The organism is Pseudoprimorskyibacter insulae (assembly GCF_900302505.1).
GTDB classification, from domain to species: domain Bacteria; phylum Pseudomonadota; class Alphaproteobacteria; order Rhodobacterales; family Rhodobacteraceae; genus Pseudoprimorskyibacter; species Pseudoprimorskyibacter insulae.
This window is the reverse complement of the sequence record NZ_OMOJ01000007.1, coordinates 1-108,737: the sequence shown is the minus strand read 5'-3', so window position 1 is coordinate 108,737 and position 108,737 is coordinate 1. Positions and strand designations below refer to the sequence as shown.

Genomic DNA, 108,737 nt, shown 5'->3' with positions numbered 1-108,737 from the left:
TTCAACGCGAGGATCAGGAACAAGCCTCGCTAAACGGAGCCACCATCGTCGCCCCGACCGAGGTTCTGGCCACACATCTTTTGGAAATCGTCAAACGCAATTTCCCGCGCCTTCTGACGCTGAAAGCCCTGCGGCGCATTCTGGATGAGATCACCGCGCTCACCGATCAGAAGCGGGCCGATGCAAACCGCCGCCTTTTGGATGAGCTTATCCCCGAGAAGATCCCGCTTGAGGTGCTGCACAGCGTGTTGCGGCTTTTGTTGGCCGAGCAGGTCTCAATCCGGAATATGGGTGTAATCCTTGAAACCATCGCCGAGGTTCGGGGCCTGACCCAGCAACCGGAATCGATCTGCGAACTGGTGCGCCAACGGCTTGGCTTTCAACTGGTGGCGCAACTGCGCAGGGGCGACGGGTCTATCCCATTGATTCAACTTGCCCCCCAATGGGAGGATAAATTCACCGCCTATCAGATTGAGGGCGACCGCGGCGGCTATGACGTGGCTCTGCCGCCCGAAGAATTTGAAAAACTGACCAGCAATCTGGCCGATCAAATCGGCAAAGCGACCGAAAACGGCATATCGGCGGCTGTCGTCACCTCGTCCCGGCGGCGGCGGTTCCTGCATACGATCATGGCCGCCAAGGGCCTGTCTGCCCCGGTCCTGTCGTTTGAGGAAATCGGCCTGGATGCCAAGCCATCGCTGGTCGGAATGGTGCCGGGATGAGCCCGCTTGAGCTATTGGCGGATCAGGCCAATTTGGCGATTTGGGGTGTGATGTCTGCGTTTCTAAGGGTTGGCGCGATGATGGCGGTCCTGCCTGGCCTTGGAGAGCGCTCCATTCCGATGCGGGTTAAGCTGGGTCTGGCCATTGCCTTTGCCGTTGTCGTCGATGCCGCTATCCAAGACAATCGCGCCGCGCCGCCCAGCGTGATGGTTATGATCCAAGAACCGTTTGTTGGCCTGTTGCTTGGGCTATCGCTGCGGATGTTCGTATTTGCCCTTCAAACGGCAGGCACCATTGCCGCGCAGTCGACATCGCTGTCGCAACTTCTGGGCGCTGCGGGGTCAGACCCGATGCCAGCCTTGGGCCATGTACTGACGCTGTCGGGCCTGACCTTTCTGATGATTACCGGCTTTCACGTTAAGGCCGCGCAGTTTTTGATCCTGTCCTACCATCTGTTTCCGTTTGGCACTTGGCCGGACCCGTCGTGGGTGGGCCAATGGGGCACCGCCCTGACCAGTCGCGCCTTTTCCATCGCCTTCCAATTGGCGGCGCCGTTCTGCCTGATTTCGCTGATCTACAACTTGGCCCTTGGCGCGATCAACAAAGCGATGCCGCAGTTGATGGTGGCCTTTATCGGTGCGCCCTTTATCACGCTAAGCGCACTGGCTCTGTTGGCCCTGGTCGCCGGACCCGCGATTTGGCATTGGACTGGTTTGGTTGATGGGTTTCTTGCGAACCCACTTCGGCCCCGCTGATGAGTCAGCAGCAAGGCGGAGATGAGGACAAGCCGCATGAGGCCTCACAAAAGAAATTGGATGACGCCCGTAAAAAGGGCGAAATTCCGCGTTCTGCCGACCTTGGAACGGCAGTTGCCTATTTCGGCCTGCTGATCGGCCTGTCCGTCTTTGGGGCAAAGGGTGTGATGGGTGCCGGTGGCGCCATGATGGGCCTGCTGTCACGGGCAGGGACAATTCACCTGACGCAATCCGGCCCCGCTATGGTCGGCGCGGGCAAGGCGGTTCTACCGTGGGTTCTGATCCCCGGCGCTCTGGTGCTTGCGTCTTTGCTGGTGCAGCGGTCCTTTACCTTTCACCTACCGAAACTTGCCCCCAAGATGTCGCGCATTTCGATTATTTCGAATGCCAAGAATAAATTCGGCCGCACAGGACTGTTCGAATTTGCGAAAAGTTTCTTCAAGCTATTGATTTACGCGCTGTGCCTAGGTGTCTTCATCCAGATCAACATGAACCGCATGCTGGCCACCCTGCAAATGGAGGCGCGGCTTGTCACGATGACATTGGCCCACATGTGCTTGGAGTTTTTGGGGTTGGTGTGCGTTGTCGCGCTGATCTTCGGGGTGATCGACGTTTTCTGGCAACGGGCCGAGCATCAGCGCCGCAACCGTATGTCGCAAAAAGAAATGCGGGACGAACACAAAGAATCCGAAGGCGACCCGATGATGAAGCAAAAAAGACGCCAGAAAGCGATGGAGATCGCAATGAACTCGATGCTGGCCGATGTGCCGGACGCAGATGTCGTGATCGTCAACCCCACGCATTACGCCGTTGCGTTGAAATGGGACAGGGGCAGCGGCGGAGCGCCCATTTGCATGGCCAAAGGCGTTGATGAAATCGCAGCGAAAATTCGTGAAATCGCGGCAGAATCAGGTGTGCCGATCCAATCTGACCCGCCGACCGCACGCGCCTTGCACGCGTCATTGGAGGTCGGCGACATGGTGGACCCGATCCACTATGCGCCTGTGGCGGCGGCCATTCGATTTGCCGAAGACATGCGCCTTCGGGCAAAGCGCAGAAGGTAATATGGACAAATTGAGAGAGCTTGCAGCTTTGCACGACATGCTGTTCGACCAAGAACAGGCCCGCCTTGCCGGCATTCAGAACGACCGATCGGCGCTTGAGGCTGAGGCCGCCAGGTTGGCCCAACATGCCCGCGACGTATTGGTCGGCGGCCCGACGCCTTTGGAGACCGGCGGGCTTGATGTTGGCGCGGCGTGGGCGACCCATCTTTTGGCCCGGCGTCAATCTGTTCAGTCGGCGCTTGCCAACGCCCGCGCCGAGGAGTTGCAGCAAAAGGAATTGACCGCCCGGTCCTTGGCCCGGCGCGACGCGACCCGGTCGCTGGCTGACCAATTGGCTGAGGCGCAAAAAACAACGGCCCGGCGAAAAGCCGAGGCCGCACAGGAAGATCTGATCGCGCTCTACCGGCTGCGCTAGACGTCTTGCCGGGCAATTTCCGTGATCAAAACATCCATGACGTGACTGCCAAGGATTTGCCGCGCGACGGTGCGCAATTCATCGCGCAATGGTTCCAGGTTGCGGGTGCTGGCAAAACGGCCATTGAACCGGCCAACGGTCGCCTGATCGAACATGACTTGCAGGAACACGTCGCGCAATTTGGGTTCGCGTTCGTAGACCAGCTCGGTGTGGCCCTTCTCCATCTCGAGGGCGATGGCCATGACCATCAACGCGCCAACCTTTTCTTCGGTGATGACTGGAACAATGAACTGGCTGCTCATCTTCACGAACTCACGGTTGGCCAGATCTTCGGCTTGAATCGTCGGTTCGGGCATTTCGGCATGGGCGTCCGCCGCCGGGGCCACACATTCGACGGCCGCTTCTGGTTCGTGCGACGGGGCCAAGTATAGGTTCGCGCCAACGCCGCCCGCCACGCCGACGCCGCCCATCAGGATTGGGATCAAAAATTTCATGATGTCCTCAGAATGGCAGGAGCGTATCCATGACCTGCTGGCCATAACGCGGTTGTTGAACGTCGGTGATCTGCCCGCGGCCCCCATAGGAAATGCGCGCCGCTGCGATCTTGTCGTAAGTGATTTCGTTCTTGCGCGAGATGTCAGCCGGTCGCACGAACCCCGTAACCAGCAATTCCCGCAGTTCGAAATTCACCCGAACCTCTTGCGCACCTTCAATCGCCAAGACCCCGTTGGGCAGTTCATCCACCACGGTGGCGGCTACTTTCAGCATCAGCTTTTCATTGCGCCGCACCGATCCGTCGCCATTCGACCCGGACGCCGACGAGGTCGAAACAGCGTTGGCCATGGATGCACCTTCGGAGATACCCTTATCAATGCGCTGGGGAATGCCGAAAAACTCGGGGATTTGCATGCTGCCGTTGGAGGACCGGCTGCGGGCGGTGCTGTTCGAAATCTCGGCGCTTTCGTCAATTTCGATGACGACCGTTAGGATATCACCCTTCTCAGCGGCACGCCGATCCCCCAAAAGCGAGGCTTGATCGCGGCTCCAGAGCGATGCGCGGGTCACGCCAGTTTGCGGTTTTGGCACCGCCGGCATGCCTGCGAACACCATGGCGTGATGTTCATTTGACGCGCGGCTGGGCGTGAAGGAGGGCGGCTTTCCAAGATGGTCGAATTTGTTGCAGGCCGCGAGGGCCACAACGCAAGCGAGGGCAAAAGCAAGTCTCATGTGTTACTCCACAATCAATAGTCCGGGCGCGGCGACCAGCGCCGTCAACGTCGTGCGAGAGGCTTGGTTCATCACCCGCACCCGTTCGCCCAAGCCTCCCCGGCCAAGTGCACGCGCCTCTGTCGTGATTTCCAGCCCGCCGGTGCGGTATCGCAGCTCAACCAACTGGTTCCGCTCCACCATTGCCGGGGCGCCAATATCACCGCGCCGCAGCGGACGGCCCGCATAGATCACCACACGGGCCTCTTGGCCCAGCACCTCGTCAGGGTGTTGATAGGTTCCGGCGACAGTTTGGCGAACAACCCCAATGTCGGCCGCCATGATGATGTCGGACGGCCGCAAAGTCCGGGCCGCAACAACGGTATCAGCCATGGCCGGTGCGGCCCAGATTACGGCGATGATGGTCAAGAAACGCATCACCGCACCTGAGTCGTCGCGGCCATCATTTGATCGGCGGCGGAAATGACCTTGGCGTTCAGCTCGTAGCCGCGCTGCGCTTCGATCAGTTCGGTGATTTCGCGCACCGCGTCGACCGAGCTATCCTCAAGATACCCCTGCCGCAGCGTGCCAAGCCCGTCTTGGCCCGGACTGGAAATCACCGGCGGGCCTGAGGCCTCGGTCTCAACGAACAGGTTAGAGCCTAGCGCCTCCAGACCTTTGGCATTTGGGAAGCCGGCAAGGTTCAATTGCCCGATCAACTGACCTTCGACGGCCTGTTGAAAATAGGCATAAATTTCACCCTCGGCATTGATCGAAATCGACCGAGCATCGGATGGGATCGTCACCTCAGGCGCAACGGGAAACCCATCAGAGGTCACGATCAACCCTTCGCCGTTGCGCTTCAGCGCGCCGTCGCGGGTATAGGCCGCTTGGCCCGATGGCAGGGTCACCTCCAGATAACCCGCACCTTCGATCGCGATATCCAGATCGCCGCCGGTTTGGCTCAGCGCGCCTTGGGCCAAATTGACCGTCACGGCAGCCGGGCGCACGCCAAGGCCAAGCTGAATGCCGGTGGGCAGAACCGTGCCATCGGCCGCATTGATCGCCCCGGCGCGGGCCATCTGCTGATAATGCAGATCCGAAAATTCGGCGCGGCGCGTGTTGTAGCCGGTGGTGCTCATGTTCGACAGGTTGTTCGAGATGACTTCGACGCGCATTTGCTGGGCGCTCATCCCGGTTGCAGCAATCTTTAGGGCTCTCATTCAGTGCTCCTATTTTGTGAGGGATTTCAGGGCAGTGCGGACGCGTTCATGTTCAGATTCAAGGAAGCTCTGGCCAAGCTCATAGCCGCGCTGAACCTCGATCATCCGGGCCATTTGCCCAAGGACATCGACGTTGGACTGCTCGAGATAGCCTTGCAGGACACGCGGCTCAACGACTGGATCCCAGCCATCGTCCGCGCGAAAAAACACACCGTCTTCGCGCTCAGTCCGCATCTGCTCAGTCGGCTGTACAATGGCGATTTGCCCGATGGCGCGCCCCTGCGTGCTGATTGTGCCATCCGACGCGATTTGCACATCAGTGGATGCCGGCGGCACGAACAGCGGCGCTGCACCGGCATCAAGCACGCGATACCCGTCCATCGTGACCAAATCGCCCTGCGCATTTGGCGAAAATGCCCCGGCCCGCGTCAAGCGCGGCCCATTCGGTGTCTCCACCAGGAAAAACCCTTCGCCTTCAATGGCCAAATCAAACGACCCGCCCGTTTCCGACAGCGCCCCCTGTTGCGACGACGTCAGTTGAACACGCGCCGCAGCCATCGACAGGCTTTCCCCATCGCCCAGATCACGCACATATTCCGAAAACATCAGGCCCTCTTGCCGATATCCGGTGGTCGCAGAGTTCGCGATATTGTTGGCGATCACGCGCAGTTCATTGCGCAGGCCGGTTTGACGGGCCAGCGTCGTATAGCTTGGATTTTCCATCGATCATCCTCCGGAGATCAGGGGCAGCAATTGATCCTGAAACAAGGTCACCAAAACCTGAGTCATAAAGCTCATGGAGAGCCAGAACGTGATGACAATTCCGATCAGCTTCGGCACGAAGGTCAGGGTCATTTCCTGGATTGAGGTCAGCGCCTGAAACAGGCCGATCACCAACCCCGTCACCAGCGCCACGGCCAGGGTTGGCACGGACACCATCACCGCCGCCCAGAGCGCTTGGCGCAACGTGTCGAAGAAGACTGCCTCGCTCAGCATGCTGTGTTAGACGGGCATGCGCAGGATTTCGTTATACGCCTCAACCACTTTATTGCGGACGGTCACAACGGTTTCCACCGCCAGTTCGGACTGCGCCAATGCCTGCACAAGCGCATGCGGATCGGCATCTTGCACCATCGCGCTTTGCGACAAGGCTTCTGCCGATTGCAGCGTCTGCTCAAAACTGCGGGCCACTTCCGCGGCAGGGCTTTGCACAATCGGTTCAGCCTGCGTGGCGGGTTTGGTCGCCGAGTATTTCTGCGCGGCAAATAGGGAACGGACGTCCATTCTGGTCTCCTGTTCTGGGGTTAACGGCGTAGTAGATCCATCAAGCCATCGGACATGGCGCGGATCTGTTCGAAGACTTTAAGGTTTGCTTCGTAGCTGCGCTGCGCCTCGCGGGCGTCGGCGATTTCAACGATCATATCGACATTCGACCCTTCGTAATGCCCTGTGGCATCGGCCATCGGATGGCCGGGATCGAACACTTTTTCCAACTCTGACGGGTCCAGCTGCGTGCGACCCAATTGGACAATGCCTGCGGCGTCGCCCGCCTCAAACTTGGTCATCTTGCGCCGATATCCCGGCGTGTCCGTGTTGGCGATATTCTGCGAAACATTGTTCAACCGGCCCGCCTGAACGCGCAAACCGCTGGCGGACACCGACATTGCATCTGAAAAAACGCTCATAAAACAGATCCTTAATTTCGACCGAGGCTGGCCCGCAGAATGTTTAGATTGCTACGATAGATGGTCATGGCGCGGCTATGCGCCCGCGCGGATTCGGCGGATTTGACCATCTCGGTTTCAAGCGAAACGCCGTTTCCGTTTGCAGACATGCCATCCTCAACCACCACGCCTTCGCCGAAACGGGCGGGCAAGGGGCGGGCGATGTGCCCCTGTCTGGACGCCGAGGGACGAAAGGTCAGGTCGCGTTTTGGATTGGTCAACGCAAAGGCCGACAAATCTTTGGCCTGATACGCGGGCGTATCGGCATTGGCGATGTTTCGCGCGATCAGTTCCTGCCGCGCGGCGGAATGTTGGGCCAGTTTAATGGCCGTCTGAAAAACCTTCAGATTTTGGAACATCGGGGCTTCTCCCTCGATTGGCTTCAATCAAGGCTTAACCCTGATTCCTTTAGAAACAGTTGTCAGAAGCCTAAAGGAGCGTTCGATGCACGATTCTACGATACCGGGGGTCACGATGGCCCTGTCTGCCCTGCGCCCGCTGCAAACCATTGGCCGCGTGGTCGCGGTCGATGGGGCGCTGGTCTGGGTCACTGGCATCAGCGATGAGGCCGCCATTGGCGACCGCGCCCGACTGACAAATCGCGACCGCAGTCAACAAATGGGCGATGTTCTGCGTATACGCGACGGGTTGGTGGCCGTTTTGCCAGACGAAGGCACGACCGGAGTGGCCCTGAATGATCGGGTTTGCGTTGTTGGGCCGGTGACGCTTGCCCCGACCGACACTTGGATCGGACGGGTGATTGACCCATATGGCCAGCCGCTTGACGACATGCCATGCGTTTCCGGCGCAGTGCCACGCAAATTGGCCGCACCACCGCCGAGCGCGGCCGCAAGGCGCGGTTTGGGGCCTACAATCCACACCGGCCTTTTTGCTTTTGACTGCTTGCTGCCGATCGCCAAGGGGCAACGCATTGGCCTGTTTGCAGGGTCGGGTGTTGGCAAATCCCACCTTTTGGCCCGTTTGGCCCAGGGCATGGAGGCAGATGTGGTCGTCCTGTCCTTGGTCGGAGAACGTGGGCGAGAGCTGCGCGACTTTGTTGCAAATGTCCTTGGACCGGAAGGCATGGCGCGCACGGTCGTCGTGGCCGCAACTTCGGACCGTTCCGCGGTTGAGCGTCGCCGCTGCCCGATGTCCGCCATGACGATTGCCGAACATTTTCGCGACCAAGGCAAACATGTGCTGTATCTCGCCGACTCATTGACGCGATTTGCAGAGGCCCATCGCGAAGCCGCCACAGCCGCAGGTGAAATCCCGGCATTGCGCGGGTTTCCTGCATCGACCGCCAACCATATTATGGCCTTGTGTGAGCGGGCCGGACCGGGGGTAGAAGGGGCTGGGGATATCACGGCTGTTTTCAGTGTCCTTGTCGCAGGTTCAGATATGGAAGAACCGATTGCCGATATCGTGCGCGGTGTCTTGGACGGGCATATTGTCCTGAACCGCGCCATTGCGGAGCGTGGGCGTTATCCGGCGATCGACCTGTCACAATCCGTCTCTCGCTGTCTGCCTGCGGCCCTGTCGGATGACGAAAACGCCCTGATTTTGCGGGCCCGGCGTTTGATTGGGGCCTACGAACGATCGGAAACCCTAATCCGTTCAGGTCTTTATCGGAGTGGATCAGACCACGAACTGGACCAAGCCATTGCATTTTGGCCGGATATTGATGCCGCGATCGGCAGCGACGCGCCTGGCACCCAGAGAGATACGTTTGCGAAATTGCAATTGCTCTTGAAGCGGGCAGATCGCGGCATCGCGCCGAAGCCAAGAATCGCTGAGGCATCCTAAGGATTAGATTCCCCGCAGCAATTGTAGTGCAATGCTTTGCACCCCTGACTGCCCTGAATCGGAGATCTGACGCTGCACGATATAAGCCTCAGACAGTTTTGGCAGCATGTCTTCCTTGGCAAGCTCGGAGAGCTGGTCTGTTCCGAAACGCGTCTCTGCTTTGGATTTAAAAATTTCCAACTGCTTATCCAAATCCAGCTGCGAAAAGCTGGACGGTAAGCCCAGAACCGTTTCGAAGGCTGTCCGTAGCGATTTGGTGCCCATTACGCGAAACCATGCCGCATTGTTGCTATTGGCCGAGCTTGTCAGCTCCGGCAGTTGACGCTCTAGCCCCATGGCCACCCTGAAATCGGCGTTTTGGTCGCCAACCGCTCGCTCGAATGACAATTCCTGATACTTGAGCACAATGCCCTCAAGATGCGCAGCGCCCGCATCGGTACCAGCGAGCGTTGATGACAACACCATCGCTCCGGCCAGATCTTTGTACCGGGCATCTTGCAGCCGATTTGCCAAAGCCTGCGGATTGGCAATACCATCGCCGATCAGCTTTTTGACGAAAAACCGGCTCCCAATATCCTCCAGCATATCGAAAGCCCCGAGGACGACCTTCTTCAGCCGGTAGTCATCCGTCACATCCGAAGCCGCCGACAATGCCGGCATCTTCTCTCTAAGGTAGGCTGCATCCGTCTGCATTTCAGGTGAGGATGACATCGCGGCCATCTGGCGGGGCAAGGAGGACTTCAACCCATACCAACCAGCCAACCCGCCACCGCTTACAAATGGCTGAAAGGTCATGTCGCGGCGGCCATCAATCTGTCTTCGCGTGGGATCAACGCGCGAAGTGCCTTCAGACACATATAGTAGTTTGAAGACAACGCGGCATTTGAAGCCTTGGCCAAAAGCGACCGACTGTCAGGGTCGGTGAAAACTTGACTCAGATGTTCGATGTTTTTCAGGGTGTTAATCTGAGCCTTATCCCCATCTGCGTCACCGGAAAGAACGAGTTGCACCGAATAGCACAGGCGTCGCACCGGCGTTTTTGCGTCGCTTGGATGGATCGCGTCCCGCAGGCGCAAAATATTTGCGTTGGGGGTTTGGATCGACAGTCGGGTTCGCTTGTCGCCATTCTCGATCACTGCGCCATTCACAAGGACCCGTTCTTTGGGACCAAGTTTCAAAACAAGGCCACTCATTCCCGAATCTCCTGCATTTTCAAGCCTTTCAATACAGCGATGTTCACGTCTAAAAGGGGGGCAATATCTGCTTGCCCTCTCAAAACCTTTGCGGAATGCGCCTGTGTGAACTCTGCCAGGTAGATCACTTGCGCCTTCAATGCTGCAGGCAACATATTTTCTTGGGATGCGGCGTCGGCGGCCAATGCTGTCCAAAGGCGTCTGTTGTCGTGAACCGCCTTGGCAAAAAGCGGGAAGTTCTTTGATTTTTGCGCATTTGTTGCTTTTAGTTGATGGGTGATACGAGCGATTACCTCGTATTCTATCGACCGGTCGGATTTTAACGGAGTCGCCGCGCGCGCGTACCCATCTTGGGCCATTTTGAGAGCTATCACGGAAGTTCTTTCGTTCGTCTAATGGAATTTAGGGGTTGGAAAGGGCCTTTCAGGCCCTTTCCAAGTCGCTTTAACGGAACAGCGACAACAGGGATTGCGGGGCCTGGTTCGCAATCGACAGCGCTTGAACGCCAAGCTGCTGCTGAACCTGCAATGCCTGCAAACGTGCGGATGCCTCTTCCATATCGGCATCAACCATTGCGCCAATGCCCGACTTCAGCGAGTCGGTAAGCGATGAAATAAAGTTGGCCTGAGTTTCAATGCGCCCTTCCACAGAACCGAAACTAGAGGCTGCATCGATGCTGCGGTCAATCAAGCTTTCAATCGTGCCCAACGCCGCGGCAGCACCAGTCGCCGTCGACACGTCAATACCGGCCATCGCACCTAGACCGCCCGACCCTGCATTTGTGAACTGCGCACTAACACTTAGGTCAACCGTGCCAGCGTTGGTAAAATCAAGCGTGCCCGGCGTGCTGCTGTCATAGTCGACGGTCAGTCCGCTGATCCCAAGCCGGTCAATCTGGTTCTTGAGCGCGACCGCGACAATATCCGATGTCGTGGTTGCGGCGGCATCATCGGCCGTCACAGTATAGCTGACTGTTTGGTCGCCCACTGTAACGCTAATCGAATCGCCAGTCGAAAACGCGGGACCGTTTTCGGCGATTTCGATTTGTTCATTGCCGCCACCATTGTCCAACGCAAAAGCAACGGTATCGCCGTCGCCGGATGCGCCTGTAGAACTGCCTGACAGCATGTCCTTGGCGGAATAGCCGCCAGTCGACATATCCCAAGCCGTCACGGAAATCGAAGAGGATGTCACAGTGCCGGTCGAATCGCGGTTGAGCGACGAGAGGATGCTAGCACCCGACCCCGATCCATCGACAAGATTCAAACCATTAAACTGCGCCGCAGCGATGACCGAGTCGATTTGACCCTTTAGCGCCGTCACATCGTCATTGATCTTGGTCCGGTCAACATTGTCCTCCTGCGCGGCGACAATTTTGCCCTTCATTTGGGTCAACAGATCGGTGACCGTCTCAGATGCTTGCCGCGCCACCGCAACTGTGGACTGACCAAGCGACAGAGAGTCCGAGATCGCTTTGAAGCCCTGTACATCCGATTCCATTACTTTGGAAATGGCCCAGACAGCAGAATTGTCCACCGCCGTTGCCACCGATTTACCCGTCGAAATCTCATTTTGAGTTTGCGCCAGGCTGCCGTTGATGTTTTTCAACGTCTGCAGCGCGACCATTGCGCCATTATTGGTCAGAATACTGGACATAGTTTTTCCTTGCCGTTGGTAGACGCTTTTGCGTCAATTGCATTCAGCGCATTTGCGCCTCTCGGTCATTCTGACAATTGCTAGCGTTATTCGCCGCGCCATCCATTGGATGCAGGAAAAAGGTACAGACCCGGGGCCTAAGAAAAAGATAATGCGTTTCGAGGTGATAAGTTGAATCAGATCGTCTTTTGAAGAAAATTTTCCGTATTACTTTCGATACTTTCGGGCAAGCCGCATGCACCGTAAACCGTCAAAGTCTTGTTGCGGCTTGGCATCTGGGCCAGAACGTCCCGCAACCCACTTAGCGCTGCAGTCATCAACGATCCGTTTCGTTTCAGCGATGCCACAATCGAATTCACGGCGGCGGCATCAGGCACACCTGTCCGTTCAAAATCCTCAAACGCCTTTTCTTTCAAAAGCATAAGGGCGTTCACGCCCTTTAAATCGCCGCGTTTTATCAAATCCGCTTCTTCATCCAATAAGGACGTCAATACTGTATAAGGCTCACTTGTCGGCGACATTTTCAGACCCTCTCAATATGGACAACACAAGAACTTCCGCCAATCCAATGCCTCCAGCCTCGGACAGGTATTGCGCCTGCTTTTCCCGCAAAAGTGAACTAAATTGGCTATCTGATCCTGGTCCAGCCTTGTGCAAACCCGCCGCTTTTAACCATTCAGAAAGAAATTGCCCTTCCAGTTTCACTGCGGCGTTATGAATGGCGCGATCCGAATTCACCACCTGGCCGACGTTTGACGTGATTTTCATCCCTAATCCTCTTTCGGTTTTTATCCACCTAAACGGATTTTGGTAAAGAAGTGTAAAGCAACTTCGCCCATCAAAGATTGAGAAAGCGAGGGCGCATGCAGATCACAGATTCGATTCGTGTCACAGCAACGACTGACCATCCGATGTCGCAAGGGACGCAGTCGACCAACACCGAATTTTCCGACCTCGTTGCGGCGTTGCAGCCCCCCGAACTGCCGGCGGAAACTGCTATTGAGCTTGAGAGCGACCCTAAGCCCGAAGTCGCTCAGGACGCTGTCACAAAGTCGCTCGGTGATACAAGTATGCCGCCATTGCCGCCCCCTGCGCATAGCATTGTGGCGTCAAATCCGCGCGCGGCCCCCACAACGAATGATAGGTCAGTCGCACCTGTAGCAGTAGAATCGCCCGAGAAATCGCCACACCCTGACAAAGTGACAGAAAAAGGTCGCCATCTGAGGACGGCAGCCGAGGACTTGGCAAGCCTTGCGTTCTGGTCTCGCCCAACCCAGCCACCAGAACCAAAACAAAACGCAGAAAATGGCCGGCCACAGTCGACCCACCCTAGCGATACCCGCAGTTCAAAAGTCGCGACGCCCATTAACCTAGAAGATGCCAAAGATCCGCATCAGCCGGTTCAGTTGGGCGCTTTACAGCATGCGCTTCCGCAAGACCCCAAAAGCGAAGCTAGAGTGGCGCGTGCCGAGCCTGAACCATCAAAAAACACTCGGATAAATTCAGAGCTATTGGCACAAGACACGAGAAAGCCACTTCAACAAGCGTCAGAGCTGGCCAGCCCAAATGTGCCAAATCCATCAACGGCTGATGTTGGCGCCCTACCGACGTATTCGCCGGAACCAACGACAATGCCAGAACAGGCGCAATTGCCGCAGTCAGAACCGCAAGGCATTCCGCGAGATGCCAAAGCAATAACCACCGATCAAGAGATTCCAGTGATCGAAAAGCGCCCAACGACCAAAGTGGCCGTCGAAAATGTGGTTTTCTCGCCTGCGCAACCGCCGAGAACGGCGCAAATTCCAATAGTTAGATCAGAGCCAAACCATTCGACGGCACCGAACACCGGGCCTTCATTGCTGCCTGAGACCTCTCAGAACCCGAACGTTCACAAAGGGACCAAGCCGAAAAATGATCCTAGCTCAACTAGCGTTCTCGCTATGGGCCGCGCTGTACCGGAAACAACTCAGCACCCGCAGCACGCTCGAATCGATTTCACCATAAAGCGTGAAGAAACGATACGGCTCCGGCCCCAAACGCAGCGAACAGAGGTCGATGAATCATCCACGCTCATCAATCAAAATCGGATAAATTCAAGTTCAGCAGATGGTTACCCAGCTCCAATGCCGCCTGCAACGGCTTTGCCTGCACCACATGAACCTTCCACCGCAGCAAGGGGCGCGCTTCGCGCTGAACCATTGGAAAACGCGATTACTGCAACGCAACGCATCATACCGAGTGAACGGGACCAAATTTTCGCTCAATTGAAAGAAAATCCCGCCCTGCCGATAGCCACCGTTGAAGTCTCCCAATCAATGGACTCAATCATTGAAGCGGCCGACTCGCATCCGCCCAGCCGTGCCGCGGATAGGATCCATGTTGAAAAGGCAGCATCCCCAGTTCATCGAGTCGAAGGAAGATCCGACAACACAACCGTTGCGCCGATGCGCCTGCAAAACACGGCTGCCCCGCAACCGATTTTGTTCAATGCGTCAACCTTGCCACGACAGACCAAAGATGACGAACAGCCATTCCGGCTGGATCTACCTGACCATGGCAAACATGCGGAGTCGCAACCTGTGCACCAAACGCCGAATGCTAAACCCATTCAGAGTGGATTTGGGGCGCATGTCGAAACTACGCAGCCAACGCCTAGCCAACCTAAGAACCGTTCCAAAACTGAACCCGCTTCAGATCTGATGTTAATCGGTGATCAACCGAAAACAGATCTCAGAAATAGGGCCGCATCAACGTCGCCCAGTACCCCCACGCCCGCCGTCAATTTCCATATCTCTCACCTAAATTCTACAAAGTCAGTGCCCGAGAAGCTGAAAGTGGAGTCCGTTGACGCCTCATTGGTAACGATGCCAACTCGCATTGAAACCCATTCGCCTAAGATGGAAGCCGCTCCACAACAGCACAGCATTTCCAATGTAATCCAGCAAATATCCCCCAAACTTCCGGGACCAAGCGACGGGTTGGTTGAGGTGCAGCTCTCGCCTGAGGAACTGGGCCGGGTCAAATTGCAAGTTGGTCACCACGAAAACGCCATTACATTGACCATTCATGCGGATCGGCCGGAAACCGTGGATCTGTTCCGACGCAACATCGTTCAGCTTGAACGCGATCTGAGCGCACTTGGTTTCAACGATGTCGCCTTCAGTTTCTCGGGCGGGCAAGGCGAAAATTCGCAATCTGCAAAGGCAAGACCTCCGCAAGACGCCTCTCTGGAACCCCTTCCAACAGACGTGACCGATGCGCCGCCCTCTCACGTTTCTTTAGACGGAGTTAACATACTGCTATGATCGATGCCGTATCGTCCGCAACCGCCGCCCCCCATGCATCCCAAAAGGAGGCCACGTTAAGTTCAGACTTTGACACATTCCTAAAAATGCTGACGGCACAAATGCAGAATCAGGACCCATTAAACCCAGTCGACGCAGAGGATTTTGCCGTTCAACTGGCCACTTTCTCATCGGTTGAACAACAGGTTCTGACAAATGACTTGCTCAGAGAAATGTCTTCGAAATTGGTCGGAGCAGACTTAATGCAGTATAGTGGCTGGATCGATCGTGACGTGCTGACAGAAAGCGCTGTGCACTTCGAATCGGTCCCGGTTGACTTGGTTGTGCCCGGCGATCCTTTGGCAAGCTCCGCACAGCTGGAAGTGCGGACTTCAAATGGGCAACTGGTATCGACCCAATCACTTACGACCGACGGTATGACCCTTGAATGGGCAGGAACCGACGGGAATGGCACGCGCCTAGCAAACGGAGACTACGAACTTACGGCCGTGTACTCCCGCTCTGACGGATCGACTTCAAATCAGCCTGTGTCGCACTATGCAACGGTCACCGAAGTTCGCAATGAAAACGGCCAAGCGACGCTACGCCTTAGGACAGGTCAAGAAATTGCGCCTGATGCGGTCATTGGTGTTCGGGCCACACATGTATAGTCGCCGCCTTGGACCCTATCCAAAATGACAGTTTTTTGTACTTCCGATGGCCGCTTGCCCATTTTTGTTGCCAAAACGCTGCGCTACCGGCGTATTTCCGCAAGAACTGTCCCGACATTGAAATCAAGTTTGAACTCTGTCGTGCATGTGTCTAGAACCAACACATAGGGCGCGCGCCCCTTCTTTGAGTCTGGAGAGAATTATGAAGAAGCTTTCGATCCTCGCCGCTGTTGCCGTTCTGGCAGCCGCACCGGCAATTGCACAGGACGTGACCACTGTTGACCCGTTCCTGGCAACCCAGGGCTTTGCTGAAGTTCCCGCCATTGCAATCGTTGCTGGCATGATTGGGATCATCGCAATCGCAGCCTCGTCGGGCACCTAAGATTTTCAGCTTCGGCTGAACGGGAACGGCGGCCTTTGGGCCGCCGTTTTCTTTTTAGAACAATGTGATCAGGGCGATCCCTGCACCAAGGGTAAGACCGGCTCCAAAGAACAGCCATCTACCTGATTTCGAAGGCGTTTCTTTTTCCGCATCGGTCGTCTGCCGCATCAATGCCGCTTCGACCATGTCAGGCAAACGGGGGCCAAATCGCCCCAAGACAATCGCGGTTTTCATCAGATCCTGCATCACGGCTCGCGGGCCAATTGAGGTTTTGATATAGTCCTCAACGATTGGGCGCGCGACGTCCCAGATGTTGATATGCGGATCGAGCGATCTGGCAACGCCTTCGACCACGACCATTGTCCGCTGCAATAGAATCAGTTCGGTCCGGGTTTGCATCCCAAACCGCTCGGTCACCTCAAACAGGTAGTTGAGCAGCCGCCCCATAGAGATTCGCGTCGCGTCCATACCAAAGATCGGCTCTCCGACCGCGCGCAGCGCACGGGCAAACTCATCCACATCGCGATCAGCAGGCACATAGCCGGCCTCAAAATGGACCTGAGCGACCCGCTTATAATCACGGCGGATAAACCCAAACAGAATCTCGGCGTAAACCCGGCGCGTGTATTCGTCGATGTGGCCCATGATGCCAAAGTCCAACGCGATGATATCCCCGTTGGCAGCGACCTTGAGGTTGCCTTGGTGCATGTCAGCGTGGAAGAACCCATCACGCAGCGCGTGGCTCAGGAACAGTTGCAAAACCCGATGGCCCAGTACAACACGGTCATGCCCAGCGGCATCCAGCGCGGCATTGTCGCCCAGCGGCACACCTTCGGCCCAGGATTGCGTCATCACCCGACGGCCAGAGAATTTCCATTTTACCGCAGGCAGTTGGAAACCTTCGTCTTTTTCGGTGTTCGCCGCGAACTCAGAGGCAGAGGCAGCCTCCAGCCGCAGATCCAATTCGCCTTGGACCACACCTTCGAAGTGCTTAATCACGTCCATCGGGCGCAGGCGGCGCGATGATGGGGACAAAAGCTCAATCATCCGCGCGGCAAGGTAAAACGCATCGATGTCTTTTTGGAACGCACGTTCAATACCGGGGCGCAAAACTTTGACGGCGACCACCTCGCCCGTTTCTGCCAATTCGGCGCGGTGCACCTGCGCGATCGAAGCGGCCGCAACCGGCTCACTGAAACTGGTGAAAATCGAATCCGCGCTTTCGCCCAGTTCGACCTGCACAGCTTCTTTCGCAGCAGCCACGGAAAACGGCGGCAGTTTGTCCTGAAGCACACGCAGTTGCAGCGCCATATCCGCGCCGACCACATCGGGCCGAGTTGATAAAATCTGACCGAATTTAATATAGGCCGGGCCAAGCGCGCTCAGGGCGCGGGTGATCGGCGGCATCGCCTCATCACCTTTGTAGCCCAGCCATTTGAACGGCCATCCCAGCAGGCGCGCGGCCAAACGCAGAGGGCGGGGCGCATCCATCGCGTCAAGTACATCGCGCATCGCACCAGTGCGTTCAAAGGTTGCGCCTGTCCGAACCAAGCGCCAGATGTTGTGAGGTCCGCGCATCAGATTTTCCAACCCGAATGCAGACAGGCAATGCCAAGCGTCAGATTGCGGTATTTGGCATTTTCAAAACCAGCCTGACGCACCATGCCTAGAAAGGTTTCCTGATCCGGGAACTTTCGAATGGATTCAACAAGGTATTGATAGCTATCGCGATCATTCGCAATTACCTGCCCCATCCACGGAATCAAGTTGAACGAATATCGATCATAGGCCCATTGCAGCGCGGGCGTCGGGATCTGGCTGAATTCCAGCACCATCAACCGCCCGCCGGGGCGCAGCACGCGATAGGCTTCATTCAGGGCCTCTTGCGGGCGCGTGACGTTCCGAATGCCAAAGCTGATCGTATAGACGTCAAAGCTATTGTCCGGGAACGGCAGATTCATCGCATCGCCGACAACCCAATCCAGACTGTCGTGCAAAGCACCCGCTTCAGCCCGTTTGCGCCCTTCAACCAGCATGGGTTCGGTCAAATCGCACACCGTCGCATGGCCATGGCCTGCACGTTTTAAAAAGCGAAAAGAAATATCACCCGTGCCGCCTGCCACATCCAGCAACTTCTGACCCGGACGCGGGGCCAACCAGTCCATCATCGCGTCTTTCCAGATGCGGTGGATGCCCAGCGACATCGCGTCATTCATAACATCGTATTTCGATGCAACTGACCCAAAAACCCCCTGAACCCGTCCCGCCTTTTCAGATTCGCGAACGGTCTGAAAACCGAAATGGGTGGTGCTGTCGTCCGTCATAGTCTTTGTCCCGTAATGAGCTTGCCGTGACCAGTGCCACAGATGGGGCAACGATACAAACTGTCCAAGGGGGCAGGGTGTCTCAGGTTGACTGGAAACAAGGCGGTTTCAGTGCCATATCCCCTAAAACAAAACGGAGAGCCAGCATGCCCGAACTGCCCGAGGTTGAAACCGTCCGCCGAGGTTTGGCCCCGGTGATGGAAGGCGTTGTCATCGCGCAGGCCGATGTGAACCGCCCCGATCTGCGCTGGCCCTTCCCCGAGAATATGGCGGCGCGCCTGACCGGGCGGCGTATTTTGCGGCTTGGGCGGCGGTCCAAATACATTCTGGCGGATCTCGATTCGGGCGAAACGCTTCTGGTGCATTTGGGTATGTCTGGCCGCATGTTGGTGTCGGGCGACCCCTTGGGGCGGTTCGTGCATGACCATCCCGCGCCGGAAAAGCACGATCATGTGGTGCTGCACATGGAATCGGGCGCTCGAATCACGTTCAACGATCCGCGACGGTTTGGCGCAATGGATCTGCTGCCGTCCGATGCGCCGCAACGTCATCCGCTGCTGTCATCGCTTGGCCCAGAGCCGTTCAGCAACACGTTTGACGGCCCTCATCTGGCGGATCGTTTGAAGGGACGAAAGACGCCGATCAAGACCGCGCTACTCGATCAGAAAGTCGTCGCGGGGCTGGGCAATATATATGTGTGTGAAACCCTGTTCCGCGCGGGCATTCGCCCTGACAGGCGCTGCGAAACCCTTAGTCGCAAAGCGATTGAAGCGCTGGTCCCAATCATTCGCGATGTCCTGTCCGAGGCAATTGAGGCGGGCGGTTCATCGCTCAAGGATTTCCGTCAGGCGGACGGAGAGCTGGGCTATTTTCAACATCGGTTCGATGTCTACGGTCGCGAAAACGACCCCTGCCATGCAGATGGCTGCACAAGTGCAATCAAGCGCATCGTTCAATCTGGCCGATCCAGTTTCTACTGCCCGACCTGTCAAAGATAACTTGATCCAGCGCGATTAATCGGTCAGGGATGAAGGCCACAAACAACCGGACGGAGCCGAGTTTCATGGCCTATGAGACGATCATCGTCGAAGTAGAAACCCACGTTGCGACAATCAAGCTGAACCGGCCTGACGCGCTAAACGCCCTCAACTCTGAACTATTGGGAGAGTTGACGCAGGCGCTGCATGAAGCAGACAACAACGACAAAGTTCGCTGCATTATCATCACCGGCTCGGCCAAGGCCTTTGCCGCAGGTGCTGATATCAAGGAAATGTCCGAGAAGTCTTTCGTCGACATGTATATGTCGGACTTCTTCGGCCACGAACACAACGCCTTCATGCGCGTGCGCAAGCCCGTGATCGCGGCTGTTTCGGGCTATGCTTTGGGCGGCGGCTGCGAATTGGCGATGATGTGCGATTTCATCATTGCGGCGGACACCGCCAAATTTGGCCAGCCCGAGATTAACCTTGGCGTTATCGCCGGCATGGGCGGCACGCAACGTCTTGCGCGCTATGTCGGCAAGTCCAAAGCGATGGACATGAACCTGACGGGCCGCTTCATGGATGCCGAAGAGGCCGAGCGTTCGGGCCTGGTCAGCCGCGTTGTTCCGGCCAAAAGCCTGATGGAAGAGGCGCAGGCCGCCGCTGCCAAGATCGCTGAAAAGTCGATGATCACCACGATCGCGGCCAAAGAAGCGGTCAACCGATCCTATGAGACAACGCTGAGCGAAGGGCTGCTGTTCGAACGCCGCCTGTTCCATTCGCTGTTCTGCACCGAGGATCAGAAGGAAGGCATGGCCGCCTTCCAGGAAAAACGCGGCGCCCAGTTCCGCGACAAATAAGCGAAAGCGCCCTGCGGGGCGCTTTTTGCTTTTCATTTGGCTGCCCTTCCCTTAAATGACGCCGATACATGCGCGTGATGCCCGCTTAGGCAAGAATCGGTCCAGCGATCTGAGGCTGGCCTTTGTGGCGTTGCGCTAAACAAAGTTTCGTATTGGGATCGATCATCATGGCAAATACGCCCCAGTCCAAAAAACGCGCACGTCAGAACGAAAAGCGCTTTGCAATCAACAAAGCACGCCGTTCGCGCATCCGTACCTTCCTGCGCAAAGTTGAAGAAGCAATTGCTTCGGGCGACAAAGAAGCAGCGACCGCAGCTCTGCGCGCTGCTCAGCCCGAACTGATGCGCGGCGTCACCAAAGGCGTCTTCCACAAGAACACCGCATCGCGCAAAATCTCGCGCCTGTCGGCCCGCGTCAAAGCGCTGGGATAAGCTGATTATCCTTAGATATCAGTAAGTTTGTCGAAAGGCGGTCCAGTTTGGGCCGCCTTTTTTCTGACTGTGCTATTTTTGAGTGGCCGATAGATTCTTTTCCACGATAGTCCGAGTCAAGTTCGAAGATATGTTGCCCCCGCTTTGTGCGGGGCGGTATCTTGAGGGTGCGAGTCAGTTTACTTGGGGGGACGAGCAGCAAGAACAAAAACCGCGCATTACGCGGACCGTGTCAGTCGTCGTGATAACTGCGAATTTCGTGGCCTGATACTTTTCTTTGCTTCGTCCATGTTGGGAATAGTCGGGCCATTTTGCCCTGTCGTTTTACGCGCCGGTGTGTGTTGCGCGAACGATGGGGTTTTGGCTGTTGTCGATGAAAGTCGATCACCGAATCTCGGTCACGAGTTTCGGACGGGTATCTCTTCTTCTCTTCAGTAGTTGACCGCCGCGGTCTTAGGGACAGGACCGCGCTACAGGCGTCGAATATGGGGAAAGAAGAATGGAAAGGGTCGGCAGCGGCATGACGACGGCAGCATGGCGGGTTTTGCGGAACGAAATCTGCGATACCATTGGGGAAAATAACTACAAAACGTGGATCGAACCGCTGAACTTTGCGCGACAGTCGAATGACGTCGCCGTATTTCACGCCCCCACGGCATTTGTCGGGAACTATGTACGTCAACACTACGGTGATATGATTCTGGCGAAACTGCATGCGCATGTTGCCGGAATTCGACGTTTGGATTTTGAGGTTGCGGCGAATATCGCGGCGCAACCGTCTCAGGCACCTGTGCAACAACCCGCTGCGGCCCCCGCGCCGAAGCCGGCCGCACAGAATGATGGTCTGATCAGCGCGCCCTTGGATCCGCGCTTTACCTTCGACAACTTCGTCGTCGGCAAGCCGAACGAATTGGCCCATGCCGCAGCGCGCCGCGTGGCCGAAGGCAGCGTTGTGACCTTCAACCCGCTGTTCCTCTATGGCGGCGTCGGCTTGGGTAAGACCCACCTGATGCACGCGATTTCGTGGGAACTGCGCAGGAACCGTCCCGACCTGAACGTCCTGTATCTGTCGGCTGAACAGTTCATGTACCGCTTTGTGCAAGCGCTGCGTGACCGCCGCATGATGGACTTCAAGGAACTGTTCCGTTCGGTTGATGTGCTGATGGTCGATGATGTTCAGTTCATCGCGGGCAAGGATTCGACTCAGGATGAGTTCTTCCACACCTTCAACGCGCTGATCGAACAGCAAAAACAGATCGTCATTTCCGCCGACCGCGCGCCGGATGAAATCAAGGATCTGGAAAACCGCATCCGGTCGCGTCTGCAATCGGGCCTTGTGGTCGATCTGCACCCAACCGACTACGAACTGCGCCTTGGCATTCTTCAGTCGAAGGTCGAAGCGCAGCGCGTTCTGTACCCGACGCTGGAACTGGATGACGGCATCGTCGAATTCCTGGCGCATCGTATTTCGACCAACGTCCGCGTTCTGGAAGGTGCGCTGACCCGTCTGTTCGCCTTTGCCTCGCTGGTCGGCAAGCCGATCACGATGGAGCTGACGCAGGATTGCCTTGCCGACGTTCTGCGCGCTTCGCAGCAGAAAATCTCGATCGAGGAAATTCAGCGCCGCGTGGCCGAACATTACAACATCCGCATCAGCGATCTGATCGGGCCCAAGCGTCTGCGTGCCTTTGCCCGCCCGCGTCAGGTGGCGATGTTTCTATGCAAGCAGCTGACCAGCCGGTCGTTGCCGGAAATCGGTCGCCGTTTTGGCGGGCGCGACCACACGACCGTCATGCATGGCGTGAAGCGGATCGAAGAACTGCGCATGCAAGACGCCCAGATCGACGAAGATGTCGAACTGCTGCGCCGGGCGCTTGAGTCCTGATCCAAGGCATCAGAATAAAATCCATGCAAACGGCGGGTCAGCAATGCCCCGCCGTTTCCTTTTGGTGCCACCCTGACGCCGGATTGTACGAGCGCACTTGACGGCCAAGGCCAACCGGCGGAAAACAGTAAAAGACCATTGTACCGCCGTGGATTTCAGGTAGCTTTCCTGTCCCGGGTACGTGAGAGGGAACAGGGACATGAAATTCAGCATTGAACGCGCCGCGCTGCTCAAAGCGGTCTCTCAGGCCCAGTCCGTGGTCGAGAGGCGCAACACGATCCCGATCCTGGCCAATGTCTTGATCGAGGCTGATGGCAGCGACGTGCAGTTCCGCGCCACTGACTTGGATATTGAGGTGGTCGACAAGGCCCCCGCACAGGTCGAACGCGCCGGGGCCACCACGGTCAGCGCCGTGACGTTGCACGAAATCGTTCGCAAACTGCCCGATGGGGCGCTGGTCACTTTGACCGACGACGCCGCAACGGGCCGCCTGACGGTCGAAGCGGGCCGGTCGAACTTTTCGCTGGCGACCCTGCCGCGCGAAGATTTCCCGGTCATGGCCTCGTCCGAATACACCACGAACTTTGGCGCGCCCGCATCGGTGCTGCGCCGCCTGTTCGACAAGTCGAAGTTTGCCATTTCGACCGAGGAAACGCGCTATTACCTGAACGGCGTCTACATGCATCTGGCCGATAGCGAAGATGGCCGCGCCCTGCGCTGCGTTGCGACCGATGGCCACCGTCTGGCCCGCATCGATGCGCCGTTGCCCGACGGGGCCGAAGGCATGCCCGGTGTGATCGTGCCGCGCAAAACCGTTGGCGAATTGCGCAAACTGCTGGACGATGACGACATGCAAATCGCTGTGTCGGTGTCGGAAACCAAGGTGCGCTTTGCCACGCCGAACATCACCCTGACGTCGAAGGTCATCGACGGCACCTTCCCCGATTACAGCCGCGTCATTCCGACGGGCAACACCCGTAAGCTGGAAGTAGACGCCGCTGACTTTGCAAAAGCGGTTGACCGTGTGGCCACCGTCAGTTCAGAACGGTCGCGCGCAGTGAAACTGCAACTGGACGAAGACCGCCTGATCCTGTCGGTCAACGCCCCGGACAGCGGCGCCGCCGAAGAAGAACTGGCCGTCGCTTATGCCGATGAGCGATTGGAAATTGGCTTTAACGCCAAGTACCTGCTGGAAATCGCCAGCCAGGTGGACCGTGAAAACGCGGTGTTCCTGTTCAACTCGTCCGGTGATCCGACCCTGATGCGCGAAGGCACCGACACGTCGGCCATTTACGTCGTCATGCCGATGCGCGTCTGACGCGCCGGGCGGCTGCCCTTTCATGTCTGGTCTGCACCTGTCCCGGTTGGCGCTGTCGCACTTCCGGTCGCACCATCGCACCGAGATATCGGTCGATGCCCGGCCCGTTGCGATCTATGGCCCCAACGGCGCGGGCAAGACCAACCTGCTAGAAGCCGTTTCGCTGTTTTCCCCCGGCCGAGGGATGCGTCAGGCGGCGGCACAAGACATGGTGCGCCGACCTGAGGCTTTGGGCTGGAAGGTGTCCGGCATTCTGCACAGCGATGGCCGGGCGCATGAAGTCGCGCATAAGTCCGAAAACGGCAATCCAAGGCAGGTCAGCATCGACGGCAAAACCGCCGCGCAAACGGCTCTTGGGCGGCTGTCGCGGGTGCTGTGGCTGGTGCCAAGCATGGACCGGCTCTGGATCGAAAGCGCCGAAGGGCGGCGGCGGTTTCTGGACCGCATGACCCTTAGCTTTGAGCCAGCCCATGCCGATCTGTCGCTGGATTACGCAAAGGCCATGCGTGAACGGAACCGCCTGCTGAAAGACCAAGTGCGCGACGCCCGGTGGTATGCGGCGCTAGAGGCGCAGTTGGCCCGCACAGGCGCACAGATCCACCAAAACCGCCTGACCGCGCTAGAGGCGCTAAGGCAAGCCCAAGACGGGGCGGAAACCAGCTTTCCCACTGCCGATCTGGAACTGACCCATAACGACAGCGAATTGCCGGACACCGAGAACGCATTGCGCGAGGCGTTGGCCGCCTCTCGGTCGCGGGACATGATCGCAGGCCGAACGCTGATCGGGCCGCATCGCGCCGATTTGGTCGGCACTTATTCGGCCAAGGGCGTTCCCGCCCGCGATTGTTCGACCGGCGAACAGAAGGCGCTGCTGATCTCGCTCATTCTGGCAAACGCCCGCGCCCTTGCCGCCGACCTGGGCACGCCGCCGATTGTGCTATTGGATGAGGTCGCCGCCCATCTGGACGAAACCCGCCGCGCCGCGCTCTACGATGAAATCTGCGCCCTGGGCGCGCAGGCTTGGATGACCGGAACCGAGTCGGGATTGTTCGAAGCCTTGGGCGATCGGGCGCAAAGATTGATGGTTTCCGATAGCGCCGGAACGTCGAAGGTGGTGACCGTTGGGTTACTTGCTTAAAACCACTAAATATTGTGTCAGACGCGTGACATCGCCGCCAAATCCACCTATAAAAGCGTCAAAAGAATAAAGGATTTTCGGATGTCCGAAACCGCTGGCACCGCGAACGAATATGGCGCGGATTCCATTAAGGTTCTCAAAGGCTTGGAGGCTGTCCGCAAACGCCCCGGCATGTATATCGGTGACACCGATGATGGCTCGGGCCTGCACCATATGGTGTATGAGGTTGTCGACAACGGGATTGACGAAGCACTGGCCGGTCACGCCGACTACGTGCACGTGAAAATCCACGCCGATAACAGCGTATCCGTGCGCGACAACGGTCGCGGCATCCCCGTCGATCTGCACGCCGAAGAGGGCGTCTCGGCGGCCGAGGTCATCATGACCCAGCTGCACGCGGGCGGGAAGTTCGACAGCAACTCCTACAAGGTGTCGGGCGGACTGCACGGCGTGGGCGTATCGGTTGTGAACGCGCTGTCGGTCTGGCTGGAACTGCGCATTTGGCGCAACGGCAAAGAACACTACGCCAAGTTCGAGCATGGTGATACGACGGAACATCTGCGCGTCGTCGGCGACGCCGAGGGCGAAAAAGGCACTGAGGTGCGTTTCTTGGCATCGGCCAAAACGCAGGACTCGAAGGGCACGTTTTCGAACCTCGAATACGACTTCCACACGCTGGAAAAGCGCCTGCGCGAACTGGCGTTTCTGAACTCTGGCGTGCGGATCATTCTTGAGGATGACCGCCCGGCGGAACCGCTCCGCTCAGAACTGTTCTTCGATGGTGGCGTGCGCGAGTTTGTGAAATACCTCGACCGGTCGAAATCCTCGATCATGGCAGAGCCGATCTATGTGAACGGCGAACGCGATGACATCGGCGTGGAAATCGCCATGTGGTGGAACGACAGCTATCACGAAAACGTTCTGCCCTTCACCAACAACATCCCCCAGCGCGATGGCGGCACGCACCTTGCGGGCTTCCGTGGGGCGCTGACGCGGACGATCAACAACTACGCCCAGTCCAGCGGGATCGCTAAGAAGGAAAAGGTGAACTTCACCGGCGATGACGCCCGCGAAGGCCTGACCTGCGTTCTGTCAGTCAAAGTGCCAGACCCCAAGTTCAGCTCTCAGACCAAAGACAAACTGGTCTCGTCTGAGGTGCGCCCGGCGGTCGAAAGCCTGATGAACGAAAAGCTGGCGGAATGGTTTGAAGAAAACCCGAACCAAGCCAAGGTGATCGTCGGCAAGATCATTGAGGCCGCGCTGGCCCGTGAAGCGGCCCGTAAAGCCCGCGAACTGACGCGCCGCAAAACCGCGATGGACGTGAACTTCCTTGCTGGCAAGCTCAAGGATTGTTCGGAAAAAGACCCATCGAAAACCGAACTCTTCATCGTCGAGGGTGACTCTGCTGGTGGGTCCGCTCAGACAGGACGCGACCGTGGCACGCAGGCTATTCTGCCGCTCAAAGGTAAAATCCTGAACGTCGAACGCGCCCGCTTTGACCGGATGCTTAGCAGTCAGGAAATCGGCAACCTTGTGATGGCGCTTGGCACTGGCATTGGCCGGGATGAGTTCAACATCAGCAAACTGCGCTACCACAAGATCGTTCTGATGACCGACGCTGACGTTGATGGCGCGCACATCCGCACACTGCTGCTGACGTTCTTCTATCGCCAGATGCCCGAACTGATTGAAGGCGGCTATCTCTATATCGCCCAGCCGCCGCTGTACAAAGTGGCCCGTGGCAAGTCCGAGGTGTATCTGAAGGATCAGAACGCTTTGGATGAATATCTGGTCCAACAGGGCGTAGACGGTGCGCAGCTGATCCAAGGCAACGGCGAGGTTGTCGCCTCGCAAGACTTGATCCGCATCGTCGATGAGGCGCGGCAGCTGAAGCGGGTACTGGATGCTTTCCCGACCCATTACCCGCGCCACATCCTTGAACAGGCCGCCATTGCTGGCGCGTTTGTGCCCGGCGCGGTGGATGCTGACCTGCAAGGCGTGGCCGATCTGGTCGCCGAACGTCTGAACCTGATCGCGCTAGAGTATGAGCGCGGCTGGATGGGCCGCATCACCCAAGATCACGGCATCCGTCTGGCCCGCATCCTGCGCGGCGTCGAAGAGGTGCGCACGCTGGATGGCCCGATGCTCCGTTCGGGCGAGGCCCGCAAAACCGGCAGCTTCACGCGAAGCCTGCAAGCGGTCTATGGCACCCCGGCGACCTTGGAACGCAAGGATCGCCGCCAGATGATCTATGGCCCGCTGGACCTGCTGAAGGCCATTCTTGAGGAAGGCGAACGCGGTCTTAGCCTGCAACGCTACAAGGGTCTGGGCGAAATGAACCCCGAACAGCTGTGGGAAACCACGCTGGACCCCGATGCACGTACATTGCTGCAAGTGAAGGTCGATGACATCGCCGAGGCGGACGACCTGTTCACCAAGCTGATGGGCGATGTGGTCGAACCCCGCCGCGAATTCATCCAGCAGAACGCACTGAGCGTCGAAAACCTGGACTTCTAAAGCAAAACCCGGCGTACCGAAATGCGCCGGGTTTTTCTTGGGTTACAGCGTCGTCAAGAACGCGTCGATCCCGGCTTGCGCCACGTCACGGTCCTGCGCCGGTGTGCCGGACGACACGCCGATACCACCGACCACCTCACCATTCACGGTGACCGGCAAACCGCCGGGAACCACCATCAAACGCCCGCCGATCCCGGCAAAAATGCCATAGGCCGGGGCACCCGGCTGGCTGGCGGTGTGGTAGTCATGCGTCGCTTTCTTGGCGCCCGAAGCGGTAAAGCTTTTGTCGATGGCGATGGTGATCGAGGTCACCTTGCCACCATCCATCCGCTCAAACGCGACCAGATTGCCGCCTTCATCCGTTATCGCGATGCACATCGGCACGCCGATTTCGGCGGCGCGGGCGCGGGCCCCGGCCAGCAGAATACCTGCGTCGGCCAGATCCAAACGTGTGACTGTCATCATGCCAAAGCCTCCTTCACTCGGCGACGGGCCGCGTGCAGAAGCGGCTCAGTGTATCCGGACGGCTGTGCCGCCCCTTTGAAAACCAGATCCCGCGCGGCGTTGAACGCCTCACCATCGAAACTGGGGGCCATAGGCGCATAAGCCGGATCGCCTGCGTTCTGCGCATCGACCTTCGGGGCCATCCGGCGGAACGCGGCCTCAACTTCGGCCTCGGTACAGATGCCGTGCGTCAGCCAGTTCGCCAGATATTGCGACGAGATCCGCAGCGTGGCGCGATCCTCCATCAGGGCGACATCGTTGATGTCCGGCACCTTGGAACAGCCAACGCCCTGATCGACCCAACGCACCACATAGCCAAGTATCGACTGGCAGGCGTTGTCCAATTCGCGCTGAACCTCCTCGCCCGACAGGTTGCGGCCATGCATGATTGGCGGCGTCAGCAGGTCGGCCAACGAAGTGCGGCTTTTGCCTTCCAGATCCGACTGAACCGCATCGACATTCACCGCATGGTAATGAGTCGCGTGCAAGGTGGCCGCCGTGGGCGATGGCACCCACGCGGTGTTCGCGCCCGCCTTCGGGTGTCCGACCTTCACCTCTAACATTTCGGCCATGTCGTCGGGTTTGGCCCACATGCCTTTACCAATTTGCGCATGCCCGCGCAGACCAGCCGCAAGGCCGGTGTCAACATTGCCGTTCTCATAGGCTGTCAACCAAGCGGTGCCCGCCATTTCGCCGCGCGGGATCACCGGGCCTGCCTTCATCGATGTGTGGATCTCATCGCCGGTCCGATCAAGGAAGCCGGTGTTGATGAACACGCAGCGCTGTTTCACCTCGGCGATGCAGGCCGCAAGGTTGGCCGAGGTCCGGCGCTCTTCGTCCATAATGCCCAGCTTCACCGTGTACGGCGCAAGGCCCAGCACCTGCTCAACCCGGCCATACAGGTCATTGGCAAAAGCCACCTCTTCGGGGCCGTGCATCTTGGGTTTGACCACATAAACCGACCCGGCGCGGGAATTGCGCGCGCCTTCGGTTTTCTGCAAATCATGCATCGCGGCGGCAACTGTCACCATGGCATCCATAATGCCTTCTGGCGTGTCCGCCCCGTCCAGCAGAACAGCATCTGTCATCATCAAATGGCCAACGTTGCGCACCAACAGAACAGCGCGGCCCGGATGGGTCACCGTTTCGCCGTTGGGGGCAAGGTAGGTCATATCAGGCGCAAGACGGCGGGTCAGGGCTTTTCCGCCCTTTTGGAAGGTCTCTTCCAAACCGCCGGTCATCAGGCCCAGCCAATTGCGATACACCACGCATTTGTCGGCGGCATCGACGGCGGCAACCGAGTCTTCGCAGTCCTGAATCGCGGTCAGGGCGCTTTCCAAACGGATATCGGAAATTCCGGCGGGGTCGTCTTGTCCAATAGCGCTGGTGCGGTCGATGACCAATTCGATCAGCAGGCCATTGGCCGTCAGCAGCACGTCACCGTTGCCACGGTAGCCAGCGTATTGCGCCGGGTTTGCCAGCGTTGTCGCGCCGCCTGCGGTGATTTCAAGCGTTTCGCCCGCCGTCATAGCCGTCACATCAGCCCAGGATCCGTTGACCAGGGGAACCACCTGATCCAGATGCGCCCGCGCCCATGCGATGACCTTGGCACCACGCGCCGCGTCATAGCCCGGTGCAGCCTGCCCCGGAATCGCATCCGTGCCATAAAGCGCATCATAAAGCGATCCCCACCGCGCATTCGCCGCATTCAGGGCAAAGCGGGCGTTCATCACCGGAACCACCAATTGCGGCCCGGCCATTTCGGCAATCTCAGGATCAACGTTCTGGGTCGACACCGCGAAAGGCGCGGGGGCGTCAACCAGATAGCCGATATCGGTCAGAAAGGCGCGATAGGCATCGCTGTCGAACGGCTTACCGACATTGGCAGCGTTCCAATCATTGATTTGCGCCTGAAGGCTCAGACGCTTGTCCAACAGCGCCTTGTTGCGCGGGGCCAGATCGCGCAACAGTGCCTCATACCCCGACCAGAATTGCCCGGCCGAAACGCTGGTCAGAACCTCATTCTCGATCAAGTCCACCAATTCAGCGGCGACACTCAGGCCGCCTTTGGCAACGTAATTCGTCATAGCAGTCTCCTCAGTTGGCCAAGCAATTGACCTGTCCCGGGACAAAACGGTAGAGATGGCTATAAGTTTTTCACGATATGGAAAGGCGCGATGACGAGATCTGAGCAAGGACATGTGCAAGCCGTCGTTCGCGCGTTGGAACTTCTGCGCCTTATGGCCCGGTCTGACGACGGCCACAGAGTCAGCGATTTGGCGCGGCAAGCGGGGCTGGCCGTTTCAACCGCGCACCGTTTGCTGACCACGTTGGAAAGCATGAACTTTGCCCATTTCGACGCCGAAGACTCGCTCTGGCACGTGGGGCGAGAGGCGTTTTCCGTCGGGAGCGCCTATGTTCAACGGCACAATTTCATTGCCCCTGCCCTGCCATTCTTGCGCCGTTTGCGTGACGAAACCCGCGAAACGGCGAACCTAGGCGTGCTGGACGCCGACCAATTGGTGACGGTCAGCCAAGTGGAAAGCCGAGAGATCGTGCGCGCAATTTCCCCACCGGGGGGGCGCGTTCCGGCGTTTTGTTCTGCCATGGGCAAGGCGATCTTGGCCACATGGCAGGATGAAGAAATCGCCCGTTTTGCCGCACGCAATGGGTTTCACCCGCTGACGCCCCGATCGCATCGCAACCTCGACACCGCGATGGGGGATATCACCCGCATTCGGCAATGCGGCTACGCCATCGACGGAGAAGAACACGCGGCGGGCCTGAGCTGTGTCGGCGCGGTGGTGTGGTCGCGCACGGGCGATGCGATCTGCGCCTTGTCTGTTTCGGCCCTCAGCGCGCGCATGCCGCCCGAACGGATTGCCCAAGTCGGCCCTGTGGTCAAAGGCATCGCCGATCAATTGACCGCAGCTTTGGGCGGTCGGCCCATGCCTTTCCACAATGCGGAAAATTAGCGCAACGTGATCCGCCCGCTGTCCTTGAGCGTCAGCAGGACAATCTCGGATCGGACCTGCGCGACAAGCGGATGGGGCAACAGAACTTCGTGGATGAAGGCCGCGAAGGCATCCAGATCACGCACTTTGATATCAAGCACATAGTCCGCATCGCCCGACACCGACAACGCCGCGCTGATCTGCGGCTGAGACCGGACGAAAATGGAAAAATCGTTGGCCTGCCCCCGGCCGTGGCTGCGCAGATTGACCCGCGTGATCGCCCGCATCCCATAGCCCAGTTTGCTGGCGTTCAGCTTGGCGACATAGCCTTCGATATAACCTGCGGCCTCTAGTGCACTGCGCCTGCGCGACACTTGCGATGCGGATAGGTTTACGATTTCAGCCAAGGCCGCGTTGGTCATCGCGCCATCACGTTGCAGTGCATCAAGGATTGCATGGTCGAACTTATCAATGCTCATCTGACGCGCCTTCTAGCCAAGCTTTGCGTCATCTGTGCACCATTTGATCAAAGACCTCCAGCTTTTCGCATCAGCTTGGCTTTAACCCCTGCCTGAGAACCTTGATCGCCGCAGCGCTTAAGGGCGCTTGCCGTGGGGCAGGATACAGCTGCAATCCACGATGCAGCATCATCCCGTCGATCATACTGACGATGCTTCTAGCCGTATCCGCGATGTCAATGTCGCCGCGTATTTCGCCCTTGGCCCGCAAATCTGTCAGGCTTTTGGTATAAACCTGCGCCAATTCATCGAACACAGCGCCCACGCGATCAGAAAACTCAGCCGAAGAAAAATTCGGGCCGAACACTTCGAAATAGACCCGGATGAAACCGGCCTGTGCCTCGTTCAAATCCATCATTCGGGCCAAGCCTTCGAGGAAATCGTCTAGCGATTCGGGCTCCAGATACTCCGTGACAGATTTGCGCGCCGCCTTCAGATGGCGCTCCAAAAGCGCGTCAACCAGCGCGTCTTTGTTCTTGAAGTATAGGTACAGCGTGCCTTTGCCCAAACCCGCCTCTTTTGCGATTTCGGCAATCGTTGCGGCTTGAAATCCCGATTTTACAAAGACTTTCAACGCAGCGTCCAAGATTCCCTTCTGCATTTCGTCGCGATCTACGATTTTCGGCACCTGTTCTACCTTCCGGTTTTCCTTACCTTTTGACGGTTAGCATTTTTTATGACTGGACGTCCAGTCATAATCCCTTGTACATGACTGACCATCCAGTCATAATAGGACATGCCATGACTTTTCAAACTTTCAAAACCGCATTGCTTATCCCTTTGATCGCAGTTGGCGCTTGCTCAGACTCAGGCGCGAACTATCGCCCGATCGTCGATGGCACCCCGTCGCCCGCCTTTTCATCGGATCTTCAGGCCTGCCAAACCCTAGCCATCAACCAATACCAAGGCGAAACCGCCGGTGGCGCAGCCATTGGTGCCGGGATTGGTGCCGTGGCCGGTTTGCTAGACCCTGACACCTCGGACGAAGAGGGCCTTTTGGGCGGATTGCTTGTTGGCGGGCTGACCGGCGCTGCGGCCACCGGGATCGAAACCAATGAGAAACGTAAAGAGATCGTGATCCAGTGCATGCGCGGTCGCGGACACAAAGTTGTAGGTTAGGGCCGTTCGGGTGGCCCTGCCCATTTTCCAACAGTTCCAAGGATTTATGATATGACAACCGTATTGATTGCAGGCGCAACGGGCTATCTGGGGCGCCATTTGGTTTCCGAATTCCGCCAGCGGGGCTGCCACGTGCGGGCCATTGTGCGCGACACCGACCGCGCTCGCCGCCAGGGCATTGGAGCGCATGACCTGATCCTTGCCGAAGCCACGCGGCCAGAAACGCTCGAAGGGCATTTCCAAGGCGTTGATATCGTTATCTCTAGCCTTGGGATCACCCGTCAGAAAGACGGGCTGAGCTATTGGGACGTGGATTATCAGGCCAATGTGAACCTGCTGAATGCCGCCTTACGGGCCGGTGTGCGCCAGTTCGGATACGTCCATGTTCTCAAGGCGCGGTCGATGCAGCAGGTGCCGCTGGTCGCCGCCAAACAGGCCTTTGTCGACCGGTTGCAGGCCGCGCCGATTGCCTCGTCGGTGATTGCGCCAAGCGGATATTTTTCCGACATGGAGGATTTCATGAAGATGGCCCAGTCTGGGCGCGTCTGGTTGTTCGGCAAGGGGACGCATCGGATCAACCCGGTTCATGGGGCCGATCTTGCGACGGCTGTGGCCGACACCATGTGGAATTGCACACCGTGGCGCAACGTCGGCGGGCCGGATATTTTCACCCATGCTCAACTTGCCGAGCTGGCCTTCCACGTTCTGGGCAAATCGCCGAAAATCACCTACCTGCCCGATGCCTTGCGCCATGCGGCGCTTGCAGCCCTGCCCTTGCTGCCGCAGTCTGTCGGCGGCCCCGCCCGGTTCTTTTTGACCGCAATGGGCCAAGACATGGTGGGCGATTGCATTGGCAGTCGGCGGTTGGTGGATCACTTCCGCCAAAACCAACCGCCGCAAACGGCGGCTTTGGCCGTGCTGTAAGGGATTGAGATTATGACATTAACCAAAGCTGGCGGAACCGCCGCCCTGATTTGTGCCGGAACCTATTTGATCGGCTTTGCGCTTTTGGTCAGCGTGCTTGCGCCCACGGGCTACGGCACCACCGCGATCAATGCCCAAGCCGTTGTTGACCTGATCCATGCCAGCCCTTCGACCATGATCGCGTGGAACCTGACGATCTATGTGGTGAACGCGCTGGCGCTGATGGTTCTGGTGGTGGCGCTGAAGCATCGCCTGCACGCTGCGCCCGGCTGGGCCGGGGTGACGCAGGCCCAAGGTGTGGTCTGGGCCGCGTTGGTTCTGGGTGCGGGCATGGTGGCGAATGTCGCGGTTGAACAGGCACTGCGCCTATACGCAACCGACCCGGTGGCCGCGGCCGAGCTGTGGCTATCGCTGCACTACGTCGAGCTGGGCCTTGGCGGCGGCAATGAAATCGCGGGCGGCGTGTGGATCTTGTGCCTTAGCCTTGCTGGGCTGCGGGCCGATCCGGCAATGATCTGGCGGCATTGGTTGGGGTTGGCCGTGGGCATCGGCGGGCTGTTGACCATTTTCCCGCCGCTGGGTGACGCGGCGGGCGCTGTTTTCGGGCTTGGGGCCATTGTCTGGTTCATCGCAACAGGGATTGCCCTGTTGCGAAACGCTTAATGCCTTAGCCGCGCCAGCGGGCCAGACGCGCGGTCGCTTCGCGCTTCAGAATCGCGATGTCCAGATCCACAGCGACGAATACCGCGCCTGCGTCCAGCGACATTTGCAGCATTTCATCGTCCGGCGACAGGAACCCGGCGGGCTTGCCCGCTGCGGTGATCCGTTCAATGGTGCGGGCGATCATCGCCTGAACATCGGGGTGCTTGGCATTGCCGACATGTCCCATCGACGCGGCAAGATCTGCCGGGCCAACAAAGACACCGTCCACGCCTTCGACCGCTGCGATTTCTTCAACCCGTTCAGCGGCGTCCATGGTTTCGATCTGCACGATGACGCAAAGCTCATCCGCCGCGCGTTTGGCGTAGTCATCCACCAGGCCATACATTGACGACCGCGACATGCCCGACACACCCCGAATACCGTGCGGCGGGTATCGGGTGGCGGCAACGGCGGCGCGCGCCTCATCCCCGTTTTGCACGAAGGGGATCAGCAGCGACTGGGCGCCAAGATCCAACATCTTCTTGATTTCGACCGCGTCATTCCAACCGGGACGGACCAGCGCGCTCATGGCGAATTGGTCAGTGGCCCGCAGCATCGGCAGGGTGTCGACCGCTGTCAGGGGCGAATGTTCGGTATCGACCAACAGCCAGTCGTAGCCGATTGCGCCCATCAACTCGGCCAATCCGGGCTCGGGCAATGAGCACCACATACCCACCTGGCGTTGTCCGGCCTTAATCGCAGCTTTGAACGCGTTTTTTGTGAGGTCCATGAAGCGCTCCAATAACTAGTTTCGATGTTCAGAAACTATGCCCACGATGCGACCGGGCGCAAGGGCCGCATGCAAAAAGGCCGGGCGCTTGGCCCGGCCTTTTCGTGATTACTTGGCAGGGGCCAACGCCGACAATCCCTTAAGAATGTCAATGGCATAGGCCAGTTGGTAATCCTCTTCGCGCAGCGCTGCGGCGGCTTCAGCCTTGGCGCGGTCCGCTTCGATCTGACGAATCTCATCCTCGGTCAGGCTATCGTTATCAAGCGAGCCGCGCAGATCTGCTTCGCTGCGCAGGGTCGGCGCATCCTCGGTCTCTTCTGCGTTCAGCGCACGGCGCGGCTGTTCCACGACGATATCGGGAGAGACGCCCAAGGCCTGAATCGACCGACCCGACGGGGTGTAATAACGGGCAGTGGTCAGCCGCATCGCGCCATCACCGCGCAGCGGCATGACCGTCTGAACCGAGCCTTTGCCAAAGGACTTGGTGCCAACCACAATCGCGCGGCGGTGATCCTGCAGGGCACCCGCGACAATTTCCGACGCCGAGGCCGACCCGCCGTTGATCAGCACGACCACCGGCTTGCCTTCGGCCAGATCGCCGGGTGTTGCATTGTAACGGTCGCCATCTTCTGGGTTCCGGCCACGGGTTGAAACAATCTCGCCATTCTCAAGGAAGGCGTCCGACACACGGATCGCTTGCGTCAGCAGCCCGCCGGGGTTGTTGCGCAGATCCAGTACGATGCCGTTCACGTTTTCCATGCCGCCCGCCTCAGACACCAGCTTGGCCAAACCGTCGCTGAGGTTCGGATAGGTCTGATCGTTGAAGGTGGTGACACGCAGAACAACGGTGTTGCCTTCCAGCCGCGACCGTACCGCCGTTAGCTTGATGGTATCACGAATGATCGACACGTCGAACGGCTCGGCCTCGCCTTCGCGGACCACGGTGATCACGATTTCCGACCCGACCGGCCCGCGCATCAGCTCAACCGCGTCATCCAGCGACAGGCCGAGCACGCTTTCGCCATCGACATGGGTGATGAAATCGCCCGCCTCAATGCCCGCCTCAGAGGCCGGGGTGCCATCCATGGGCGATACGACTTTTACAAAGCCTTCTTCCTGCGTGACTTCGATGCCCAGACCGCCAAATTCACCGCGCGTCTGCACGCGCATGTCGGTCGCATCCTTGGGCGACAGATAGCTGGAATGCGGATCAAGCGAGGTCAGCATTCCGTCAATCGCCGCTTCGATCAGTTCAGAGGCGTCCACCTCTTCGACATACTGGGCGCGGATACGTTCAAAGATATCGCCGAACAGATCAAGCTGTTCATAGACGCTTTCATTGCTCGATGCCTCTTGCGCCAGCAACGGTCCGACGAACTGCGTCGTTGCCACGATGCCAGCCATGGTTCCACCGACAGCCGCCATTACCAGTTTCTTCATCTCTTATTCCTTGTCGGAGCCAAACCATTCCAGCGGATCAACGGGTGTGTCGCCCTGCCTCACCTCTATATAGAGCGTTTCCGGCCGCTCTGCGCCACCCCTATCAACAGACTGTGATTGCAGATCATCCGGTTCGTCGTCCGCGCCGCCCATCAAACCGACCGGGCTACCTTCGGGAATGACTTGTCCGGCGGTGCCATAGCCTGTCTCCAGTCCGGCAAAAACGAACAGCAGATCGGGTTCAGGTTCAAGGATACTGACCAACCCGTAGTCCAGAAATGGCCCGACATAGCGAATTGTCGCCGCCGTTGGCGAGGTCACCAGCGCTTTTTCGCGCGTGGCCACCAGAATGCCGGGGCGCACAACGCCCGCCGCGTCGGCCTCACCTGCGGCGCGGATCAACTCGCCCTGAACCGGAAAGGCAAGCCTACCCTTGCGATCGCTGATCGGCGGCAGGTCAACAGGCTGCTCAGATTCGGCCAATTGGTCGATCTGACCGGCAAACTGTTCCAGCGTTTCACTGGCTGACAGCAGAATCGCCATACGCACCGGATCGGCGGTAAAGCGGGTTGGCAAATCCGTTCTGTCGGCCAAAGCTTGGCTTAGGGTCGTCCGCGCCTCTTGCACCTCTTGCAAACCTTGGCGCAAACGGTCGGCGGCCTCTTCCTGCACACGGCGCAATTCGGTGATTTCGGTCACATCGGCCCGCAGGTCCGCTGCGCGCTGCGCCAAACCGGGCGTCACGCTGGAGACCATCATCGCTGTCCGCGCCGCCCCAACCGGGCCGCCGGGGTGAACCAGTTGTTTGGGGCCAGCCGAATCCGAGATCGCCTGCAAAACGCCCAACAGCTGGGCGACCTCAGCCTCACGCGATTGCAGGTCGCGGTTCAGCTCGATCTCTCGGATCGTGGCGGCCCGCAGGCCATCGCGCATCGCCGCCAACCCGGTTTCATAGGCGCGAACCGTGTCAGTCAGCGCCGCCACGCGATCCCGCGCATCCTTCGCCCGATCCAACTGAACCGAGGCCCGCTCCAATTCCCTTGCGGCCGTTCGCGCAGCCTCCGTCGCCTCTTGCGCATGCAGAGGCGCAGCCATCAAACATGCAAAGAGGCACGCACGGATCATCGGACGATCAGACTCTCGCCGGTCATCTCGGCCGGTTTTTCCACTCCCATCAGATCCAGCAGCGTCGGGGCGACATCAGCCAAACGGCCCGCCCTGAGCGATGCCCCTTCAGGCCCGCCAAACAGGATCACCGGAACAAGGTTCGTGGTATGCGCGGTGTGCGGCCCGCCCGTGACCGGATCAACCATGGTTTCGCAATTGCCGTGATCGGCAATCACCAACATCGCGCCGCCTGCGGCCTTCAATGCCTCAACCACCTGACCCAAACCTGCATCCACCGCCGCGCAGGCCGCCATGGCCGCCTGCAAATCGCCGGTATGACCAACCATATCGGGATTTGCGTAGTTGGTGACGATCAGGTCATAGCCATGCTCAATCGCAGCCACGAATTTTTCAGTCACTTCGGCCGCCGACATTTCCGGCTGCAAGTCATAGGTCGCCACTTTGGGCGACTTGGGCATAAAGCGATCTTCGTTCGCCTCGGGCACTTCTTTGCCGCCGTTCAGGAAGAAGGTGACATGGGGGTACTTTTCCGTCTCGGCCAAGCGGAACTGGGTCTTGCCTTGCTTGGCCACCCACGCGCCCAGCGTGTTGACGATATCGCGCTTGGGATAGGCGGTCGTCATATAGGCGTTGTGATCGTCCGAGTATTCGACCATCCCCAGCAGGGCCGACAGGGCGGGCTTGTCCCGCTCGAACCCTTCGAAATTGGGCGAGCCAATCGCGGCCAGAATTTCACGCGCGCGGTCGGCGCGGAAGTTGGCAAAGAACAGACCATCGCCCGCTTTCATGCCGTCATAGCCGCCAATCACGAAGGGCAGGACAAACTCGTCGGTCTTGTTCGCCTCATAGCTGGCAGTGATGCCGGTGGCCGCATCGGGTTGGCTTGCGCCCTTACCCTCGGCCATGGCGCGATAGGCTTGCTCGACCCGTTCCCAGCGGGTGTCTCGGTCCATCGCGTAATACCGGCCCGACACGGTGACGATCCGCGCGCCTTCGGGCAGCGCCTTGTCAAACGCGCTCACCTGCTCCAACGCCGAAGTCGGCGCCACGTCGCGCCCATCGGTGTAGACATGCACCAGCACCTCAAGCCCTGCATCTGTCAACGCCTTGGCCGCCGCCAGCAGGTGCACCGAATGCGCATGAACCCCGCCGTCCGAGGTCAGACCCGCCAGATGCGCCCGGCCGCCCGCGGCCTTAACCGTTTCGGCAAAGGTCAGAATGGCGTCATTGCTGTAAAAACTGCCGTCTTCGATGGCCAGATCGATCTGCCCAAGGTCCATCGCCACCACACGGCCCGCGCCGATATTGGTGTGCCCCACTTCCGAGTTGCCCATCTGCCCCGTCGGCAAACCCACATCGGGGCCGTGGGTGATAAGCGTGGCATGCGGGCAAGTCGCCGTGAGGCTGTCCATCGTCGGCGTCGCCGCCAGATAAGGCGCGTTGGCCGAGGTGTCCTCGGACAGACCCCAGCCGTCAAGGATGGTCAGAACAACGGGTTTGGTCATGGAAATAGGCCTCTCTCGGGGTGTTCGAGAGCGGTTTAGCAGAGGGTGAGGGGGATGTGGAGGGGTGGAGAATATCCAAATGACCTCGGCAAAATGGGAAACGTCTATTGACTTCGATTAAAACGATTCGGTTAAAACTCACTCCATTTTGGCCGTTAGGAATGGCTCCCACCGTTAAGAAGTCAAACCCAAGAAAGTGTTGTCCACGTGCGCGGCACAAAAAGGGAACGAAAACCTGTTACCCTTCAAAGGGTTACTACATCTTGTAGGGAAGTTCGCGAACAGATCGCAGGTATAGACGGAAAAAATGCTTTTTAACCAGATACCAGAGACGTAAAATAAAAAAGGTCGCAGGATGTACAAGATCCTGCGACCTAAATGCTAACCGCCGTTGCGCGACAGTTTTTCGTGAATTCACTCTTAGCATTTTGCACGGAGTGTTTGCACAGTCAAGCTGTTTGCCTGCGGCATCCAAAATACGAAGGATTTAATCAATGGCAAATCGACGACCGAGCCACGCGCTGACGTTCAACGACGCTATCGAAATTTGCGAGCTATACCTAGCAGGCGAATTTCAAAATCGTATCGCGGCCAAGTTCGATGTGAACCCAGGTCGCGTAAGCGAAGTTATCAAAGGCCGTAAATTCATCGGCGCAATGCAACAGGCTATTGCAAAGAAGCAGTCGTAAGGCTGCAAGTCCCTCGGCCAAAGGTCGAGGGACAACAACCTCACCCCTGAAGCGACTTGACCACCAGTTCGCCCTCTTCGCGGGCTTTCATGGCCAGAGCGGCGGCGTGGGCGCCTGCTGCGGTCGTGAAGTAGGGGATCTTGTCATAGAGCGCGACCGAGCGGATTTCGCGGCTGTCCTCGACCGACGCCGCGCCCTCGGTGGTGTTCATGACCAGCTGGATGCCGCCGTTCTTCATCAGGTCAACGATGTTCGGACGGCCCTCATAGACCTTCTTCACCGTCTCACAGGCGATGCCGCGATCCGCAAGGAAGGCCGCGGTTCCGCCGGTGGCGACGATGGTAAAGCCCAGATCCACAAGGATCTGCGCGGCCTCGGCGATATCGTCCGTTTTGTCGTCTTCCTTGACCGAGAAGAACACCGAGCCTTCGGTCGGCAGGTGGGTGCCAGCGCCCAGCTGCGCCTTGAGGAAGGCGCGCGGGAAGCTGCGATCCCAGCCCATCACCTCACCGGTCGAGCGCATTTCCGGCCCAAGGATCGTGTCCACACCCGGGAAACGGGCGAAGGGCAGAACGGCCTCTTTGACCGAGAACCACGGGGTTTTCGGATCGGCCAGCGTGTTCGGGTCAGCCATCGGCACGTCGCTGTCATAATCCGCGTTGGGATCATAGGGCGCGCGCATCGGGAAGGCGGTCAGCTTTTCACCGGCCATGACGCGGGCCGCGATTGAGGCAATCGCGCTGTCGGTGGCTTTGGCGACGAAGGGCACGGTGCGCGAGGCACGCGGGTTCACTTCGATCAGGTAGATCTCGTCGTTCTTGATCGCGAACTGGACGTTCATCAGGCCGACCACGTGCAGCGCCTTGGCCAGCTCGACGGTTTGAACCTTGATCCGCTCCAGCATGTCATCGGACAGCGAGTAGGGCGGCAGCGAGCACGCCGAATCGCCCGAGTGAACGCCGGCCTCTTCGATGTGCTGCATGATGCCCGCCACATGCACCTGTTCGCCGTCGCAGATCGCGTCGACGTCAAGTTCCGTCGCGCCCGAGAGGTAGCTATCAAGCAGAACGGGGCTGTCGCCCGACACAACCACGGCGTCGCGGATGTAGCGGCGCAGCTGGTCCATATCGCGGACGATTTCCATAGCGCGGCCGCCCAGAACGTAGGACGGGCGGATCACCAGCGGGAAGCCGATGCTTTCGGCGATTTCCAGCGCCTGCGCGTCGGTCGCGGCGATGCCGTTTCGCGGCTGCTTCAGGCCAAGCTGGTTGACCAGAGCCTGGAAGCGTTCGCGGTCTTCGGCAAGGTCAATCGCGTCCGGCGTGGTGCCAAGGATCGGAATGCCTTCGGCCTCAAGCGCGTTGGCCAATTTCAGCGGGGTCTGGCCGCCGAACTGCACGATCACACCGTGCAGGGTGCCGTTTTCTTGTTCAACCCGCAGGATTTCCATCACGTGTTCAAACGTCAGCGGTTCGAAATACAGGCGGTCCGAGGTGTCATAGTCGGTCGACACGGTCTCGGGGTTGCAGTTGACCATGATGGTCTCATACCCAGCTTCGGTCAGCGCGAAACAGGCGTGACAGCAGCAATAGTCAAACTCGATGCCCTGACCAATCCGGTTGGGGCCACCGCCAAGGATGACAACCTTTTTCTTGTCGCTGGGGCGCGATTCACACTCGACCTCACCCATCATCGGGGCTTCGTAGGTGGAATACATGTAGGGGGTCTGCGCTTCGAATTCGGCGGCGCAGGTGTCGATGCGCTTGAAGACCGCGTTCACGCCAACGGACTGACGACGCTTGCGCACGTCCTTTTCGCTGAAGCCGGTCAGGATCGCCAGACGCGCGTCGGTGAAGCCCATCATCTTGAGCGCGCGCAACCCGTCCGCATCGGTCGGCAGGCTATTGGCGCGGATCTCTTCTTCGGCTTCGATGATCTCGCGAATGCGGGCCAGGAACCACGGGTCAAACGCGGTGGCGCCGATGATTTCGGCATCAGTCAGGCCGTGACGCATGGCTTGCGCGATGGTGCGCAGGCGATCCGGGGTTTGCAGGCTGATCGCTTTGATCACAGCGGATTTCTCGGGGGCGCCTTCGATTTCGACCTCGTCAAAACCAGTCAGGCCCGATTCCATCGAGGCCAGAGCCTTTTGAACCGACTCGTGGAAGGTCCGGCCAATCGACATCGCCTCACCCACCGATTTCATGGCGGTGGTCAGGTAGGGCTTGGCGCCGGGGAATTTCTCAAAGGCGAATTTGGGGATCTTGGTGACAACATAGTCAATGCTCGGCTCAAAGGAAGCCGGGGTAACCTTGGTGATATCGTTGTCCAATTCGTCCAACGTATAGCCCACGGCCAGCTTGGCGGCGATTTTCGCAATCGGGAAACCGGTTGCCTTAGACGCCAGCGCAGACGAGCGCGACACGCGCGGGTTCATTTCGATCACGACCATGCGGCCATCGGCGGGGTTCACGGCCCATTGCACGTTCGAGCCACCGGTTTCCACGCCGATTTCGCGCAGAACGGCGATCGAGCCGTTGCGCATGATCTGGTATTCTTTGTCGGTCAGGGTCAGCGCCGGGGCCACGGTGATCGAGTCGCCGGTGTGCACGCCCATCGGGTCCACGTTTTCGATGGAACAAACAATGATGGCGTTGTCCGCTTTGTCGCGCACCACTTCCATCTCATACTCTTTCCAGCCCAGCAGCGATTCATCGACCAAGATCTGGCTAACCGGCGAGGCATCCATGCCCGTGCGGCAGAAATGGATGTAATCTTCGCGGTTGTAGGCCACACCGCCGCCCGTACCGCCAAGGGTAAAGGCCGGACGGATGATCGCGGGCAGGCCGATGTTGTCCAGCTCATCCAGCGCGATTTTCACCCCAGCTTCCAGATCGGGCTTGCCGTTTGCCTTCTTCGGTGCGGTGACGATGGTCGCCTTGGGGTTTTCAAGGCCGATGCGGTCCATCGCTTCGCGGAACAATTTGCGGTCTTCGGCCATTTCGATGGCGGGGCGCTTGGCGCCGATCATCTCAACGCCGAACTTCTCAAGCACGCCCATTTCTTCAAGGGCCAGCGAGGTGTTCAGGCCGGTCTGGCCGCCCATCGTCGGCAGCAGCGCGTCGGGGCGCTCTTTCTCGATGATCTTGGCGACCACCTCGGGGGTAATCGGCTCAATATACGTGGCGTCGGCCAGTTCCGGGTCGGTCATGATCGTCGCCGGGTTGGAGTTGACCAGAATGACGCGATAACCTTCTTCGCGCAGCGCTTTACAGGCTTGGGCACCGGAGTAGTCAAACTCACACGCCTGCCCGATCACAATGGGACCGGCGCCGATGATCATGATGGACTTGATATCGGTACGTTTGGGCATGGCAGACCTCGCAGAACGGCATGGGGAAGCAGAGCGGTGACTCGCACCGGCTCGCAAATTGTTGGGGGTTATAGCCAGCCCCCGCCGGGGCGCAAGAGGCCGAAAGACAGTTTTCCGGTCGAAGTCCGGTCAGGCCCCTTTTGCGCCGCTATCAAAAGACAGACAAACCCGCCGAAATGCCCCTCAATGAGCGATTTGATGCAAAACCCGGCGCATTCCCTTGACTTCGAAGCCTATCACGGGTGTATCGGCGCAAACCTTCCATCCGCACGTAAAATGCAGAGGCGACATCATGCACGCGTATCGCAGCCACACCTGCGCCGATCTGAACAAATCCAACGTGGGCGACACCGTCCGCCTGTCTGGTTGGGTGCACCGCATCCGCGATCACGGCGGCATCCTTTTCGTTGACCTGCGCGATCACTACGGCATCACTCAGGTGCTGTGCGACCCGGACAGCCCGGTGTTTTCCGAAATGGAAAAGGTGCGCAGCGAATGGTGTGTCCGCATCGACGGCACCGTCAAAGCGCGTGACGAAAGCCTTGTGAACTCCAAGATCCCGACCGGCGAAATCGAAGTATTCGTCCGTGATCTGGAAATCCTTGGCAAAGCCGACGAACTGCCGCTGATCGTGTTCGGCGATCAGGAATACCCGGAAGAAACCCGCCTCAAGTATCGCTACCTCGACCTGCGCCGCGAAGCGATGCAGTCGAACATGACCCTGCGCTCGGACGTTGTTGCCTCGATGCGCCGCCGCATGTGGGACATAGGTTTCCGCGAATTCCAGACGCCGATCATCACCGCCTCGTCGCCGGAAGGTGCGCGTGATTTCCTCGTGCCGTCGCGTCTGCATCCGGGCAAGTTCTACGCCCTGCCCCAAGCGCCGCAGCAGTTCAAACAGCTGATCATGGTGTCGGGCTACGACAAATATTTCCAGATCGCGCCCTGCTTCCGTGACGAAGACCCGCGCGCCGACCGTTCGCCGACCGACTTCTACCAGCTTGACCTTGAGATGAGCTTTGTCACCCAGCAAGACGTGTTCGACACGATCTCGCCGGTGCTGGCAGGCGTGTTCGAAGAATTCGGCGGTGGCAAGAAAGTCGACGCGCCGAACGAATGGCCGCAGATTTCCTACGCCGACGCGGCCAAATGGTACGGCACCGACAAGCCCGACCTGCGCAACCCGATCAAGATGCAGGTCGTGTCGGAACATTTCGCGGGCTCCGGCTTTGCGATCTTCGCCAAACTGCTGGAACAAGAAGGCACCGAAATCCGCGCCATTCCCGCCCCGACGGGCGGCAGCCGCAAGTTCTGTGACCGCATGAACGCCTTCGCCCAGAAAGAGGGCCTGCCGGGCATGGGCTATATCTTCTGGCGCGATCAGGGCAACGGACTTGAGGCGGCTGGCCCGCTGGCCAAGAACATCGGCCCGGAACGTACCGAAGCCATTCGTCAGCAGCTGGGTCTGGACGTGGGCGACGCAGCCTTCTTCCTCGGCGGCAAGCCGAAGGCCTTTGAAAAGGTTGCCGGTAAGGCGCGCGACGTCATCGGCGAAGAACTGGGCCTGACCGACAAGGACCGTTTCGCCTTTGCGTGGATCGTGGATTTCCCGATCTACGAACAGGACGAAGAATCGGGTGATATCGATTTCGAACACAACCCGTTCTCAATGCCGCAGGGCGGTATGGATGCGCTGAACGGCGATCCGCTGGCGGTCAAAGGCTTCCAATACGATCTGGCATGTAACGGTTATGAGCTGGTGTCCGGCGCGATCCGGAACCACAAGCCCGAGATCATGGTCAAAGCCTTCGAACTGGCAGGCTATGGCGAAGAAGAGGTGAAAAACCGCTTTGGTGCCTTGTTCAACGCCTTCCACTACGGCGCACCGCCGCACGGTGGCTGCGCGGCCGGTATTGACCGGATCGTGATGCTGCTGGCTGGCACGTCGAACATCCGCGAAGTCATCATGTTCCCGATGAACCAGCGCGCCGAAGATCTGATGATGAACGCACCGTCGGACCCGTCGTCCGATCAGCTGATGGAACTGTCGCTGCGGGTCATCCCGCAGGATTGATCATGCGCATCATTTGAACTCGAAACGCCGGCCAAAAGGTCGGCGTTTTTCATTTGGCAGCGGGCAGTTGCGGCGCGGGGGCACCACAACAGGCACGGCGAGGTAAGCCGACCAGGATCGCCCGGCCCGCCGCCAAAACCGTCAATCTTCAAGCGCGTCCTCTTTCTTTTTCTCGACCAAGCCGCGCTCTTGTTCTTTGCGTTTCAGAAACCGTTCGCCGTAGCCTTTGATCTCGTCTTGCTTGATCACCTCACGGGCGCGGGTGAACACCTCATCCTCTTCTTCCTCGATGTGGTGTTCGTAGTCGTGGCGCAGCTCTTTGAACTTTTGCAGCCAAGCGCCGTTGCCCATGTCCATGTCGTTCAGCTCTTCCATCAGATCATCCAGCTTCTGGTGCTCATGAACGGAATGACGGGCCGAATCCTGACCCCATGTCTTGCTGATCAGCTTGGAATAAAACGTTTCTTCTTCGGCGGCCGCGTGGCTTTTGACGTCGCAGTAGAACTGCTGCCAAGCCTTTTGACGCGCCTCGCTGGCGCCGGTGGTGTCGGCAATGGACTGCAACAGGGCGCGATGTTCGTCATGGTCGGCTTTGATCGCCTGATAGATATCGGTCATTTTGAAATCTCCTTGCTTGCCTGCCCAACGCACGGTCGCGCCCAAGGTTCCGGCGCGATGCGCAATTTCCATGCAGTTGATTGACAAGCCCGCCCGCTTCCCGCCTTCTGTCTGCCAAGCAAATTGAGGATCGCCATGACAACCGACCGCCCGTTGGGGCCACTTGTTCCCAATTGGACGCCGCCGCCCCGGCCAGAGCCTATGGTCCTGAAAGGCCGGTATTGCCACTTGGAACCGCTTCGGGCCGACGCCCATGCCGCGATGTTGTTCAATGCCTTCAACGGTCATGACTGGCTGTGGGATTACATGCCGCAAGGCCCGTTCCATTCGGCGGCGCAATACCACCGTTGGGTCAAAGAGACCGAGGCGCAGTCGAATGACCTGTTCTTTGCGATCCGCGAACACGCGGGCAAACCTGCCCTTGGCGTGGCGTCTTTGATGCGGATTTTCCCTGCCGATGGCACGATTGAGCTGGGCAACATCTGTATCAGCCCTGCGCTGCAACGCACCCGCGCGACGACCGAGGCGTTTTACAAGCTGATGGAGTGGTGTTTCAACGCGGGCTATCGCCGGTTTGAGTGGAAGTGTAATGCGCTGAACATGCCGTCCCGCCGCGCGGCGCAACGGCTGGGCCTGAGTTATGAAGGCGTGTTCCGCCAAGCGCTTGTCATCAAAGGGCGCAACCGTGACACCGCATGGTTTGCCGCTATTGATAGCGATTGGCCCGCGCTGAAATCAGCGTTCGAAACATGGTTGGATCCGCGCAATTTCACCGCCGATGGCGACCAAATCGAAAGCCTGAGTGATCTGACCCGTTTGGTCCGTGTTAGCAGCGATCCGGCACTCAGCGCCTAAATCGCAAGCCGGTCTTCGACACGGGCGTCGACGCACCCGGCCAGCCGGTTGATTGCGGCCTGCATCTTTGCCGCATCATCGGCCTGCGTCAGCATGGCAACGGCGTCTTGTAGCCCGGTGTCCCCCGCAGCCCGCGCAACCCCGGCTGCGAAATGCTGAACATAGGTCAGATCACCGGGGGTACACGGCCCCGATAGAACCGCCGCGATATGTTCCATATCTTCGCGATAGGCGATCGGGTCGGGCGTGATCGTTTCATCCACCACCAGCCGCGCACGCAGGGGGCGCAGCGTTTCGGGAAGCGCGGCCAGAACCTCGGCCTGAAAGGCGGCGACGTTCAGAACCGGCTTGGCCAAGAACTGATCCGCGCCGGCGGCTATGGCAATGTCGGCAGCGAAGACATCACCGCTGGTGCCAATGATGGCAGGAATGCGCGGCGATGCTGCGGCCAATTCGGCAATCAGGTCTGTGCCATCCCCATCCGGCAGGCCCAGATCAACAATCACAACCGTCGGCTGGTACACCTGAAGATGCCGCCGGGCCGAGCGCAGACAATCCGCCCGACGGATGCGTGCCCCGCTACGCAGACATAGCAGGCGCATGGCGTCACAGGCATAGCGGCTATCTTCAACCACCAGAATCGTCATGCCCAGAAGGGGCCGCGTGGGGGTGGCGCGATGCAATGGATCGAAGTGTTCAAGTTCTGTCATCGTCCTCTCCTTGCCGAGTCGGGGATAAGGATGCGGCGAATAGCGCTAACAAGCGGTTAATGGGCGCATCCTGCTTGCGCCAAGGTTTTCGCACATGCAGAAAGTACCGAACCGCAGCAGGAGGAGACCCACATGATCGGTCGTTTGAACCACGTCGCCATCGCCGTACCCGACCTAGAGGCCGCCGCAGACCAGTACCGCAATGCGCTGGGTGCCAAGGTTGGCGCGCCGCAGGATGAACCCGACCACGGGGTGACCGTGATCTTCATCGAACTGCCCAACACCAAGATCGAACTGCTGTATCCGCTGGGCGATGCAAGCCCGATCCAAGGCTTCCTTGATAAGAATCCCGCAGGCGGCATCCACCACATCTGCTATGAGGTCGATGACATCATCGCCGCACGTGACCACCTGCAAGCCACCGGTGCCCGCGTTCTGGGCACGGGCGAGCCGAAAATCGGCGCGCATGGCAAGCCGGTTCTGTTCCTGCATCCCAAAGACTTCAACGGCTGCTTGGTCGAACTGGAACAGGTCTAAGCCTAGCCTATCTAACGAACGGCGCCCGGCCTGTTGGCCCGGCGCCGTTTTGCGTTATATGGCATTCAGTCCTGAAAGGAGCCACCCATGGCCATCACATCCGCCATCGTTCTGTATGCCGTCATCTGGTTCATGACGTTCCTGATCGTCATCCCCTTCCGCCTGCAAACCCAGGGCGATCTGGGCAAGGTGACCGAAGGCACCCATGCGGGCGCCCCCGAGCATCATCACCTTAAGAAGAAGGCCTGGATCACCACCGGCCTTGCGGCTGTGCTTTGGGCGATCATTGCGGGGATCATCGTTTCGGGGCTGATTACCGTGAAGGATATCGACCTGTTCCACCGGATGGGGCCTGGCTCTGCAACCCATGGTACAAATGGGTAAAGGTCGCCGCGCCCAGAATTGGGATCAGCAGGTTGATCAGCGGAAATGACAGCGGCACGGCCATCAAAATACCGGCCAGCCAGATTTTCAGCGCATAGCGGCGGCGCAGGGCCTTTGCGCCCTCGCGCCCGATACGGCGCATTGCGGCTAGAGTGAAGTATTCACGGCCCAGCAGAAATCCGTTCAGCCCCCAAAAGATGAACGGCGCAAGCGGCGCGAAGATCGCATAAAGCAACAGCGCCAGCACGTTTGCCCCAATCAGCACCCCCAGAAAGTTCACCGTATCGCGCAGCGCCTCTCCGAAGGGGACAGGCGTGGCGGGCGGCAGGTGCGGGTAGTGTTTATCCTCAACGGCTTGGGCAACTTCATCCAGAAACATCGACGTGATCGCCGAAGCAACTGGCACCATCAGGAACACCGATAGCAAGGTCATCAACAGAAGCGAGCTCCAGCTGACCAAATCGTTGATCCAATGCACCTCACCAATCAGGGGCAGGGTCGAACTTGCCGGTAAGGCCCATTGCAAAAAGGCCAGAAACGCCGCGTAGAAGGCCACCAAAAGCGCAAAGGCCAAGACGATGCCAAGGAACAAGACCTTGCGAAAGCGCGGGTCACCGATCTGACCCAAAGCCCGCAGGAATGACGAAAAGATCATTCCGAGACCCAAGCCACGACGGCATCCAGATCCGGGCGCGGCCGCTCGGGCGGGGCGCTGGTTTCCGTGCCGATATGAATGAACCCGGCAATGCGCTCATCCGCGGACAGGCCAAGCGCTTGGCTGCGGAATTCCGCGTCATGCGACACCCAACCCGACAGCCAGTTCGCGCCCCAACCACTGGCCAGCGCGGCATTCAACAGCGCAAGGCAAACGGCGCCAGCCGAATAGGTTTGTTCGATCGCCGGAACCTTAGGGCTGGTTTTTTGCACTTCGATCACCGCCACGCACAGATGGCTGTCGTCAAACTGCTGGCGGGCTTTGGCAACATCGGGTTCGGGTTTATCCAAGGCCTTGGCGCGCGCCTCAGCGGCATCGGCAAGACGCGTCAGCGCCGCGCCTTCCAGCACAATAAAGCGCCACGGTTCCAACTTGCCATGATCCGGGGTGCGGGCCGCCGCCGTCAGGATGGGCATCAACGCCTCTTTGCTGGGCGCGGGTCCGGTCAGCGTTTTGGCAGGGCGCGACCGGCGGGTCAGCAGAAAATCAAGCGCGGCAGGGTTGGGCGTGGGCATAAATGACTCCAAATTGTTTGGCCCATATGTCAGGCCCGCGCCGCCGTGTTTCAAGCGTCAAATGCGTGGATTGCCGTGAAAACGCGTGCTAATCCCAGAACATGGCCGATCCTGATCTGACCCACCTTGCCCAAGTCGGCACCGAAATTGCGATCCGCGTAACGCCCAAGGCATCGCGCAATCGCATCACTTTGGAAGACGATCAGATCCGGGTTTATGTCACGGTGCTGCCCGAAGACGGCAAAGCAAATGCCGCCGTTCAGAAGTTGTTGGCCAAACATATGGGGCTGGCCAAATCGCGCCTTGCGCTGATTCGAGGGGCGACATCGCGCGATAAGGTGTTTCGCGTCGATTAATCCTCGGCCCGTTGATAGACGCCTTCCGGCATCTCTATCGCCACGGCCAAATCGCGCATTTGCGAAATCGACAGGGTGATTTTGTTCACCCGATCTTCGCGCGGATCATATTGTTCGACGGTGATACATTCGGCGAAGGTGTTCACCACAATATCTTCCTGCAAGGGCGCCTCGCCCTCATCGACAAGCGTGACGACCGTGCTGTCAAATTCGTGCTCGATGCTGAACATATCAAAATCCTATCGCCGCGCGTTTTACTTTGCCAGTCTGGGTGCTCTCGGGCTGGAAGATCGGCAGACCTGAGCCTAGATTATCAGCGAATTCAGGGGAAAGGAATCGCTATGCGCTGGATTGCAACGGTGGTGGCAGGGCTGTCATTGACGGGCTGCGTCACGATCACGGAACCGGTGCAGCAATCGGCCCCGCAGGCGGCCCCATCTGCCCAAAGCAATGAGGCCGTCGCCCGTCAGGCCGCCGCGATCTTTCAAGAGGTGGTCACGCGCGTTGAACCCGTGGCCGAAGCTGAATGTACCCGATTGGCCCCCCGGTCCAACTGCGACTATCAGATCGTCATTGATGACCGCCCCGGACAGGCTCCCAACGCCTTTCAGACGCTGACAGAATCGGGCCGCCCGATCATCGCTTTCAACATTCCGCTGCTGCTAAGTGTGCGCAATTCGCACGAATTGGCCTTTGTCATGGGCCATGAAGCCGCGCACCATATCGCCGGGCACATCGCCCGCACCCAGCAAAACGCCGCCGTCGGCGCGGTGATCTTTTCGGGCCTTGCCGCCTTGGGCGGGGCCGATGCCAGCGCCGTTCGGTCTGCTGAACAATTGGGCGCGACGATCGGGGCGCGAACCTATTCAAAGGATTACGAATTGCAGGCCGATGTTCTGGGCACCCGGATTGCGGCCACCGCGGGCTATGATCCCCGGATCGGCGTGCGGTTCTTCGATCAGCTAGAAGATCCCGGCAACCTGTTCCTAGGCACGCACCCGCCGAACGCCAAACGGGTCGAAGCCGTGAACCAAGCGGCCGCCGCGCTCTGACCCGCATGGGTTGACCTGCGTCAAAGGCAACGCGCCAAGCCACTGATACCCTCGCTGCATTCATACCATTCAGCGAGGGACCAATGACTTCCACGAAAACATTGCGCCGCCACGCCGCTCTTGTCGATTCGATGGCCAATACGCTTGGCATCGACCTTCAGGAACAGGCCCTTCGTGGCAACCTGCCCATTTCCGAAATCGAAGACGCCGTTCTGCGCTGCACGGGCTGCACACAGCCTGACGCTTGTGAACATTGGCTGGCCACCCGCTCCGGGGTTGAGCCTGAAACCCCAAGCTATTGCCGCAACTCGGACCTATTCGAAGACCTGAGGCTGCGATGAAACTGAAGCGCAAAGACAACCCGTTTCAGCCCATCGGGGATGAGACCGAACATTACTGGCTGGCCCAACGAATGGCCAAAGCCACGGGCACCGATTTGGTCGGCGCGATGGAAGACAAAGCCATCAACCAAGAAGACTGGGCCGAAATGGTCCACCGCTGTCAGGGCTGTGAATGGACCTGTGGCTGCAAGGACTGGCTGAATATTCCGACCGATGGTGCAAGGGACGTTCCCACGACCTGCGTCAACCATCGCCGGTTTGAGCAGTTGCGCAAAACCTACAAGGCAGAAGACCAATGATTATGCATCTTGGCGACCCGGTTCATCATTTCTGGCTGACCCGCAGCGTGGCGCGGGTCTTGGGCCTCAACCTCGCCGACGAAATGCGCAGCGGGCATCTGTCCGAAAAGGACTATGCTGGCATGATCACACGTTGCCGAACCTGCCCTCATGTCGCGGCCTGCCAGGAATGGCTGTCGGATTGCCATGCCGGCGGCACCGCACCTCTGGCCGAGTGCCGCAACTCAGATCTGCTGACCGCTCTGCGCCAACCGCACTGAAGCCTAGACGAAATCGCCCTTGGCATAGCCCTGAAGGAACAGAAGCGCGGTCAGATCGCCGTGGTTCACCCGAATGTCGCATTCCGCCTGAACCGACGGCTTGGCGTGCAAGGCCACACCCAGACCGGCGCGGCCCAGCATGCCCAGATCGTTTGCCCCGTCGCCCACGGCGATCACGTCCGCCTCAGTGATGCCCAACCGTGCGGTGATTTCCTCCAAGGCTTGCACCTTGGCTTCACGCCCCAGAATGGGCCGCCCGACTTCGCCGGTCAGTGCGCCATCTTGGGCAATCAGCGTGTTGGCGCGATTTTCGTCAAAGCCCAACGCCTCGGCCACCTTGGCCGTAAAGGCCGTGAACCCGCCCGACACCAGCGCCGCATGCCCGCCTGCCGCCTTCATCGTGGCAATCAGGGATTTGCCGCCCGGCATAAAGGTGATCCGTTCGGCCAGAACCTTGGCGATGATCGCCTCGGGCTGACCGCGCAGCAATCCAACCCGTTCGGTCAAGGCGCCTTCGAAATCCAGCTCGCCATTCATGGCACGCGCAGTGATGTCTTTCACCCGTGCGCCAACGCCTGCTTCATCGGCTAGTTCGTCAATGCATTCTTGCTGAATCATCGTGCTGTCCATATCGGCCAGCAACATCCGCTTGCGCCGCCCATCAACGGGCAGAACGTTCAGATCAACGCCAACCTTTTGCAGATCCGCCCAGACATCGCGGAAATTGTTCGGAACCGCCTCAACGGGGAATTCCGCCGCCTCATCCACGGCCAGCCAATCCGCGTCACCGCCGCCCCAAGCATTGCGCAGCGATTCCACCAACGCCACTTCCAGCGCACCGGGTTTTGCGATCAAGACGGCAACGAACATAGGGCTCTCCTGATTTCAGATCGTCCCGGCCCTCCTACCCGGTGGCGTGCCAAACTGCCACCCCAACTTATGCCTGAACCGGCGCCAAACACTGCGCCCCGCCCGAGGGTTCGACCATAGGTCGCGCCCGAGATATCCAGCGCGCGCATCGCGCGCCCTGCTGGATCACAGGTTTCCGATCCGCTCCATTCTCGGGCCACGCGGGCTGAAATGCGTCACTTTGGGCCAATTTTCCGACTTGCGAGTCGCCCAAAGCCCCCGTACATGCGTCAGCGGGACACTCCTCCCCAACGAGGAGCGACTATCTGTAAGGGTACTACAAAATGGCTATCGAAGCACCGGCAACGCGCCCGGCCAATCCGCGTTTCTCCTCTGGCCCCTGCGCCAAAATCCCCACATTCGAATTGAACAAACTGTCGGACGCCGCTCTTGGGCGCTCGCACCGCGCCGCGATCGGCAAGGCCAAACTGAAGGCCGCCATCGAAGAAACGCGCGAGCTGCTCGGCGTGCCTGCCGACTACCGCATCGGCATCGTGCCCGCCTCGGACACTGGCGCCGTCGAAATGGCCATGTGGTCGCTGCTTGGTGCCCGTAAGGCCGAAATGCTGGCTTGGGAATCCTTCGGGGCCGGCTGGGTCACCGATGTTGTGAAACAGCTGAAAATCGACGCCGAAACCAAGACCGCCGAATATGGCGACATCGTTGATTTCGCGACTGTCGATTTCAACAATGACGTGGTCTTCACCTGGAACGGCACCACCTCGGGCGTGCGCGTTCCCAACGGTGATCTAATCCCCGCCGACCGCGAAGGCCTGACCATCTGCGACGCCACCTCGGCCGCTTTCGCGATGGACCTGCCCTGGGACAAGCTCGACGTAACCACCTTTTCGTGGCAGAAGGTTCTGGGCGGCGAAGCGGCCCACGGCATGTTGATCCTGTCGCCCCGCGCGGTTGAACGTCTTGAATCCTACACCCCCGCGTGGCCCATGCCGAAGATTTTCCGCATGACCAAAGGCGGCAAGCTGATCGAAGGCATCTTCGTTGGCGAAACCATCAACACCCCGTCGATGCTGGCTGTCGAAGACTACCTCGTCGCACTGGACTGGGCCCGTTCGGTGGGCGGCCTACAAGGTCTGATCGACCGCGCAACCGCCAATGCCAAAGCGATCTGGGACTTCTGCGAAACCCGCGACTGGATCGCGAACCTGGCCAATGACGACGCGACCCGTTCTAACACGTCTGTTTGCCTGAAGTTCACCGACGACCGCATCAAAGACGGCGCAGCCTTTGCCAAGGCCGTGGCCAAGCGTCTTGAGAAAGAGGGCGCAGCCCTTGATATCGGCGCTTATCGCGATGCACCCGCCGGTCTGCGGATCTGGTGCGGCGGCACGGTCGAAACCTCGGATATCGAAGCACTCCTGCCGTGGCTGGAGTGGGCCTTCGAAGCCGAGATCGCGGCGCAAGCCTAAGAACGGTGTGGTGGGCGCCCAAGCCCACCCTTTCCTGCATCCAACACGTAGGGTGGGTTTTTAACCCACCGCTCCCGTATATCCATAAAGGACCAATCCCATGGCCCCCAAAGTTCTGATTTCCGACAAACTGTCCGACGCCGCCGTCCAGATCTTCCGCGACCGCGGCATTGACGTCGACTTCATGCCCGAACTTGGCAAAGACAAGGAAAAGCTGGCTGAAATCATCGGCAACTACGATGGTCTGGCGATCCGTTCGGCGACCAAAGTCACCCCGACGATCCTTGAGCACGCCACCAACCTGAAGGTCGTTGGCCGCGCCGGTATCGGCACCGACAACGTCGACAAAGAAGCCGCCTCCAAGCACGGCGTGATCGTCATGAACACGCCCTTCGGCAACATGATCACCACCGCTGAACATGCCATTGCGATGATGTTCGCCGTGGCCCGCCAAATCCCCGAAGCCTCGGCTTCGACCCATGCGGGCAAGTGGGAAAAGTCGAAGTTCATGGGGGTTGAGCTGACTGGCAAAACCCTTGGCGTCATCGGCGCAGGCAACATCGGTGGCATCGTTTGCGATCGCGCCCGTGGCCTGAAAATGAAAGTGGTCGCGTTCGACCCCTTCCTGTCGGAAGAAAAAGCGAAGACCATGCAGGTTGAGAAGGTCGACGATCTGGACGATCTGCTGAAGCGCGCTGATTTTATCACGCTGCACGTTCCGCTGACCGATGGCACCCGCAACATTCTGAGCCGTGAAAACCTCGCCAAGACCAAGAAAGGCGTGCGCATCATCAACTGTGCCCGCGGCGGTCTGGTTGACGAAGAAGCACTGGCCGACGCGCTGAAGTCGGGTCACGTTGCTGGCGCGGCCTTCGACGTGTTCGCCGAAGAGCCTGCCAAAGAAAACGTTCTGTTCAACCTGCCGAATGTGGTCTGCACCCCGCACCTTGGCGCATCGACCACCGAAGCGCAGGAAAACGTTGCCCTGCAAGTGGCCGAACAGATGGCAGACTACCTGCTGACCGGCGCTGTTCAGAACGCGCTGAACATGCCGTCCGTGACCGCCGAAGAAGCCAAGGTCATGGGTCCGTGGATCGAACTGTCGGGCCACCTGGGCAACTTCATCGGTCAGATGACCGACGATCCGATCAAAGCGATCAACGTTCTGTACGATGGCTCGGTTGCCGAGATGAACCTCGATGCGCTGAACTGCTCGGTCATCGCGGGCATCATGAAGTCGGTGAACCCCGACGTGAACATGGTTTCGGCCCCTGTTGTCGCGAAAGAGCGTGGCATCCAGATCTCGACCACCAATCAGGAAAAGTCGGGCGCGTTTGATGGCTACATCAAAGTGACCGTTGTGACTGAATCGCGTGAGCGTTCGATCGCTGGCACCGTGTTCTCGGATGGCAAGCCGCGCTTCATCCAGATCAAGGGCATCAACATCGACGCAGAAGTCGGTGCCAACATGATCTACACCACCAACAACGACGTTCCGGGCATCATCGGCACGCTGGGTGGCATCATGGGTCAGCACGGCGTGAACATTGCCAACTTTACCCTTGGCCGCAAAGCCGCCGCTGGCGAAGCCATTGCGATCCTCTACATCGACGAGCCTGTTCCCGCCGCCGTCGTGGATGAGCTGAAGAAAACCGGCCTGTTCCAGCAGGTCAAGCCGCTGGCCTTCGACGTCAAGTAAGCGCCGGATCGGACAACGCTAACGCCGCCCCTTTCGGGCGGCGTTTTTCGTTTCAGGCGCGGCTGCGATTCAGGATCATCACCACCAGAAAACACAGCATCGACAAGATGCTCAGGACCGACCCAAGCTTGGCCATCGCCTCGCCGGTTTGGCGCAGCGCCGACACAATGCCCGGCACGATCACGATCAACCCCACTGCTGCCAGGGCGAAATGCACCTTGGCCAGCATCGTTTCCGCCGCGCGCGGCACCAGGTGATAATACACCCCGAAAATCGAGAGCGAGACCCAGCCAAGCAGGTTCAAATGCGCGTGTGCGGGGGACAGGGCATGATTGCCGGATGCCGACATCTGGATGCCCCAAGCCATGCCAATCAACGCCGAAACCGCCGCCAGAGCCATAAAATAGAACGCGATCCCCTTCATAGCCCTGCCTCCTCGGCCGTTAGCGGGCCGCCGACGAAATCCATGCTGTGGTCTTTGCCAATGGCACCAATCGTGGGCAGATCCTCGGGGATTCGGCATTGACGCTTGGCCATTTCGGCAAAGAAATTCTCAAATCCGCCGGGGGTCAGAATGACCAGATGGCGGCAGGGTTGATCGCCGAAAATCTGGAATGTGTGCGCCTTGCCACGCGGGATAAACGCCGCTTCGCCCGGCCCTTTGGTGAACACCTCGCCGTCAATCCAGAACGTCGCCTCGCCGGTCAGGATGAAAAACGCCTCATCCTCTTTGTGGTGAATATGGCGGGGCGGGCCGCTTAGGGGCGGGCTGACGCTATCGGTGATCGACATCGCACCGCCGGTTTCTTCGGTGCTGAGGGCCGTTTTATAGAGCACGCCATTCCAATCCATGGCACCTGGTCCAAGTATATGATCTTTCATAAAAACCTCCCTTCAAGGCATGACTTATCCGGTCGCGCAAACGCGGTACGGTCTTAATCTTTTCGGGGTTGCCCGGAATTCAGGGCGTAGAAAAAGCTTGCCGCAAAGCCGCGTATCGCGGAAATTAATTGTTGGTATATGAATTATAAACCTTATGAATTTTGCATCCTTTGATCTGAACCTGCTGCGCATTTTGGATGCGGTCCTTGCGACCGGGTCCACCACCGAAGCCGCCAACCGCGTTGGGCTGTCGCAGCCCGCCGTTTCCGCCGCCTTATCCCGGCTGCGCCATGCGTTGGATGATCCAATTTTGGTACGGCAGGGACGCCGCATGGTGCCGACCGATTACGCCACCGCCTTACACGGCCCGCTGCGCCGCGTTCTGGATGAAACCGAGGCGATGCTGACCGGACCCGCCGCCTTTGACCCCAAGACTGCCAAGGCGACCTTCAAGATCTCGGGCGCGGATTTCTTCGCCGAATTGCTGATGCCGGATCTGGCCGACATCTGTCTGCGCGAAGCGCCGGGGGTTGTGCTGCAACTGGTCGAATTGGTGCCTGACAGCTACGTGTCATCGCTTGAACGGTATCAGGCCGATATGGCCCTGATCCCGGCGGAACCGATGCCCGATTACATCTCGGAGCAGTTTTTGTTTCACTCCAGCTTTGTTCCCATCGCGCGCAAAGGCCATCCACGCCTGAAACGGCTATCGCCCGGCGACACGATCCCGATCGATCTGTTCTGCGATCTGGGCCATGTGCTGTTTTCACCGGAGGGCAAACTGGCCGCCATGGGCGACAGCGCCTTGGCCAAGGTTGGCCGCTCGCGACGGGTGGTGATGACGCTGCCGGTGTTTCATGGCGTCTTGTCCACCGTTGCCCGCAGCGATCTGATCGCCTTGCTGCCCCACCAACTGGCCAAGGCCCAAGCCGCGAAAATGGGCTTTGATATATACGAAGCGCCAATGCCCGTGGCCCCGTCGAAACTGGTGAACATCTGGCACAGCCGCGCCGACAACAATCCGGCGCATCGCTGGCTGCGTGACCAGATTGCCCGCCTGATGGCCCCTTTTGACGATGGTCCGGGCTGAATGGCCCGCCAAGGGTTGCGCTAACGCTCACGTGGGTTACGTGTTGGGCCAAAGACGACATCCATAGGGTTTTCATGCAAACCATTTTTGCCATTGGCGATATTCACGGCCAAATCGATATGCTTCACCGCGCGCTTGAGACGATCGCGAAGGACGCCGACGCAGGTGCGCCTGTTGTCTTCCTAGGGGATTACGTGGACCGCGGACCAGACAGCCGCGCCGTGCTGGACCTGCTGATGCAAGGGCAAGCAGATGGCCTGCCTTGGACAGTGCTAAAGGGCAATCACGACCGCTATATGACGCGCTTTCTGGGCGATGCCGATTATCGCGACGCCAACACAACAAAAAATTACCACTGGTTGGACGCCCCCATTGGCGGGCGCAAAACCCTGGCGTCCTACGGTGTCGATGTAGATGACCGCCGAAGCCACGCCGACATTCAAGCAGACGCGCGTGAGGCGGTGCCGCAATCCCATGTGGATTACATCGAGGGCCTGCCGCTGATGCATGTCACCGATGATCAGATCTTTGTGCACGCGGGCATTCGCCCCGGTGTCGCGCTGGACGATCAGGTCGAGGATGATCTGATCTGGATTCGCAAAGGCTGGCTTGAGGATGAGCGCGACCATGGCCGCCTTGTGGTGCATGGGCATACCGCACTTGAAACGCCCCAGCACCATGGCAATCGCCTGAACTTGGATGGCGGAGCGGGCTACGGTCGCCCGCTCCTGCCTGCGCGGTTAGTCGGCCGCGACGCTTGGGTTCTCAACGCTTTCGGGCGCGCTCGGCTCTGAGATTTCGGAGCCGTGGATCGCCTTCATGGCCTGCCACGCATCCCACTGTGCCAGATAGACCTTGCCGGTCATCTCATAGAGGAAGTGGCTGCGCTGTAGGCGGTCCATCACCGGGCCTTTGACCTCAGACAGGTGAAGGTTGATCTTCATGTCTTTCAGCCGGTGGTTCAGGGCCTCAAGGCTTTCCAGCGCCGACAGGTCCAGTTCGTTCACCGCCGAACATTGCAGGATCACGTCCTTGATCGGCTCATCACAAACCACACGGTCGGCCACGTAATCCTCAAGGAAGCTGGCGTTGGCGAAGTAGAGCGATTCATCCACACGCAGCGACACAACGCCGGGAATGGTTTCCACCTTGTGACGCTTGATGTTGCGGAAGTGCTGCGTGTTCGGCACCAAGCCAACCTCGGCCACATGGGGGCGCGATGTTTTGTACAGGTGCAGACCGATCGACAGCAGAACCCCGGCAGAGACACCCACCTCAACCCCCGACCCGAGTGTCAGCAGGATCGTTGCGGCAACGGCGGCAAAATCGACCTTCGAATAGCCCCAAGCTTTGCTGAGGATCGAGAAATCAACAAGGCTGAGAACGGCGACGATGATCGTTGCGGCCAGCGTTGCCTTGGGCAGGAAATACAGCAGCGGGGTCAGAACAAGCGCCGCCAGCAGAATGCCGATGGCCGTGTAGGCGCCTGCTGCGGGGGTTTCCGCGCCGGCGTCATAGTTCACGACCGACCGCGCAAACCCGCCCGTAACCGGGTAACCACCGGTGACAGCCGCAGCCACGTTCGACGCGCCAAGGCCGATCAGTTCTTGGTCTGGCACAATGCGCTGACGTTTCTTGGCGGCAAGGGTCTTGGCGACCGACACCGATTCAACAAAACCGATGATCGAAATCAGCAGCGCCGATACGAACAGTTGCGACCAAATCTCGCCGTTCAGGCTGGGCAGGGTCAGCGGCGGCAGGCCCATCGGCACATCGCCAACGATGGCAACGCCGTGATTGTTCAGGCCAAAGATCACCGTCACCAAAGTCGTGGCCACAACGGCGGCAACCGGGCCGGCCTTGGCCAGAATGTCGGCCAGACGCGGCTTAACCCCATTGTTGAGCAGCATCGGCTTCAGGCCTTTGCGCACCCAGAACAGGAACCCGACCGAGAACACACCGATCAGCAACGTCAGAATGCTGGTTTCGCCCAGATGCGACAGCAGCGATCCGATCATGCCGATCAGGTTATGCCCTTCGGCTTTGATCCCGAAGATATGCTTTAGCTGGCTGGTTGCGATCAGAACACCCGACGCGGTGATGAAACCCGCAATCACAGGATGGCTCAGGAAGTTGGCCAGAAAGCCAAGCCGCAGAAAGCCCATCGCCAGCAGGATCGCGCCCGAGATGAAGGCAAGCGTTCCGGCGGCGATGGCGTATTCCGCCGGGGTCGCCAGACCAAGGTTGCCAACCGCCGCCGCCGTCATCAGCGACACAACGGCCACCGGTCCAACAGCCAGCGCGCGGCTGGTGCCAAAGATCGCATAGGCCACCAAGGGCAGGATCGATGCGTATAGCCCCATTTCAGCAGGCAGACCCGCCAGCAGCGCATAGGCCAGCGATTGCGGGATCAGCATAATCGTCACGATGACCGCCGCGACAACGTCGCTGGTCAGGGTGTCTTTGTTGTATGTTTTCGACCAGGTCAGGATCGGAAAATACCGTTCCAACGCGGCGCGAGAGGGGGCGAGCCGGTTCATGGGTCTTGTCCTTTCATAACGCCTTGCGGCGCAGTGGCAGGCAGCCCCGAAGGGCCGCCCAAAGATCAGGAATTCGCGGAGACGTGTTCAGGCTTTGCCAGCCATTCCTTTCCGCGCAACATGGCCTTCCAGTAGACGGGCGGCAGGATCTGTTCTTTCAGGATCCATGCAGCGCGGGTCGGTTTGGTGCCATCCAGCAACCACTTGGGGAAGCTGGGAAGAAGGGTGCCGCCATAGCCAAATTCGGCCAGAACGATCTTGCCGCGTTCCACGGTCAGCGGGCACGACCCATAACCGTTGTAGACCGCCACGGGCGATCCACCGCGAATGTCCGCCGCCACGTTTTCGGCCACGATGGGCGCTTGCATCCGCGCGGCTGCGGCGGTCTTGGCATTGGGCGCGTTCATCACGTCGCCAAGGCTCCAGACGTTGTCATAGGTTTTGTGGCGCAGGGTGTTCTGATCCACATCGACCCAGCCTGCCGCATCCGCCAAGGGCGACACGCGGATAAAGTCCGGCGCGGTTTGCGGCGGGCAGACATGCATCATGTCAAACTCGACCGTGACCTCGGTGGCTTCGGTATCGGGCTTGGCCACTTTGAAGGTTGCCGTCTTGGCCTTGCCATCCACAGCAATCAGGTTGTGGAAGAAGTTCAGCGTGGCGTCGTATTTCTTGACGTATTCTTCCAGCGCCGGGACATAATCTTTGACGCCGAACAGCACACCGCCTGCGTTCATGAACTGGATGTCGATGTCTTTCAGACGGCCATTCTTGAACCAATGGTCGCCAGACAGGTACATCGCCTTTTGCGGCGCGCCTGCGCATTTGATCGGCATCGGCGGCTGGGTGAACAGCGCGCGGCCACCTTTCAGGCCTTTGACCAGTTCCCAAGTGTAGGGCGCCAGATCATAGCGGTAGTTCGAGGTCACGCCGTTCTTGCCCAGCGTTTCGACCAGACCGTCCACCTTGTGCCAATCCAGCTTCAGGCCGGGGCAGACGATCAGGCGGTCGTATTTCACCACGCGGCAACCATCCAGGATCACGGCGTTGTTTTCAGGCTCAAACGCGGCCACGGCGGCCTTGATCCAATGCACGCCATTGGGGATCAGGCTGCCCATGGTGCGGGCGGTGGTCTGCGCCTCAAAGACGCCGCCGCCAACCATTGTCCAGCCGGGCTGATAGTAATGGATGTCTGCGGGGTCGAGGATCGCGATGTTCAGATGGGGCAGGCGCGACCGAAGCGAGGCCGAAACCGCAATACCTGCGGCACCGCCACCAACGACCACAACGTCAAACTTGGCGTCGCCTTCATCGGTCGGGGTTTTGCCGCCGTTCACGATGCGGCGCACAACGCCCGCCATGTCATAGCCCGCCGCTTTGGTCGCGGACAGAATCTCAGCCGGGGTCAGTTTCGATGCCTGGCTCAGCGACCAAAGCGTTGCCGAGCGCGTACCGGTGCGGCAATAGGCAAACACCGGGCCGGGCAGTTCGCGCATGGCCTTGCCGAATGCGTCTGCATCGCTGTCTTGTACCTTACCCGACACGATGGGCAGATATTGCACCGAAAGACCCAGCGCCTTTGCTTTGACTTCGATCTCTTCGAACGTCGGCTGATCCGCGCCTTCGCCATCGGGGCGGTTGCACATAATTGACCGGTAACCGGCGGCTGCGATGGCTTCGACATCGGCCGGAGAGATTTGAGGCGATACCGAGATATCGTCATTGATTTTCTTGATGTCCATCCTCAAGGCCCTTTCGCGCGGAATCAGATGCCTCCTATATATTCAAAAAAAGGAATAATAAAAGATGCAATTTTTTCCCTTGGGTCACTTTCGCGAAACTTGCCAAGTCTTGCCGATCTGGTGTTCTGTGGTTGAACTGGCAACGCAATCGCGGCAAGTAGAGAGTACCTCTCTTTTTTGAACTGATCCCCATGGCAAAACTGTACCACGTGCCTCTTTCCCCGTTCTGCCGCAAAGTGCGCCTTAGCCTTGCGGAGAAAAAGATCGAGTGTGAACTGATCGAGGAACGCTACTGGGAAAAAAGCACCGACTTCATGCGGCGCAACCCTGCGGGCAAGGTGCCCGTGCTGAAGATTGACGGCATGACTTTGTCGGAAAGCTCGGCCATTTGCGAGTATCTTGAGGAAACCTGCCCTGAGCCGTCCTTGATGCCCAAAAGTGCGGAAAACCGGTATGAAGTGCGGCGTCTGGTCAGTTGGTTCGACGATAAATTCCACCACGAGGTGACGTCGAAACTGCTGTATGAGCGGGTGAACAAAAAGGTCATGGGCCAAGGCTTCCCCGAAAGCGCGAATGTCAAAGCCGGGGCGAAGGCGATCAAGTTCCACCTTGATTATATGGCATGGCTTCTGGACCACCGCCGCTGGCTGGCAGGGGACACCATGACGCTGGCCGATTTCGCCGCCGCGTCGCATTTGTCGTCCTTGGATTATATCTCAGACGTTGATTGGAACCGCAGCCAGATCGTCAAGGATTGGTACGCCAAGATCAAATCGCGCCCGGCGTTCCGTAGCATTCTGGCCGATCAGATTCCGGGCTTCCGCCCGCCGGAACATTACGCCGATCTGGACTTCTGATCGAACGCCGAGGGGAAAACGGCATGACGTCGCTGGCAGATATCCTAAAGGCCGAAGCCTCGGCCTTGGGCTTTGACGCCTGCCAGATCTGCCGCCCGTGGGACGTGCCGCAAGTGCCGGACAGGCTGACCGCCTTTCTGGAGGCCGGGTATCACGGGCAAATGTCATGGATGGCCGACCGCACCCATTGGCGTAGCAACCCGCACGCCCTCTGGCCCGAGGCGAAATCGGTCATCGTTCTGGCCGAAAGCTACACGCCAGATCACGACCCAACCGAGGTTCTGAACCATCCCGATCAAGGCGCGATTTCGGTCTACGCGCAGAACAAAGACTACCACGACACCGTCAAAAAGCGCCTCAAGCGTTTGGCCCGCTGGCTGATTGCCGAGGCCGGGGGCGAGGTGAAAGTTTTTGTCGACACCGCGCCCGTGCCGGAAAAGCCGCTTGGGCAAGCCGCTGGGCTGGGCTGGCAGGGCAAACATACGAACCTTGTGTCGCGCGGGCTGGGCAACTGGTTCTTTATCGGGTCCGTGTTCACAACGTTGGATCTGCCCCCCGACCCGCCCGAGGTCGATCATTGCGGATCATGCCGGGCCTGCCTATCGGCCTGTCCGACAGAAGCCTTTCCCGCGCCCTATCAATTGGACGCGCGGCGCTGCATTTCCTACCTGACGATTGAACATCACGGCCCGGTTGACCCGGACCTGCGGCCCCTGATGGGCAACCGCATCTATGGCTGTGACGATTGCCTTGCCGCCTGCCCGTGGAACAAATTCGCGGTTGAAGCGCGAGAGGCGAAATACCACGCTCGCCCCGATCTGATCGCGCCCGATCTGGCCGAACTGGCCAGCCTTGATGACACTGCCTTTCGGGCGAAATTCTCAGGCTCGCCCATCAAGCGGATCGGGCGCAATCGCTTTGTCCGCAATGTGCTCTATGCCATCGGCAATTCCGGCCGGCCCGCGCTTGCCACTGTCGCGCAGGGTCTGACGGATGATCCTGACGAAACGGTGGCAGATGCCGCGCGGTGGGCCTTGCAACGGCTGAAACCGCAACAATAATCGCGGCTGCGTGACGGTAAGTGAGGGCCGCGCGACCCGGCGCCACTTTTCTTTGGCGCACCGCACACCACATGATAGCGCATCACCAAAGGAGGCATCATGACGACCACCTACCGCAAAACCCCTGAGGCGCTTGACGCGCTGTCCCCCGAGGAATTCCGCGTAACCCAGCAAAACGGCACCGAACGCCCCGGCACCGGCGCATTGTTGGATAACAAGCAACCGGGCATCTATGTGGACATCGTCAGCGGCGAGCCTCTGTTTGCCTCCGCCGCCAAGTATGAAAGCGGCTGCGGCTGGCCCAGTTTTGTCAAACCCATCGAACCCGATAACGTGGTTGAACTGCGGGACATGTCACACGGCATGATCCGCACCGAAGTCCGGTCGAAACACGGTGACAGCCATTTGGGCCACGTCTTTCCCGATGGTCCGCGGGACCGCGGCGGGCTACGGTATTGCATCAATTCGGCCTCGTTGCGGTTTGTGCACCGCGACAACATGCAGGCCGAAGGCTACGGCGATTACATCGCGCAGGTGGAGGATATTGAATGAGCGTGCAACGTGCTGTTCTGGCGGGCGGGTGTTTCTGGGGGATGCAGGATCTGATCCGCAAACTGCCCGGCGTGTCCAAGACACGCGTCGGCTATACCGGCGGCGATGTGCCCAATGCCACCTATCGCAACCACGGCACCCATGCCGAAGGGATCGAGATTTGGTTCGATCCGGCCAAACTCAGCTATCGCCGCCTCCTGGAAGTTTTCTTTCAGATCCATGACCCGACCACGCTGAACCGCCAAGGCAATGACCTGGGGATGAGCTATCGGTCCGCGATTTATTACGTCGATGAGGACCAAAAGGCCGAAGCGCTGAACACCATCGCCGATGTCGATGCCTCTGGCCTGTGGCCGGGCAAAGTCGTGACCGAGGTCGAACCCGTGGGCGATTTCTGGGAGGCCGAGCCAGAGCATCAGGACTATCTGGAGCGTATTCCCAACGGATACACATGCCATTTCCCTCGCCCAGACTGGGTTTTGCCCAGCCGCGACTGACCTTAGGGAAAAGACTCGTTCCCGCCGTCATTCCCCTTTGTGTCGGGCCAGCAAGGGGTTAACGTGCTTGCCAGCGGCCTGATGGGGGGCTGTTAGAACCATGCTAGGCAAACTCATGCCTCAACAAAGGGAATGACAAATGGGACGCCGTGACGATCTGATCGCCAAATATGCCGAAGACCTGCGCAGCAAATGCGGGATGGACCCTGATATGGACCTGCTGACCAAGGTCACCATTGGCTGTGGCCCCGCAATTTACAACGCAGATGCTTCGACCGTAGCAGGCAGCCAACCGTCCGAGTTGGAAACCGTCAAGGACAACTTCCTTGTCAAAAAGCTGGGTCTTGCTGATGGGCCTGAACTGATGGACGCCATCGATTCAGTCATCGAAACCTATGGCCGGTCCGAACGGAACAAATACCGCGCGGTCATCTACTACATGCTGACCAAGCATTTCGGCAAAGAAGCCGTTTACGGATGAACATCAAAGCCCTGCCGGATTATCGGCAGGGCTTTTTTCAAGCGGTCTTAGGGCCCGCTTTGCGCCTTAGCGTCCCCGTGGGAAGAAGCGAGGCCAAGCGAAAGCTGCGTGATCGTTGTTTCTTTGGCTCCGGCGCTTTCTCGACCGTCCTGTCGAACGAATGGAAGAAGGCAATCGCATGCGTCAGCATTTCGGCCTGGCCCGAAAGTTCGGTTGCATGAGAGGCTAGCGTCTCAGACGCGACGCCGTTTTGCTGGGTGACGCTATCCAATTGCTGGATGCCCTCGATGATCCCCGACACTTCATCCACCAGACGTGTCGTGCGTTCCGCCACGCGATTGACGAAGTCCGATGTCTTTTCAATGTCTGGAACCAGTTTTTCGATCCGTTCACCCGCACTGGCCGCTTGTGCGACAGTGTTTTTGGATAAGGCGGAAACCTCAGCCGCGGCCGCATGGCTGCGTTCGGCCAGTTTGCGCACTTCGGCGGCAACCACGGCAAAGCCGCGTCCATTTTCGCCCGCGCGCGCCGCTTCAACCGCCGCGTTCAGCGCCAAAAGGTCCGTTTGACGGGCAATTTCCTGCACAACCAGAATAGTTTCGGCAATCGTTTGCATGGATTGCACCGCCTCGGCCACGGTGCGACCGGAATTCTGCGCGTCCGTCGTGGCCTTTTCGGCCATTTTGCGGGTGTTAGCGGCATCTGCCGCCCCGACGCGAACGCTTGCGCCAAGTTCGGTCATGGCGCGCGCCGCATAATCGGACGTGGCCGCCTGCTCTGCCGCGCCTTCATTCAGCTCAACCGACATCGTCGAAATCTGCCCCGCTGCAACCGACACGTTATTGGCCGAAACCTTCACATCACGCGTCACATTGCGCAGCGTCTTGACCATATGATTGAGCGATTTGACCAGCTCTCCGATTTCGTCGTTCGACAATTTCGCATCGCTCGGCGTCAGATCCCCTGCGGCGACGCGCTTTGATAACGTCACCGCCTCTTTCAAATGCCTGGTCAGGCGGCGCGTGGTGACAATAAACAAAGCCGAGACGATCAGGATGATGGCGATGGTCACCGCACCAATCAGACTTGTCATTTTCAGCGCAAAGGCCTGCGCATTTTCGGTGAGACGAGCGGCTTCGGTCTTCTGGTAGGTCATCAGATCCTGCAACGCAAAATAGACAGGCTGCATCGCCGAATAGTACCCATTGTCCAGATAGGTCTTGAGCGTGAAGGCTTCTTGCTTTTCCAACAAGCCTTTTAGCTTGTCCAAAGCCGCGTCCGCGTTTTCCTTTGCCTCAACCACGCGGACGATAATGCTCATCTCTTCGTCGGTCAGGTATGTCCCAAGATAGTCGGCCCAGTTGATGTCGATCATCTCGCGCACGTCGCGCAGGCTCTCGGCGGCGCCCTGCCATCCTCCGCCATTCTTGGCTTTGACCCGCAGCGCCGCATTGCGCGCGTCGATCATATAGCCGTTTGAGATTTCCTTGAGCTGGATCAGCGGAACAACCCGGTTTTGATGAACCGACCGCATGCGCTCCGCGATGGACGTCATTCCATGGTAGGCGCCCAGCCCGATCGCGATCATCGCGACAAAGCTGAACAGCTGCACCGCAAGAACCTTGGTCGAGACACGACGCATGAATGCCCAGCGCAATTTCGGAGCTTTGGCCTGCACCTTCTCGTTCCTTTCCTGCCTACTGGCGCATTGCCCGCCTCAACGGGCATTTGCCCCCTAAGGTCCCATATCGGGCGACACGCCGGTAGGAACGCGCCCACCGCATCAGCGGCAATTTGCACGAAACGGGCCAAGATGACGTTGGAACAAAAGAATTTTTGCGGAAGCCTTCGAATTGTTGGGCGCAACGAAGGTATGTGCTTAGACCATACCGACGACAGTCGCCGCACACCAAGGGCGCAAAGCAGGCGTCAGTGGTGCGACAGGGTCGGCACAGTTTTAAGCATTGAATGTTTGCGGATTCGGGCCTGATTTCATACCCTGAAAGCAGGGCTAGGACGGCCGGATTTCCATTTCCGCCAGTGGTGCTGTGGGAGCACGCGGGGAGTTGGGGGTGCCGCGCCGTTGGCCAGCACCCCCAACAACCTATTGTTTCAGAAAAGACCCAGCACCAGACCCACCACACCACAGGCAGCCACGGCATAGCCGCCATCGATCAGCGTCAATTTGAACGGTCGCATCGAATAGGCGTAGTTCATCGTGATCCACGGCACGATGATGAATAGCCCAATCCCAAGGCCCGCGATCAGCGTCTTTCCGGCAGTGTCGATGCCCGCCATTCCGAACATGTGCCGCATCATGCCCGCCACGATCAGAATCGCGACGCCGGAAATCACAATCGGCATCGGGCTGCCGTTACCTTGCGGCTTGCCGTCTTCATCCAGCGGGAAACCCGCCGCTTCCATCCAAGGCTTGGACAGGGCCATGTACCAGACCGCTCCAAGCAACCATCCCGCCGCACCTGCGGCCAAAACACTTAGCAATTCCATCGCAATGCCCCCTGTTCGCGTATTGTGCCAAATCCTGCGTCAGAATCGGGCTGCAACCTAGCGAAATCAGGCATCAATGCCTGCCATTTTGCACAGCAGCACCCATTCCGCTTCGGTCACGGGTTGCACAGACAGGCGTGAGTTTTTGACCAACACCATGTCTTGCAGTTCGGGCGTGTGCTTGATGCTATCCAGCGTCACAGGCACCTTGGCCGACGCCAGCGCGCGGATGTCCACGCAATCCCAACGCGGATCGTCGGCGGTGCTATCGGGATGCGACTCGGCGCAGACCTCGACCGTGCCGACAATCGCTTTTTCGGTCTGTGAGTGATAGAAAAACCCACGATCGCCAAGCCGCATGTCACGCATGAAATTGCGCGCTTGGTAGTTGCGCACGCCGTTCCATTCCTCGCCCTCGGCCCCTTTGGCGACCTGGTCTTGCCAGCCCCAAGTCGCAGGTTCAGACTTGAACAGCCAATAGCGCATCAGCCGATGACCCGCTTCCACGCCGTCAGTTCGACCGAGGCAAACAGCCCAGCCTTGGCATAGGGGTCATTCGCGGCCCAGTCTTCTGCCGCAGCCATATCGGCCACATCCAAGATCACCAGCGACCCGGCCATTTCGCCCGCATCGTCCAGCAACGGACCAGCCTGCGCAACAACGCCGGTGGCATTGATATAGGCCAAATGGGCGTCGCGGTTGTCTTTTCGGGTTTGAAGGTGGCCGGGTTTATCCTTGGCATAAAGCGCGATGAGCATGGTCATTCTTCCTTAAGTGAACGGTTTAGCAGGGCGGTAATGGCTTCGGCGACCGAACAGTTTTCCGTCGTCACCTCAAACACGATTTCCGAAATGGGCATATCGACCCCCAGCCGCTTGGACAGACGTGTGACGGCCTCGGCGGTTTTGACGCCTTCCACTGTGGCGGTGCGGTCCACCGGGTCTTGCCGCCCGAGCGCGAGGCCGTGGCGATAGTTGCGCGACTTTTCAGACGTGCAGGTCAGCATCAAATCGCCAAGCCCAGACATGCCGGTCAGGGTGCGCGGATCGGCCCCGAAATGCATGGCAAGGCGCGTCATCTCGGCAAAGCCGCGGGTCATCAGGGCGGCGCGGGCGCTTTCGCCCATGCCTTCGCCGATGCAAGCCCCGCAAGCGATGGCAATCACATTCTTCAGCGCCCCGCCAAGTTCGGCCCCAATGGTGTCAGTCGTCCGGTAAAGCCGCAGCGAAGGCGTCGCCAGATCCAATTGCAGCGCTTTGCCGACCTCGGGGTCGGCGCAGGCCAGCGTCAGGGCGGTCGGCAGGCCCTGCGCGATATCCGTGGCAAAGCTGGGACCGGTCAGAATGGCTGGGATCGCGCCGGGTTTAAGATGCGCGGTGGTTTCTGCCACGCCCATGCCGGTTTCCACGTCGATGCCTTTGCAGCACAGCACGATCCGGGTGCCGGTCATCGGCGCAGTAATCTGCGATAGCACCGCCCGAAGGGTTTGCGTCGGCGTTGCAACAAGAACCACGGGCGCGCTGGCGGCATGGTTAAGATCGGACGTTGCCGTGATCTTTGCGGGCAGGGTCACCCCCGGCAGGCGGGACGTTTGGCGCGTGACGTTGATCGCCTCCACCGCCTCGGGGCTGCGCGCCCATAGGGTCACGTCCTTGCCGCTTTGGGCCAGAACCACCGCCAATGCCGTGCCGAACGCCCCTGCCCCCAGAACCGAGATCATGCCTTGGCCCCTTTCTTGCCTGACCCAACCAGCGGCGCGGCCAGTTTGTCCAATGGCCAGCGCGGACGGGCCGACAGGGTCAGATCATCACGTTGCCCCAAGGCATACAGCTCGGCCCCTGCAAAGGCGATCATCGCGGCGTTATCCGTGCACAGGCGCAGCGGCGGCGCGGTGAAATTGGTGCCGGACTCATCGCAGACCGCCTGCAAACCGCCCCGAATGGCCATATTGGCGGCCACCCCGCCCGCAACGGCCAAGGTCGGCGCGGCGGGGGCCAGCGCCAGATAGTCAACCAAAGCGCGTCTGGTCTTTTCGGCCAGAACGTCGCGAATGGCCGCCTGAAACCCCGCGCACAGGTCAGCAACATCGCGGCGGGTCAGCCCGCCCTGTTCGGCGGCCAGACTGTCCCGCGCCCGCAACAATGCGGTTTTTAAACCGGAAAAAGACAGATCGCAGCCGGGCCGGTCCAGCAAGGGCCGGGGAAATTTGAACCGCGCCTCGTTGCCTTGTTTCGCCTGCGCCTCGACCGAAGGGCCGCCGGGCTGCGCCAGTCCCAACATGCGGGCCGCTTTGTCGAAGGCTTCGCCAGGGGCGTCGTCAATCGTGCCGCCAAGCCGTTCAAACCGATCAGGACCATGGGCAATCAGGAATTGGCAATGCCCGCCCGAGACCAGCAACATTAGGTAAGGAAAGCGCAAATCATCGGTCAGGCGCGGCGTCAGGGCGTGACCGGCCAGATGGTTGACCCCAACCAGCGGCGTCCCCGTGGCCGCAGACAGACCCTTTGCGCACATCACGCCCGACAAGACACCGCCAATCAAACCGGGGCCAGAGGTGACAGCGATCACGTCAATATCGCTCAGCCCGACATCCGCCTCGGCCAGCGCCCGTTCGACACAGATGTCCAGCTTTTCGGCATGGGCCCGCGCGGCGATTTCCGGCACGACGCCGCCAAAGGCTTGATGCAGGTCGGTTTGGCCAAACACCACCGACGACAGCACAGTTTGCCCCCGCACAACGGCTGCTGCGGTGTCATCGCAGCTGCTTTCCAGACCAAGAACTGTCAGGGGGGCGGGCATGTGCAAAGGTGTCCGTTGCCTTGAAACTCTGGTGCAGTTACCACGAAGCGGCTGACTGTCACAATCCCGCAATGCCAATGCCCATGCCCCGCCCCGTTCTGTTGCTGACCCGGCCCCGCGCCGCATCTGAACGCAGCCTGCGCCATTTTCAGGCAGCGGGGGTGACAAATGTGCAGCCTATAATCGCGCCCCTGTTCGAAACCCAGCCCATCGGCGCGTTGCCCGAGGCTTGCGGCACGGTGATCTTTACCTCCGTGAATGGCGTGCAAGCCTTCACCGATCTGGGCGGCGCAGCGGAGGGGCTGGCTTTTACAGTCGGCACCGCCACAGATGACGCCGCGCGACAGGCGGGTTTTCAAACGATCTGCGCCGATGGGGATGGCAATGCCTTGGTTCAGACCATCGACAAACATGCGCCGGAAGGGCCGATCACGCATCTGCATGGCGCGCACACCACCGGCGATATCACCGGTCAGCTGCGCGATCTGGGCTACAACGCCAACAGCACCGCGATCTACGATCAGGTGGCCCAACCCCTGAGCGATGAGGCGCAATCAGCGCTACGAGGGAAGGCTCCGGTAATCGTTCCGCTCTTTTCCCCGCGCTCGGCGCGGCTTTTTGCCATAGCTAACAAACCGGGCGCTCCGCTCTACATCGGTTGCATGAGTTTTGCTGTTGAACATCAGCTGATGGGAACACCATTTAAAATGTGCCTCATTGCAAGGCATCCAACCCTCTCGGAGATGACAAACGTCGTGTCCGACCTTGTACATGCGGCGCTTTCAGATGAGTGCTGATGTGGCTCAAGGACAAATTCGCAATCATCGCTTTTCAATAAGCACGTTGAATGTCGAAAGGTAGAATTAGCGTGGCAGACACGAAAAACACCGACGAACCCCAAGAAACCCCCATCGTGTCTTCGGAAAAGGCCTCCGAGGATCAAATCGCCGATGCGGAGGTGATCGAAGAGGTCCCGGCGGACCACGCAGCGGAATCGACAGATCAGGACGTTGAGCCCGACACGGATGAGGCAATCGCCTTGCAGGAGCCCGGCACCGAGGCCCCGGCAGATGAAACCGAGGTTTCAGACGAGCCAGCGCCCGAAGAGACCCCCGCCGATGACGCGGATGAGGTCGAATTGACCGCCGAATCGGACGCCGAAACGGTGGAAGATGACGCGCCTGTTGTCGACGAAACGCCCGCACCTGCGCCCGTGGCGCCCCCTGAGGCCGACCCGGCACCGCGCAAAGGCGGTTTCTTGCCGATGCTTTTGGGCGGTGTGGCTGCCGGTGTGATCGGCTTTGGCGTGGGTCAGTATTCGAACGATGGCTGGCCGTTCAACGGCGCGGCCGAACAGTCGACATTTGAGGCCGATACGCAGGCTGCTTTGGCGGATCTGGCCAAGGCCGATGACGCAATTTCAGGCCGCGTTGACGCGACTGAGGCCGCGCTGAACGACATCGACCTGTCGGCGCTGGATCAGCTGGCCCCGATTGCAGGCAAGACCGAAGATCTGGCCGCCGCGTCGCAATCGCAAGCCGATCAATTGCAGGCACTGGCCGATCAACTGGCCGCCCTGACCGCCCGTTTTGACGAGTTGGAAAAGCGCCCCGTGGCCGAGACCGTCTCGCCCGAGGCGATCGCCGCCTATGAGCGTGAGCTTGAAAACCTGCGTCTGGCCATGGAAGGTCAACGCGCCGAGATCGAAACCATGGCGCGTGATGCCGTGGCCGCCGAACAGAATGCCGAAGCACAGGCGCAAATCGCCCGCGCCCGCGCCGCCTTGGCCGAGGTGGTCGCCGGATTGGACACCGGCGCAGGGTTCGCAGACAGCCTGCAAACCATCGCCACATCGGCAGGGGCCACAGTGCCTGACGCGCTGGCCGCCGTGGCCGCAGATGGCGCTCCAACCCAAGGTGCCTTGATCGAGGCCTTCCCCGAAGCCGCCCGTGCGGCCCTGTCTGCCGCCCGCGCAACCGAAAGCGGCGAAGGCTCTGGCCGGATTGCAACGTTCCTGCTGGATCGCGTCGGCGCACGGTCTGTGGCCCCGCGTGAAGGCACCGACGCAGACGCTGTTCTGTCCCGCGCCGAAGCCGCTGTGAAAGCGGGCGATATCGCCGGTGCATTGGCCGAACTGTCGGCCCTGCCCGAAGTTGCCCAAGCCGAGATGAACGCTTGGGCCGCCCTCGCTCAAACCCGACTGGACGCGCTACAGGCTGCTGATGCGCTGTCTCAGGAACTGAACCAGAAGTAAGGATCACGTTATGATTTGGTCGCTTATCAAGATTGTCGTCTTCGTGATCCTTATCGGTGCCCTGACCTTGGGTGCCGGCTTCCTGATGGAAAGTGACGGCGGAATTCAGATCACCGCCGCCGGCAAGGAATTCGTCCTTGGCCCGCTGGAATCGGTCATTGGTGCCGTTGTTTTGGTGGTGCTAATTTGGCTGTTCTTCAAATTGGCCACCCTGATCGTCGCCTTGCTGAAATTCCTAAACGGTGATGAAACCGCGATTTCGCGCTATTTCGACCGCAACCGCGAACGCAAAGGCTTTCAGGCGCTGTCGGATGGCATGATGGCGCTGGCTTCGGGCGAAGGCCGCGTTGCCATGGCCAAGGCTGAAAAGGCCGAACGCTATTTGCACAAGCCCGAACTGACCGACCTGATCACCGCCCAAGCCGCTGAAATGGTTGGCGATAAGACCAAGGCCGAAAAAGTCTATAAGCGGATGATCCAGCGCGAAGAAACCCGCTTTGTCGGTGTGCGCGGCATCATGAAGCAAAAGCTGGACGCCGGTGACACCGACATGGCGCTGAAACTGGCCGAACGCGCCTTTGCCATCCGACCCCGCCACGAAGAAGTGCAGAACATTCTGTTGCAGCTTCAGGCCGAAAAAGGCGACTGGTCCGGGGCGCGGCACACGCTGAACGCCAAGCTGAAGCACGGCAGCCTGCCGCGCGATGTGCACAAGCGCCGCGATGCGGTTCTGGCCCTGTCCGAAGCCAAGGGCATTCTGGACGAAGGCAAATCCATTGAGGCCCGCGAAGCCGCGATTGAGGCCAACAAACGCTCGCCCGATCTGATCCCGGCTGCGGCCTTGGCCGCGCGCGGTTATGTCGATCAGCAGCGCCCGCGTCTGGCTGTGCGCATTCTGAAAAAGGCGTGGGAAGTGCAACCGCACCCCGATCTGGCAGCCGCATTCGCCGCCATTGAACCGAATGAGACGCCGCAAGAGCGCCTGAAGCGGTTCCAGGCGATTACTAAGATCCGCCCGGACCACCGCGAAACACGCCTGCTTCTGGCCGAACTGAACATCGCCGCCGAGGACTTCCCCGAAGCCCGCCGGTCGGTTGGTGATCTGGCCGAAGTGGACGCCGACGCCCGCGTTCTAACAATCATGGCCGCCATCGAACGCGGCGAAGGCTCGTCCGATCAAGTGGTTCGCGGCTGGCTGGCCCGTGCGCTGACCGCGCCGCGTGGGCCGCAATGGGTTTGCGACAACTGCAACCACATCCATGGCGAATGGGCACCGGTTTGCGGCCATTGCCACAGCTTCGATACGCTCAGCTGGAAAACACCGCCGCAGTCCGATCTGGTGATGCCGGCCGGTGCTGAAATGCTGCCGCTGATCGTCGGCGCCATTGAGGACAAGTCGAAAGACGCGCCCGAGGCGGAGCCGATGCCCGAACCTGTGGCCGAGATCATCGCCGAAAGCGACGCCGCGCCAGAACCTGATGACAGCGACGTCATTGACGCCGGACCTCAGGATGCCGAACTGGTCGATGAACCGGCGGAAAAAACGACCAAGCCAGAGGCAAAATAGGCCTTTTCCTGAGGCGGCCTCAATGCTAATAGGCCGCCTCACAGGATGTCATTCCTTGGTCTGACACCTGAAAGAAGTGCCGCTGTAGCTCAGCTGGTAGAGCACGTCATTCGTAATGATGGGGTCGGGGGTTCGAGTCCCTTCAGCGGCACCATGAAAAGTCCCTAAGACTTTGTTCTTGGAGGCTTTTTTGCATCTCCAGTATTCGTATCCACCCTTTTATCCACCCTGCCATCCGCGATACCCGGCCCAAACGGGTCGTGATGCACTACCTCAAAGATATTTTGGGATAGGGCACGTATTCTTTGGGCTGATCCAAATTTTCTTTGGGCTGATCCAAATTGAACGACTTTGGGCGCTCATTTTGGGGGTACTCGAATACCTACTAGGGCCTTGCGACATCCGCGACACTTGCGACACGGGGTCGGGTTTGTCGCGAATGTCGCAGAAGTCGCAGCGGGTCAGGTATCGCGGCAGATCCGCCATGCCTCGGCCCGTGCAGCGCCGCGCACCATTTCACCGGGCGGTAGGGGCGCAAGCCAGCCGTGGCGCTCCAACAGACCAAGTGCAGCGCGGGCCTTTGGGCTTTCTCGTAGGGCGTTGGGGCCAAGGCGCACAATATCGCGGGTCATAACCTCGGCGTGCGGCCAGCTTTCCAGCAGCCATTTGCGCAACGCCTCGGCCCGGTCGATATCCTGCGAGACCTGCGCCGCATCGGCCAAACGCAGCGCCTCGGACAGATAGTAGCGGGCCAGCGTGATGCCATGGCCCATATCATCCCCCGTCACTACCGGGGCGTCGAGTGAACGCCATAGCGTCAGCACGCCTGCGATACGTGCCGCCTGTTCTGCCGCCTTGCTGGCATAGCCGGTGATATGGGCCAGCGTGCCGCCGGGGGCCTGTTCCGCCTCCACTTCATTCGCAAAGACAATCAGCCCAGAACGCGCCTCAGGCGACAACGGCAAAAGCCAGGGCGACAAGGCGCGGGTTACGGCGTCCATCGGTAATTGAGTGTCGAGAATGGACCGTAGGCGGTTTCCGAACGTTTCTAGCGCATCACCAGACCTATCCCCCGCTCGGTGCAGCCGCGAGCCGATGGTGCTAGGCGGTTCGCAGATCAAAAAGCGCGGCAGAAAACCGGTGTCCGCCGCCATGGGGTCAGCCATGAACGCCCGCGCCACAGAAGGTTGCACCATGAGATGCACTGCCAGTCTGCGCCCATAGAGCGCCGCGTGCCCATCGCCTGCCCGCGTGCGGCGGATCGGGTTGCCCTGCCAAAGGTCATTGAGCGCGGCCAAGGTCTTTTGGCGATTCTCACTATTCATGGCATGACCGCCCAAGAATTGCCCGCCTTCATCCGAGAAAATGCCAAGCGACGGTTGCCCGGTCGCATAAAGCCGGGTCAGCCCTTCAAAGGTTGGTTCCGATGCGGTGCGGTCTCCTGACGGCGGTGCGGCGGGTTCCGCGCCAAGTGCTTCCAAATCTGCGCGTGCGGCGGTCTTTTTCTCTCCCTTGCCTTTGCGGGCCTCAATCAAGATTTGGTCGCGTTCGCCTTTCCAAAGCGCATGGGCATTTTGCCAACGGGTCACGTCTTCGCGCTGGGCGTCGCTTTGGTCTTGTTCAAACTCACGCAGCGCCGCCATCAGCGGCCCGTCGCAGCTACTTTTGCGTTCGCCACTTCGCGCGATGGTCAACGCATAGAGCGACACAGGACGCTTCCCGCCCAAGGTCTCGACATCGGCAAAGCCCTGCACGGCAAGCGATGCCACGGCCAAAGCCGATGCCGCCGGAATAGCGACGGGGGCTTGTGTGCGGGCCTGCACAGCCTCTACGGCGGGGCGCAGCGGTCCAAGGTGTTCCACGGGATAGGCACCGCCGGGGGCGATATCGCGCACCAGAGGTTGCGGGCCTTCGGGGATAAAGGGAATGGATTGCGGGGTGTTCATCACTTGCCCCCTTTCATCATCAAAACGTCGTTCCAGTCGCGCCCGTTTGGCGCGGGAAGCATCGAGACTTGCCAGCCCAAGGAATGCGCCCGCATGGCCAAGGCTTGTGCCGCTTCACGGCCTGCCGCATCACCGTCAGAGGCGATTTTTAACCGGCCCTTTCCTGAATGCAGGAAAAGCCCGCGCATTCCTGACGTTGACAGTGCGGACCATATAGTCGCCCTAAGGCTCAAAAGGCCCGATGCCAGCGAAAGCCCGGTTTCTATCCCCTCGGCCACCACCAACGGGCCGGGTTGATCTGTCAGACGGACAGCGCCGCCCGATGTCGCCCCAAGCATCGCCTTGCACGGCGCGATATCGGCCTTGCTAGCGCCATCTGGGCGCAGATAGGTGCGATGGATGCCGAAACTTTTGCAGCCCTCCACCAGTGCAACCATTGCCGGATAACGCCGCGCGGTTGCCCCATGCCAGCATTCAGGATGAAAACGTAGCGTTTCGGGCAAATCGCAGGTGATGCCGCGCCCACGTAGATAGGTTTCGGCAATCGTGCCAGTAATTGGTTCGGCCTCCTGCCAAAGGCGAAAGGCTTGATCGGCACGGCGTTTCGCATCGGCCTGTTTCGCGGTGTTTGCTTTTGCGCGGGTTGCCGGGTCGGGCGGGGTCCAAAGTCCGGGGGCGACATGCGCCGCCCCCAAGATGTCAGAAAATCCGCAATTGGATTTCTTGCAATGCGCCAATAGACCCGCCTGCCCCTCAGAGAGGGTTAGGGCATTCTGGCCTTTGCGTTGTTCTGGCTGGCACACCGGGCAAGGTGCGGTGCCATAGCGTCCATACCAGTGCCCTTTAAGCGTCTGCGTCAGGGTTCGTGCGTCCATCACATCGCCCCCCATATCAGAGCGGCATAAACCCGTGCTTGCGTATGTGTCAGCCCGTGAAGCCGCATCAAACGGCGGATCTGTTTGGGGGTCATAGGTCGCCCTCCACCAGCAGAAGCAGCACCAGCAAGTAGAACGCCATGGCAAAAGGGATTGCCCAAGCCGGTCGCACACCAAAGCAAAGAAGTATCGTCAACATCACGCACCGCCCTTCCATTCAGGGGCCACTGCGCAGCGCAGGACATAGCGGCCATGGGTGCCGGGATAGGCCCCGCCGTGCGGCTCGGGGATGGTCTCGATCTGCACCCCGAGTTCGCGAAGCTGATGGATGTAATGGCTCCACCGGGGCGCGGGGTTGGTGATCGGGGTGCAGCCAGTGATGCCCGCGCGGCGCAGGTTTTCGAGCGCCCAGCGATTGCGACCCGAAACAACTATGCGGAACGGTGCGCCCGCCTTGGGGGTAACGATAAATGCCGTTCCTGCTTCCTTCGCACGGGATTTACGTGCTACGGTTCGGGGGCCTTTTTCCTTGATGGGTTTAGGCACTTTTGCCCCGGCGCGTTTGCAGACGTTGCCGGGGTTCCATTCACTACACATGATTACGCCACCTCCTTGCGAAGGTTGCGCAAATGCGCGTCGAGTTCATCTTCGGGCCAGTAATTGCGACCGCCCAATTTCAAGGGCTTGGGCAAACGGCCCGCCGCAAGGTCATCATAAACCGCGCTGCGTGAACGATTGCCCAGCTTGGCGCGTAGCTCGGTTAGGGTGAGGTACTTGGTTGTCATCACAGACTATCCTTTGAAGTTTGGATAAGCCCGAATGTGATGGATGTGGCATGGCAAAGCTTAACGAGCGTTGCCAACTTTTTGCGCTGCTACGGACCGAGCGCTTTTAAATCGCTCCGAACAGTTCGTTCCGACACTTCAATATCGTGTCGCTTTTTTAACTGAGTTTGCAACCAGCGACTCAAGGCACCCTTCGTAAGCTTCGTCTCACTGATGAGGTTTCGAACTAGCCCCCGCCGCCATTCAACATTTTGTTTTGCGGTTCTGTTTTGAGCGTCGCGCAAGTCAGAAAGTACATTCCGCTGTTTGCGGCCAGTAATAATTTGCTTCTTCCTTGAACGCCGCCACCGCCAGTCAGTTCGCAGGGAACCAATCTCGAACATCATCGAGTGGAAAAATGGTTTTCCGCCATCGCCTTTATTCAAGTGTTCCAATGCGAGCCTGCATTTCAAACCAATGCGAGCCGCATACCAAGCATCGGAAAAATCCTTGGTCATCTCTTGGACATAGGTTGAACCAAGTTTCCAACCAAATTTCGCCTTGCAAGCTTCACTTTTGGCGAATAGTCGCCACGTGCCATCCTGTTCAATGCAGACTTTGGCAGACGCGGCGGGCCACTCTTTTTCCTGCAGAACTGTGTCGCATGCATCGGCAAATGCGCGAAGGTCGTCCCAGAAGTTTCTAGATGCGCCTTCTGACAAAAGAGCGTCGATTTCATCTACGGTCATCTCTGAATGTCGAGTGACCTTCAGTTGCGACAGTTCATCCTCCGCTAGTACGACTTCCTCAACCTTCATTTCGCAGCCCCCACCAACTTAACCACAATTCCCGCGCCGCCGGTCACATGATCGGCCCAGCGCTCTAGCAGCACGCGTCTTTGCTCTAGAAAATCCGTGCGCCGGTAGGCACGCACTACGGCCCCGCCCGTTGCGTGGCCCAGCATGGTTTCTGCCACCTCGTGCGGGGCGTCCGTTGTCTCGGCCAGCCAGTCGCGCAGAGAGGACCGGAATCCGTGCGGGCGGGCCTCTAGCTTCATTCGTTTCATGTGCTGCGATAGCGTCATATCGCTTAGGACAGTCCCACGCGAATTGGCGAACAAGAAACCGTTGCGGGCAAAGGGGCTGGCCAAGTCAATCACCGCCAGTGCCTCGGACGACAGCGGTACGCGAAAATCTGAGGTAGCGCCTTTGCGGCCCTTCATCGCCTTTGCCGGTATAGTCCAGATATCACCGTCGATCTGTTCAAGCCGCAAGGTGCGCAGCGGGCCAGAGCGCACGCCGGTCAGGATTAGCAATCGCATGGCCAGTTGCGTGACGGTTTGTTCTGTCAGTGTGGCATAAAAAGCGGGCACCTCGGCCCATGCCATGGCTGGGATGTTCTGCGCCTCGTGTCGCGATTTCCCTAGCAGCGCCTTTGCCTTTTCGGTTGCCTGCAAATCGACATCCAAGCCCAGCGCCGCCGCGTGTTTCAGAACGATGCCTAGACGATTGAGCGCCTTTCGCGCGGTGTCGGCCTTTGTGTGCCACAGCGGGGCTAGCGTGTCGCGAATGTCGCGTTGGTCGATATCCTCAACAGGGACGCGGCCAAGTTTTGGCAGGACGTGAAGCTCTAGCGGGGAAAACCAGCGGCCCGCCTTCCCGTCACCCTTTAGTTCGGCCTTACGTGCCTCAAAGGCTTCCAAAGCTACAGTGCGCAAGGTTGGGTCTGCCCGCGCAGCTTCGCGTGCTTGCTTTTGGCGCTCCTTCACCGGGTCGTCGCCTCGCTCGGCAACGCTGCGCCAGTCGTCAGCCCGCCTGCGTGCCTGCGCCAAGGTTACAGAGGGATAGCCGCCCAAGCCCATTTCGCGCCGCCTGCCGTGAATGGTCATGCGCAAAACCCACTGAGCGCCGCCATTTTCGCGCTTAATGAGCCATAGCCCTTGGCCATCACAATGCTTGCCAGCCGGGGCGGATTTTACGAATGCGGCAGATAGTCGGTCACGTGCGGGCATGGGGCGTCCTGCATGGCGGTGGAATCGCTATCCACCTTCCTATCCACCCCTAGATATAGTATACTCCCGGACACCACAAGACATGGACCTACATGGAAATCATTTACAAACAGAGTCTTACACTTTTCACCGGACGCGAACATACAAGATAGGTCCTATATGTTGTGCCCTTCAGCGGCACCACTTCTTTCCCAAATCAATCAGACCGATTTACTAACCTTTGGACCGTGCTGCCGCCAATAGCGCCGGTACGATGAACGTCAGTAGTACCAAGCGCATGACGTGATGGGCGGCGACGAAGGCTGGGTCTAGGCCAAGGCTGACACCGATGGCGACCATCGCCTCTACCCCGCCGGGCGCGAAGGCGACGATCAAAAGGGCGGGGGATTCCCCCAAGATCCATAGGCACAGCCCGACCGCCGCCAATGCCATGACGACATTCACCACCGTGATCCAAACACCGGCCCATGCCACCGCCTTAAGCTGGCTCAGGCTTTGGCCGGAAAAGCGCGACCCGATCAGGATGCCCATCACCATAAAGGCGGCAACCGTCGCCCAGTCGGGCAAACGGCCGGGTGTCAGCTCAGAGCCGTGACCAACCGCGCTGACCAACATGCCCGCCAGCAGATAGGCCGCTGGCACCTTCAACCTCTGGAACATTGCACCGACACCAAAGGTCAGGCCCAGCATGACGCCTGCCGGAGCCAGCCCCATCACCTGCGGCGGCAGCACCTGCATCCCCGTTGCGCCGAACAGATGAGACACCAGAACCGGTACACAAAGCGTTAAAAACAACACGCGGATGCTTTGGACAACTGCGATGCGGGTCGTGTCGGACCCGGCCTCAACCGACAGCGCCAGAACATAGCTTAGATGCCCCGGCGCGGCGGCTAGCACCGCGCTGCGGCGATCAAAGTCAAACCAGCGCGTCAATCCGATCCGCGCAATGCGAATGCTGGCGATCAGGCTGATGCCCAACACCGCGATGCTGATTGGCCATGTGACGGCGCCCTTCAACACATCGGGCGTCACGCCGCTGCCGATGTTCAGACCAAGCAGGACAAAGGCCAGCGTGCGCAGCCAAACGGGCATGACGATGGTCACACCCAAAACGCCGGCAACGGATATAGTGGTCGCGGCCCCCGTCAGGGCGGCAGATGGAAAACCGATCAGCCAGAACACCACCGCCCCGAGAGCAGCAATCCCAAGCGAAAGGCCAAGCCCAACAAGGTCACGGTTTGTCATAGGTCCATCGGTACGAGGGCGGGGTCGGCCCCTTGTTGCGCCCCCCCTGCTGCGTTTGTTCCCAGGCATGGGCCAGAATCCCGACGGATCGGGACAAACAGAACAACCCGCGCGCAAGCGGAGCATCGAAGCCAAGCTCTGCATAGATGACTGCCGTCGCGCCGTCGATATTCATTGCCAGGGGACGGCCCTTTTGGTCGGACACCCATGCCTGAATGCCTTCGGCCAGGTCGGCAAATCCGCCGTCTACAACGCCTTGTGCAGCGGCTTCGCGCACCAATGCCATCAGGCGCGGCGCGCGTGGGTCGGTGGGCTTGTGAAAACGGTGGCCAAAGCCCGGCAGGATCTTGCCGTGTTCGGCCTGCCAGTCTGTCAGCGCCGCGCCCAAATCGCCACTATGGCTGCGCACGAAGTGATACATCTCAACCGCTTGCTGGCCTGCCCCGCCATGGACATCGCCCAGCATATTCACTGCGCTTGCCATGGCGTTGTTCAGGTCCAGCCCGCAGGTTACTGCCATCCGTGCTGCCGCGATCGAGGGGGCTTGCGGGCCGTGATCCACCGCTGAGACAAGCGCTGCCTCAAACAATGCCGCCTGCGCCTGCGATGGCATATCGCCCCGCACCATCAGCCAGATCATCTGCGCAAAGCTGACGTTGCCGATCAGGTCTTGCACCGGGTGGCCGCGCAGGTTGATCCGGCCCGGCTCCATCTCGATGATCGACGTCCGCCACCAGTCACTTACGTCGCTCATATCACGCCCTCCTCGCGCAAGGTTTCGATCTGCCCTTGTGACAGGCCAAGCGCCAGCCAGACCTCACCGTTATGTGCGCCCAATGCGGGCGGCGGGCTGGCGGGCGTGGGTCTTGCGCCATCGACCATCACGGGCGATCCAGCGACGCGGAGCGCTTCGCCGTCGCAAGTAACTTCGGCGATCAAACCTCGATCCACGATCTGCCGTTCGCCTAGGATTTGCGGCACGCTTAGAACCGGGCCGCAGGGCACGCCAAGCGGGTTTAGCTCGGCCACCCAATTGGCGGCCGGTCTGCGGGTCAAAACAGTCTCTAACTCTGCCCGAAGTGACAATCTGTTGCGCTTGCGATCCTCGCGCGTGGCGTAGTCGGGATCAGTCAAAAGATCGTCGCGCCCAAGGTGCTTGGCCAGTGTTTGCCACTGTTCATCCCGGTTGGCAGCAATGTTGATCGGCTGGTCGGCGCAGGCAAATGTGCCCGACGGGGCCGAAGTGGTGTTTTCGTTGCCATTGGCCGCCGGGACGGTGCCGCCGATCAGATAGTTCGACACGACCCAACCCATGGTAGCGATCACCGATTCCGTCATCGAGATATCAAGGAAAGCCCCGCGCGGATTGGCGTTCAGCGCCGAAGACACCGCAAAAGCCGCCGTCATCCCCCCAACGGTATCGGCCAGCGGATAGCCCACACGCAGCGGCGCGGAACTGGCATCGCCAGTGATCGACATAACGCCGGACATGCCCTGCACGATCTGGTCATAGGCCGGGTTGTCTTTCCACGGGCCATCTTGGCCAAATCCGCTAATGGCGCAGTAAATCAGGGTGGGATTGACTTGCTTTAGGGTCTCATATCCCAGCCCCAAACGGTCCATCACGCCGGGGCGAAAGTTTTCGACCAGCACATCGGCGCTGGCCACAAGTTGCTTTAGCAGGTCTTTGCCCGCTTCGGCCTTCATGTCCAAAGTCACGGATTTCTTGGCGGCGTTCTGCGCCAGAAAGCTGATGCCCATTCCAGCAGCGTTGCGCTTGGCATCTGCGCCAAGGACGCGGGCCAGATCGCCACTGCCGGGGCGTTCGACCTTGATGACGTCGGCCCCCAATAGCGCCAACTGGTAACAACAAAACGGCCCGGCCAATACGTTCGTCAAATCAAGAACGCGCACCCCGGTCAGGGGTGCGCGTGTGTTCGTCTCAGTCGCCATCGGCTACGCCTTCTTGTCGTGCCTTGGCGCGGCGGGCGCGGTAGCTTGGCACGACCACCAAAAGCACGGCCACAACCAACAGCCCCATCGTCATCGGACGTTCCAGCACAAAGGCGATCCCGTCATAGAGCTGCATCGAGCGCGAGAAGTTGTCTTCGAGCATACGGCCAAGGATGAAGCCGATCAGCAGCGGCGCCAGCGGATAATCCGCAAAGCGCAGGACGGTCGCACAGATGCCAAAGCCAACCAGGATCAGCAGTTCCGTTGCGTTGTTCTGCCCGATGTAGCTGCCCATCAGGGTGAAGAACAGAATGAACGGGATCAGGTAGTTGCGCGGAATTGCCAGAACCTTGGCGATGTAAGGGATCAGCGGCAGGTTCAGAATCAGCAGGATCAGGTTGCCGATATACATCGAGATGATGACCGACCAGAAGATCTGAGGCTGGTCCACCATCAGGCGCGGGCCCGGCGTCACGTTCAGCGCAATCAGCGCGCCCAGCAAAATCGCCGTTGTGCCCGACCCCGGAATGCCCAGCGTCAGCAGCGGCACGAACGACCCGGTACAGGCGGCGTTGTTCGCGGTTTCAGGCGCGGCCAAGCCTTTGATTGATCCTTTGCCGAACTCTTTCTGCTCTTCCTTGGTGGCAAGGTTCCGTTCCACCGCATAGCCCAGGAAGGAAGCGATGGTTGCCCCGGCCCCCGGCAGAACGCCGATGAAAAAGCCTTGGATCGATTGGCGGCCAATGACCGGCGCGATCTTGCGGGCCTCTTGCCGGGTGATGCGCAGATCGGTGATCTGGCCGCCGTCGCCCGTTGCCGAACGGGACGGTTTGAGAACCAAGAACAGCGCTTCGGGCAAGGCGAACATCGCCATGGCCAGCGTGATAAAGCTAAAGCCGGACTGAAGATCCATCAGGCCCATGGTAAAGCGCGGCATGTTGAACAAAGCGCCTTCGCCTACGGTTGCCATGATCAGGCCCAGCAGCGTCATCAGAACAGCCTTGGCCACGTTGCCGGTGCCCGCAAAGGCGGCAATCGCCGACAGGCCCACGACCATCAAGGCAAAGTATTCAGCCGAATGGAACAGCAGCGCCACAGAGGACAGCATCGGCGCAAAGATCATCAGAAGCAGCGCGCCGATCGAGCCGCCCATGAACGACGAAATGGCCGCAATTGTCAGCGCCTTACCGGCCTTGCCCTGCCGGGCCATTGGATAGCCGTCAAAGCTGGTGGCGACAGTGCCCGCCACACCCGGTGCGTTCAGCAAGATCGACGAGGTCGAGCCGCCAAAGATCGCACCGTAATACACACCGGCCAGAAGGATCAGCGCGGCAGAAGGATCGCCCAAAGTAATCGCAACCGGGATCATGATCGCGATGATCGACATCGGGCCAAGGCCCGGCAACATGCCGATGAAAGTACCGATCAGACAGCCGCCAATCACCATCAAGAGGTTGGTCAGCGAAAAAGCCGTGGATAGGCCAATCAGAAGTCCGTCAAGCATTGTAGCCCCCCATTAGCCCAGAAACAGCGGCAGCGGCCGCAGGAAGATGCCCAGAACGCCTTCGACCAGATACCAGACGATACCGGTGGCCAAAGCTGCGATGGGGATCAGGATGTAGACCTTACGCTCGCCCAGGATCACGGCGCCGATGGTCAAAAAGCCAACGGTCGACAGCAGGAAGCCGGCAGGGCGCAACAGCAGCGCATAGGCCACCATCAACCCGATCAGCGCCAGCGCAGGAAACAGATCGTAATCCATCAGGCGGCGGTAATCGATGTCCGGTTCTTTTTCTTCGGTCGCCGGTTTTTCCAAGCCCAGCACGATCACCAGCGAGGTGATGATCGACAGAACGGCCAAAACTTTCGGGAATGTGCTGGGCCAGATCGGGTTGCGCTGCATGAACGGCGGCAACAGCTGATCCATAGTGAAATAGGCGGCATATCCATATGCCAAGGAAATGCCGAGGATGATCAATGCGATCCAACGGTCAAGCGCCATGGTCCCCTCCTTCGGGCAAGGCTGTCGGGCCCGGCAGGAGATCTGCCGGGCCACGGATGTCAGAGTAGGGTGATGCCCTTAGAGGAAGCCCAGTTGCTTCATCAGGTCACCAATGGCTTTTTCCTGTGCTTCCAGGAAGTTTTTGAAGTCGTCACCCGAGTTGTGGATGTTGACCCAGCCATTGCGTGCACGAACCGCTTCCCACTCGGGGGTGTCGTACATCTTGGTGATGGCATCTTGATAGGCCGCCAGCTTGTCTTCGGGCAGGCCAGGAGCCGCAAAGAAGCCACGCCAGTTGACAAAGGTCGTATCGATCCCCTGCTCTTTCATGGTCGGCGCATCCCCATAGGCTGCCACGCGATCATCCGCAGTCACGCCAAGGATTTTCACCTCGCCCTGCTGCGCCAGCGCGACCGCTTCCGAGAAGCCGGTGGACAACGCCTTGATTTCGCCCGACAGCAGCGCCGCCATTGCTTTGCCGCCTGCGTCATAGGGGATGTACTTAACGGCGGTCGGATCTTCGCCCGCTGCCTGCATCACCATCGCGGCAACCAGGTGGTCCATGCCGCCCGGAACCGAACCGCCACCAACGGCGGTGCCGTTCGGATCTGCGCGATAGGTTTCCAGCAGGTCGTTCATGCTGTTGATCGCGCTGTCTGCGGGAACAACAATCGCGGCGTAGTCACCGATGGTGCCAGCAACCAGCGTCAGATCGCGGAAGCTCTGCGGGAAGACGCCGGTCAGCGAACGGATGATGATCGGGGTCGAGTTGACCATCAGCGTGCCGTGATTGCTCTCGGCGTTTTCGATCAGGTAGCCGATGGCTTTGCCGCCGCCGCCGCCCGACATGTTTTCATAGCTGGCCGAACCGACCAGACCCGCAGCGGTCAGCGCCTCGCCGGTGCCACGCGCGGTGCCATCCCAGCCGCCGCCGGCGCCGCCGGGAACAAGAAAGTGGATGCTGTCAACAACCTGATGGCCGCCAGCATAAGCCGGTGCGCCGAATGCGATTGCCGCGGTAGCGGCCGCCAGAAGGGCGCGACGGCCCATTGCAAACTTGGTCATGGTTTCCTCCCATTTGACAACGGCGCTCCTCAGCGCCCATGAAGGAGGGATAAACAGCGCCAAGCTGACATAAACCTGACACCGGATAGGATTGCCCCGAGCGATGCGGTTTCTACTTGTCGAAGACAACCATCAACTGGCCCAAGCCGTCTGCGATCGACTGACGCTGGACGGGCATGTCGTAGACCGTGCCGAGGACTTGGCGACCGCCGATGACTTCATCGCAACCACCGAATATGATTTGATTTTATTGGACATCATGCTGCCCGATGGCGATGGGCGCGACTTCTTGCAAAAGCACCGCGCCGCCCGTCATCCGACGCCCGTAATCGTCCTGACAGCGCGGTCCGAAGTTTCTGACAGGGTGGGCGTTTTAGACCTTGGCGCGGACGATTATATCGTCAAACCCTTCGACTTTTCCGAGCTTGAGGCCCGCTGCCGCGCCGTTTTGCGTCGCCAAAGTGGCGGCGCCAGCAACGTTCAGATCTTCGGCGATGTGTCTTTCGATGCGCTGGCCTGCACGCTGACCGTCGCCGATCAGCAGATCAGATTGCGGAACCGCGAATTGCGCCTGTTTGAGATTTTCATCGGCGCACCGGATCAGGTGTTCTCGAAGTCCAAACTGGTGGACCGGCTGTTTTCCTATGATGCCGATGTCACCGAGAACGCGATTGAGGTTTATGTCGGCCGCCTGCGCCGCCACCTGCGCGGCGCGCGTGCCCAGATCGTCACGGTGCGCGGGCTGGGTTACAGGCTTAGTCTGACATGACGGGCGCCGTGCGAAAAAAGGGGTCGATCCGGCGGCGGCTGATCATTCAACTGCTGGGCGGGGCGGCCTTGCTGGCGATCCTGATGTTTGTTGTGGTGCGGCTCTATGCGCGGGATCTGGCCGCCGACAGTCAGGACGAAATCCTGTCGGCCTCGGTCACCTCGATCCTTGATGCCGCAGCGGTGCGCAACGGCACCTTGGCGCTGGATATCCCCTATTCGGCCTTTTCGATGTTGGGCAATGTGAGTGACGACCGGGTGTTCTATACCGTCACCCGCAACGACGCCTTCGTAACGGGATATCAGGATCTGCCAACGCCGCAGCAGGGCCGGATCAGCGAAACGCGGTTTCGCACCGCCACCTATCGCGACGTGGAAATCCGCATGGTCACAGCCGCCCGCCGCCTGTCCATCGCAGGCGTTCCCGAGGTCGTCGAGGTCACGGTGGCCCAGACCCGCGACGGGCTGCGCCAAACGCTGAATGAGATTTCCCGCACTGTCGCGATGTTCGGCATCGGGTTCTTTTTGTTGGCGGCCTTTCTGGGCGTGTTGGCCGCGCAATCGGCGATTGGTCCGTTGCGGCAGTTGGCGGGGTCCGTGTCGCGGCGCGGGCCCGAGGATCTGCGCCCGGTCACCGCCCGCGTGCCCGAGGAAATGGCCCCGCTTGTCGCCGCGCTCAATAGCTTTATGAGCCGATTGAAAGCATCACTGACCCGGTCCGAAGACCTGATCGCCGAGGCCGCCCACCGCGTGCGCACCCCCTTGGCCACCGTGCGCACACAGGCGGAAATCACGTTACGCCGGGTCGATAAGCCGGAAAACCGACAGGCAGTGCGCGAAATGATCCGCGCAATCGACGAAAGCTCGCGCGCGGCGGGGCAATTGCTGGACCACGCGATGGTTAGCTTCCGGTCTGAACATCTGGAAACCAAGGGCGTGGACCTATGCCGCCTTGCCTCGGACGCGGTTGAGCGGCTGCGCCCCATGGCGGATCTGCGCGATATCGACATTGAATTAACCCTGCCGGGTGAACCGCAGATCCTGCGCGGGGATGCGATTTTGCTGCAAAGCGCCCTGCTGAACCTGCTGGACAATGCGATCAAATATTCGCCCACCGATAGCACTGTTCGCGTCGTCGTATCGGGCGATGGCACCGCAGGCCGCGTGATGATCCGCGACAGCGGCAAGGGCTTTGCCCTTGGCGAACTCAAGACCCTGACACAGCGCTTTGTTCGAGGCGGCAACACCTCGGGCGTGGTCGGGTCCGGCCTTGGCTTGACCATCGCCGACGAAGTGGCCCGCGCCCATGGCGGTAGTCTGAAATTGGAAAACGCAAAAGAAGGAATCGGAGGATGCGCAAGTTTGTCCTTCTTGCTGGCCTCGCGCTGATGTGGCTGGCCGCGCAGGCCACCGCCTATGAGATCGAGGACCGCCGCAGCTTTGGCCCGGACGGGGCCAGCCGCACGCTGCGCATAATCTCGACCGGGGATGCCAGCCTGTTTGAACCGATCCTGACGTCTTTCCTGCAGTCAGAACCAAACCTGCGCATTGATTACGTGGTGGCCAGTTCGACCCAACTGAGCCGCGCTATTCATGAAGACGGCGCGGTGATGGATGTGGCATTATCGAGTGCGATGGACCTTCAAACCAAGCTGGTCAATGACGGCTACGCGCTGCCGCACCGGTCCAACGCCACCAGTTCGTTGCCCACCTGGGCGCGGTGGCGTGATCATCTGTTTGCCTTCACCCAGGAACCGGCCGCCATCGTGCTGAACCGGGCCGCCTTTGACGGCCTGCCAATGCCCCGGACCCGGCAGGATCTGATTGCCCTCATGCGCGCCAACCCCGACCGGTTTGAGGGGCGCGTCGGCACCTATGATGTGCGGCAGTCAGGGCTTGGCTATTTGTTTGCCACGCAAGATGCCCGCAGTTCTGAAACCTACTGGCGCCTGACCGAGGTGATGGGCGGGCTTGGGGTCAAGCTCTATTGCTGTTCTGGCTTGATGATCGACGATGTGGTGACCGGCGATCTGGCCGTCGCCTATAATGTGCTGGGAAGTTACGCGCAGGCCCGGCCCGAAGAGACCCAGATCGAAGTCCTGCTGCCCGAAGATTTCACCACCGTCATGCTGCGCACCGCGTTCATTCCGGCCTCTAGCGAATTGCCGGATATAGCGGGGCGGTTCATCGACCACCTTGTGACGCGCCAATGGGACAACGCGCCGGGGCTCAGCCAAGTGTTCGAAGGGGCCGAACTGACCCGCGATGACCAAGCCCTGCGTCGCATCCGGCTTGGACCGGGATTGCTGGTGTTTCTCGACGGGTTCAAAAAGCAGGCCTTCTTCGAAGAATGGCGCAGCGCGGTGTTGCAATAGCCCGAAAAAACAAAAGGCACCCAATGGGTGCCTTGTTGAATTGGTCGGAGTGAGAGGATTCGAACCTCCGGCCCCTGCCTCCCGAAGACAGTGCTCTACCAGGCTGAGCTACACTCCGACCGTGAGGCGCGGCTTAAAGAATGCGCTGCGCTTTGGCAAGAGGCTATGTGCGAGTTTTCCACCTTCTGAGAAACGGGGAAATGCGGAATGACGCCGCCGTAGACGCCCGCGACCGGGTTCGCAGGACCGGCTGTTTCGACGCTCCTCCTTTGGCGCTTTCGCGGAAGACGATGTAGATGCCCGAGGCGATGATGATTCCCGCGCCAAGGATAGTGGGGCCATCGACGGTTTCGCCGAAAATCACATAACCATACAACGTCGCCCACAGGATCTGGGAATATTGCATCGGCGCGACGATGGCCGCTTCAGAGTTTTTGTAGGCCGCAATTAACAGCAAGCCGCCGACGAACCCAAACAATGAAATGATGCCGATACCGCCCAGATGTTCGATCGGCATGGGTTTGTAGTTGAAGGCCAGAACCGTCGCCATCACCAAGAAGTTCGCCGCCATCGGATATAGCATCAGAACGACGGTTCGTTCCTCATTGCCGATTTTACGAACGATGATCGACGCCATGGACCCGAAGATCGCGCAGCTTAGCGCGGCAAGGTGGCCAAGGGTCAGGTCCGTCGACCCGGGGCGCAGCACCACGATCACCCCCAACAGGCCGACCAGAACCGCAATTCCGCGGCGCATCCCGACCTTTTCGCCCAAAACCGGGATGGACAGCAAAGTAATCAGCAGCGGCTGGGCAAAGATAATGGCATAGGTCTGCGCCAGCGGCAGAACCGAAAAGGCGTAGAACGCGCTCAGGGCCGTAATCACCGAACAGCCCGTCCGTATGGCCGTCCACCAAGGGTGCACAGGCCGCAGATTGCCATGGGTGTCGTCCTTCATCAGCATGAAGGTCACCAAAGGAAACGAGAATAAGGTCGCGAAAAAGATGATCTGGAACGGCGCATACGTGGCCCCAAGCAGTTTGATCACAACGTCGTGGGTTGCGTAAACCGCGAAGGCCATCAGGGCGTACAGGGCACCTTTGAAGTTCATCGGACTGCTTTCTCAGATCTTGGTGTTAGCGCTAATCAATACGGATTCGCCGCTTCGTTCAATGGGCGGTCTTGAAAAGAAAAGGCGCGGGACTGACCCGCGCCTTTAGGATTAACCGTGTTGGCCGGTCTGTCAAAGGCTGGCGGTCAACGCCTCGACGATCTTGTCACCCATTTCCGAGGTCGAGACCGGCGTTACGCCATCTTCGCCCAGAAGGTCAGCGGTGCGCACACCATCGGCCAATACCTTTTCGATGGCTTGTTCCAAGCGGGTCGCCTCATCGCCCTGATCAAAGCTGTAGCGCAAGGCCATGGCAAAGGACAGAACGCAGGCGATCGGGTTTGCCTTGCCCTGACCCGCGATGTCGGGCGCCGAACCGTGTACCGGTTCGTACAGCGCTTTGGGGCGGCCATTGGCCATCGGAGCACCCAGCGACGCCGACGGCAGCATACCCAACGAACCGGTCAGCATGGCTGCGGCATCCGAAAGCAGGTCGCCAAACAGGTTGTCGGTAACGATCACGTCGAACTGTTTGGGCCAGCGGCAAAGCTGCATCGCGCCTGCGTCGGCGTACATGTGGCTCAGCTCTACCTCGGGGTAATCCTTGCCGACTTCGGTCACGACTTCGCGCCACAGAACGCCCGATTCCATGACGTTGGCCTTCTCCATCGAGCACAGCTTCTTGCCGCGACGCATGGCTAGTTCGAACGCCGAACGCGCCACGCGGTCGATTTCCGACTCAGTGTAGCGCTGGGTGTTGATGCCCACGCGTTCGTTGCCTTCTTCGATAATGCCGCGCGGCTCACCAAAGTAGATGCCCGAAGTCAGTTCCCGCACGATCATGATGTCGAGGCCGGCAACCACGTCTTTTTTCAGCGACGAGAAATCGGCCAGCGCGTCAAAACACTGCGCGGGGCGCAGGTTGGCGAAAAGATCCATTTCCTTGCGCAGACGCAGCAGGCCGCGTTCAGGTTTCACCGAAAAATCAAGGTTGTCGTACTTCGGGCCACCCACAGCGCCCAGCAGCACCGCGTCAGCCTCTTGTGCGCGGGCCATGGTTTCGTCAGTCAGAGGCGTGCCATGTTCGTCATAGCTACAGCCGCCAACAAGGCCTTCGCTCACATCGAAATTCAGGCCGCGGTTTTCACCGTACCAATCAATGACTTTGCGAACTTCGGCCATGACTTCGGGGCCGATGCCGTCGCCGGGCAGGATAAGAAGCGAAGGGTTGCTCATGCGTCTGGTGTCCTTTGGTCAAATTCCTTGCCAACCGCCTATCCAACGGGCGCGAAATCGTCAAGAAACCATGGGTTTCAGACCCTCATATAGCATATCCCAAACGCGGCGAACGCGTGGCGTCTGTCGCATGGTTTCATGGGCCGCCAGCCAAAGTGGAAGCGTGGGCAACGGAACATCGTGGCACACGCGTTCAACCATCGGGTCACGTTCCGCCACACGGCGTTGCGCAAAGCCAATCCCGCAACCAGCGCGGACCAATTCCCAGTAAACCGCGTGATGATCGCAGCGCGTCGCAAACCAATCCCGTTGCGCCGGGAAATTGGCCTGCCGTAGACCACGCAACAGCAAATCACTGCGATCATAACCAACCAGATCATACTCAAACAACTCATCCAAGGTTTCAGGGCGCCCATGTTCGTCCAGAAAAGTTGAGGCTCCGTAAATGCCCAACTCAAGCTCGCCCACATGCTGCGTGATGATATCAAGCTGTTCCGTCCGATACATGCGGACAGCGATATCTGCCTCTCGGAACAATAGGTTATCGCTGCCATCGGTTGCCGCCAGTTCGATTTGAACCTCGGGTTCTTCACGCCGCAACTGGGCCAGAATCGGCGGCAGGATGTGATGGGCCGTAAACACACTGGCCGTGATCCGCACAGACCCTGACAATTTGTCTGACCGACCGGCGGCCGCCATTTGGAACGCGGACATTGCTTCACGGGTTGCGCGGGCATGGGGGATCAGCGCCTCGCCCGCCTCAGTCAGAGTGAGCCCGCGTGCCTGACGCGTAAAAAGGGACACGTCCAACACGCCTTCAATTTGCCTGATCTGGCGGCCAACCGTTGGCTGCGTCACGCCCAATTCGCGCGAAGCCTGCGACAAAGACCCCGACTCTGCCACCGCCAGAAACGTTTGAACCAAGGACCAATCTAGGGAAGTTATCGTATTTATCATGCATTTTTGTATGTATGGTGAAATATTTTTGTCAATATATATTCATTTATGAACACCTTAGCGTTGAGCCAGCTGATTTTCAGGAGGCATCAATGACTCAGACGATTCTTATCTTGGGCGGTTCAGGCCGGCTTGCCCGGAACGCGGCAGAGGCTTTTTGGAATGCGGGCTGGCAGATCAAATTTCATGATCGGAAGACCGGGTCGCTGAAAGATGATGCGATCGGCGTCGACGTCATTCTCAATAGCTGGCACCCGAGCTATGACAAATGGCAAGAGGACGTCCCCACGCTTACGCGCCGCGTGATTGAGGCAGCAAAGGCCAGTGGCGCAACAGTGATCGTGCCGGGCAACGTCTATTCCTACGGCGCGTCGATGCCGCAGGTTTTGACCGAGGCTACGCCACATCGCCCCAGCAACATTTTGTGCCAGATTCGCCAGGACATGGAGGAGACGTTTCGCGCCTCCGGCGTGCCGATCATCTTGATCCGGGCCGGGGATTTTCTGGACACCGAACAGTCGGGAAATTGGTTCGATTCGGTCATGATCAAACTGCTTCCCAAGGCGCTGACTTATCCTGGAAACCCGGATATCCCACATTCCTGGGCCTTTTTGCCAGATGTCGCGCAGGTCATGGTACAACTTGCCAATCGCCGCTCCGAGCTGCCGCGTTTTGCGGAGTTCGGCTTCGAAGGCTACACGATCACAGGGCGCGAACTTGCCGCCGCGCTTGGGCGCGTAACCGGCAATGTTGTAAAGCTCCGGCCCTTTGCATGGTGGCAAATCAGCCTAGCATCTCCGTTTTGGAAGATGGCCCGCTACTTGAAAATGATGCGGTATCTTTGGGACACACCGCACAGCATCGACGGCGGCGCACTGCATTCTGTCCTGCCACTCGTCGATGTAACCCCGCTGGATCAGGCGCTGTCGCAAGCGTTGCCACAGGCAGACCACCACCCTTTCATGGCGGAAGCGGTCGCGGCAGCGTGAAATCGACCCAAACCAGCCTGTGTGTCATGTCGCACCCCTTGGGCACATCGGCGACGCCTGCCGCCTGAACCGTCGCTTCGGCGGGCGGCAGGACGTATGACACGCGAAGCGCACCCGGCCCGCTCGGCCAATCCGCCGTTGCCGGACCAAGCGCACCGATAGGGCGTGGATCTTGAAGCGCCGGGTTGGCCAGTAGCGTGGCAATCGCGTCGCGCCGCCCTTCTCCGCGATCTGGGTCAAGATTGGCATTTCCGGCCACGGCGACGGGCCTGCCGCTGGGCCGCACGCTTAGATCACCCGCCAGATACCGAGCCCAAAGCATAATTTCGTCATGGTTCCTTCGGCCGTTTAGATCCTCTGGCCCGTCAAAAACCGGGGCCGTGGCGTGAAACACCAGTAGATCGAACGGCGTCGGCGCCGCGACTTGTACGACCCAATGCCCGTTGGTCGATAATGGCAGGCTTGCCGAAAGCTCACCACTAAGCACCTGCGCATTCGGGAAACCCTGCCAAACCAGCCCAGACAAATCCGCATGCAGCGTCAGCGGCCAGCGCGACAGTACAGCCATGCCGCCTTCACCGGGAAACCACCCGTAGCTGAAGCCATCGTCAGGCAAGAGTATTCGGCCATCCCCGTTCAAATCGTGGTCAGACGGCCACCCGGCGTTACCCAAAGCTGAATAGTGATGCGGAAGGATATGGTCATAGGCAGACATCGACCGCGCCAAGGCCGTCAGGTTCTGGCCCGCAAAGTCATAGTCAAACTTCGTCAAAGTGATGACATCGGGACGCGCCCGCGCAATCGCTTTGGCCGCGCAATCGACCCCATTCTCACTCGCCAAGATATCACGAAGCAAAAGCCCTGGACCTTTGCGCGACAGGTCGGCGTGAAACGTTGCCAAGCGCAGGGCAAATGACGGCGCTGGCACCAAAGCCAACGCCAAACTGGCGATCAAGCGGCTTGCAAGCCGTCGCCATCGTCCTGCTGGGCATAAGCGCGACGACGCTTTTCCTCGATCAGGCCGGAGATGCGCCACAGCGCGATCCCACGGATAAACATCGAAGATGGAATAAACGCCCATGCACAGATGGCCCAAATCAAGGTTTGCGGCGTGACATAGGACAACGGGTCCATCACGGGCGACAGAAGCTTCACCATCGCCGGGATCAAGAAGGGCAGCAAAAAGCCTAAGATCAGGTTAATGCTCGTGTCCCGTTTCATACGGCTCAGAACGTCTCCGCCCGTGGTCGGATCAAACAAAGGCAGGTTTGTCAGTACGTTGAACGCACCATTGTTCAAAGGCCAGTCCAGCGCCCGCGCGAGGACGGCAAAGATGGCAATCGTCGCAATGGAAACGCCGTAGGCCAGACTTGCATAGAGGCGGAAATCGTCTGCGGCGGCTTGCGGCATGTCGGCGGGCATTGACAGCAGCGCCAACCGAACCGGCGAGAATGGTATATCCAGCACCGTCCCGAAGGCCTGCGCCACAGCCTGCACCGAGCCGTAAACCGGCGAGCCGCTGCCAACTTGCAACTGCGTCATGGCAAAGACGGTCACAAACAAAGTACCAAATCGCAGCCGGTTCAGCGGCGGGGCGCTGCGGAAATCGATAATGCTGGGGTAGGTGCTGTTGTATTCGACGAAGGTCAGAACACCAGCCAGAAGGGCCAGCAGCGCGACGATCTGAGTCGTGTCGGCATCGACGCCCGGCACCAAAATGGCGGGCATGGAAATCAAAGTCGCGACTAAGCAGGCACGAATGCCCGCACTGACCGAACGGTGGATCACTGCTCTATCCTTTCAAATCGGGCAGCACCGATACTTTGCCGGCACCTTGCTCCAACCTGACTCCGCCAATTGTGGCGGACTGCCTCATTGTTGCCCAATTTTTGCCTCCTTTGACCGGTGTCAGCAAGAACAACGACCTAAATCCCGGCCATTTAAGGCGAAAATTCGATGAACCTGGTGCAGCAATGCATCATTTATAGATCGAAATTCTGTCGAAATCGCGGGACAGACAAAATCTAGTGGTGGCGGCACAACCCAATACAAAAGAAAACGCGGCCCCGGATGGGACCGCGTTCAGGTTTTCGCTCAGCTGACGCTTAGACCCAGGGGCGCGCCTGTGCTGCCGCAGATTCGAATGTGTCGATCGAGGCCGCTTTTTCCATGGTCAGACCGATGTCATCGAGGCCGTTCAGCAGGCAATGCTTTTTGAACGCATCAACTTCGAACGCGAACGCTTCGCCATCCGAGGTGGTCACGGTCTGGGCTTCCAGATCAACGATCATCCGCGCGTTCGACCCTTTTTCGGCGTCCTTCATCAGAACGTCTACGGCCTCTTGCGGCAGGACGATCGGCAGGATGCCGTTCTTAAAGCAGTTGTTAAAGAAGATGTCCGCGAAGGAGGTCGAAATGACCGCCTTGATGCCAAAGTCGGCCAGCGCCCAAGGCGCGTGTTCGCGCGATGAGCCACAGCCGAAGTTGTCGCCAGCCACCAGAACCGATGCTTCGCGGTACTGCGGCTTGTTCAGGACGAAATCTTCGATCTCGTTGCCCTGACGGTCATAGCGCATTTCGTCGAACAGGTTCACGCCCAGACCCGACCGCTTGATGGTCTTCAGGAAGATCTTGGGGATGATCATGTCGGTGTCAATGTTCACCAGCGGCATAGGAGCCGCGATGCCGGTCAGTTTTTCAAACTTTTCCATAGTCTTAGCTCCTTACATCATCTCACGAACATCGGTCAGGTGACCGGTGATAGCAGCGGCGGCTGCCATCGCGGGCGACACGAGGTGCGTGCGGCCCTTATAGCCCTGACGGCCTTCGAAGTTCCGGTTCGAGGTCGAGGCGCAACGCTCACCCTCGGCCAGCTGGTCGGGGTTCATCGCCAGACACATCGAACAACCGGCCAGACGCCATTCGAAACCGGCATCCATGAAGATCTGCGCCAGACCTTCTTCTTCGGCCTGAGCACGAACAAGACCCGAGCCCGGAACGACCATGGCACGCATGCCGTCTTTGATCTTCTTGCCCTTCAGGATCTCAGCCGCGGCGCGGAGGTCTTCGATACGACCGTTGGTGCACGAGCCGATGAACACGGTGTCGATCTGAATGTCGGTCAGTTTCTGACCAACGGTCAGGCCCATGTATTCGATCGAACGCTTGGCTGCGTCGACTTTACCGCCTTTGAAATCGGACGGGTTCGGAACGGTTGCGGTGATCGGCAGAACGTCCTCGGGCGAGGTGCCCCAGGTTACGACCGGCTGAATGTCTTCGCCCTTCAGGGTGACGACCTTATCGAAATGTGCGCCTTCGTCGGTGAACAAGGTCTTCCACCAGTTCAACGCGGCTTCCCACTGTGCGCCTTTCGGTGCGTGCGGACGGCCCTGAACATAGGCATAGGTCTTCTCATCGGGGGCGATCAGGCCAGCGCGTGCGCCGCCTTCGATGGCCATGTTGCACACGGTCATGCGGCCTTCCATCGACAGATCGCGGATCGCTTCACCGCAATATTCGATGACATATCCGGTGCCACCTGCGGTACCGGTGGCACCGATCACGGCCAGCGTGATGTCTTTGGCGGTCACGCCCGGCTTCAGCTTGCCGGTGATTTCCACCTTCATGTTCTTGGACTTCTTCTGGATCAGCGTCTGGGTGGCCAGAACGTGCTCTACTTCCGAAGTGCCGATGCCGTGGGCCAGCGCACCAAACGCGCCATGGGTCGCGGTGTGGCTGTCGCCGCAAACAACGGTCATGCCCGGCAGGGTCCATCCCTGTTCAGGGCCAACGATGTGCACGATGCCCTGACGGACGTCCGACACCGGATAGTAGTGAATGCCAAAGTCTTTGGCGTTCTTGTCCAGCGCCTCGACCTGAATGCGGCTTTCCTCGGTCATCTGCGCCGGGTTTTCACGGCCAGCGGTTGTCGGAACGTTGTGGTCCGGCACAGCGATGGTTTTTTCCGGCGCACGCACTTTGCGGCCAGCCATACGCAGACCTTCGAAGGCCTGCGGCGAGGTCACTTCGTGCACAAGGTGGCGATCGATATACAGCAGGCAGGTGCCGTCTTCGGATTCATGGGCAACGTGTGCGTCCCAGATTTTATCGTAAAGCGTCTTGGGGGACATGGGTCCTCTCCCGTCATGATGTTTGGATGTGGAAACTCAGGGCGCGCCAAAGCGCGGTCCGGCCTTATAGGCTTGCCAGAACGGTGTGCGTTGCGCCGTAAAAACGCTCGCGCAGGCGGGCACGGTCGCCCATGTCGATAACGAGTTTCATGCCGGCCTAGATACTCGGTTGGCCTGAGTCTCGCAAGAGTGGATACTTTGCCGCAGGTATGGACCCTTTTCTCATCCCGGCGCGTTCCTATCTCAGGGACTTGCCGAAAGAGAAGACGATGAAAACCCCGTTGAATGTTCTCAGTCTGACCATGATGGCCGTGCTGGTCATCGCTGCCCTGTCCGTTCGCGCGGAAGAGGGTGCGCCGTCATGGACGGATCGCCCGACCCTGATGCGCCCGTTCTGACATCAACCGCCGCCGATCAGCACCCCGGCGGCAAACACCAATGCCCCCCCCAGAACAACTTGGAAGGCCGCCCGGAAAAATGGCGTGTCCATAAACTTGTTCTGAATCCACGCGATGGCCCAAAGCTCGATGAACACAACGATGATCGCCGTGATCGTCGCCGTCCAAAAATCGGTGATCAGGTAGGGCAGCGCATGGCCTAGGCCGCCGACTGTTGTCATCACACCGGCCGCGATCCCGCGTTTGATCGGCGACCCGCGCCCGGATAGCTGGCCATCGTCGGACGCGGCCTCGGTAAAGCCCATCGAGATCCCGGCCCCGACCGACGCGGCAAGGCCCACTAAAAACGTCGTCCAAGTGTCCTGCGTGGCAAAGGCCGTTGCGAAAATCGGCGCCAATGTTGACACCGATCCATCCATCAACCCGGCCAAACCGGGCTGCACCCATGTCAAGACAAACTGGCGACGCGCCTGTTCGTCTTCGACCTCGGCGCTGTCCGCGTCTAGATGCGTATCCTCCAGATGCCCCGCGCGTTTCTGATGGCCGGCCTCTGCCGCAGCCAGATCGCCCAACAGTTTGCGCGTGTCGGCGTCGGTCGTGCGCTTGGCGGCGGCCAGGTAGAACCGTTCGGCATCTGCCTCCATTGCGGCGGCTTCGGCACGAATGCGGTCAAGAGACAAGGTCTCAATCAACCAAACCGGGCGCCGCGCATAATATCCCGCCACATGTTCCCGGCGGATCAGGGGGACAACATCCCCAAACCGTTTTTGATGCAGGTCGATCAACGATTGGCGATGCCGGTCTTCCTCTTGCGCCATTCCGTCAAAGACCGCTGCCGTCGACGGATACTCACCGCGCATCCGTTCTGCGTAGCTGCGGTAGATTCGGGCGTCGTCTTCCTCAGAAGAAATCGCAAGTGCCAGCACTTCTTGTTCACTCAAATCCGAAAACCGGCGGCGTTGGGTTAAAAATCGCATTGGTCCGGGCCTTCTTTTAGAACGATTCTAACTTAATGCCGCCGCTTAAAACTGCAACCGAACTTTTTAAACTGATCGGTTTACTTCTTGAGTTTTTAAACCGATCGGTTTATTTAAGTGAACAGTTTAGTTTAGATCGAGTCCTGTAATGATCCGTCCCATCCTGCTTTCCGTTCTTCTGGTTTTCGCGGCCGCTGCGGGCTATGCCCTGCCAGCGGTGGAGTTGCCCCTGCTGACATTCCCCGAAAACCCTGCGCCCATCGCCGAGCAAGCCTGCTCCGCGCCCTCAACAACACTGGTTTGCCAATAAGGTAGCTTGCTCGAACTGAACCGGTCAGTTTATATATGATTTCGGCGATGGAGAGCAGAATGAAAACAAGCGCGAACAAAGTTCGCAAAGGTCGGAAATTTGATCAGGTGCTTGAAGGCGCCCGTCAGGTTTTTCTGACCCATGGATTTGAAGGTGCCAGCGTCGACGACATCGCGCGCGAGGCTGGTGTTTCCAAGGCGACACTCTACAGCTATTTCCCCGACAAACGGCTGTTGTTCATGGAAGTTGCCACGACGCAATGCGCGGTTCAGGCCGAACAGGCCATTCAGTCCATCGACTTCTCTCAACCGGTGCAGAATGTGTTGCGGCAGGTCGCGGATCAGATGCTGGGCTTTATTCTGTCCGACATGGGTCAGCGGATTTTCCGTGTCTGCGTTGCCGAAGCCGACCGCTTTCCAGACCTTGGCCAGAAGTTCTATCAAAGCGGGCCAGACCACATCCGCACTGTTCTGGTCACGTTTTTGAAGAACGCCGTCGCCCGCGGGGAATTGCAGATCGACGATCACAACCTGGCAGCAGACCAGTTTGTGGAGCTTTGCAAAGCGGACTTATGGGCCAAACTGGTGTTTGGACTCCGGTCAACTTTCACTGATGAAGAACGGGATCGCGTCATTACCGGCGCGATTGACACGTTCATGGCTAGATACGGCACCAAAACCTAAAGTTTTTTGTACATGACCAGCGCGTCGACCGGCCCCAATGTGGGATGCCGGAAAGCCTCGGGCAATCTACCGACGGCTTCAAACCCGGCGCGCAGCCATGTATCAACCGCGCGGGTGTTCGCCTCGACGACGAAATTGAATTGCATTGCGTGGAAGCCAAGATCCTTGGCCGTGCCCAAGGCGTGCGTCAACATTTGGCGCGCAATCCCTTTGCCCCGCGCGGCCTCTGCCGTGGCGAAGCCGCAATTGCACACATGGCTGCCGCCGCCACCTTGGTTTCGAACGATGTAATAAGTTCCCAAAATCTGCCCTTGGTCTTCGACGACGAACACTTGGCGCGGCCGCCCGAACCAATAGGCCAGGCCGTCCTCTTGGCCAATGGATGGGTCGATCGCATAGGTGTCACCAGCCCTAAAAACCGGCTCCAAAATGGTCCAAATTGCGATTTTGTCACCCTCGGTCGCGGCCCTTATGACGGTCACTTCACTCTCCTTGTCAACGCCGTTTGTCGGCGTTCTAGCACCCTGGGTTCGCCATCAGAAGTAGCTTTGAACCAAGCTGCCTGTCACAAGCGCCCAACCATCGGCGACCACGAAGAATGCCAATTTAAACGGCAGCGATACGATCGCAGGCGGGACCATCATCATCCCCATCGCCATCAATATCGCGGCAACGACCAGATCGATAACCAGAAACGGTAAGAAAATAATAAACCCGACCTGAAACGCGCGGGCCACTTCGGACAACAAAAAGGACGGCACTAGAACCGACAACGGCCCGTCTGGTGCTGGCACCTGCGCTATACTATCGGGTCGAAGCTCTGCCAGAGACGCATAAGTTCCCGGGTCGATGCGAAGCGCCATAAACTCTTTGAATGGAACCAAAGCGCGCTGCGCCGCCTCAGCCAGATCCAATTCTTCACGCATGAACGGGCCAATTCCCGCATCCCACGCAGTCGAAAACACCGGGTCCATCACATAGTAGGTTATGAAAAGCGCCAGGCTTACAATCAACATGTTCGGCGGGGCCTGCTGCAAGCCAATGGCCTGACGCATGATCGATAGGACGGTGACGACAAAAGGAAAGCAGGTGATCATCATCGCTAGGCCTGGCGCCAGACTTAGAACAGTGATCAATGCTATCAGTTGAATGCTGGCCCCAGTGACGGAAGCCCCCTCACCCAGCGTTATTTCCAGCCCCTGCGCATGACCTGTTGTCGATTGCAGCAGCAAGACGGCAAATGCTGTTAACCAAAAATGCCACATCAGCCAGAGTTCGCCTCAAGCGCCATGACTTCGGACAATCGTACAACCAGTTGTGCGGGATCCTTTCCATTTTCATCGACTTCCAATGTACCGAGCCCGATCAAACGATCACCAACATAAAGTTCCACCGGATCCTCAAGCCGTTTGTCCAAAACCAACACGGAGTTTTCTTCGAGCCGCAAAAGATCGCGCACGAGGGGGCGTGCACGACCAACAGAAACCGTAATCTCAATCGGCACACTTGTTAGGGGATTGGGCGCATCTTGGGGCTTTAGGCCGTCATCCATTGACTGCTCCTTTCGTGTTTTCATAGACAAACCCTTCAACAGCTGTCCGGACAGCAGATAGGATTTCATCCAAGTTGATACTGGCTTCCGAAGCTCCAAATCGGATTTCGGCCTGGGTCAACTCTAGGGAATCGTCGCACTGGATCGAAATCGCGAAACCGAAATCCTGATCCATCATCGGAAGAATGCGCGCCTCATTTTCTGAATGAACGGTCACCTGAACTTCCGACGCTGTCAGATCACGGGCCATTTTCTGCAGATTTTCAACAACATGTGCGCCAATTGTCTGCCGCGCAACCTTAGGCAAAAGGACAGTAACCATTTGGTCCAAAAGGGGCATCACCGATCGGAGAACATGACTGTGTGCCTCATGGTAGGTAAAGGATAAATCCAGCAGGTTTTGCGAAAATTCTGCGGCCACACGTTCCCTGTCAGAGGAATTGGCCGCCAAGACATCCTCCCAACCTGCCTTATATCCCTTTTCAAACGCCTCAAGCCGCTCATTTTCTAAATAATCAGGTTCAATGGTTGGAACCTCGGCATTAACCCACGTAGCCTTGGAAAAATCAGTCAGAATATTTGATAGGGCTGTCAAACCGCAGTCTCCTTTTCACTAAGCCATCCCCGCAAAATTTCTACCGACTCATCTTTGCGGGTATCGATCAAGCCGCGCAGTTTATCCACAGGGTCGGCAGGCTGCTCATCCAAAGCACCAAAAGCGAAGGATTCGGTGTCGGGCAGCGCCATAGGCAGATCCGCAATCTGAGGCACATCAGGCACAACGCTGCTAATCGCAGGAATTTCATCGGCGGGTATACCCGGCCCATTCAACAAAGACGTATCAGCCAAAGGCGGCGGCGCGCGAAGAATTGGGCGTAGAACAAACAACCCCATAATCAAAGCGACCGCGGACAAAAGAGCCAACTTTCCGAGACCGGTTAGGTCGATGGCACTATACCACGGCCTAATCGTCGCGGTGCTTCCGCTAATAACCGGCTCATCAAATGGCATCGAACGGATTGTGATTTGATCGCCCCGGGCTTCATCGAAACCAACTGCGGACGCGACCAAATCATGCAGGGCCGTCAGCTCTGCCTCCGCCAACGGCACAAATTGCCGCGCACCGTCGTCGCCAATTTCGTAGGTTCCGTTTACCATCACCGCAACGGTCAACCGACGAATCGCGCCAGGAACACGTGTGATTTCGCGCGTTGTTTCAGACACTTCGTAGTTTACACGCTCTCGAGATTCGACGCTTTGACTGCTGGCACCTTGCGCACCGGCCGCGTCACCATCTGGCATATTTGACGCAACCGTTACGCTGCCGGCAGAGCCATTTTCTGATTGGTTCGTCGTTTCTTCCGTGTCCGTGCTGATGGCAACGCGGCCATCTGGATCAAATCGGCGTTCTAGAATCGACTCGCTTTCAGTGACCGTATCAACACTTACTTCAACGACGGAATTTCCTTTTCCTACACGCGCTTCCACAAGGCGCTGCACCCGATCACGAATGGAATCGCCTTTATCGTCGGCTATATTGGCGGTAGCCGCCGCAGCCTCATTCGTGATGAGCCTGCCTTGATTGTCGACGACCGATACATCTTCGGGCGCCAACCCAGGAACGGCCGACGCAACCAGAAAACGCATCGCCCGCGCTTGACCTGGCTCTACCACGCCGTTCCGAGCCGTCAGAAAAACCGAGGCCTTCGGCGTCGCACCCCGCTGGAACGGAGCATTGTCGGCTTGGGCGATGTGTACGCGTGCAGAAGAGACACTGGACAACGAAACGATTGTGCGCGCCAGCTCCCCCTCCTTGGCCCGCCAATAGGCCGCATCAAACATCTGCGCCGTGGTCCCAAACCCATTTAGCGCATCTAATAATTCATATCCCTTTGAACCATTTGCCGGCAAACCTTCGCTGGCCAAAGTCATACGCAAAGCGTCGCGTTCGCCGCTTTCGACAAAGATTGAATCACCCCGTACTTCGTACCGCATGTTTCGCTGCCCGAGGGCCCGAACCACCTCGCCTGCTGCATCTTGTTCTAACTCGGCGTACAGCAACGACATATTTGGCCGTCCCGCAATTTGCGCCATGAACAGAATCGCTAAAAACATTGCACCCGCTGCGCCAACAACAATGACGCGACGGCGCATGTTCAGCGCGTTCCATATCTCTATCACCGACTTCACGAATCCCTCCGGCCTTCTGCCTCGTCCAAGGAGAATTGGCAGAGGGGCCTTAACAGTCGGTTAGTTTCTATTGGGCTATAAGCGATTTGTGACGGTCAGAAAGGCGCATCATGGACAAAAATAACGCTACACAAAAACCGAAAAAGACAAACAAACGTATACCCTTGCTACTGGGGCTTCTATTGCTAATATCCGGTGGCACCGGCAGTTTTATGTCAATGAACTATTTTTCAAAATCCGGCGGCGGCTCGAAGGAACAAGTCCGCGAAGATATCGCGATCGCGGCGACCGAAGTTCAAAGTGTCGCCTTTGTCCCGATGCACCCAATGACCGTAAGTTTGGGGCCGAACGCAACGGCAAAGCACCTCCGCTTTACCGCCCAAATCGAAGTTCCGGCTGAGCACAAAGACTATGTCGAATCCATGTTGCCCAGAGTGGTTGACACGCTAAACGGCTACCTGCAAGCGGTCGATGAATCCGACATAACCGGACCCGCCTCTCTGTTAAGACTTCGCTCTCAAATGCTTCGGCGTGCAAAACTGATTCTAGGAAACGAGAAGGTGAATGACCTTCTCGTCATGGAATTCATATTGAATTGAGGACACCGGAATGAATTTCATTGCAGATCTATTTCTAGCGGCAGGTGCTTTTGGCGCGGGGATCTACTGCTTTGTTTTATCCAGACGTTTAAACCAGCTGACAAATTTGGAGAGCGGAGTCGGAAACGCAGTGACCACTTTGGCAAAGCAAGTTGACGATTTAGAAAAGGCTGTCGATATGGCGCAAAATGGCGCCGAAAACTCGAGCCGATCCCTGCAAGAAATCACAACCAAAGCGGAGCAAACAGCATTGCGTCTGGAACTTCTCCTCGCATCAATGCACGATTTTCCATCCGAAAAAGTGCAGCAACCTGCATCCGACGCAACATTTGTCCGACATCGAGTCGTGAGCAGATAATGAAGATTATCTTTAAAAACCATAAACTTGGACCTCTTACCCTGCTTGGCGCAGTCTTCATAGCATCCGGCGGTTTACGCCTCGCTGTTCAGGACGTCGCCCTAATAGCCGACGCTTCTACACAGAATGCTGCAGGTGCGCAGCATGAGCAACAGGGGAAGCCGGAGCAATGTCAAACCGACGAAGATCTACAACGCGTTTTGGATGCACTTCTGGAACGTGAAGAACTGGTGGCGATTTCCGAAAAACAAATCAAGCAGCGATTGTCCGCTGTGGCCATGATGGAGGGGGAGGCGCAAGATCGGCTCAAAGAGGCAGAACTTGCCGAAGAAAATCTCCAAAAAACCATGACTTTGTCGCAAGCCATTGCCGAAGATGATCTTGCAAGACTGACGTCAGTTTACGAACGAATGAAACCTAAAAGTGCCGCAGCTCTATTTCAAGAAATGCAACCCGAGTTTGCAGCAGGCTTCATAGCTCGGATGAAGCCCGATTCTGCCGCTGCAGTCCTGGCATCTCTTGATGCAAGGTCAGCATATGCCATCAGTGTAGTATTGGCCGGACGCAACGCAAATGCTGGAAAAATTGAAGAATAGATACCGAACCTTAAGACAATTTACCTCATCGTATTCGCAGAAGAATAGGAGAACGATGTGCTAGGCATAATTGGCATTGGTGTCGTGGTTGTTATGGTTTTTGGCGGCTACTTGTTGGCGGGCGGGAAACTAACTATCATTCTAAAGTCGCTTCCGTTTGAAATGATGATGATCGGTGGTGCTGCAGTTGGAGCGTTCTTGATAAGCAACAATGGTTTGGCGGCCAAGCACACAATAAAAGACATAGGAAAAGTATTCAAAGGCCCAAAATGGAAATCATCAGATTACAAAGATTTGCTTTGCCTTCTCTTTGAGTTGATCAGATTGGCCAAGCAGAGTCCAGTTTCGATAGAAGAACACATTGAGGACGCCAACGCGTCGTCAATATTCTCAAAATATCCGAGAATCCAAAAAGACACCCGCGCCGTAGACCTAATTTGTGACACCCTTCGGTCGGCTTCAATGAACTACGACGATCCGCATCAAGTCGAAGAAGTGTTGGAGAAACGTCTAGACGATGGACATCATCACGACATGCACTCCAGCCACGCATTACAAACCGTCGCGGATGGTCTGCCCGCTTTGGGTATTGTTGCTGCCGTCCTTGGTGTCATTAAGACCATGGGCTCGATCGACCAACCGCCTGAAGTATTGGGGAAACTGATCGGTGGCGCGCTAGTGGGAACTTTTCTCGGTGTTTTTTTAGCATACGGCATCGTTGCGCCATTCGCAGCCAAATTGAAATCAGTGATCGAAGAAGACAGCTCATTCTACAAACTGATACGAGAAGTATTAGTTGCAAATTTGCACCAACACAGCGTCAACATTTGCATTGAAGTTGGACGTCAAAACACACCATCTCATTTGAGGCCTTCCTTTGTTGCCCTTGAAGAGGCGCTGAAAACCACCAAATCAGAGGCGGCGTAATGCACTATTTTGTCTGTATTGCTGCACTGCTGCTCATCGCGCCAAACATCTCGATGGCAAGAATCGTAGTCAAATCGGGATTACATGAAAATTTCGCGCGGCTTGTATTTTACCACGACTTGAGTTTTGACTGGAGTATCACCCTTTCGGACAAAATTTTGTCCGTTGAGTTTTTAGAATTTGACGGCGAAATTGATACATCAGAGGTCTTTAAAAAAATTCCAATGAGCCGAATTCAAACAGTCGCGACCATGGAAAACAAAATTGTTTTTGGCTTGGGATGCGCCTGCGTTGAGAGTCACTTCGTTCTCTCACCGGGAATTTTAGTTTTGGATATTTCCGATCCACCCACTGTAAGCAGCTTGCAAACAATAAATCTGAACAAAGAACCAACAAGTGCACGCATCATGCGCCTATCCGTTTCGTCATCTGAAATCATCGCGGGCTTGAAGGCGGACTTTGAACTCGCCAAAAAGAAGAATTTTATTGTTGCCAAAAATTCAACCCAGTCGTCTATCAGCTCTGCTGATCAGAAGATTTCACCACAGTCTGTAAATTTTAGTGATGAGGAGCCTGTGCGATCTACAGAATGTCGGCGGGAAGAGGAATTCGGAATTGTCATTCACTTATCCGAGTCAGACTATTCAGGCAGACTTAGCCAAATGCGAGCAAATATCCTTACAGATTCCGCCAATACAAATATCGAAGTCGCCAAGGACCTGATCGGCCTGTACATAGAACACGGGTTGGCCGCAGAAGCATTGAAGACGATCAACTCGCTGAACGTTGTCGCACCATCATACACCTACATGGCAAATGTTATCAAAAATGACGTCCCAACTTTGGCCCTCGACGGAACAAATATTGGCAGCTCCAACTGCAGCGCGGATCCAGACATTTGGTCGGCGCTTGCAACAGGGTTTTCATCAAAAGCTGAAGCAGATGAGTATGGACTCGAGATCATCCGACAACTTGGCGAGCTCCCCACTCAGCTAAAACAAATCTTCACACCTCGACTCGTAGATACTTTTATCGCCGCTGGTGCAACTGGACTTGCGGAAACACTGATTCCAGCGGCGCGAAGAAATAGTGAAATTTCAAGTCAAACATCTGAACTTCTACTTTCACAGGCTGCCCCTCCAAACCCCGAAAAAACCTCAGAGAAAATTTCAGCGGCACTTGAGGAAGACAGAAGATCCGCAGCAATCGCCATATCAACTTATTTCAACACAATTGAATCTGTTAAGAATGCGGAACCAGACCAGAGATCGTTGCTTTACGCCTTAGAAAAAGAGTACTTGCCTTCGCCGCTCGGCCCATCACTGATCGCTGCACGCATAAGGCTAATCGCGTTTGAAAGGAAGCAGAAAGACCTTCTCACTGCGCTTCGCCGTAATGACAATTCTGGCGCTGTCTCACTCAGCATCTGGAATGAAGTCGTAGAGTACGCGTCGAGTGAATACGGCGATATCGAGTTTCTTAAGCTGGCCTTCGCGTTGAAGGGCTCTGAAATTTCAGGACTGAACGAGAGAACCAGGGAACAGTTTTCCGGCAGGTTGTCTGACCTTGGCTTTGAAGACGCCGATTCACAGGTAAACGGAGAAGAAGTGTCGGCCGTCCACTGAGCCTGTCATCGATCCATCAGTTTTGCCAAGGTGTATGCGGGACGAAGCAGACCGCGTCGCCACTGCCCAAATGGGACCCTAGACGGAGGAATTCGTACGAACCGTGGCCAAACCACCCTCGGCGTATTTCCCAGCGCGAGGTCGGCCAAAACAACACCGGCCAAAGTGCCCATCGCTATTCCGTTACCATGGTAGCCAAGGCCCGCGTACAGGCCTGGCACCTCCGCCACTTCGTTGATGAAGGTGACCTGCCACGGGATTTTTCCTCCACCGTTGATTAGAGTCCGATCCAACTTGAGGACGGACAATGAAGCGAACGAGATTCACGGACGAACAGATCATCGGCATCCTGACCGAGCACGAAGCAGGCG

At 58.7% G+C, this 108,737-nt stretch carries 120 protein-coding genes and 2 tRNA genes (1 of these 122 running past the window's edge); 54 read left to right on the top strand and 68 right to left on the bottom strand.

Going from position 1 to position 108,737, the window contains the following annotated elements:
• The 4 genes in view from flhA to PRI8871_RS15070 are tightly spaced (at most 1 nt apart) and all read left to right on the top strand, a layout consistent with a single transcriptional unit that may run on beyond the window.
• Positions 1–722, top strand: partial view of a flagellar biosynthesis protein FlhA gene (flhA, locus tag PRI8871_RS15085; protein ID WP_108887072.1) — the 3' portion only. 1,348 nt of this gene lie to the left of the window's left edge; only the last 722 of its 2,070 coding nucleotides appear in the window; the start codon falls outside the window, past its left edge; its stop codon occupies positions 720–722.
• The gene (locus PRI8871_RS15080) at positions 719–1,477 is read left to right on the top strand and encodes a flagellar biosynthetic protein FliR (protein ID WP_108887071.1); all 759 of its coding nucleotides are present in this window, start codon (positions 719–721) and stop codon (positions 1,475–1,477) included. Before flhA ends, PRI8871_RS15080 begins: the two co-directional genes overlap by 4 nt.
• On the top strand, positions 1,477–2,541 hold the full coding sequence (locus tag PRI8871_RS15075) for an EscU/YscU/HrcU family type III secretion system export apparatus switch protein (RefSeq protein WP_108887070.1): 1,065 nt from the start codon (positions 1,477–1,479) through the stop codon (positions 2,539–2,541). Before PRI8871_RS15080 ends, PRI8871_RS15075 begins: the two co-directional genes overlap by 1 nt.
• A 1-nt stretch (position 2,542) precedes the next feature.
• On the top strand, positions 2,543–2,956 hold the full coding sequence (locus tag PRI8871_RS15070; RefSeq protein WP_108887069.1) for a hypothetical protein: 414 nt from the start codon (positions 2,543–2,545) through the stop codon (positions 2,954–2,956).
• On the opposite strand, the gene PRI8871_RS15065 is transcribed toward PRI8871_RS15070, so the two are convergent.
• The 9 genes from PRI8871_RS15065 to PRI8871_RS15025 are packed head-to-tail and all read right to left on the bottom strand — an operon-like array spanning position 2,953 to position 7,468.
• Positions 2,953–3,450, bottom strand: coding sequence for a flagellar basal body-associated FliL family protein (locus PRI8871_RS15065; protein ID WP_108887068.1), 498 nt, complete (start codon positions 3,448–3,450; stop codon positions 2,953–2,955). The two genes, PRI8871_RS15070 and PRI8871_RS15065, sit on opposite strands and share 4 nt — an antisense overlap.
• A 7-nt stretch (positions 3,451–3,457) precedes the next feature.
• Entirely contained in the window at positions 3,458–4,183 is a 726-nt protein-coding gene (gene flgH / locus PRI8871_RS15060) for a flagellar basal body L-ring protein FlgH (protein ID WP_108887067.1), read from the bottom strand.
• A gap of 3 nt (positions 4,184–4,186) precedes the next feature.
• Positions 4,187–4,600 carry a flagellar basal body P-ring formation chaperone FlgA gene (gene flgA, locus PRI8871_RS15055; protein ID WP_108887066.1) on the bottom strand — a complete coding sequence of 138 codons (414 nt, stop codon included), beginning with the start codon at positions 4,598–4,600 and terminating at the stop codon, positions 4,187–4,189.
• On the bottom strand, positions 4,600–5,385 hold the full coding sequence (gene flgG, locus PRI8871_RS15050) for a flagellar basal-body rod protein FlgG (protein WP_108887065.1): 786 nt from the start codon (positions 5,383–5,385) through the stop codon (positions 4,600–4,602). Before flgG ends, flgA begins: the two co-directional genes overlap by 1 nt.
• 9 nt (positions 5,386–5,394) lie before the next feature.
• Positions 5,395–6,108: a flagellar hook-basal body complex protein gene (locus tag PRI8871_RS15045; protein WP_108887064.1), complete on the bottom strand. Its 714-nt coding sequence runs from the start codon at positions 6,106–6,108 to the stop codon at positions 5,395–5,397.
• Between the two features lie 3 nt (positions 6,109–6,111).
• Positions 6,112–6,381, bottom strand: coding sequence for a flagellar biosynthetic protein FliQ (locus PRI8871_RS15040; RefSeq protein ID WP_108887063.1), 270 nt, complete (start codon positions 6,379–6,381; stop codon positions 6,112–6,114).
• Between the two features lie 6 nt (positions 6,382–6,387).
• Positions 6,388–6,669 (bottom strand): flagellar hook-basal body complex protein FliE, encoded by a 282-nt coding sequence (gene fliE, locus PRI8871_RS15035; RefSeq protein ID WP_108887062.1) that lies wholly within the window; start codon positions 6,667–6,669, stop codon positions 6,388–6,390.
• A gap of 20 nt (positions 6,670–6,689) precedes the next feature.
• Positions 6,690–7,070 carry a flagellar basal body rod protein FlgC gene (flgC, locus tag PRI8871_RS15030; protein WP_108887061.1) on the bottom strand — a complete coding sequence of 127 codons (381 nt, stop codon included), beginning with the start codon at positions 7,068–7,070 and terminating at the stop codon, positions 6,690–6,692.
• Positions 7,071–7,081: 11 nt separating this feature from the next.
• Positions 7,082–7,468 (bottom strand): flagellar biosynthesis protein FlgB, encoded by a 387-nt coding sequence (locus tag PRI8871_RS15025; RefSeq protein ID WP_245897880.1) that lies wholly within the window; start codon positions 7,466–7,468, stop codon positions 7,082–7,084.
• Between the two features lie 85 nt (positions 7,469–7,553).
• Here PRI8871_RS15025 and PRI8871_RS15020 point away from each other — a divergent pair, with 85 nt between their 5' ends.
• Entirely contained in the window at positions 7,554–8,915 is a 1,362-nt protein-coding gene (locus tag PRI8871_RS15020) for a FliI/YscN family ATPase (protein WP_108887059.1), read from the top strand.
• A 3-nt stretch (positions 8,916–8,918) separates the two neighbouring features.
• On the opposite strand, the gene PRI8871_RS15015 is transcribed toward PRI8871_RS15020, so the two are convergent.
• From PRI8871_RS15015 to PRI8871_RS14990, 6 genes are all read right to left on the bottom strand, one after another.
• Positions 8,919–9,710, bottom strand: a complete 792-nt coding sequence (locus tag PRI8871_RS15015; protein ID WP_108887058.1) for a DUF1217 domain-containing protein — start codon at positions 9,708–9,710, stop codon at positions 8,919–8,921.
• Positions 9,707–10,108 carry a flagellar biosynthesis repressor FlbT gene (gene flbT, locus PRI8871_RS15010; protein ID WP_108887057.1) on the bottom strand — a complete coding sequence of 134 codons (402 nt, stop codon included), beginning with the start codon at positions 10,106–10,108 and terminating at the stop codon, positions 9,707–9,709. Before flbT ends, PRI8871_RS15015 begins: the two co-directional genes overlap by 4 nt.
• The gene (flaF, locus tag PRI8871_RS15005) at positions 10,105–10,467 is read right to left on the bottom strand and encodes a flagellar biosynthesis regulator FlaF (RefSeq protein WP_108887056.1); all 363 of its coding nucleotides are present in this window, start codon (positions 10,465–10,467) and stop codon (positions 10,105–10,107) included. Before flaF ends, flbT begins: the two co-directional genes overlap by 4 nt.
• Before the next feature lie 85 nt (positions 10,468–10,552).
• Positions 10,553–11,764, bottom strand: a complete 1,212-nt coding sequence (locus tag PRI8871_RS15000) for a flagellin N-terminal helical domain-containing protein (RefSeq protein ID WP_108887055.1) — start codon at positions 11,762–11,764, stop codon at positions 10,553–10,555.
• 176 nt (positions 11,765–11,940) lie between these two features.
• The gene (locus tag PRI8871_RS14995; protein WP_146188694.1) at positions 11,941–12,285 is read right to left on the bottom strand and encodes a hypothetical protein; all 345 of its coding nucleotides are present in this window, start codon (positions 12,283–12,285) and stop codon (positions 11,941–11,943) included.
• Positions 12,269–12,532 carry a flagellar biosynthesis protein FlgJ gene (locus PRI8871_RS14990; protein WP_108887053.1) on the bottom strand — a complete coding sequence of 88 codons (264 nt, stop codon included), beginning with the start codon at positions 12,530–12,532 and terminating at the stop codon, positions 12,269–12,271. Before PRI8871_RS14990 ends, PRI8871_RS14995 begins: the two co-directional genes overlap by 17 nt.
• 95 nt (positions 12,533–12,627) lie before the next feature.
• On the opposite strand from PRI8871_RS14990, the gene PRI8871_RS14985 reads away from it, so the two are divergent.
• From PRI8871_RS14985 to PRI8871_RS14975, 3 genes are all read left to right on the top strand, one after another.
• Positions 12,628–15,069 carry a flagellar hook-length control protein FliK gene (locus PRI8871_RS14985; RefSeq protein ID WP_108887052.1) on the top strand — a complete coding sequence of 814 codons (2,442 nt, stop codon included), beginning with the start codon at positions 12,628–12,630 and terminating at the stop codon, positions 15,067–15,069.
• Entirely contained in the window at positions 15,066–15,719 is a 654-nt protein-coding gene (locus tag PRI8871_RS14980; protein WP_108887051.1) for a flagellar hook capping FlgD N-terminal domain-containing protein, read from the top strand. Before PRI8871_RS14985 ends, PRI8871_RS14980 begins: the two co-directional genes overlap by 4 nt.
• A 202-nt stretch (positions 15,720–15,921) precedes the next feature.
• Positions 15,922–16,101 (top strand): hypothetical protein, encoded by a 180-nt coding sequence (locus PRI8871_RS14975; protein ID WP_108887050.1) that lies wholly within the window; start codon positions 15,922–15,924, stop codon positions 16,099–16,101.
• 54 nt (positions 16,102–16,155) lie between these two features.
• On the opposite strand, the gene ubiB is transcribed toward PRI8871_RS14975, so the two are convergent.
• Together ubiB and ubiE are read right to left on the bottom strand one after the other, a co-directional pair.
• Complete coding sequence (ubiB, locus tag PRI8871_RS14970; RefSeq protein WP_108887049.1) at positions 16,156–17,679, bottom strand: 2-polyprenylphenol 6-hydroxylase; 1,524 nt, start codon at positions 17,677–17,679, stop codon at positions 16,156–16,158.
• A complete protein-coding gene (gene ubiE / locus PRI8871_RS14965) occupies positions 17,679–18,425 on the bottom strand; it encodes a bifunctional demethylmenaquinone methyltransferase/2-methoxy-6-polyprenyl-1,4-benzoquinol methylase UbiE (RefSeq protein ID WP_108887048.1) in 747 nt (248 codons plus the stop codon). The genes ubiB and ubiE overlap by 1 nt, the downstream gene beginning before the upstream one ends.
• 146 nt (positions 18,426–18,571) lie before the next feature.
• Here ubiE and mutM point away from each other — a divergent pair, with 146 nt between their 5' ends.
• The 7 genes from mutM to gyrB all read left to right on the top strand — a co-directional run bounded on the left by mutM (position 18,572) and on the right by gyrB (position 27,554).
• A complete protein-coding gene (mutM, locus tag PRI8871_RS14960) occupies positions 18,572–19,423 on the top strand; it encodes a bifunctional DNA-formamidopyrimidine glycosylase/DNA-(apurinic or apyrimidinic site) lyase (protein ID WP_108887047.1) in 852 nt (283 codons plus the stop codon).
• Positions 19,424–19,488: 65 nt separating this feature from the next.
• Positions 19,489–20,265, top strand: a complete 777-nt coding sequence (locus PRI8871_RS14955; RefSeq protein ID WP_108887046.1) for an enoyl-CoA hydratase — start codon at positions 19,489–19,491, stop codon at positions 20,263–20,265.
• A gap of 167 nt (positions 20,266–20,432) precedes the next feature.
• The gene (rpsT, locus tag PRI8871_RS14950; protein ID WP_108887100.1) at positions 20,433–20,696 is read left to right on the top strand and encodes a 30S ribosomal protein S20; all 264 of its coding nucleotides are present in this window, start codon (positions 20,433–20,435) and stop codon (positions 20,694–20,696) included.
• A 520-nt stretch (positions 20,697–21,216) separates the two neighbouring features.
• Entirely contained in the window at positions 21,217–22,581 is a 1,365-nt protein-coding gene (dnaA, locus tag PRI8871_RS14945) for a chromosomal replication initiator protein DnaA (RefSeq protein ID WP_219929030.1), read from the top strand.
• A gap of 199 nt (positions 22,582–22,780) precedes the next feature.
• Positions 22,781–23,899 carry a DNA polymerase III subunit beta gene (dnaN, locus tag PRI8871_RS14940; protein WP_108887044.1) on the top strand — a complete coding sequence of 373 codons (1,119 nt, stop codon included), beginning with the start codon at positions 22,781–22,783 and terminating at the stop codon, positions 23,897–23,899.
• Between the two features lie 22 nt (positions 23,900–23,921).
• Positions 23,922–25,037, top strand: a complete 1,116-nt coding sequence (recF, locus tag PRI8871_RS14935) for a DNA replication/repair protein RecF (protein WP_108887043.1) — start codon at positions 23,922–23,924, stop codon at positions 25,035–25,037.
• Positions 25,038–25,118: 81 nt separating this feature from the next.
• On the top strand, positions 25,119–27,554 hold the full coding sequence (gene gyrB / locus PRI8871_RS14930) for a DNA topoisomerase (ATP-hydrolyzing) subunit B (protein WP_108887042.1): 2,436 nt from the start codon (positions 25,119–25,121) through the stop codon (positions 27,552–27,554).
• Between the two features lie 42 nt (positions 27,555–27,596).
• On the opposite strand, the gene PRI8871_RS14925 is transcribed toward gyrB, so the two are convergent.
• Entirely contained in the window at positions 27,597–28,019 is a 423-nt protein-coding gene (locus PRI8871_RS14925; RefSeq protein ID WP_108887041.1) for a GlcG/HbpS family heme-binding protein, read from the bottom strand.
• Entirely contained in the window at positions 28,016–30,145 is a 2,130-nt protein-coding gene (locus PRI8871_RS14920) for a malate synthase G (RefSeq protein ID WP_108887040.1), read from the bottom strand. The genes PRI8871_RS14925 and PRI8871_RS14920 overlap by 4 nt, the downstream gene beginning before the upstream one ends.
• Before the next feature lie 90 nt (positions 30,146–30,235).
• On the opposite strand from PRI8871_RS14920, the gene PRI8871_RS14915 reads away from it, so the two are divergent.
• The gene (locus PRI8871_RS14915) at positions 30,236–31,033 is read left to right on the top strand and encodes an IclR family transcriptional regulator (protein ID WP_108887039.1); all 798 of its coding nucleotides are present in this window, start codon (positions 30,236–30,238) and stop codon (positions 31,031–31,033) included.
• On the opposite strand, the gene PRI8871_RS14910 is transcribed toward PRI8871_RS14915, so the two are convergent.
• Positions 31,030–31,491: an Lrp/AsnC family transcriptional regulator gene (locus PRI8871_RS14910; protein WP_108887038.1), complete on the bottom strand. Its 462-nt coding sequence runs from the start codon at positions 31,489–31,491 to the stop codon at positions 31,030–31,032. The genes PRI8871_RS14915 and PRI8871_RS14910 overlap by 4 nt on opposite strands.
• A gap of 70 nt (positions 31,492–31,561) precedes the next feature.
• The gene (locus PRI8871_RS14905; RefSeq protein ID WP_181389484.1) at positions 31,562–32,131 is read right to left on the bottom strand and encodes a TetR/AcrR family transcriptional regulator; all 570 of its coding nucleotides are present in this window, start codon (positions 32,129–32,131) and stop codon (positions 31,562–31,564) included.
• 140 nt (positions 32,132–32,271) lie between these two features.
• On the opposite strand from PRI8871_RS14905, the gene PRI8871_RS14900 reads away from it, so the two are divergent.
• The 3 genes from PRI8871_RS14900 to PRI8871_RS14890 are packed head-to-tail and all read left to right on the top strand — an operon-like array spanning position 32,272 to position 34,236.
• Positions 32,272–32,649 carry a YMGG-like glycine zipper-containing protein gene (locus tag PRI8871_RS14900; protein WP_108887036.1) on the top strand — a complete coding sequence of 126 codons (378 nt, stop codon included), beginning with the start codon at positions 32,272–32,274 and terminating at the stop codon, positions 32,647–32,649.
• Positions 32,650–32,700: 51 nt separating this feature from the next.
• Positions 32,701–33,573, top strand: coding sequence for an SDR family oxidoreductase (locus PRI8871_RS14895; protein WP_108887035.1), 873 nt, complete (start codon positions 32,701–32,703; stop codon positions 33,571–33,573).
• Positions 33,574–33,585: 12 nt separating this feature from the next.
• Positions 33,586–34,236, top strand: a complete 651-nt coding sequence (locus PRI8871_RS14890; RefSeq protein ID WP_108887034.1) for a hypothetical protein — start codon at positions 33,586–33,588, stop codon at positions 34,234–34,236.
• A gap of 4 nt (positions 34,237–34,240) precedes the next feature.
• Here PRI8871_RS14890 and PRI8871_RS14885 read toward each other — a convergent pair whose 3' ends face one another.
• The 4 genes from PRI8871_RS14885 to gpmI all read right to left on the bottom strand — a co-directional run bounded on the left by PRI8871_RS14885 (position 34,241) and on the right by gpmI (position 39,084).
• Positions 34,241–35,005 carry an HpcH/HpaI aldolase family protein gene (locus PRI8871_RS14885; protein WP_108887033.1) on the bottom strand — a complete coding sequence of 255 codons (765 nt, stop codon included), beginning with the start codon at positions 35,003–35,005 and terminating at the stop codon, positions 34,241–34,243.
• A gap of 108 nt (positions 35,006–35,113) precedes the next feature.
• Entirely contained in the window at positions 35,114–36,445 is a 1,332-nt protein-coding gene (locus PRI8871_RS14880; protein WP_108887032.1) for a S41 family peptidase, read from the bottom strand.
• 3 nt (positions 36,446–36,448) lie between these two features.
• Positions 36,449–37,540, bottom strand: coding sequence for a murein hydrolase activator EnvC family protein (locus PRI8871_RS14875; RefSeq protein ID WP_245897879.1), 1,092 nt, complete (start codon positions 37,538–37,540; stop codon positions 36,449–36,451).
• Between the two features lie 26 nt (positions 37,541–37,566).
• Positions 37,567–39,084 (bottom strand): 2,3-bisphosphoglycerate-independent phosphoglycerate mutase, encoded by a 1,518-nt coding sequence (gene gpmI, locus PRI8871_RS14870; protein WP_108887030.1) that lies wholly within the window; start codon positions 39,082–39,084, stop codon positions 37,567–37,569.
• Between the two features lie 488 nt (positions 39,085–39,572).
• Here gpmI and PRI8871_RS14865 point away from each other — a divergent pair, with 488 nt between their 5' ends.
• Positions 39,573–39,767 (top strand): helix-turn-helix domain-containing protein, encoded by a 195-nt coding sequence (locus PRI8871_RS14865; protein ID WP_108887029.1) that lies wholly within the window; start codon positions 39,573–39,575, stop codon positions 39,765–39,767.
• A gap of 40 nt (positions 39,768–39,807) precedes the next feature.
• Here PRI8871_RS14865 and carB read toward each other — a convergent pair whose 3' ends face one another.
• On the bottom strand, positions 39,808–43,140 hold the full coding sequence (gene carB / locus PRI8871_RS14860) for a carbamoyl-phosphate synthase large subunit (RefSeq protein ID WP_108887028.1): 3,333 nt from the start codon (positions 43,138–43,140) through the stop codon (positions 39,808–39,810).
• 292 nt (positions 43,141–43,432) lie between these two features.
• On the opposite strand from carB, the gene aspS reads away from it, so the two are divergent.
• On the top strand, positions 43,433–45,214 hold the full coding sequence (gene aspS / locus PRI8871_RS14855; protein ID WP_108887027.1) for an aspartate--tRNA ligase: 1,782 nt from the start codon (positions 43,433–43,435) through the stop codon (positions 45,212–45,214).
• Between the two features lie 141 nt (positions 45,215–45,355).
• Here aspS and PRI8871_RS14850 read toward each other — a convergent pair whose 3' ends face one another.
• On the bottom strand, positions 45,356–45,832 hold the full coding sequence (locus PRI8871_RS14850; RefSeq protein WP_108887099.1) for a hemerythrin domain-containing protein: 477 nt from the start codon (positions 45,830–45,832) through the stop codon (positions 45,356–45,358).
• Between the two features lie 135 nt (positions 45,833–45,967).
• On the opposite strand from PRI8871_RS14850, the gene PRI8871_RS14845 reads away from it, so the two are divergent.
• Complete coding sequence (locus tag PRI8871_RS14845) at positions 45,968–46,687, top strand: GNAT family N-acetyltransferase (RefSeq protein ID WP_108887026.1); 720 nt, start codon at positions 45,968–45,970, stop codon at positions 46,685–46,687.
• On the opposite strand, the gene PRI8871_RS14840 is transcribed toward PRI8871_RS14845, so the two are convergent.
• Positions 46,684–47,397, bottom strand: a complete 714-nt coding sequence (locus PRI8871_RS14840; protein WP_108887025.1) for a response regulator — start codon at positions 47,395–47,397, stop codon at positions 46,684–46,686. The genes PRI8871_RS14845 and PRI8871_RS14840 overlap by 4 nt on opposite strands.
• Positions 47,398–47,529: 132 nt before the next feature.
• On the opposite strand from PRI8871_RS14840, the gene mce reads away from it, so the two are divergent.
• Both mce and PRI8871_RS14830 read left to right on the top strand, forming a co-directional pair.
• Positions 47,530–47,934: a methylmalonyl-CoA epimerase gene (gene mce / locus PRI8871_RS14835; RefSeq protein ID WP_108887024.1), complete on the top strand. Its 405-nt coding sequence runs from the start codon at positions 47,530–47,532 to the stop codon at positions 47,932–47,934.
• 87 nt (positions 47,935–48,021) lie between these two features.
• Positions 48,022–48,318 (top strand): DUF1467 family protein, encoded by a 297-nt coding sequence (locus tag PRI8871_RS14830; RefSeq protein WP_108887023.1) that lies wholly within the window; start codon positions 48,022–48,024, stop codon positions 48,316–48,318.
• On the opposite strand, the gene PRI8871_RS14825 is transcribed toward PRI8871_RS14830, so the two are convergent.
• Both PRI8871_RS14825 and PRI8871_RS14820 read right to left on the bottom strand, forming a co-directional pair.
• Positions 48,248–48,973 (bottom strand): EI24 domain-containing protein, encoded by a 726-nt coding sequence (locus tag PRI8871_RS14825; RefSeq protein ID WP_108887022.1) that lies wholly within the window; start codon positions 48,971–48,973, stop codon positions 48,248–48,250. The two genes, PRI8871_RS14830 and PRI8871_RS14825, sit on opposite strands and share 71 nt — an antisense overlap.
• The gene (locus PRI8871_RS14820) at positions 48,970–49,548 is read right to left on the bottom strand and encodes a nitroreductase family protein (RefSeq protein ID WP_108887098.1); all 579 of its coding nucleotides are present in this window, start codon (positions 49,546–49,548) and stop codon (positions 48,970–48,972) included. Before PRI8871_RS14820 ends, PRI8871_RS14825 begins: the two co-directional genes overlap by 4 nt.
• A gap of 101 nt (positions 49,549–49,649) precedes the next feature.
• Between PRI8871_RS14820 and PRI8871_RS14815 the strand changes: the two genes are divergently transcribed.
• Entirely contained in the window at positions 49,650–49,904 is a 255-nt protein-coding gene (locus PRI8871_RS14815; protein WP_108887021.1) for a DUF167 domain-containing protein, read from the top strand.
• Here the strand turns inward: PRI8871_RS14815 and PRI8871_RS14810 are convergent.
• A complete protein-coding gene (locus PRI8871_RS14810) occupies positions 49,901–50,134 on the bottom strand; it encodes a DUF8831 family protein (RefSeq protein WP_108887020.1) in 234 nt (77 codons plus the stop codon). The two genes, PRI8871_RS14815 and PRI8871_RS14810, sit on opposite strands and share 4 nt — an antisense overlap.
• A gap of 111 nt (positions 50,135–50,245) precedes the next feature.
• Here PRI8871_RS14810 and PRI8871_RS14805 point away from each other — a divergent pair, with 111 nt between their 5' ends.
• The 4 genes from PRI8871_RS14805 (at position 50,246) to PRI8871_RS14790 (ending at position 51,856) form a co-directional block, all read left to right on the top strand.
• Positions 50,246–50,956 carry a M48 family metalloprotease gene (locus tag PRI8871_RS14805; RefSeq protein WP_108887019.1) on the top strand — a complete coding sequence of 237 codons (711 nt, stop codon included), beginning with the start codon at positions 50,246–50,248 and terminating at the stop codon, positions 50,954–50,956.
• Positions 50,957–51,039: 83 nt separating this feature from the next.
• On the top strand, positions 51,040–51,297 hold the full coding sequence (locus tag PRI8871_RS14800) for a DUF6455 family protein (RefSeq protein ID WP_108887018.1): 258 nt from the start codon (positions 51,040–51,042) through the stop codon (positions 51,295–51,297).
• Positions 51,294–51,596, top strand: a complete 303-nt coding sequence (locus PRI8871_RS14795) for a DUF6455 family protein (protein WP_181389483.1) — start codon at positions 51,294–51,296, stop codon at positions 51,594–51,596. The genes PRI8871_RS14800 and PRI8871_RS14795 overlap by 4 nt, the downstream gene beginning before the upstream one ends.
• Positions 51,593–51,856 carry a DUF6455 family protein gene (locus tag PRI8871_RS14790; protein ID WP_108887017.1) on the top strand — a complete coding sequence of 88 codons (264 nt, stop codon included), beginning with the start codon at positions 51,593–51,595 and terminating at the stop codon, positions 51,854–51,856. The genes PRI8871_RS14795 and PRI8871_RS14790 overlap by 4 nt, the downstream gene beginning before the upstream one ends.
• A 3-nt stretch (positions 51,857–51,859) precedes the next feature.
• Here PRI8871_RS14790 and serB read toward each other — a convergent pair whose 3' ends face one another.
• The gene (gene serB / locus PRI8871_RS14785) at positions 51,860–52,726 is read right to left on the bottom strand and encodes a phosphoserine phosphatase SerB (RefSeq protein WP_108887016.1); all 867 of its coding nucleotides are present in this window, start codon (positions 52,724–52,726) and stop codon (positions 51,860–51,862) included.
• A 323-nt stretch (positions 52,727–53,049) separates the two neighbouring features.
• Between serB and PRI8871_RS14780 the strand changes: the two genes are divergently transcribed.
• Positions 53,050–54,195 carry a phosphoserine transaminase gene (locus tag PRI8871_RS14780; RefSeq protein ID WP_108887015.1) on the top strand — a complete coding sequence of 382 codons (1,146 nt, stop codon included), beginning with the start codon at positions 53,050–53,052 and terminating at the stop codon, positions 54,193–54,195.
• 100 nt (positions 54,196–54,295) lie between these two features.
• Entirely contained in the window at positions 54,296–55,894 is a 1,599-nt protein-coding gene (gene serA / locus PRI8871_RS14775) for a phosphoglycerate dehydrogenase (protein WP_108887014.1), read from the top strand.
• Positions 55,895–55,946: 52 nt separating this feature from the next.
• On the opposite strand, the gene PRI8871_RS14770 is transcribed toward serA, so the two are convergent.
• Positions 55,947–56,318 carry a hypothetical protein gene (locus tag PRI8871_RS14770; protein WP_108887013.1) on the bottom strand — a complete coding sequence of 124 codons (372 nt, stop codon included), beginning with the start codon at positions 56,316–56,318 and terminating at the stop codon, positions 55,947–55,949.
• Positions 56,315–56,776: a cupin domain-containing protein gene (locus PRI8871_RS14765; RefSeq protein WP_108887012.1), complete on the bottom strand. Its 462-nt coding sequence runs from the start codon at positions 56,774–56,776 to the stop codon at positions 56,315–56,317. Before PRI8871_RS14765 ends, PRI8871_RS14770 begins: the two co-directional genes overlap by 4 nt.
• A gap of 154 nt (positions 56,777–56,930) precedes the next feature.
• Between PRI8871_RS14765 and PRI8871_RS14760 the strand changes: the two genes are divergently transcribed.
• The gene (locus PRI8871_RS14760) at positions 56,931–57,866 is read left to right on the top strand and encodes a LysR family transcriptional regulator (RefSeq protein ID WP_108887011.1); all 936 of its coding nucleotides are present in this window, start codon (positions 56,931–56,933) and stop codon (positions 57,864–57,866) included.
• 74 nt (positions 57,867–57,940) lie between these two features.
• Complete coding sequence (locus PRI8871_RS14755; RefSeq protein WP_108887010.1) at positions 57,941–58,660, top strand: metallophosphoesterase family protein; 720 nt, start codon at positions 57,941–57,943, stop codon at positions 58,658–58,660.
• Here the strand turns inward: PRI8871_RS14755 and PRI8871_RS14750 are convergent.
• Together PRI8871_RS14750 and PRI8871_RS14745 are read right to left on the bottom strand one after the other, a co-directional pair.
• Entirely contained in the window at positions 58,607–60,406 is a 1,800-nt protein-coding gene (locus tag PRI8871_RS14750) for a SulP family inorganic anion transporter (RefSeq protein WP_108887009.1), read from the bottom strand. The genes PRI8871_RS14755 and PRI8871_RS14750 overlap by 54 nt on opposite strands.
• A gap of 65 nt (positions 60,407–60,471) precedes the next feature.
• Positions 60,472–62,148, bottom strand: coding sequence for a bifunctional protein tyrosine phosphatase family protein/NAD(P)/FAD-dependent oxidoreductase (locus tag PRI8871_RS14745; protein WP_108887008.1), 1,677 nt, complete (start codon positions 62,146–62,148; stop codon positions 60,472–60,474).
• Between the two features lie 191 nt (positions 62,149–62,339).
• Between PRI8871_RS14745 and fzlA the strand changes: the two genes are divergently transcribed.
• The 5 genes from fzlA to PRI8871_RS14720 all read left to right on the top strand — a co-directional run bounded on the left by fzlA (position 62,340) and on the right by PRI8871_RS14720 (position 65,596).
• Complete coding sequence (gene fzlA / locus PRI8871_RS14740; protein ID WP_108887007.1) at positions 62,340–63,005, top strand: FtsZ-binding protein FzlA; 666 nt, start codon at positions 62,340–62,342, stop codon at positions 63,003–63,005.
• Between the two features lie 23 nt (positions 63,006–63,028).
• Positions 63,029–64,066, top strand: coding sequence for a tRNA epoxyqueuosine(34) reductase QueG (gene queG, locus PRI8871_RS14735; protein ID WP_108887006.1), 1,038 nt, complete (start codon positions 63,029–63,031; stop codon positions 64,064–64,066).
• Between the two features lie 99 nt (positions 64,067–64,165).
• On the top strand, positions 64,166–64,618 hold the full coding sequence (msrB, locus tag PRI8871_RS14730) for a peptide-methionine (R)-S-oxide reductase MsrB (protein ID WP_108887005.1): 453 nt from the start codon (positions 64,166–64,168) through the stop codon (positions 64,616–64,618).
• The gene (gene msrA / locus PRI8871_RS14725) at positions 64,615–65,115 is read left to right on the top strand and encodes a peptide-methionine (S)-S-oxide reductase MsrA (protein ID WP_108887004.1); all 501 of its coding nucleotides are present in this window, start codon (positions 64,615–64,617) and stop codon (positions 65,113–65,115) included. Before msrB ends, msrA begins: the two co-directional genes overlap by 4 nt.
• A gap of 139 nt (positions 65,116–65,254) precedes the next feature.
• Positions 65,255–65,596, top strand: a complete 342-nt coding sequence (locus PRI8871_RS14720) for a DUF2853 family protein (RefSeq protein ID WP_108887003.1) — start codon at positions 65,255–65,257, stop codon at positions 65,594–65,596.
• A gap of 37 nt (positions 65,597–65,633) precedes the next feature.
• On the opposite strand, the gene PRI8871_RS14715 is transcribed toward PRI8871_RS14720, so the two are convergent.
• The 6 genes from PRI8871_RS14715 to tsaD all read right to left on the bottom strand — a co-directional run bounded on the left by PRI8871_RS14715 (position 65,634) and on the right by tsaD (position 70,903).
• A complete protein-coding gene (locus PRI8871_RS14715; RefSeq protein ID WP_181389482.1) occupies positions 65,634–67,238 on the bottom strand; it encodes a methyl-accepting chemotaxis protein in 1,605 nt (534 codons plus the stop codon).
• 470 nt (positions 67,239–67,708) lie between these two features.
• Positions 67,709–68,104, bottom strand: a complete 396-nt coding sequence (locus PRI8871_RS14710) for a DUF1761 domain-containing protein (RefSeq protein WP_108887001.1) — start codon at positions 68,102–68,104, stop codon at positions 67,709–67,711.
• 66 nt (positions 68,105–68,170) lie between these two features.
• Positions 68,171–68,590 carry an EVE domain-containing protein gene (locus tag PRI8871_RS14705; RefSeq protein WP_108887000.1) on the bottom strand — a complete coding sequence of 140 codons (420 nt, stop codon included), beginning with the start codon at positions 68,588–68,590 and terminating at the stop codon, positions 68,171–68,173.
• Positions 68,590–68,862: a YciI family protein gene (locus PRI8871_RS14700; protein WP_108886999.1), complete on the bottom strand. Its 273-nt coding sequence runs from the start codon at positions 68,860–68,862 to the stop codon at positions 68,590–68,592. Before PRI8871_RS14700 ends, PRI8871_RS14705 begins: the two co-directional genes overlap by 1 nt.
• A 2-nt stretch (positions 68,863–68,864) precedes the next feature.
• Complete coding sequence (locus PRI8871_RS14695; RefSeq protein WP_108886998.1) at positions 68,865–69,824, bottom strand: NAD(P)H-dependent glycerol-3-phosphate dehydrogenase; 960 nt, start codon at positions 69,822–69,824, stop codon at positions 68,865–68,867.
• Positions 69,821–70,903, bottom strand: a complete 1,083-nt coding sequence (gene tsaD / locus PRI8871_RS14690; protein WP_108886997.1) for a tRNA (adenosine(37)-N6)-threonylcarbamoyltransferase complex transferase subunit TsaD — start codon at positions 70,901–70,903, stop codon at positions 69,821–69,823. The genes PRI8871_RS14695 and tsaD overlap by 4 nt, the downstream gene beginning before the upstream one ends.
• Before the next feature lie 83 nt (positions 70,904–70,986).
• On the opposite strand from tsaD, the gene PRI8871_RS14685 reads away from it, so the two are divergent.
• The 4 genes from PRI8871_RS14685 (at position 70,987) to PRI8871_RS14670 (ending at position 74,878) form a co-directional block, all read left to right on the top strand.
• Positions 70,987–71,700 (top strand): uroporphyrinogen-III synthase, encoded by a 714-nt coding sequence (locus PRI8871_RS14685; RefSeq protein WP_181389481.1) that lies wholly within the window; start codon positions 70,987–70,989, stop codon positions 71,698–71,700.
• 71 nt (positions 71,701–71,771) lie between these two features.
• Positions 71,772–73,157 carry a COG4223 family protein gene (locus PRI8871_RS14680; RefSeq protein ID WP_108886995.1) on the top strand — a complete coding sequence of 462 codons (1,386 nt, stop codon included), beginning with the start codon at positions 71,772–71,774 and terminating at the stop codon, positions 73,155–73,157.
• A gap of 10 nt (positions 73,158–73,167) precedes the next feature.
• The gene (locus PRI8871_RS14675; protein ID WP_108886994.1) at positions 73,168–74,724 is read left to right on the top strand and encodes a heme biosynthesis protein HemY; all 1,557 of its coding nucleotides are present in this window, start codon (positions 73,168–73,170) and stop codon (positions 74,722–74,724) included.
• A gap of 78 nt (positions 74,725–74,802) precedes the next feature.
• A tRNA-Thr gene (locus PRI8871_RS14670) sits at positions 74,803–74,878 on the top strand.
• Between the two features lie 307 nt (positions 74,879–75,185).
• Here the strand turns inward: PRI8871_RS14670 and PRI8871_RS14665 are convergent.
• The 12 genes from PRI8871_RS14665 to PRI8871_RS14610 form a co-directional block, all read right to left on the bottom strand.
• Complete coding sequence (locus PRI8871_RS14665) at positions 75,186–76,670, bottom strand: YfjI family protein (RefSeq protein WP_108886993.1); 1,485 nt, start codon at positions 76,668–76,670, stop codon at positions 75,186–75,188.
• Positions 76,670–77,545 (bottom strand): DUF7146 domain-containing protein, encoded by an 876-nt coding sequence (locus tag PRI8871_RS14660; RefSeq protein WP_245897878.1) that lies wholly within the window; start codon positions 77,543–77,545, stop codon positions 76,670–76,672. Before PRI8871_RS14660 ends, PRI8871_RS14665 begins: the two co-directional genes overlap by 1 nt.
• A gap of 198 nt (positions 77,546–77,743) precedes the next feature.
• Positions 77,744–78,142 carry a winged helix domain-containing protein gene (locus PRI8871_RS14655; RefSeq protein ID WP_245897877.1) on the bottom strand — a complete coding sequence of 133 codons (399 nt, stop codon included), beginning with the start codon at positions 78,140–78,142 and terminating at the stop codon, positions 77,744–77,746.
• 2 nt (positions 78,143–78,144) lie between these two features.
• A complete protein-coding gene (locus PRI8871_RS14650) occupies positions 78,145–78,330 on the bottom strand; it encodes a helix-turn-helix transcriptional regulator (RefSeq protein WP_108886992.1) in 186 nt (61 codons plus the stop codon).
• Between the two features lie 89 nt (positions 78,331–78,419).
• Positions 78,420–79,127 (bottom strand): hypothetical protein, encoded by a 708-nt coding sequence (locus PRI8871_RS14645; protein ID WP_108886991.1) that lies wholly within the window; start codon positions 79,125–79,127, stop codon positions 78,420–78,422.
• Entirely contained in the window at positions 79,124–80,320 is a 1,197-nt protein-coding gene (locus tag PRI8871_RS14640; protein ID WP_108886990.1) for a tyrosine-type recombinase/integrase, read from the bottom strand. Before PRI8871_RS14640 ends, PRI8871_RS14645 begins: the two co-directional genes overlap by 4 nt.
• Before the next feature lie 213 nt (positions 80,321–80,533).
• Positions 80,534–81,565: an AbrB family transcriptional regulator gene (locus tag PRI8871_RS14635; protein ID WP_108886989.1), complete on the bottom strand. Its 1,032-nt coding sequence runs from the start codon at positions 81,563–81,565 to the stop codon at positions 80,534–80,536.
• A complete protein-coding gene (locus PRI8871_RS14630) occupies positions 81,552–82,319 on the bottom strand; it encodes a citryl-CoA lyase (RefSeq protein WP_108886988.1) in 768 nt (255 codons plus the stop codon). Before PRI8871_RS14630 ends, PRI8871_RS14635 begins: the two co-directional genes overlap by 14 nt.
• A complete protein-coding gene (locus tag PRI8871_RS14625) occupies positions 82,316–83,518 on the bottom strand; it encodes a CaiB/BaiF CoA transferase family protein (RefSeq protein WP_108886987.1) in 1,203 nt (400 codons plus the stop codon). Before PRI8871_RS14625 ends, PRI8871_RS14630 begins: the two co-directional genes overlap by 4 nt.
• Positions 83,508–85,022: a tripartite tricarboxylate transporter permease gene (locus PRI8871_RS14620; protein WP_108886986.1), complete on the bottom strand. Its 1,515-nt coding sequence runs from the start codon at positions 85,020–85,022 to the stop codon at positions 83,508–83,510. The genes PRI8871_RS14625 and PRI8871_RS14620 overlap by 11 nt, the downstream gene beginning before the upstream one ends.
• Before the next feature lie 12 nt (positions 85,023–85,034).
• Complete coding sequence (locus PRI8871_RS14615) at positions 85,035–85,520, bottom strand: tripartite tricarboxylate transporter TctB family protein (RefSeq protein ID WP_108886985.1); 486 nt, start codon at positions 85,518–85,520, stop codon at positions 85,035–85,037.
• 78 nt (positions 85,521–85,598) lie between these two features.
• Positions 85,599–86,585 carry a tripartite tricarboxylate transporter substrate binding protein gene (locus PRI8871_RS14610; protein ID WP_108886984.1) on the bottom strand — a complete coding sequence of 329 codons (987 nt, stop codon included), beginning with the start codon at positions 86,583–86,585 and terminating at the stop codon, positions 85,599–85,601.
• Between the two features lie 103 nt (positions 86,586–86,688).
• Here PRI8871_RS14610 and PRI8871_RS14605 point away from each other — a divergent pair, with 103 nt between their 5' ends.
• Genes PRI8871_RS14605 through PRI8871_RS14595 form a run of 3 tightly spaced genes read left to right on the top strand, consistent with a single transcriptional unit; the run spans position 86,689 to position 89,728 of the window.
• The gene (locus PRI8871_RS14605) at positions 86,689–87,354 is read left to right on the top strand and encodes a response regulator transcription factor (protein ID WP_108886983.1); all 666 of its coding nucleotides are present in this window, start codon (positions 86,689–86,691) and stop codon (positions 87,352–87,354) included.
• On the top strand, positions 87,351–88,742 hold the full coding sequence (locus PRI8871_RS14600; protein WP_108886982.1) for a sensor histidine kinase: 1,392 nt from the start codon (positions 87,351–87,353) through the stop codon (positions 88,740–88,742). Before PRI8871_RS14605 ends, PRI8871_RS14600 begins: the two co-directional genes overlap by 4 nt.
• Positions 88,706–89,728, top strand: coding sequence for an ABC transporter substrate-binding protein (locus tag PRI8871_RS14595; protein ID WP_108886981.1), 1,023 nt, complete (start codon positions 88,706–88,708; stop codon positions 89,726–89,728). Before PRI8871_RS14600 ends, PRI8871_RS14595 begins: the two co-directional genes overlap by 37 nt.
• A 41-nt stretch (positions 89,729–89,769) precedes the next feature.
• Here the strand turns inward: PRI8871_RS14595 and PRI8871_RS14590 are convergent.
• From PRI8871_RS14590 to PRI8871_RS14575, 4 genes are all read right to left on the bottom strand, one after another.
• Positions 89,770–89,846: transfer RNA gene (locus tag PRI8871_RS14590), tRNA-Pro, on the bottom strand.
• Between the two features lie 45 nt (positions 89,847–89,891).
• Positions 89,892–90,839 carry a DMT family transporter gene (locus PRI8871_RS14585; protein WP_108886980.1) on the bottom strand — a complete coding sequence of 316 codons (948 nt, stop codon included), beginning with the start codon at positions 90,837–90,839 and terminating at the stop codon, positions 89,892–89,894.
• Positions 90,840–90,971: 132 nt separating this feature from the next.
• Complete coding sequence (leuB, locus tag PRI8871_RS14580) at positions 90,972–92,075, bottom strand: 3-isopropylmalate dehydrogenase (protein WP_108886979.1); 1,104 nt, start codon at positions 92,073–92,075, stop codon at positions 90,972–90,974.
• Positions 92,076–92,135: 60 nt separating this feature from the next.
• The gene (locus tag PRI8871_RS14575) at positions 92,136–93,032 is read right to left on the bottom strand and encodes a LysR family transcriptional regulator (protein ID WP_108886978.1); all 897 of its coding nucleotides are present in this window, start codon (positions 93,030–93,032) and stop codon (positions 92,136–92,138) included.
• Positions 93,033–93,124: 92 nt separating this feature from the next.
• Between PRI8871_RS14575 and PRI8871_RS14570 the strand changes: the two genes are divergently transcribed.
• Positions 93,125–94,021, top strand: coding sequence for a Rossmann-fold NAD(P)-binding domain-containing protein (locus tag PRI8871_RS14570; RefSeq protein WP_108886977.1), 897 nt, complete (start codon positions 93,125–93,127; stop codon positions 94,019–94,021).
• Here PRI8871_RS14570 and PRI8871_RS14565 read toward each other — a convergent pair.
• From PRI8871_RS14565 to leuC, 4 genes are all read right to left on the bottom strand, one after another.
• Entirely contained in the window at positions 93,993–94,976 is a 984-nt protein-coding gene (locus tag PRI8871_RS14565) for an endonuclease/exonuclease/phosphatase family protein (protein ID WP_108886976.1), read from the bottom strand. The genes PRI8871_RS14570 and PRI8871_RS14565 overlap by 29 nt on opposite strands.
• Entirely contained in the window at positions 94,973–95,809 is an 837-nt protein-coding gene (locus PRI8871_RS14560) for a hypothetical protein (protein ID WP_245897876.1), read from the bottom strand. The genes PRI8871_RS14565 and PRI8871_RS14560 overlap by 4 nt, the downstream gene beginning before the upstream one ends.
• Before the next feature lie 317 nt (positions 95,810–96,126).
• Positions 96,127–96,732 (bottom strand): 3-isopropylmalate dehydratase small subunit, encoded by a 606-nt coding sequence (gene leuD, locus PRI8871_RS14555; protein WP_108886975.1) that lies wholly within the window; start codon positions 96,730–96,732, stop codon positions 96,127–96,129.
• A 12-nt stretch (positions 96,733–96,744) separates the two neighbouring features.
• Positions 96,745–98,151, bottom strand: a complete 1,407-nt coding sequence (leuC, locus tag PRI8871_RS14550; RefSeq protein WP_108886974.1) for a 3-isopropylmalate dehydratase large subunit — start codon at positions 98,149–98,151, stop codon at positions 96,745–96,747.
• Positions 98,152–98,420: 269 nt separating this feature from the next.
• Between leuC and PRI8871_RS20145 the strand changes: the two genes are divergently transcribed.
• Complete coding sequence (locus PRI8871_RS20145; RefSeq protein WP_281258638.1) at positions 98,421–98,549, top strand: hypothetical protein; 129 nt, start codon at positions 98,421–98,423, stop codon at positions 98,547–98,549.
• 2 nt (positions 98,550–98,551) lie between these two features.
• On the opposite strand, the gene mbfA is transcribed toward PRI8871_RS20145, so the two are convergent.
• On the bottom strand, positions 98,552–99,526 hold the full coding sequence (gene mbfA, locus PRI8871_RS14545; protein ID WP_108886973.1) for an iron exporter MbfA: 975 nt from the start codon (positions 99,524–99,526) through the stop codon (positions 98,552–98,554).
• 148 nt (positions 99,527–99,674) lie between these two features.
• Here mbfA and PRI8871_RS19660 point away from each other — a divergent pair, with 148 nt between their 5' ends.
• Positions 99,675–99,836, top strand: a complete 162-nt coding sequence (locus PRI8871_RS19660; RefSeq protein ID WP_181389480.1) for a hypothetical protein — start codon at positions 99,675–99,677, stop codon at positions 99,834–99,836.
• 59 nt (positions 99,837–99,895) lie between these two features.
• Entirely contained in the window at positions 99,896–100,519 is a 624-nt protein-coding gene (locus PRI8871_RS14540; protein ID WP_108886972.1) for a TetR/AcrR family transcriptional regulator, read from the top strand.
• Here the strand turns inward: PRI8871_RS14540 and PRI8871_RS14535 are convergent.
• From PRI8871_RS14535 to fliF, 5 genes are read right to left on the bottom strand one after another with little or no spacing between them, the layout of a single operon-like run.
• The gene (locus tag PRI8871_RS14535) at positions 100,516–101,001 is read right to left on the bottom strand and encodes a GNAT family N-acetyltransferase (protein ID WP_108886971.1); all 486 of its coding nucleotides are present in this window, start codon (positions 100,999–101,001) and stop codon (positions 100,516–100,518) included. The two genes, PRI8871_RS14540 and PRI8871_RS14535, sit on opposite strands and share 4 nt — an antisense overlap.
• Positions 101,002–101,055: 54 nt before the next feature.
• Positions 101,056–101,784, bottom strand: coding sequence for a flagellar type III secretion system pore protein FliP (gene fliP, locus PRI8871_RS14530; protein ID WP_108886970.1), 729 nt, complete (start codon positions 101,782–101,784; stop codon positions 101,056–101,058).
• A complete protein-coding gene (locus tag PRI8871_RS14525; protein WP_108886969.1) occupies positions 101,784–102,071 on the bottom strand; it encodes a FliM/FliN family flagellar motor switch protein in 288 nt (95 codons plus the stop codon). The genes fliP and PRI8871_RS14525 overlap by 1 nt, the downstream gene beginning before the upstream one ends.
• Positions 102,064–102,666, bottom strand: coding sequence for a FliH/SctL family protein (locus PRI8871_RS14520; protein ID WP_108886968.1), 603 nt, complete (start codon positions 102,664–102,666; stop codon positions 102,064–102,066). Before PRI8871_RS14520 ends, PRI8871_RS14525 begins: the two co-directional genes overlap by 8 nt.
• Entirely contained in the window at positions 102,663–104,261 is a 1,599-nt protein-coding gene (gene fliF, locus PRI8871_RS14515; RefSeq protein WP_108886967.1) for a flagellar basal-body MS-ring/collar protein FliF, read from the bottom strand. The genes PRI8871_RS14520 and fliF overlap by 4 nt, the downstream gene beginning before the upstream one ends.
• A gap of 110 nt (positions 104,262–104,371) precedes the next feature.
• Here fliF and PRI8871_RS14510 point away from each other — a divergent pair, with 110 nt between their 5' ends.
• From PRI8871_RS14510 to PRI8871_RS14490, 5 genes are read left to right on the top strand one after another with little or no spacing between them, the layout of a single operon-like run.
• Entirely contained in the window at positions 104,372–104,860 is a 489-nt protein-coding gene (locus tag PRI8871_RS14510) for a flagellar basal body-associated FliL family protein (protein WP_108886966.1), read from the top strand.
• Positions 104,861–104,870: 10 nt separating this feature from the next.
• Positions 104,871–105,218, top strand: coding sequence for a hypothetical protein (locus PRI8871_RS14505; protein ID WP_108886965.1), 348 nt, complete (start codon positions 104,871–104,873; stop codon positions 105,216–105,218).
• Positions 105,218–105,814 (top strand): MotE family protein, encoded by a 597-nt coding sequence (locus PRI8871_RS14500; RefSeq protein WP_108886964.1) that lies wholly within the window; start codon positions 105,218–105,220, stop codon positions 105,812–105,814. The genes PRI8871_RS14505 and PRI8871_RS14500 overlap by 1 nt, the downstream gene beginning before the upstream one ends.
• 57 nt (positions 105,815–105,871) lie before the next feature.
• Positions 105,872–106,741 (top strand): flagellar motor stator protein MotA, encoded by an 870-nt coding sequence (motA, locus tag PRI8871_RS14495; RefSeq protein ID WP_108886963.1) that lies wholly within the window; start codon positions 105,872–105,874, stop codon positions 106,739–106,741.
• Positions 106,741–108,366, top strand: coding sequence for a hypothetical protein (locus PRI8871_RS14490; RefSeq protein ID WP_108886962.1), 1,626 nt, complete (start codon positions 106,741–106,743; stop codon positions 108,364–108,366). The genes motA and PRI8871_RS14490 overlap by 1 nt, the downstream gene beginning before the upstream one ends.
• Positions 108,367–108,737 lie beyond the last annotated feature (371 nt).

What these genes read in the sequence shown, in the direction of transcription:
- PRI8871_RS15080 (WP_108887071.1), top strand. Translation starts at nt 719, where the DNA reads ATGAGCCCGCTTGAGCTATTGGCGGATCAGGCCAATTTGGCGATTTGG.
- PRI8871_RS15075 (WP_108887070.1), top strand. Translation starts at nt 1,477, where the DNA reads ATGAGTCAGCAGCAAGGCGGAGATGAGGACAAGCCGCATGAGGCCTCA.
- PRI8871_RS15070 (WP_108887069.1), top strand. Translation starts at nt 2,543, where the DNA reads ATGGACAAATTGAGAGAGCTTGCAGCTTTGCACGACATGCTGTTCGAC.
- PRI8871_RS15065 (WP_108887068.1), bottom strand. Translation starts at nt 3,450, where the DNA reads ATGAAATTTTTGATCCCAATCCTGATGGGCGGCGTCGGCGTGGCGGGC.
- flgH (WP_108887067.1), bottom strand. Translation starts at nt 4,183, where the DNA reads ATGAGACTTGCTTTTGCCCTCGCTTGCGTTGTGGCCCTCGCGGCCTGC.
- flgA (WP_108887066.1), bottom strand. Translation starts at nt 4,600, where the DNA reads ATGCGTTTCTTGACCATCATCGCCGTAATCTGGGCCGCACCGGCCATG.
- flgG (WP_108887065.1), bottom strand. Translation starts at nt 5,385, where the DNA reads ATGAGAGCCCTAAAGATTGCTGCAACCGGGATGAGCGCCCAGCAAATG.
- PRI8871_RS15045 (WP_108887064.1), bottom strand. Translation starts at nt 6,108, where the DNA reads ATGGAAAATCCAAGCTATACGACGCTGGCCCGTCAAACCGGCCTGCGC.
- PRI8871_RS15040 (WP_108887063.1), bottom strand. Translation starts at nt 6,381, where the DNA reads ATGCTGAGCGAGGCAGTCTTCTTCGACACGTTGCGCCAAGCGCTCTGG.
- fliE (WP_108887062.1), bottom strand. Translation starts at nt 6,669, where the DNA reads ATGGACGTCCGTTCCCTATTTGCCGCGCAGAAATACTCGGCGACCAAA.
- flgC (WP_108887061.1), bottom strand. Translation starts at nt 7,070, where the DNA reads ATGAGCGTTTTTTCAGATGCAATGTCGGTGTCCGCCAGCGGTTTGCGC.
- PRI8871_RS15025 (WP_245897880.1), bottom strand. Translation starts at nt 7,468, where the DNA reads ATGTTCCAAAATCTGAAGGTTTTTCAGACGGCCATTAAACTGGCCCAA.
- PRI8871_RS15020 (WP_108887059.1), top strand. Translation starts at nt 7,554, where the DNA reads ATGCACGATTCTACGATACCGGGGGTCACGATGGCCCTGTCTGCCCTG.
- PRI8871_RS15015 (WP_108887058.1), bottom strand. Translation starts at nt 9,710, where the DNA reads ATGACCTTTCAGCCATTTGTAAGCGGTGGCGGGTTGGCTGGTTGGTAT.
- flbT (WP_108887057.1), bottom strand. Translation starts at nt 10,108, where the DNA reads ATGAGTGGCCTTGTTTTGAAACTTGGTCCCAAAGAACGGGTCCTTGTG.
- flaF (WP_108887056.1), bottom strand. Translation starts at nt 10,467, where the DNA reads ATGGCCCAAGATGGGTACGCGCGCGCGGCGACTCCGTTAAAATCCGAC.
- PRI8871_RS15000 (WP_108887055.1), bottom strand. Translation starts at nt 11,764, where the DNA reads ATGTCCAGTATTCTGACCAATAATGGCGCAATGGTCGCGCTGCAGACG.
- PRI8871_RS14995 (WP_146188694.1), bottom strand. Translation starts at nt 12,285, where the DNA reads ATGTCGCCGACAAGTGAGCCTTATACAGTATTGACGTCCTTATTGGAT.
- PRI8871_RS14990 (WP_108887053.1), bottom strand. Translation starts at nt 12,532, where the DNA reads ATGAAAATCACGTCAAACGTCGGCCAGGTGGTGAATTCGGATCGCGCC.
- PRI8871_RS14985 (WP_108887052.1), top strand. Translation starts at nt 12,628, where the DNA reads ATGCAGATCACAGATTCGATTCGTGTCACAGCAACGACTGACCATCCG.
- PRI8871_RS14980 (WP_108887051.1), top strand. Translation starts at nt 15,066, where the DNA reads ATGATCGATGCCGTATCGTCCGCAACCGCCGCCCCCCATGCATCCCAA.
- PRI8871_RS14975 (WP_108887050.1), top strand. Translation starts at nt 15,922, where the DNA reads ATGAAGAAGCTTTCGATCCTCGCCGCTGTTGCCGTTCTGGCAGCCGCA.
- ubiB (WP_108887049.1), bottom strand. Translation starts at nt 17,679, where the DNA reads ATGCGCGGACCTCACAACATCTGGCGCTTGGTTCGGACAGGCGCAACC.
- ubiE (WP_108887048.1), bottom strand. Translation starts at nt 18,425, where the DNA reads ATGACGGACGACAGCACCACCCATTTCGGTTTTCAGACCGTTCGCGAA.
- mutM (WP_108887047.1), top strand. Translation starts at nt 18,572, where the DNA reads ATGCCCGAACTGCCCGAGGTTGAAACCGTCCGCCGAGGTTTGGCCCCG.
- PRI8871_RS14955 (WP_108887046.1), top strand. Translation starts at nt 19,489, where the DNA reads ATGGCCTATGAGACGATCATCGTCGAAGTAGAAACCCACGTTGCGACA.
- rpsT (WP_108887100.1), top strand. Translation starts at nt 20,433, where the DNA reads ATGGCAAATACGCCCCAGTCCAAAAAACGCGCACGTCAGAACGAAAAG.
- dnaA (WP_219929030.1), top strand. Translation starts at nt 21,217, where the DNA reads ATGACGACGGCAGCATGGCGGGTTTTGCGGAACGAAATCTGCGATACC.
- dnaN (WP_108887044.1), top strand. Translation starts at nt 22,781, where the DNA reads ATGAAATTCAGCATTGAACGCGCCGCGCTGCTCAAAGCGGTCTCTCAG.
- recF (WP_108887043.1), top strand. Translation starts at nt 23,922, where the DNA reads ATGTCTGGTCTGCACCTGTCCCGGTTGGCGCTGTCGCACTTCCGGTCG.
- gyrB (WP_108887042.1), top strand. Translation starts at nt 25,119, where the DNA reads ATGTCCGAAACCGCTGGCACCGCGAACGAATATGGCGCGGATTCCATT.
- PRI8871_RS14925 (WP_108887041.1), bottom strand. Translation starts at nt 28,019, where the DNA reads ATGATGACAGTCACACGTTTGGATCTGGCCGACGCAGGTATTCTGCTG.
- PRI8871_RS14920 (WP_108887040.1), bottom strand. Translation starts at nt 30,145, where the DNA reads ATGACGAATTACGTTGCCAAAGGCGGCCTGAGTGTCGCCGCTGAATTG.
- PRI8871_RS14915 (WP_108887039.1), top strand. Translation starts at nt 30,236, where the DNA reads ATGACGAGATCTGAGCAAGGACATGTGCAAGCCGTCGTTCGCGCGTTG.
- PRI8871_RS14910 (WP_108887038.1), bottom strand. Translation starts at nt 31,491, where the DNA reads ATGAGCATTGATAAGTTCGACCATGCAATCCTTGATGCACTGCAACGT.
- PRI8871_RS14905 (WP_181389484.1), bottom strand. Translation starts at nt 32,131, where the DNA reads ATGCAGAAGGGAATCTTGGACGCTGCGTTGAAAGTCTTTGTAAAATCG.
- PRI8871_RS14900 (WP_108887036.1), top strand. Translation starts at nt 32,272, where the DNA reads ATGACTTTTCAAACTTTCAAAACCGCATTGCTTATCCCTTTGATCGCA.
- PRI8871_RS14895 (WP_108887035.1), top strand. Translation starts at nt 32,701, where the DNA reads ATGACAACCGTATTGATTGCAGGCGCAACGGGCTATCTGGGGCGCCAT.
- PRI8871_RS14890 (WP_108887034.1), top strand. Translation starts at nt 33,586, where the DNA reads ATGACATTAACCAAAGCTGGCGGAACCGCCGCCCTGATTTGTGCCGGA.
- PRI8871_RS14885 (WP_108887033.1), bottom strand. Translation starts at nt 35,005, where the DNA reads ATGGACCTCACAAAAAACGCGTTCAAAGCTGCGATTAAGGCCGGACAA.
- PRI8871_RS14880 (WP_108887032.1), bottom strand. Translation starts at nt 36,445, where the DNA reads ATGAAGAAACTGGTAATGGCGGCTGTCGGTGGAACCATGGCTGGCATC.
- PRI8871_RS14875 (WP_245897879.1), bottom strand. Translation starts at nt 37,540, where the DNA reads ATGGCTGCGCCTCTGCATGCGCAAGAGGCGACGGAGGCTGCGCGAACG.
- PRI8871_RS14865 (WP_108887029.1), top strand. Translation starts at nt 39,573, where the DNA reads ATGGCAAATCGACGACCGAGCCACGCGCTGACGTTCAACGACGCTATC.
- carB (WP_108887028.1), bottom strand. Translation starts at nt 43,140, where the DNA reads ATGCCCAAACGTACCGATATCAAGTCCATCATGATCATCGGCGCCGGT.
- aspS (WP_108887027.1), top strand. Translation starts at nt 43,433, where the DNA reads ATGCACGCGTATCGCAGCCACACCTGCGCCGATCTGAACAAATCCAAC.
- PRI8871_RS14850 (WP_108887099.1), bottom strand. Translation starts at nt 45,832, where the DNA reads ATGACCGATATCTATCAGGCGATCAAAGCCGACCATGACGAACATCGC.
- PRI8871_RS14845 (WP_108887026.1), top strand. Translation starts at nt 45,968, where the DNA reads ATGACAACCGACCGCCCGTTGGGGCCACTTGTTCCCAATTGGACGCCG.
- PRI8871_RS14840 (WP_108887025.1), bottom strand. Translation starts at nt 47,397, where the DNA reads ATGACAGAACTTGAACACTTCGATCCATTGCATCGCGCCACCCCCACG.
- mce (WP_108887024.1), top strand. Translation starts at nt 47,530, where the DNA reads ATGATCGGTCGTTTGAACCACGTCGCCATCGCCGTACCCGACCTAGAG.
- PRI8871_RS14830 (WP_108887023.1), top strand. Translation starts at nt 48,022, where the DNA reads ATGGCCATCACATCCGCCATCGTTCTGTATGCCGTCATCTGGTTCATG.
- PRI8871_RS14825 (WP_108887022.1), bottom strand. Translation starts at nt 48,973, where the DNA reads ATGATCTTTTCGTCATTCCTGCGGGCTTTGGGTCAGATCGGTGACCCG.
- PRI8871_RS14820 (WP_108887098.1), bottom strand. Translation starts at nt 49,548, where the DNA reads ATGCCCACGCCCAACCCTGCCGCGCTTGATTTTCTGCTGACCCGCCGG.
- PRI8871_RS14815 (WP_108887021.1), top strand. Translation starts at nt 49,650, where the DNA reads ATGGCCGATCCTGATCTGACCCACCTTGCCCAAGTCGGCACCGAAATT.
- PRI8871_RS14810 (WP_108887020.1), bottom strand. Translation starts at nt 50,134, where the DNA reads ATGTTCAGCATCGAGCACGAATTTGACAGCACGGTCGTCACGCTTGTC.
- PRI8871_RS14805 (WP_108887019.1), top strand. Translation starts at nt 50,246, where the DNA reads ATGCGCTGGATTGCAACGGTGGTGGCAGGGCTGTCATTGACGGGCTGC.
- PRI8871_RS14800 (WP_108887018.1), top strand. Translation starts at nt 51,040, where the DNA reads ATGACTTCCACGAAAACATTGCGCCGCCACGCCGCTCTTGTCGATTCG.
- PRI8871_RS14795 (WP_181389483.1), top strand. Translation starts at nt 51,294, where the DNA reads ATGAAACTGAAGCGCAAAGACAACCCGTTTCAGCCCATCGGGGATGAG.
- PRI8871_RS14790 (WP_108887017.1), top strand. Translation starts at nt 51,593, where the DNA reads ATGATTATGCATCTTGGCGACCCGGTTCATCATTTCTGGCTGACCCGC.
- serB (WP_108887016.1), bottom strand. Translation starts at nt 52,726, where the DNA reads ATGTTCGTTGCCGTCTTGATCGCAAAACCCGGTGCGCTGGAAGTGGCG.
- PRI8871_RS14780 (WP_108887015.1), top strand. Translation starts at nt 53,050, where the DNA reads ATGGCTATCGAAGCACCGGCAACGCGCCCGGCCAATCCGCGTTTCTCC.
- serA (WP_108887014.1), top strand. Translation starts at nt 54,296, where the DNA reads ATGGCCCCCAAAGTTCTGATTTCCGACAAACTGTCCGACGCCGCCGTC.
- PRI8871_RS14770 (WP_108887013.1), bottom strand. Translation starts at nt 56,318, where the DNA reads ATGAAGGGGATCGCGTTCTATTTTATGGCTCTGGCGGCGGTTTCGGCG.
- PRI8871_RS14765 (WP_108887012.1), bottom strand. Translation starts at nt 56,776, where the DNA reads ATGAAAGATCATATACTTGGACCAGGTGCCATGGATTGGAATGGCGTG.
- PRI8871_RS14760 (WP_108887011.1), top strand. Translation starts at nt 56,931, where the DNA reads ATGAATTTTGCATCCTTTGATCTGAACCTGCTGCGCATTTTGGATGCG.
- PRI8871_RS14755 (WP_108887010.1), top strand. Translation starts at nt 57,941, where the DNA reads ATGCAAACCATTTTTGCCATTGGCGATATTCACGGCCAAATCGATATG.
- PRI8871_RS14750 (WP_108887009.1), bottom strand. Translation starts at nt 60,406, where the DNA reads ATGAACCGGCTCGCCCCCTCTCGCGCCGCGTTGGAACGGTATTTTCCG.
- PRI8871_RS14745 (WP_108887008.1), bottom strand. Translation starts at nt 62,148, where the DNA reads ATGGACATCAAGAAAATCAATGACGATATCTCGGTATCGCCTCAAATC.
- fzlA (WP_108887007.1), top strand. Translation starts at nt 62,340, where the DNA reads ATGGCAAAACTGTACCACGTGCCTCTTTCCCCGTTCTGCCGCAAAGTG.
- queG (WP_108887006.1), top strand. Translation starts at nt 63,029, where the DNA reads ATGACGTCGCTGGCAGATATCCTAAAGGCCGAAGCCTCGGCCTTGGGC.
- msrB (WP_108887005.1), top strand. Translation starts at nt 64,166, where the DNA reads ATGACGACCACCTACCGCAAAACCCCTGAGGCGCTTGACGCGCTGTCC.
- msrA (WP_108887004.1), top strand. Translation starts at nt 64,615, where the DNA reads ATGAGCGTGCAACGTGCTGTTCTGGCGGGCGGGTGTTTCTGGGGGATG.
- PRI8871_RS14720 (WP_108887003.1), top strand. Translation starts at nt 65,255, where the DNA reads ATGGGACGCCGTGACGATCTGATCGCCAAATATGCCGAAGACCTGCGC.
- PRI8871_RS14715 (WP_181389482.1), bottom strand. Translation starts at nt 67,238, where the DNA reads ATGCGTCGTGTCTCGACCAAGGTTCTTGCGGTGCAGCTGTTCAGCTTT.
- PRI8871_RS14710 (WP_108887001.1), bottom strand. Translation starts at nt 68,104, where the DNA reads ATGGAATTGCTAAGTGTTTTGGCCGCAGGTGCGGCGGGATGGTTGCTT.
- PRI8871_RS14705 (WP_108887000.1), bottom strand. Translation starts at nt 68,590, where the DNA reads ATGCGCTATTGGCTGTTCAAGTCTGAACCTGCGACTTGGGGCTGGCAA.
- PRI8871_RS14700 (WP_108886999.1), bottom strand. Translation starts at nt 68,862, where the DNA reads ATGCTCATCGCGCTTTATGCCAAGGATAAACCCGGCCACCTTCAAACC.
- PRI8871_RS14695 (WP_108886998.1), bottom strand. Translation starts at nt 69,824, where the DNA reads ATGATCTCGGTTCTGGGGGCAGGGGCGTTCGGCACGGCATTGGCGGTG.
- tsaD (WP_108886997.1), bottom strand. Translation starts at nt 70,903, where the DNA reads ATGCCCGCCCCCCTGACAGTTCTTGGTCTGGAAAGCAGCTGCGATGAC.
- PRI8871_RS14685 (WP_181389481.1), top strand. Translation starts at nt 70,987, where the DNA reads ATGCCCCGCCCCGTTCTGTTGCTGACCCGGCCCCGCGCCGCATCTGAA.
- PRI8871_RS14675 (WP_108886994.1), top strand. Translation starts at nt 73,168, where the DNA reads ATGATTTGGTCGCTTATCAAGATTGTCGTCTTCGTGATCCTTATCGGT.
- PRI8871_RS14665 (WP_108886993.1), bottom strand. Translation starts at nt 76,670, where the DNA reads ATGAACACCCCGCAATCCATTCCCTTTATCCCCGAAGGCCCGCAACCT.
- PRI8871_RS14660 (WP_245897878.1), bottom strand. Translation starts at nt 77,545, where the DNA reads ATGGACGCACGAACCCTGACGCAGACGCTTAAAGGGCACTGGTATGGA.
- PRI8871_RS14655 (WP_245897877.1), bottom strand. Translation starts at nt 78,142, where the DNA reads ATGTGTAGTGAATGGAACCCCGGCAACGTCTGCAAACGCGCCGGGGCA.
- PRI8871_RS14650 (WP_108886992.1), bottom strand. Translation starts at nt 78,330, where the DNA reads ATGACAACCAAGTACCTCACCCTAACCGAGCTACGCGCCAAGCTGGGC.
- PRI8871_RS14645 (WP_108886991.1), bottom strand. Translation starts at nt 79,127, where the DNA reads ATGAAGGTTGAGGAAGTCGTACTAGCGGAGGATGAACTGTCGCAACTG.
- PRI8871_RS14640 (WP_108886990.1), bottom strand. Translation starts at nt 80,320, where the DNA reads ATGCCCGCACGTGACCGACTATCTGCCGCATTCGTAAAATCCGCCCCG.
- PRI8871_RS14635 (WP_108886989.1), bottom strand. Translation starts at nt 81,565, where the DNA reads ATGACAAACCGTGACCTTGTTGGGCTTGGCCTTTCGCTTGGGATTGCT.
- PRI8871_RS14630 (WP_108886988.1), bottom strand. Translation starts at nt 82,319, where the DNA reads ATGAGCGACGTAAGTGACTGGTGGCGGACGTCGATCATCGAGATGGAG.
- PRI8871_RS14625 (WP_108886987.1), bottom strand. Translation starts at nt 83,518, where the DNA reads ATGGCGACTGAGACGAACACACGCGCACCCCTGACCGGGGTGCGCGTT.
- PRI8871_RS14620 (WP_108886986.1), bottom strand. Translation starts at nt 85,022, where the DNA reads ATGCTTGACGGACTTCTGATTGGCCTATCCACGGCTTTTTCGCTGACC.
- PRI8871_RS14615 (WP_108886985.1), bottom strand. Translation starts at nt 85,520, where the DNA reads ATGGCGCTTGACCGTTGGATCGCATTGATCATCCTCGGCATTTCCTTG.
- PRI8871_RS14610 (WP_108886984.1), bottom strand. Translation starts at nt 86,585, where the DNA reads ATGACCAAGTTTGCAATGGGCCGTCGCGCCCTTCTGGCGGCCGCTACC.
- PRI8871_RS14605 (WP_108886983.1), top strand. Translation starts at nt 86,689, where the DNA reads ATGCGGTTTCTACTTGTCGAAGACAACCATCAACTGGCCCAAGCCGTC.
- PRI8871_RS14600 (WP_108886982.1), top strand. Translation starts at nt 87,351, where the DNA reads ATGACGGGCGCCGTGCGAAAAAAGGGGTCGATCCGGCGGCGGCTGATC.
- PRI8871_RS14595 (WP_108886981.1), top strand. Translation starts at nt 88,706, where the DNA reads ATGCGCAAGTTTGTCCTTCTTGCTGGCCTCGCGCTGATGTGGCTGGCC.
- PRI8871_RS14585 (WP_108886980.1), bottom strand. Translation starts at nt 90,839, where the DNA reads ATGAACTTCAAAGGTGCCCTGTACGCCCTGATGGCCTTCGCGGTTTAC.
- leuB (WP_108886979.1), bottom strand. Translation starts at nt 92,075, where the DNA reads ATGAGCAACCCTTCGCTTCTTATCCTGCCCGGCGACGGCATCGGCCCC.
- PRI8871_RS14575 (WP_108886978.1), bottom strand. Translation starts at nt 93,032, where the DNA reads ATGATAAATACGATAACTTCCCTAGATTGGTCCTTGGTTCAAACGTTT.
- PRI8871_RS14570 (WP_108886977.1), top strand. Translation starts at nt 93,125, where the DNA reads ATGACTCAGACGATTCTTATCTTGGGCGGTTCAGGCCGGCTTGCCCGG.
- leuD (WP_108886975.1), bottom strand. Translation starts at nt 96,732, where the DNA reads ATGGAAAAGTTTGAAAAACTGACCGGCATCGCGGCTCCTATGCCGCTG.
- leuC (WP_108886974.1), bottom strand. Translation starts at nt 98,151, where the DNA reads ATGTCCCCCAAGACGCTTTACGATAAAATCTGGGACGCACACGTTGCC.
- PRI8871_RS20145 (WP_281258638.1), top strand. Translation starts at nt 98,421, where the DNA reads ATGAAAACCCCGTTGAATGTTCTCAGTCTGACCATGATGGCCGTGCTG.
- mbfA (WP_108886973.1), bottom strand. Translation starts at nt 99,526, where the DNA reads ATGCGATTTTTAACCCAACGCCGCCGGTTTTCGGATTTGAGTGAACAA.
- PRI8871_RS19660 (WP_181389480.1), top strand. Translation starts at nt 99,675, where the DNA reads ATGATCCGTCCCATCCTGCTTTCCGTTCTTCTGGTTTTCGCGGCCGCT.
- PRI8871_RS14540 (WP_108886972.1), top strand. Translation starts at nt 99,896, where the DNA reads ATGAAAACAAGCGCGAACAAAGTTCGCAAAGGTCGGAAATTTGATCAG.
- fliP (WP_108886970.1), bottom strand. Translation starts at nt 101,784, where the DNA reads ATGTGGCATTTTTGGTTAACAGCATTTGCCGTCTTGCTGCTGCAATCG.
- PRI8871_RS14525 (WP_108886969.1), bottom strand. Translation starts at nt 102,071, where the DNA reads ATGGATGACGGCCTAAAGCCCCAAGATGCGCCCAATCCCCTAACAAGT.
- PRI8871_RS14510 (WP_108886966.1), top strand. Translation starts at nt 104,372, where the DNA reads ATGGACAAAAATAACGCTACACAAAAACCGAAAAAGACAAACAAACGT.
- PRI8871_RS14505 (WP_108886965.1), top strand. Translation starts at nt 104,871, where the DNA reads ATGAATTTCATTGCAGATCTATTTCTAGCGGCAGGTGCTTTTGGCGCG.
- PRI8871_RS14500 (WP_108886964.1), top strand. Translation starts at nt 105,218, where the DNA reads ATGAAGATTATCTTTAAAAACCATAAACTTGGACCTCTTACCCTGCTT.
- PRI8871_RS14490 (WP_108886962.1), top strand. Translation starts at nt 106,741, where the DNA reads ATGCACTATTTTGTCTGTATTGCTGCACTGCTGCTCATCGCGCCAAAC.